The organism is Cognatiyoonia sp. IB215446, from assembly GCF_033963825.1.
GTDB lineage: Bacteria > Pseudomonadota > Alphaproteobacteria > Rhodobacterales > Rhodobacteraceae > Yoonia.
Genome location: NZ_JAXBMD010000002.1, coordinates 1,244,847 through 1,343,334, shown reverse-complemented (window position 1 = coordinate 1,343,334; position 98,488 = coordinate 1,244,847). Strand labels below are relative to the sequence as shown.

The following is a 98,488-nucleotide window of genomic DNA, read 5'->3' as shown; positions in this document are numbered from 1 at the left end:
TTACCAATCTCGCCCCTGTGAGCGATCTGAAACGAAAAGAAGCCGGTTCTTGCGCGAATCCCTCGCCCTATGACCGGCCAGTGCGGATCGTAGATCGAATGTTCGGTTTCGCGCAGGCGGAAATTGGTTCCCTAAAATAGGGACGGCGGCTTTGTCCGCAACTCAGTCTCCGAACCCGAAAAGTCAAAATTATGGCTGATAGATGGTTTCGCAGGTTGGCAGTGTGGTAGAGCGCGCACGATTGCCGTGCGCGCCCAATCTTCAGTGTTTTTCTGGACCGCAATAGAGGTCTTCGCGGTTCTTCACGTGATCGCGGTGCTTTTCGACGAACTGCATGACATTGGCCATCGTGCATTCGTCGCCGAAACCGGACCAGGGCTCAAACCCGTGCAGGTTCAGGATGCTTTCCGGATCCTCACGCAGCAGCCGTACAAAGACCGAAGCGACGATCTTGCCGCCCACGCCGGTCAGACGCCCTTTGCCTTTCTCCTGCGCTTCTTGCAGCAGATAGAACCAAAGAGGCGTCTTGTCGATGTGACGCTCTTTCAGCGCCTTTGGCGTATCCAGTACATGCAGGCCCAGTTTGCGGGCCATCTGCTGACCTGAGGGAATCTGCATCGCCGTGCGATCACGCAAAATGTTCCGCAGACCGAGCTTCTTTGCCTGCTCAAGCGGGATCTCATGCTCGCCCCATGTCAGGCCGGACCCGACAATATTGTCGGGCAGCTCGAACAGGGTTTCCGCCATCTTGGTCCCGACGGGCAGAGCTTTCTGCGCATGTTTGCCAAAGAACTGATCCAGCTCAATCGTCGCACCTGGGTCGCGGGGACCAAAGCCGCGCAGGGCAAAGAGGTCCAAGGGTGCCTCACCCTTGCGCATCACATATTGCGGCTGAACGGTCGCATGCCCGAACCGAAATCCGGCAACCGAGAACTCCGCTGGCATCATCGGCGCATCCGGGAAGATGTCATGAGCCAGTGCATGATCAATGTCATCCTGATCGACGAAGGCGGGCAGGAATTCATGCAGCACAAGCCATTGATAATGCAGCCGGATGAAGCGGCGGACCTGCTCAAACCCTTGCAGCTTTGGCGGCAGGATATCGTGCCAGACCTCGCTCCGCACACCCATCTGGGCGCAATCAGCGATGTCATGCGCGTTGTCATCACCCTCATGAATATGCGTCATCAGGATGTTGTGCAGGCAGATGAACGCCCCCTGTATCTGGCTGACGATGATGTTCTCGTCATTGCGGAAATCGCCAATCAGAGCCGTTCCCTTGCAATTGCGGGCAAGGTCGTAAGGGTTGTCCTTGCGTCCAAAAAGCAGAAAGTTTTCAGTGCCTTCTGCGTGGGAGTAGAGGTAGTTTGAGGCCTCCGGTCCGTCGCCATAGACGCAATCAAGGTCCAAGTTCGGCGTGCGCACATTCCGGATGGAACGCGGATCAATCGCCGTCCCGATAGCGCTCGTCGTGTCAAGCGTGATGTCGTGGTCGATGAACTGACCAAAGAAGGTCATGCCCGCATCGGCCGGGCCATCTTCCACCTTCGTGGTGCGCATGGTTTCGACAAGGGCGTCGAATGCATCGACAATATGCGCCTTGGTCAGGTTGCCCGTGACAGGGTTTTGATGGCCAAGATAGCCAAAGACCTGAGGTAGAGGGCGGGGATCATTCGTTGCGTGCTGCTTGAGACATTCGTTCAGAAACAGATCGTAACGCGACATCCCGTGGGCTGTCTTACTCATATCTTTTCTCCAAAATGGTTTTTCAAAAAGAGCACGTGCGAGCGGAAAAAAAGAATGCCGCACGATGGGCGCAGCATGGCATCGCTGACCGATCCTGCAAGTCAGGTTTCCCAGACCTGCGATTGCCCATTGCAGGACGGTTAGGGCGATGCTAGTTGGGCGGCTAGGCACCCGTAGCTCAGCTGGATAGAGCGCTGCCCTCCGAAGGCAGAGGCCAGAGGTTCGAATCCTCTCGGGTGCGCCAATAAAGCAAAGCTACCATGATTTTCCGTTTTGGCGCCGGGTCCCGTTTCAGTCCAAAACGGACACTGATTGATGCGCTGTGATCGGACAGTTGGCGGACAAACCGGACTCGTGCAGACGCCGCCAGCGCTTGCGCAGCATCCCTTTGCGGTTACCGTACATTTTTTGCCGCCTTGCAACCAACGTCACCAGATCAGCCATTCGCTATTGTCAATTTCTACCTAACCGAGACGGCACTTTTGTCACCCGGAGCTTTCATTGACGATTTGTTTGCTTTCCACCAATCCTGTAACCTTATTAGGCTGTGATAGACCGCCACATTTGAACTACGCGGCGGTCCAGCCTTGCGCCAATATCGTCAATTCACCAACGTGGTGGAGTGCGGTCCATGGGGTACGGGGATGCTCTTGCGCGTTTGCACCAGTTTTGGGTTGTCTCCCTCAACGAGGCGCCAGAAGTCGATCGAACCGCCTGCTGGGCCGCCTTCCAACTGGTCGTAATTCAAGACCATGACGTAATTGCCAGACGCATCAAAGGCAGCGGCTTCAGGGAGGATACCGTAATAGGCGTATGTTCCGACGGTTTCCATCATGCCCGTCGTAGGATTCAGGTCGATGAGGGTGAGTGACGAATAGGGCGTATGGCGCGGATCATCTGCTGGCGCATAGGATACCTCCAGGTTGGTGGTCACCACCCATTCACCATCGGGCGAGATCGCGATGCCTTCGGGGGAACGGGCCGTCATCCCGCGGTCAACGATAACATGTCGCGGTGCGTCGTCTCCGCTTGCCTGTCCCAGACGGATGGTTGTCACGTCGCCCTCTGGTGCCTCGGTCCAGATGCCGGTGATGTCCGGGCCCCAGTAGAGGTTCGATGTCAGATAAAGAGCACCGTCCGGGGAAAAGCGGCCCATGAACGGGTATTTGGACGTCAGAACGGAGTTTCCGTACTGCTCCAGCGTCACCGCATCGCCATCGCGGGTGAAGCGGGCAAAGTGGATGACGGCCTGATCCACCATATGGATCGCCACGATATCCTCGGTTGGGTGCCACTCGACATGGCTCACCCGTTGAGACGGGTCCATTGCAGGCAAGCTGGCATGGCTGACCTCGCCCAAGCCGCCACCTGACAGCGGGACGAAGGCGATCCCGCGCCCATCCGATTGATGCAAAGCGACAGCGACCATGCTGCCATCCGGGCTGATCGACAACCCGTCGGGGCGCGAACCGACTTCGACCTCGCCAACGATTGCAGGCGCAGCAAGATCAGAGATATCTACCAAGGTCAATGAGCCGCCCGGGGTGAGATCTCCGAAAGATGTACCGCCGTCGGCACGCGGTCCGAAACTCTCGGAAACGACAGCAAAGCGCCCGTCCGGTGTAACGGCAACAGCGGTGGGCGCGCCAGCGACTGAGTTTGAGACCTCGACTTGCGCGACGGACATGTCCGCAAGCGACAGCACGGTCAGTGCATCTGGCGTTTCGGGAGCGCCCAATTGGCCGTTGACGTAAGCAGATGCGACCATGTCGCCGTCGTGAATTGATACCAGCGCGCGGCCTTCAATGCCGGGCAAGGATGTCAGATGGCCATCTGCGGCGACCGGGCTTCCGGTCAGTAGGATAGCACTTCCGGTCACGACGTTTGCGCAGATATGGGGATGGAAAGAGAGAATTGGCATGACGCCTCCGTTGATTGAATGACGGGCGGTGCTTCTTGACCGCCTGTGAGGCTTCATGTGGGTCACTCTTAACGTTTCTGAATTTGGAAGTTTTGGCTTATTGTTTGCTTCAGACAAATAATAAGAGAGATTGTTTTGGAGTATCGGCGCCTGCAACTGTTCCTCGCGCTCGCGGATGAGCTTCACTTTCGCCGTGCAGCCACCCGTTGTAACGTCACACCGTCTGTACTGACAGAACAACTGAAGCGGTTAGAAGATGAGTTAGGTGGTCCGCTGTTTTCGCGCACAACGCGCAGTGTCGCGCTCACGCCGCTTGGGAGTGCGTTCCGTGTTGAAGCGCGCGCCGCACTTGACCGCTTGGCGCAAGCGAAACTTGCTGCCAAGCATTTTGTTGCTGGTGGAAACCGGACGCTGCGCATGTCTTTCACCCCTGCATTCATGTCGGAGATACCGCGCGTCCTTGCCGCTTTTCGCGCGCTTCACCCCGAGACGAAGCTCTTTGTGCAGGAGATGGGCACGGTTGAAGCGGAAAGCGCGCTTGGGCGGCGCGAGATCGATCTGGCATTGTTGCATCCGCCACTGGATCGCGCGGACCTTTTGCTATGCGACCTTCAGCCAAAGCCTTTGGAGGCCGTCTACGATCCAAAGGTTTTCGCGCTTCGCGATGACGTGCCGCTGCAAGATGTACTTACACACCCCCTGATCTGGCATCCGCATCACAGGGCGCCCCGTCTAACCGCAACACTCTTTGCACGTGCCGAAGCATGCGGATGCCTGCCCCATATTGTCGCCGAAGCGGGAAGCTGGGCCGCAGCACAGGTAATGGCCGCCGGAGGGGTTGGCGTCGCGCTGCTTCCAACCGGTATTGTCACAGAGGGTCGGTCCAACGCCGCTGTTTCCGCGATCGACGCGCACCCGCTCAGCTTGGAATGCGCCGTCGCGACCCGCAGAAATGACGCGGACGATCCGCTGCTGACGGACCTCACCAGGCTGCTCTCGGACGCCGCAACGGCGCATTGACCAAAACAATCGGCGCTGTTCGGACGTCAGTTTATGACGCCATGCCGACCGCCGCCCGGCCTTCTTCAACCTTCAAGGAGAAGTCTGTCCCAAGCCATTTGTCCGCATCGGGCGTCGTCAGGAACGCAATGGCCTTCGCAACCCAATCGGGCGTGATGTGGCTTTCCCAAGGGATCTGGCTGACGGGATTGATGCCAGAGGCGCGGATCTGCCGCTGCATCTCTGTCGCGACCGTGCCGGGGCTGAGGCCAAAAACGCGGACACCCGACCCATGGGCTTCCTTATGCGCGACACCCGTCAATCGCTGCACTGCAGCCTTGGAGGCGCAGTAATGCGACCAGCCTTCAAGGGCCGAATTTGCAGCACCTGAGGAGATGTTTACGATCGTACCCCCGCTATCCTGCCCAGCCATGACGGGCATCGCGTGCCGCAAGCCGTGATAGACACCTTTGATGTTAACGTCGATGATATTGCCCCACGCCGTGGGGTCGCTGTCCGCAATCCGAAAGATCGGATCGATCAGGCCCGCATTGTTCACCAGCAAATCCAGTCGCCCGGTTGCATCAACGGTCGTGGCGATCAGTTTCGCCACGGCGTTGTCATCCGCAACATCGGTCGCCAAGGCATGCGCCTTCCCACCCGCATCAAGGATTTCAGCTGCAATTCTGTTGATAGCATCCGCAGAGCGCGCGGCGAGGACCACATGAGCGCCGAGGCTGGCGAGATGACGGGCCGTTGCTTCACCGATGCCGCGAGAGGCGCCAGTGATAACGGCTGTCTTGTTGTTGAGGTCGGGACAGGTCGTCATGGGTTCTTCTCCAATTCTTTATGGTCTTTCGTGGTTCTGCGCCCTTGGTTCAGCCCTCATTCGGGCCGGTGAAGCCTTCCACGTAGCCCCAGTTGCAAGGCACGTTCGTGGCCAGCGTGTCGGCAGGCACGGTCGTGCAGTCGACAAGGTCCACATGAATGTCGAGGTCAATCTCCAGCCCGGTGGGTGAACCGGGAAACGCAATGAAGTCCATGCCCCAATCGGTTCGGGTAATCGTCCCAGTTGCCTCAAAAGACGCAGTGCGGATTTCATTGTAACTCGGGATGAAGTCCGGATAGGTCCGGTCAGCGACAAGCGTGAAGTCGAGCGTGATGGGTGCCGTGACACCCAGCATCGTCAGCGTTCCGTCCATCATGCCTTCGGTCTCTGAGGTCATGGTGATTTCGCCGGATGTGAACGTGACTGTAGGAAACTCGGAAACGTTGAGGTAATCCGCATTGCGGATATGGTTGTCGCGCCCCGCATGGTTGGAGTTCACCGAGGCAGCATCGACGGTCACGGTGATGCTTGAATTCGCCGGATCATCCTCATCTATCAGAAAGGTGCCTTCGAAGTTGTCAAATCGGCCAAGGGTACGCGCGAGGTCCATGTGATCGATTTCCCAGCCGATATGCGCATGGCCAAGGTCGAGCGTCCATTCCCGCTGCTCTGCAAAGATCGGGCTGGCAGCGAGAGCGGTGGCAAGCATGGTGGTCATTGTCTTCATCATCGTGTGATCTCCTCGTGTGAATGTTTGGTTGTCATTTGTCTTCCCAATGCGGCGGATGCGTACTGGCGACGCCCGGCAGTGCGGTCAGGCGCGCGTCCCAAGCAGCCAGTGCAGGACGTGCGGTTACGAGGCCGCGTAGTGCTTTGGGTGGGTCTGCGCTGAGCGCGACGCCCCGCCCGATCCAGCGCAGCGCAGGATAAAGCCAGATGTCAGACGCCATCGGGCGCTCACCACCAAGAAAGGCGGTCGATGCAAGGCGTGCATCCAAGTGATTGGCTTCGCGTTCGAGCACGTCCACTGACTCGGTCGGCACAGGCCGCCCCCGGATCAATCCCTGCGCAGCCGCCGTCACAGCGGGGCGCAGATCACCCTCCATCAGCATCACGTCCTGCCAAATGGCTGCAGCACCCCGATGATCATTGCCCCAGATCGGTTGATCCGGGAAGGCACGATCCAGCCAGGCCAGGATCGCGAGGCTCTCGCGGAGCACGATGTCTCCTGCAACGATGGTCGGCACCTGTCCCTTCGGATTGAGCGCCAGATAGGCCGGGTCGCGGTTCTCGCCAGCGCCGTGGTAGAGATGCCGCGCATCAAATGCGACGCCCTTGATCACAAGGGCCAGCATCACCCGCCAGGCCGGTGGACTTCCGGATATCCAGTAAAGCGTTGGACAATCTGGCGACATCATGCGACCTGGGTGACGGGCACGCGTGCGTCGATCTCGGCCAGTGCGGTGTTGAGGCGTTCGGTGGCATCCGGCGCAGTTGTCCCCTCGACCGCGAAGACTTCCACCGACATCAGCCCAATGAAATTCAGCACACCAGTCAGGTATGGCCGCAGAAAGTCGTAGCTTTCCAATGGACCGCCGGGCCCATAGCCCGTCGCGCCGTAGCTGAGCGCAAGATAGGTCGGGCGATCCTTAAGAAGACCCGCGAACTGTCCCTCCTCATAAGAGAAGGTTTGGCCGATGCGAACGATCTGGTCGATCCAGGCTTTCAGCGCTGAAGGCAGCGAAAAATTGTAGATCGGCGCTGAAAGCACGATGGCGTCTGCTTCACGCAACTCCACAATCAGTGCATCCGACAGCGCGGTCGCATTGCGCAGCGTATCTGTCATTGCTTCCGGCGGGGTGTAGTACCCCTTGATCGTGTCGTTGGTGATATGCGCAATCGGCTCTGCCATCAGATCACGTTGCAGCACTTGTGCATCAGGGTTACTCGCAAGAAGCTGTGCGGAGATGTGGTCAGCCATAGCGCGGCTAAACGAACCCTCGGAAAGAGAGCCTTCCGGTGCGGCAGGGCGTGATGAACTGTCAATGCGTAGAATGCGGGTCATGGCGAGGTCTCCTGTCTGGTTGATCTCAACATGAGTGCCGCGCATCTTGCCGGAAACCTGCTCTTGTGACATTCTCTCGTGCGCACTGCGCACGAAAGGTCGTCATGGAACTTGCACTGCTCCAGACATTCTCAGATGTCACCCGCCGCGGCTCTTTTGCCGCCGTGGCCCGAGACGAAGGGGTCGATCCGTCCTCGGTTTCACGGCGCGTGGCGGCGTTGGAAGAAGTCCTGGGTCTGGCGCTTTTTGAGCGGACAACGCGGCGGCTGGCGCTTACCGAAGCCGGGCGTATCTATCTGGATCGCGTCGGACCAATCCTGGAAGGACTTGCTGAAGCGGCGGACACAGCCCGTGACGCGGTCACCGAGCCGTCAGGACTTTTGCGGGTCACGACGTCGGTTGCGTTTGGGGAGCGCTGGCTCACGCCACGGTTGGCCGGTTTCCGCATGCTGTTCCCGCGGGTCCAGATTGAACTCATCCTCAGTGACGGTCAGATCGACATTGCAGCCGAAGGCATTGATGTGGCCCTACGGTTGGGGTCCAATCTGCAGGGTACTTTCGTGGTTTCAAAGCTATTCGACGTCCGCTATCGCGCGGTGGCGGCACCAGGCTATCTTAACCGAATGGGACGGCCGGCGCACCCTGCGGATCTAAAGGATCATGATGCCATCCACTTTGCGCTCCCGCGGTTCGGGTCGGCATGGCGTTTCCGCGTCACTCCAGGTTCAAGACCTATCGAAGTCCAGCCGCGTCCTGCTTTGGCGATTTCCAACGCGTTGGCGATACGACGCGCGGCGCTAGAAGGTTTGGGCGTTGCGCTGTTGGCTGACTGGACAGTCTCGGATGATCTTGAACGGGGGAGGCTAGTTGACCTCTTCCCCGAACATGAGGGCAGCGCGACGGACTTCTACACCGCTGTCTGGACCGTCTACGCAAGCCGCCACTACATGCCCGCACGATTGCGGGCTTTCCTTGATTATGTGCGCGACTACCGTGTTTAGTGTGCTGGATCCTGAGTGGCCAAGAACAAGAGGAATGACCGGAACGCCGGCAGCCGACGCGACATGGTCAAATGGCCGTCAGGTTCTGCATTGCGCCAGTCTTGCAAGGAACACAACGAACCCACATGGTTCGGTTTGCAATGGCGACTTCCGCCGACGGTCTCTCAATTCGAGGATGGCTCAAACAGCGACCGCCGAGCAACGGCTGACTGCCATGCGATCAGCAGGGGTATGAGCAATTCAAGGATCAATGCAGCGACGATTGGCGCATCGGGCACGTCAACTTGGGCCATCGATAAGAGCCGCCCCAGACCGCCCAGGAACATGACCCCGGCAATGATCCGAAACAGTGTTGAGTGATCCTCGATCGCGGTATCATATACCAGAACATGACAGCAAGGCCGAAAAACCAAGTGAACTGGAAGCGGATATGGCTGTCGATGTTCGGGCTCACGTGCTCTGCCGGCATGTGGATTGGAGCCCCAACCCAGAAGTTGAGCACGCCGAAAACCTGGGGGATGATTGTGTGGATGCCAAGGGCAGCTTGTAGACCTCGTCTCGTTTTCGGGGTCCAATAAAAATCTGTACGGATAATCGTAATGTATGATGATCGGTATACGAGTATCGCATAGTTTTGTAGTGCCGACTTGCAGCCTACGCTTGTGAATCCCGCGACACGTGACTTTGGAGAATTGCGATGGATGCTCAGATTGAAACCTTGCAAGAGGCAATTGTCACAATGGTGCGCATGCTGAAGATCGTGGAGCCCGAAGTTGAGACCGCGCATGGGCAACTAAAACTTGCCGCGACAGACATTCATACGATGCGCTTTGTTGCGGCCAATCCTGGGTGCCCTTCCGTCAGGATTGCCGCGTTTTTGGGTGTCGGGCCAACCACGATGTCGAGCGCTCTCAAGCGCCTCGAAGAACGCAGCGTCCTTTGCAGGAATCGGACTGAGACCAATCGCCCGATAGTGTTAGCCGAACTGACGGATGAGGGAGAAGCTACATTTGATGCTATCCTGTCGGAAGAGCGAATGATTTCGACCGCTATGCTTTGAGGTCTTTCGGAGGCGCGAAGACATGAATTCGCGGATGATATGGCGACCATTGCGCGCAACGCGGATCCTGATCGTGATGCTGAACCAGACGGTGTAGCTGCCGTTTACAGACAGCGCAGATCACCGAGGCCAAGGCAGTCGCTCGAAGACGAAAGCAATGCGGAAGGTTGACGCTCGCCGCGCTTCCGCTGTCGGCCGACGGGGTCGTATCACGACCGTCTGCAGATCTCTATCAACGCGCGCACCATGGGGCGGCGATCAAGGCTACGCCAGACGATGCTCGTTCCTAGCTCTGCTTTGAGCGGCGCTCCACCTGGACAGGTTTCTGATCGATTGAACGGACTGGGGAAGCCTTCCGGGACCACAAACGGACCGTATCCCGCATGTGACATCACGATCGCGCCAATCGCCGTATCCACTTCCGCCAGGGCGTCCGCTTCGACGCCGGCTGGCTCATGACGATCAAGCTCTGCAACCAGAACCGGTGCATCGCGTCGGGTATATCGAATGGTGGGTGGTCGATCATGGGGCGAGGCCATCGCGTCGTATTTCACGAGGCGTTGTGACATGAGCGGAAGTTCGGAAAGCCCCGCCTGATGTACTGGCGGATGGAGGAAAGCGACATCGATCAGGTTCTGTTCAACCTGCGCTTCCAAGGTGGAGGATATACTCTCGGTTAGTCTCACACGGGCAAAGGCATTTTCTTCGCGAAACGCTTTTAGGATCGGAACAACGACCTGAACAGCAGCAATCTGGGTCATTCCAATCCGCAGGTGTTGGCCAAGACCGCGATCTGCATCCCGTGCCACCTCGACTGAGCGATCAGCCATGTCGATGATCCGCTGTGCGGCATCGATGAAGGCATCACCGGCAGGTGTTGGTTTGGCTCCGCGCCTGCCACGCTCGAAGAGGCGAACTCCAAGGTTTTCCTCAATACGCCGCAGCCGCGCCGTGAGGGCAGGCTGCGAGATACCAAGGATTTCGGACGCCTGAGAAAAGCTTTTCTCCTCGCTGAGGGCGACGACACATCGATAATCCATGACCGAAAACATCCATAATCTTTCCTTATAGAATTTGTCGAAAACCTCAGTTTTCGGTTCCGACAGTTAAGCCATATCGCAGGAAAGGAAAGCCAGAGAACAGGAGACCCCTATGAAAACCACCGTTGCTTCAATCGCGCTCGTCGCCTCCGCAACACTTGCGCAGGCCGACGATATCAGCGCCCTCTCGACCACTTTCGACGATGCGTCAGCGCTCGAAGCCTGGTCGGAACACCTGCCCGATGGCTTTACGCGGAAATGGCAAGAACCGCGGGTCGAGGACGGCAGGCTTGTCTTGCAACCGGTGTCCTCTGGCTGGTTCGAAGACAATCAAGCAGGCCATCTTTACCATCAGATCAGCGGTGATTTCATCGCAACTACGCGGATTGAGGTGACTGGTATTGAGGCTGACCTCCCTCAGACGTCCTTCTCGCTGGCAGGCCTGTTTGTTCGTGCACCTCGAGAGGTCTCCGCCGCAACCTGGATACCGGGACAGGAAAATTGGCTTTTCTTCTCAATTGGTACAGCGGCTCCAGCCGGTGAGCCACACTACGAACTGAAGACAACGACCAATTCGCTCTCGACCCTGCAGATTCTTCCTGCGCCGACAGGCTCAGTCGACCTGCGTATTGCCCGCCACGGCGAGATCTTCACACTGCTTACACGGCCTGCAGGACAGGAATGGGAAGTGGTTGAACAGATCATACGACCTGACCTGCCCTTGGTTTTAAATGTCGGTCTCACTGCCTATGCGGACTATGACAGTGTGGCTCCCATCTATCCCAACTTCCAGCTCTACAATACAGAAGGTGCACCGACTGAAAACGCAGACCTGATCGCCCATGTCGACAGTTTCAATATTCGGCGTCCCGCAACTGGTCGTCTGCCCATTGCTAATATCGATGCTCCTGCATTCCTCGATGTGATCGCGCAACGCCGCGACGATGTGATGGCCGACTAAAGAAGAACATGATGGAATTCAATCGTAGAAACCTTCTAGTGCTTTGGGTTGCGACAACCGCAGGGGCACTCATGGTTGGGAGCACAGCACTGGCGCAGACGACAGCCACGGTTTCTCGTGCGGGCTCCGACATATACTTCGAGACACACCGGGAAGGCCCACCGATCCTGCTCTTGCATGGCGGGCTTGGTCATTCCGGTGGGTTTGATGGGCTACGGGATCATCTCGTTGTAAGCGGGTATCAGGTGGTGCTGTTGGATACGCGCGGGATGGGAAGATCACCCCTAGGTGACATCGCTTTATCCTACGCCGCACAGGAAGATGATGCTCACGCTGTTCTGGATGCCCTCGGTATTGAAACTTGCCCTGTGATCGGGTTCTCGGATGGTGGGATCACGGGCTACAGGATGGCGGCTCGCCCCTCACCGCGCGTCTCGAAACTGGTAACTATTGGTGCGCGCTGGTCAGCGGAGAATGGTCGCGGGATGTGGGACACATTCGACACATGGAACCGAGAGTCGCTTGGTTCAGGGGGCTTCAGTTTTATTGTCGACGACTATAACCGGCTGAACCCCGATGGCGACTTTGATCGCATGGTGGCCCAGGCCGCCGCGATGCTGAAAGACAGCAGTGCCGACGGGCATCCAGAAGGCCGGATCGGCGAAATTACCATCCCTGTTCTGGTTACGGTTGGGACAACGATCCATTCCTTTCAGTGGCGGATGCGGACGAAGCACGGCGGCAAATGGAGACTGCGCAGCTCTTCGTTGTACCGGGTGAGACGCATCCGGCACATAGGGAACGCCCCGATGTTTTTCTACCCGCGCTAGACGCGTTCCTTACCGACTGAGCGTCAAAGATGCGCCGCTTCTATTGGGGAGACCGCAATATGCTGACACGACGTGCGTTTGCCGGTGGGCTGATCGGGGCGGCGGCTTTTGCAATGCCCGGCCTGGCCCACCATGGTTTCGATGGGACTTATGACAGTGGTCGCCCGATCTATGTGGTCGGTGAAGTCATCGATGCAACCTTTCGGCGCCCACACCCGGTGATCGAAATGCACGTGGATGCGGAACTCAGGCCTCCTAGTGATTTACCGCAAGGTGAAGAGTTTGCCGATGTGATTGAAGTTCGCTCGGAAGACCGGGGTAGGATCATTGACGTCGAGTACCCACCGATCAGTCTGTTTTTTGACCTTCGGAACCGCATCGCTGTTGGCGATAGAGTTGAGACCATCGTCTACCAAGACTGCCGCCCACCGTATCAGTTGCGCGGCCAGTGGCTGCGCCTGGTAGACGGCGAGGCCGTCGTCCGTCGTGGACGTATGCAGACAGAGGATGCAGGGTGCTCGGACTGACGCCGGTGCTTGTCTGGCTGGAGGCGCCAGCACTCGCGGATTGGGTCGGCGGGCCGATCTATCCGCTCATCTCGGCCATGCACATCCTTTAAACTAGCTTTCTGATGGCGCCAGTGGTCCTGGCCGACTTGCGGGTTTTGACGCTGAAAGAGATAGACGACAGGGTGGCGCAGCTAAGCCGAATTGCCGTTCTTGGCTTCGGCGCAGCAGCAACCACGGGCACGCTGTTGTTTACTGTTCAAGCCACTAGCTACTCCGAAAATCCCGCTGTTTTGATCAAATTTGCGCTCATCTTGCTGGCAGTCGCAAATGCAGCGTTGTTCGCTTCATTCAATAGCAAGCGTTCTGTGACAGCCTCGTTGTATATCTGCATTTGGGTGGCCGTGCTCGTGGCAGGACGATGGGTTGCTTTCGCGGAGTAGACTTACCCGTATCGCTTGGAAATCGACGTTGACCTTGCCGTATTGAAGCGTGGTTTCGTCCACGGCGTGATCCTTTTGGGTCCAGTTCTTCACTCCGCCAGACATCAATGTCAGTTTTCCACTGCCGCGTGCCGAAGCATATTGCGCCAGCGCAGAAAGCTTGATGCTGCGAGCGCGAGCAGCGCAAATTGGCGATAGCTGAGACGGGTTTGGCGCAGACCACTGCCGCACGAAAGACGAGCAACAGCTTCAAAATGGCGAACGGCCAAGCCGCTCGCCAAAATGGATCAGATGCTTATGCGCTCTGCAATGCTCAGAGCATCTTCAGGTTCGATGCCCAAGTATCGAACGGTGCTGTCGACTTTGGTGGGGCCGAGTAGCAGTTGGACGGCCCGGAGATTGCCGGTCTTTCGATAGATCTCAGCTGCTTTTGTCCGGCGGAGCGAGTGGGTGCCATATCCATTCGGCTCTAGCCCAATTGCAGTGACCCAATCACGCACTAACTGTCCATACTGGCGGGTTGAGATGTGTGGCCGGTCATGGAACCGGCCGGGAAACATGAACCGACACGCAAACATCTCTAGCGATTTGATCCAAGCCAAGACGGTTTCACGCGTGTTTTCCGTCAGTTCGAACTGGGCTGGTCGCTTGGTTTTGCTCTGGATCACTGAAACGCGTTCCCGAACGCAATCATCCTTCACCAGGTTAGATACGGCCAGTTTGACAAGATCACAGCCAAACAGCTTAGTGTCGATAGCGACGTTGAACAAAGTCAGATCGCGTAAATGGCCCGCCAATTCGGGCCGTGCCCGGATTGCCCAGACTGTTTGGGTAGCAAAGGCCGTTTTTGACCGATGATCTGCTCCTTGTTCCGTGCCCTGCGTTTCGGGGTGGTTGCGGGAACTTGGAGTCGTGGTATGATTTGCAGTCCGATCCGCCCTCCGGACCCAGTTACCAGAACCGCGCTGGCTTTGGGATCGTAACGTCGGTGGCAAGGGCAGTTTTCGTGCCGCATCCGACGGCTTTGACTTTGCATGCGCAATCGACCGCTGTGATGCAGAACTTACCAAGTTGCTGCAAAGTCGTGTGTGTATGGCTCCTGTATTGCAAGAGCATTTTGCGATTACGATGATCCGTCAGTACAGTCGTGTGTCCGGCCTTGTGTCGATGTATCCTGCAGCGTCCCAGATCGAGGCGCCTGGCCCCCCTAAGTCATCGGCATGGGATTTAAGGATATCATGCCAGCGTTCCAGTTCTTCAAACAGCTCATTACACTGGTCTGATGACAGAAGCGGTTCGTCATTTGCAGAGACTTCAAAATCAGGTGCGGATGTGTTCGAATACTCTCTGGTCGACCACACCATGTCCATGTATCCCGATTGGCTTCGAAGCAGGACAAAATTAACTGGAAGGAAAATGCGAGTTCGAGGCTCGCCGTAGACTCCAGATCGGCTGACATGTCAAGCATGTGGGACCGGCGACCGGAAATTCTGCTTAGTGCCAGGCTTCTGTCGTGCGATACCTGCAATCACCGCAAAAGTTAAGGGAGATCATGATGTCAGCGGACAGGTGGATAGCCTTATGCGCAATGCTTACGTCAGTTGCAGCGGTGGGGGTTTCTGTTTCGTCCGACATCGTAAATAGAAAGCAAGCTCGTCTATCGGTGCTGCCCATTCCGATTATTTCTCATCTACAGTCGCCGGATGAGTTCTTCATAACACTGAAGAATGTTGGGGTAGGGCCTATGCTAATTACAAGCGTGACCTATCGCGACGCGCTCGGAACCATAACTGACAGACCAAGCTTGAGCGCCAGTGTCACTGATGATCCACTCGCCGTAAACGCACTTGTGTTGACACCAGGTTGGCTCAATGCGCTGGGAAGTGGCGAGTATCAGAGACTTGTCTATTATGATACCGACCCAGCGGATTATGCGTCTCGCAGTTTTAGCAGAGCGCTTAGAAGCTCACTTGATAAGACGACTGTGGTCGTCGAGTATGAAGACGTTTACGGTACTCAATTCACACCATTCGAATTCCAGTTTTTTTCTGCCGATTTCTATTGATTATTAGCAAACCCATCAAGAACCGAATATCGGTGGTAGTGGAGCGGTGATTGCAAGGGATAAAGGCTTGGGAACCAGGGGATTAAGAAACGCGGGGCTGCAAAAAACATGAAGTGAGCATGGCGAGAAACCACCCATTGTGCCGCGACTGGGGCAGCAGCCTTAAGCAAAACCTGTCAAATCAGCGATTTGACAAACACGTCCACACTGATGACCATGAAGAACACAATCGCAGCGATATCAGAGATACGCATCATGTCGCCGCTCCTTGAAACCTAATGGCAGGTAGACCTCGCTTCTGCACAGAGCGTATGAGGCGCAGGGCGCTTTTAGGTAATAAAAACTACCAAATCGTGCGGTCCTTCAAATCAGTTCGGCGCGCTCACTCGCCAATAGTTTTATGGTGGTTTGTTTACGATTCACCTAAAGGCCAAGCGCTTGCAGCTTTAGCGTTTGTCTCTGCGCAATTTCTTCAACTTCTGAAATGGCTGCTCTGGTTAGGCCCAAACCGGGTTTGCGCAGTGTGGCATGCGCTATGACACCGCGTTTTGCCAACGTGTATTTGCGGATAGCGAGACCAAGGCCGGGCTGTGCTTCATACCGGATCATTGGCATGTATGTGTCAAAGATATCGCGCGCACCGGAAAGGTCGCCCGCCTGATACGCCGCCACGACCTGCGCCATCATCTCCGGATAGCCAAAGCCGGTCATGGCCCCGTCGGCGCCGCGCAGCATTTCTTCAAGCAGATACAGACCGCCATTCCCGCAAAGGATCGAAATCCGCCGCGCGCCGTTTTCGGATGCGGCGCGCAAGGCGCTGATCTTGTCGAGGCCTGGCCAGTCCTCGTGTTTAAGCATCACGAAAGTAGGGCAATCGGCGACGATTTGCAAAATGACCTTGGGCGGGATGTGGACTTTTGTAACCAGGGGAAAGTCCTGCAGCACGAAGGGAGCATCGCCCAGTGTTTCCGCCGTGTTGTGATAGTAGCCGATGATCTGGTCGTCGCTCTGAAGGTTGCCCGGCGGCGCCACCATCAGGCCTGCGGCACCAAGATCCATTGCCGCATCGCCCAGCGTTTTCATCGCCGCAAATCCGGGAGCCGACACGCCAACGACAACCGGAACGCTACTGCGTTTTGTGACACGGTCGACAAGGGCAATCGCCTCTTCCGCAGTCAGTTTGCCCGCCTCACCCATCATGCCAAGGATCGTCAGGCCGGTGGCACCTTTCTGGATGTAGAAATCCACCATCCGGTCGACGCTATCCCAATCCAGTGCGCCGTCAGGCAGAAAGGGCGTGACCGCGATGGTAAAGACGCCTTTTGCCGTTTCATCTAGCATGGTGATCCCTTCTTTTGCTGAACTGCAATGCGATATGACCCAGCGCCATGGAGACGGCGGCCTGCGTCGGCTCGACGACTGGCAGGCCGGTTTCCTCTTCCAGCACGCCGCGATACTGCCCCATGCCTGCACAACCCATGATCAGCACATCGGCGCCGTCCTGGTCGCGCAGGGTCTTTGCGGTCGCGATCATCGCGGCACGGCTGCGGGCCGGATCGGCGAGATCGCCGACGCCTAACCCTAGGACGCGGTCACCGGCCAGGCGATCCAGGACGCCCATCGCCCCAAAAGCGCGCAGATGGCGCGGGATGGATTGCGGCAGGATCGCGATCACGCCAAAGCGCTGGCCCAAAGTGAGCGCGGTCATCACAGCGCTTTCCTGAATGCCAAGAACGGGCAGGGCGGTCTGGTCGCGTAATGCATGCAGGCCCGGATCGCCAAAACAGGCGATGACATAGCCGGAGGCGTCGGTCTGTGCGGCGGCAAGGCGCAGCATCGGGTCGATGGTTAGGTCCGCCTGCAACTGGCTCTCGATACCCGGCGGACCTTCGGCAAGCGTTAGGCAGCGGATCGGTGTGCCGAAACGGCGCAGGGGGTCGACGGCCTGATCAATGCCTGCAGTAACCGTTTCTGAGGAATTGGGATTGATGACAATCAGCGTCATGCGCCTGCGCGGGTCGCTGACTGGATTTCTATCTGATAGCCCTCGGGATCGTCAAAAACGAAGGCTTTGATCCCGATCTCATCGTTCACGAAGAGTTCGGACAAGCCCTCCAGCCCGCTGTCCCGCGCATATTCATACCATGACGCCACATCAGGCACCCGAATGCAAAGCTGCACGGGCTTCACCGGGGCCCATTTGTTCATGCCCTTTGCCTCATCCACCAGCCCCACATGCGCGCCGGAACATATCTGATAAATCTTGCACCAGCCCTGATCAATGGCGAGCGGGAGGCCCATGACATCCTCGTAAAAGCGCATCGCGCGCGGCAGATCGCGATAATAGAGGAATGTGATGGCAAGCTGGTTGTCGGTTTGGGCGGGTGGCATAGGGGCTCCTAGGCGACAGGCGTTGTTGGGGCGAGTGGCAGAGTGGGGCGGTCGATCTTCCGGCCTGCGCCCGGTGTTCCGGCGAATTGCCCATTCTCGACGATGTGTGCGCCGCGCAGAAAGACGTCTGTCGGCCAGCCTTTCATACTGTAGCCGACCCACGGGTTGTAACCCACATTGTCGTGCAGATCGTCTTCCCCGTAAGTCACGCTATTCTCCGGGTCCCAAACGGTGATATCGGCGTCGTTTCCGATGACGAGGGCCCCTTTGCGGGGCAGGCCATATATTTGGGCTGGCGCCGTTGCGGTGAGTTGCGCGAACGCCTCTGGCCCGCCGCGCCCGCGACTGACCATCGCGTCGAACATCAACGGCAGCCGGGTCTCCAGCCCCGGTAAACCATTGGCTATCTCGTGAAAGCCGGGTGACGGACCGGCGGAGAGTTTGCCCCTCTCGTCGAACCGGTAGGGCGCGTGATCAGATGAGACGATCTGCAGGTCTTCCTGATCGAGCGCCTGCCAGAGCGCCTCTTGATCCGCCTTCGTCCGCTGCGGGGGAGAGCACATCCATTTCGCGCCATTGATCCCGTCTTGCTTAAGGATCTCTTCGGTCATGAATAGATAATGTGGGCAGGTCTCGGCCCAGACCGGTGCGCCGCGCCGCCTTGCATCGCGCACAATCGCGGCCCCTTCGGCGGTCGAGATGTGAAACAGCATCACCGGCTGCCCCAGATGTTCGGCGAAGCGGCAGATGCGGGCAACAGCCTCCACCTCCGCCATGCGCGGATGGGAGGCTGCGTGGAAATGCGGGGCCGTGTTGCCCGCCGCAATCAGCGCCGCCTTGGCGCGGGCAATGATCGCATCGTTTTCGGCATGAACGCAGACGAGCGCCCCATGGGCACGCGCGACTGACATGACACGCAAGATTTCTGCATCGTTGAGCTGAATATTGTAGGTCGTAAACACCTTGATTGACCGGTTGCCTGCATCAATCAGCGCGCCCAAGTCCGCATCAACGTCAGGGGCCGTGGTGTCTGACACGATCATGTGAAAGGCATAGTCAATCATCGCGCCGCGCTCCGCACGCGCGCTGTAATCGGCCATGGCATCGGACAGCCTTTGCCCCTTGGCCTGCGCGGCGAACGAGATCACGCTGGTTGTGCCACCTATCGCGGCGGAGCGTGTCGCGGTTTCAAACGTATCCGCATTCATCAGGCCCATGCCGGACATCTGTTCAATATGAGCATGGACGTCGACGCCGCCGGGCATCACCCAACGTCCGCTTGCATCGATGTCCTTGGCAGCCGGACCAAGATCTGGCGCGATCGCAGCAATGACGCCTTCGCGCACTCCCATATCGCCCGTGACGATCCCGTCTGGCGTTACGATTTGCCCCTCCCTTATGGCAATGTCGAACTGATCAGGCATCCGAAAGCTCCACTCCTGCAGGGCATGTTGCCTCTGAAATGCAGCAGCCTGCAAGAGTGCTTATCGGTCTTCTTGGCCTATTTATGTCGTGCGGCAGCACGGCCAATCATGTGAGCCCCAATCGGGGCCGTCAGCATCAGGAACAAAATGATGGCCACCACCCGCACAGTGACTGCGGCGTCGTCGTAAAAGATCGCACCACCGATCAAAATCAGGCTACTGCCCAATGTGCCCGCCTTGGTCGAGGCATGCATGCGCGTCAACACATCCGGAAGGCGCAATACGCCGACCGCTGCGATCATGGCAAAAAACGCGCCCAATAAAAGGAAGGCCGCGATGAGGATCTCAATCATCTTCATCTTCCCCGTTTATCTGGCGCCGTTCGGCATAGCGCGCCAACGCCACGGTCGCAAGGAAGCCAACCAGCGCCAGAACAAGTGCGACATCCAATAGCGCAAGCTCGCCCGTACTGATAGCCAACACCCCACAGACCGCGATCAGCGAGACAGTCATCATGTCCAGCGCCACGACTCTGTCGGCGAGGCTGGGGCCGCGGGCGAGCCTGACAAAGGCAACGGCAAGGGACAGGACAACCACAATCAGCGCAATGTCCTTTGAGAGGATCAGGAACTCGGTGAGTGTCATTCTTCGAATACCTCTTTGACCATGCGTTCCATGCCCGACTTCAGATCGGCAATCACCGCGTCAGGATCATCTGCAAACATCGCATGCACGATCAGCGTTTTCCGGTCGGGCGTGACATCAAGGCTGAGCGTTCCTGGCGTCAGCGAGATCAGATTGGTGACCAACAGGATCTCGATATCCGATTTCACATCCAGTGGCATCTCTAGGATGGCAGGGTTGCTGAGATCCTGCGGTGTCAGCACGTCATAGGCGACGCGGATGCTGGAAACGCACAGATCGTAGATAAAGAAGAGCACCAGACGCACGATCCGCCAGGCGCGCAGGAAGTAGCCGCTGGTGCCGCCGAAAAGCGGCTGTGCGATCCAAAGGGTGATGAACCCGATCAGAAACCCGACCAGAAACTGCGCTTGCGTGAAGCTGCCCCAGAGGGCGGCCCAGATAACGGCAAGCAGAATATTCAAGAGAAAGAGGTTCATGACGGCTCTCCCAACACCACTGTGATGTAGGTTGTGGGATCAAGCAATTGGTTCGCCGCGCGTTCGGCAAAGATGACAAATGGCTCCGGCATCAAGCCGATCACCATGGTCAGAAGCGCAAGCGCCGCGACCGGTATCAGAAGGGGTGCGCGATTGGCCAGACCGGACAAGGCCGGGTCGCGCCCGTCTGGATGGTCTTTCCAGAACGCCTCCGCCCAGATTTTGGTCATGGAATAGATCGTCATCAATCCCACTGCCAAAGCGATGAAAGCGACAAACCACATCTCAATATCCAGGGTGGCTTTCACGATGATGTACTTCGCCCAAAAGCCGGAAAGTGGTGGGAAGCCAGCAAGCGAAAAGGCGGGGATCAGGAACAGGACGGCGAGAAGCGGGCTCGACTTGTAAAGACCACCGATCTTGTAGACATCAGTCCCGCCGGTCAATTGCCGTGAAATACCCGCCACAAGGAACAGGTTCGCTTTGACGATGATGTGGTGCACCAGATAGAACACCGCCCCAACAATCGCCAAAGGTGTCATCAAGGCAAGACCGAGGATCATATATCCGATCTGGCTGATGATGTGGAATGACAGGATTTTGCGGAAATCCGATTGTGCCGCAGCGCCCAGAACGCCAGTCACCATGGTCAGGCACGCGACCCACAACAGCACCGTATGCGTGTACCCCACGTCATGGTCGAAAACCAACGTGAACATGCGGATCAGCGCATAGACCCCAACCTTTGTTAGCAGACCTGCAAAGACGGCAGAGACCGAAAAGCTGGGCGTGTGATAGGCCGCAGGTAGCCAGAAAAACAGCGGGAAGACCGCCGCTTTTACCCCGAAGGCCACCATGAACATCATGGCGACCACGGTTAGCATGCCCTTGTCTTCGATCAGGTCGACTTTGACGGCGAGGTCAGCAAAGTTCAGCGTGCCTGTCATGCCATAAAGCAGGCCGATACCGGTCAGAAACAGGATGGTGGAGATGAGGTTGAGCGCCACGTATTTGACGCCCCCTTCAATCTGCTCGCGGTCGCCATTCAGGATCAGAAGCCCGAATGAGGCGATCAGCATCACCTCAAACCAGACATAGAGGTTGAAGAGGTCACCGGTCAGGAAGGCGCCTGTTACCCCTGCCAGCAAGATCTGGAACAGCGCGTGATAACCGTGCCGCTCATGACGCGCAGCGACGTCGCCGATGGCATAGATCGCCACGGCAAGCCCGGTGATTGCGGTGATCAGAACCATCACGGCAGATAGCAGATCCGCCACCAGCGTGATGCCAAAAGGTGCTGCCCATTGGCCCATTTGATCGGCCAGCACACCCTGATCCAGCACGACCACCATCAGCGCGATGGCCGCACCCAGCGCTGCAGTTGAGCCTGCTACAGACACCCAGCGCCCATACGCGCCGTTGCGCAGAAGGAATGCGGCAATTGCGGTGATAAAGGGGATGACCAGCGGAAGGGTCAGATACCAGCTCATGCCTGATCTTTCGGTTCGGCGACGCGCATGTCGTCAGTATCCAAGGTGCCCAGGCTGTAATAAGCGCGCACAGCGAGGATCAGCGCGAATGCAAACAGCCCGAAACCGATCACAATGGCGGTCAGGACCAGCGCCTGGGGCAGGGCGTTGGCCACAGGACCTACCGGCGCATCCAGACCGTCAGGCACAAGCGGTGGCGCGCCGGGGGTAAGCCTGCCCGCGACGAAAATCGTCAGATTGGCCGCGTTCGACAAAAGGATCAGACCAAACAGGAAACGCAGCAGGTTGCGGCCCATCATCAGGTAGACAGAGGCGGCGACCAGAACGCCGATCAGGATCGATAACAATTGCTCCATCAGCTTGTCTCTTCCAACGCAAAGACAATCGACAAAACCGACCCTAGAACAACAAGGTAGACGCCGACATCAAAGACCAAAACGGTCGAGAGCGGCAGGCCCTTGTCATCCTCGGTCTCACCGATGAAGAGCCATTGGCCGGTGAACAAGGCATCGCCCCAGATCGCGGCCATCACACCTGCCAGTAACGCGATACCAAGGCCAAGGCCTGCAATGTTGGCGGGGTCAAAGCGAAGCGCTGCGCGTGCATCCTTGGTGCCGCAGGCGATGGCGTAGACCACGAAACCGGTCGCAGCGATCAGACCGCCGATGAAACCGCCACCCGGCGCATTGTGGCCGCGCAACAGCATATAGGCCGAAAAAACCAAAAGCAGGACAACCTGCAGCCGCGCGCCGGCGATCAGGATGACGGAATTCATGTCTCGTCCTTTTCTGGTTTGCTTTTGAGAAGCGCATAGATGCTGATTGCGGCAACAAGGACCACCGCGATCTCGCCGAAGGTATCCAAGGCACGGAAATCGACGAGGATCACGTTGACGATGTTCTGCCCAAAGGCTTGCGGCCAACTTGCGGTCTGGAAGAACGCAGTCAGTTCCAGATCAATCTGTCCGGCGGTGACCACCAGCAGAACGGCGGTGGTGGCGACACCCAGCCCAACAGCCAAAAGCGCGTCCCACGGCCTGCTACGCAGCGGCTCAGCGCCTAGATGCGGCAAGCGTAGAGCCGCTGCTGCGAAAAGCACGACAATCAGCGTTTCAACAAGCAATTGGGTGATGGCGACATCTGGCGCACTGTAGAGAATGAAGATCATGGCGATGCCAATCCCAACAACACCAAGTCCAGCAATGGCCGCAATGCGCGAGCTTGTTGCCGCCGTCAGGGCCGTGCCGAGCAAGACCAGCAAGAAGACAAGCCAGTCGGCGATGGTCACGTCAGGCACGTTGATTGGCGGTAGAGCCACATCCTTGAGCAGTAGCGTCCCGGCCAGCGCCGCCAGTGCCGTGGCAAATGTCAAAAACATGTAGCGGCGCAGCACACCGGTCTGGATCACGCGGGTTTGCCATTTGCAGGCCGCCAGAAGGCCAGCCAAGAGGTTGTCCCAGCCGCGATCAAAACTGGGGCTGCGATTGACGAGATCAATCAGCCAATTCCGCAACGCGATCTTGTAATAGTAGATAGTGAAGCCAAGCACGAATGTCGCGATGCTCAGCATCAGCGGCAGGTTCACCCCAGCCCAAAGCTTGAGCGGCCGCGCCTCTTCAGCGCCCGCAAGGATGGCGTCAACCGTTGGATTGACCAAAGTATTGGCCATGAGGTCGGGGAAAATGCCGAATATCGCCCCCAGAAGTGCCAGGATCAGTGGTCCGGCGAGCATTGGCCACGGCGCCTCGGTGATGTTGGGCAGCGGCTCGCCCGATTTGCTCCAGAACGGGCGGAATGAGACGATGCCTGCAATGGCCACCATCAGCGCGCTTGCGATCAGAACCGCGCCCGCGACAAGGATCGGCTCGGACGCCACGGCGATCGCACCGGCATACTTCAACTCTTTGCCGATAAATCCAAGGAATGGCGGAAAGCCCGCCATCGACAAAGCCGCAATGCCCGCCGCCGCCGCAGTGATCGGCATGGAGGGCGCCAACCCGAAAAGCTTGTCGGCGTCACGTGTTCCGGTCTGGTGATCAATGATGCCGACCACGAGGAAAAGTGCTGCTTTGTAGAGCGAGTGCACAATCAGGAACGTCGCAGCCGCTGTAATCGTATAAGCGGTGTCATTACCCAAAAGCAGGGTCAGCGCACCCAGCGCCATCAAGGTCGTGTAAGCCAGCGCCTGTTTCAAATCGGTCTGGCGCAATGCCATGACCGAGGCAAAGACCATCGTGATCGCGCCCGCGATGGTCAAAGTCCACAACCAGACTTCGGTTCCGCTGAGCGATGGATGCATGCGCGCCATGAGGTAGACACCCGCCTTCACCATCGTGGCAGAATGGAGATAGGCACTGACCGGGGTGGGCGCTGCCATCGCGTTAGGCAGCCAGAAATGAAACGGGATTTGCGCTGATTTTGTGAAGGTGCCGAGTAGGACGAGGATCAGGATGGGCAAGTAAAGCGCGCTTTCCGTCAGCACTGCCGGCATTGCCCGGATTTCCGACAGTTCAAACGTACCCGCCACATTGCCGATCATGATGATTGCGGCGAGCAGTGCTAGCCCGCCAACACCCGTGACCAAAAGCGCCTGCAAGGCCGAGCGGCGCGATTTCGGGCTGGCATGACCAAACCCGATCAATAGGTAAGAGGTGATGGTGGTGAGTTCCCAGAAAACGAACAAACCCAACAGGTTATCCGACAAGACCACACCCAGCATCGCCAGCATAAAACTGGTCAGAAACAGTGAAAACCGTGCCTGATGTTCGTGCCCCGCCAGATACCGCGCCGAATAAAGCATCACCAGCGCGCCGATCCCCGTGATCAGAAGCGCAAAGGTCAGGCTCAGCCCGTCCACCAGGAAACTGACATTGACACCAAGGCTCGGCACCCACGCCCAGACAAAGCGCAGCGCGTCCCCCGCCGCAATGGCGGGGATCATCTGTGCGAAATAGACAAAGAGCACGCTTGCGATCAGGACAGGCACGAGGCCAGCGGGTGTGACCCAGCGCGACGTGGATGTTGAAGTCACTCGATTATTCCGGGCGGTCTAGAATTTCACTCTTGCTGCGACATAGTGCCCTAGCCATGGGAAGCAACGGATTGATCCGTAAACAAGGTTTCAGATGTCGACATTGATCCGATGCTCATTTTCTGGCCCCAAAACTTCATGCTAGATCGGGAAATAGGCGTGTGGCATTTCAAATAAAGACAATCATGTTAGAAATATTGATAGGAAAAAACTATCAAAAGGAGGTGCGTCATTGTTGCCCAGCCTGCGTCAACTTCGTTACCTGATTGCTTTGGCCGAAGCCCGACATTTTCGCAAAGCGGCTGAGACGCTGGGAATCTCTCAACCTTCGCTCAGTCTGCAGATCAGCAATCTTGAGGCGTTGTTGTCGGTCCGGCTGGTGGAACGGGGCAGGGGACCGGTCACATTGACGCCTGAGGGGCGCGAAGTTGTGACGCGTGCCCGCCGCGCTGTGGATGAGGTGCGCGGGATTGTTGATATGTCGGCGCACATTCGTGGCGGCATGGGCGGAACTATCCGCTTGGGCACGACACCGACCATTGGCCCCTACTTGCTGCCATTTGTCGTCGAGCGGCTCCATGCGCAATACCCCGATCTGCGGCTTTACATCCGCGAGAGCCCGGCGCCCGATTTGCGCAACGATCTGATTGCTGGGCATCACGACGTGATCCTCACCCAACTGCCAGAGCCCGGGGCGGATCTCGCCGACAAGCGACTGTTTCGCGAGCCGTTCGTGCTGGCCGTCGCCTCGGACCATCCGCTCGCGCAATCACCCACGGTGACCGAGGATGCGCTTGCGGGCCAGACAATCCTGTCGCTTGGACCCGATCACGCGATGCATGCGCAAATCGCCGCCTTGTGTCAGGCACATGGCGCGCTGTTGGCGCGGGATTATGAGGGGACCAGCCTTGATGCAATCCGACAGATGGTCGGGATGGGGATGGGCGTGGCCTGTCTGCCGCGGCTGTATGCCCGGTCTGAAATTGACGGACGCAGCAGCAATGTCACTGTCATTCCGTTTCAGCGCAATGTCATGATGCGGGCGATTGGCCTTGTCTGGCGCGTGACGTCAAGGGCCGACATGTTCGAACGGCTTTCGCAGACCATCATGGATGCCGCGCGGCAGGATTTGCGCGATGGACCCTCACCCATTCTGGTGGATTAGGTAGTGCTAGCCGCGCCAGCTGCGGATCGGGCCGCAATCCATATGAACGAAGTTGGAGCGTCCATACCGCCCGACACCACCGGCACGACAGGCGATTGCGGCATTGGCCATTTGGGTTGGTGTGCGGCTGGTCAGTCGCAGATCGGCGGCCTGGCCGCGCATGTGAAGCGAGTTGCGTGCCACACCAGATGACCTGGAGCGCAGCATGTTGTTGGTTTGTGGCGATCTGTATCCTGACAACAGCAGGTAAGGCTCACTCGTGTCCATCAGGTTCAGTGCGGCTGACATGATGTCGATTGTCCGCAAATCCATTTGGACGGCTTCACCTGTCCGCCAATCACGCATATGCACGTTAATTTCGCGCACCGCTTCTGCAATATACTCGCCTTCGATCCAGTAGATTGTGTCCAGATATTCGCCGGTTCGACCTGAATGCATTCCGATACGGCGAATGTCGCCTGCGCCACGCAAAAAGCCAGCTGCTTTGGAATATGTTGGTGCTGCGGCAACCGCTGTTGCGGCAAAAGCACCCAACAATCCACGCCGGGATATACCCGCGGAAGTCGTTTTCGTCATGTTTATTGCGCCTGTCCCGTCGTCCATCTTTATCCGCTTTGAAGCGGATTACTGCCGTTAGCCCCCAAGATGTTGTTACTTTATGACACACTTTGATTCGTTGACCAAGCATTGTTTACCAAGATGGCGGTTAACGTCAGGCAAATCGGCGGGAATCTGCGCAAGATTGGTAAAGTTTTTTTACCTCTTGGGGCCAATTGGCTGCATTTGCGCAACATCTTGATCGGCGCCACCGGGTATCACCGGTTTATGAATAGACTTACGCAAGGTATGGATATTCATACTCACATCGAAGCTGCTGCCACATTACCGTACGTTCAAGTCTTACCAAAGGTTTGCCATTATGCGCATTGTTCTTTTGTCGAAGAATTTGTTTTTATTATATTTTTTGATTATTTTCTCCGCTGCTTTCGTCATGTTCGCATCAACGCTGCCGGCTCAGGCCAGAGTGACAGAGTTCAGCCAGGCGGTAGCCGAAGCGGCATCGCGCGATCCTGACCTGGCCGCATTCTACCGTTCACGGAATTTCGAAGGGATCTGGAGTAATCGGGGGGACCGCGCACGGCGCAACGCACTCATCACGGCGTTTTCCGCAGCCGGCGATCATGGTTTGCCCGCCGCAAGCTATGATGCAGAGGCGCTGATGGCGCAATTGCAGGCTGCCCGCACACCCGCGGCGCAAGGCCGGTTGGAGGTTGAACTCAGCCGGTTGTTCCTTGAATATGCGCGTGATGTGCAGACTGGTATTCTGATCCCGTCGCAGGTCGTCAGCAGCATCCATCGGCAGGTCCCCTATCGGCCGCGTTTGCAGACTCTGCAGGCCTTTGCGCAATCCAATCCGGCGGCATTCCTGCGTGCCTTGCCGCCAAGCTCGCCCGAATATACGCGATTGATGCGCCAGAAAATGGCGATGGAACGTCTGGTGGCGACGGGCGGTTGGGGGCCGGTTGTGCCCGGCAACAAGCTGGAGCGCGGTGATACCGGTGCGCGTGTGGTTGCACTGCGCAACCGGCTGATCACAATGGGTTTTCTGTCCCGTACGAATACGCAAACCTATGACGACACGATTGTTGCCGCCGTCCAGCGTTTTCAACAGGCGCATGGCCTGGCCTCCGATGGCACTGCAGGCCCCGGTACTTTGCGTGAGATCAACCGTTCCGCTGCGGAGCGCCTGCAATCCGTCATTGTCGCGATGGAGCGGGAAAGGTGGATCAACCGCCCCAAGGGCGAACGCCACATCTGGGTCAACCTCACCGACTTTTCGGCACAGATTATCGACAACGATGTCGTGACATTCTCGACCCGGTCGGTGATCGGCGCGCGTGAAGATGATCGAGAAAGCCCGGAATTCTCGGATGTCATGGAGTTCATGGTCATCAATCCCAGCTGGTACGTCCCACGCTCGATCATCACCAAGGAATATCTGCCGCAACTTCAGCGTAATCCGAACGCGGTCAGCCAGTTGATCATAACCGATACACGTGGCCGCGTGGTTGATCGCAATGCCGTTGATTTCACGCGCTACAGCCGGACGAACTTCCCCTATTCCATGCGTCAGCCGCCCAGCCGGGGCAATGCGCTGGGGCTGGTGAAGTTCATGTTCCCCAATCGCTATAACATCTATCTGCATGACACCCCGGCCAAGAGCCTCTTTGGCCGTGAAACCCGTGCCTACAGCCATGGATGCATTCGCCTCGCCGATCCGTTTGACTTTGCCTATGCGCTGCTGGCGCCACAAACATCTGATCCGGAAGCGCTTTTTCAGGCTGAGTTGCGGACGGGTCGCGAGCGGCGGGTTGATCTGGCCGATCCTGTGCCGGTGCACCTAGTCTATCGCACGGCCTTCACCCAAGCCGAGGGCCCCATGCAGTATCGCCGTGATGTTTATGGTCGCGACGCCCGTATCTGGAGCGCGCTTGCCCGCGAAGGGGTGGTGATCCGCGCCGTGGGCGGCTAAATCAGCCCCCACACCAAAGCGGGGGCATCATGGCGCATTCAATCAAGGAGATCGCAGCGGCGCTGGGGGCCGAGGCGTTTGGTGATGTTGAGTTGACTGTCGCAGGCGCGTCCGAACCCGGCAATGCAGGACCTGACGACCTGGCCCTGGCAATGAGCCCGGCCTATGGTGACGCCTTGCGCGAAGGCAATGCGCGGGTGGCGGTTCTGTGGTCAGGCGCCGACTGGCAGCAGTTCGGTCTGGACGCTGCAATCATTGCGCCGCGCGCGCGGTTGGCCATGGCCCGGCTGACGCAGATGCTCGACCGGCCCCTGCAGCGAGACGGTATCTCACCGCAAGCGCTGATCGACCCGAAGGCCAGGATTGGTGCGGATGTCTCAATTGGCCCCTTCAGTGTGATTGGTCCGGATGCAGAGATCGGGGCGGCGAGCTGGATTGGCGATCAGGTGAGCATCGGTCCAGGCGTGACGCTGGGTGAGGGTGCGTGCATCCATGCCGGTGTGCGTGTCCAACGCGGGGTGCAGATCGGGGCTCGGGTGATTCTGCAGCCCAATGTGGCAATCGGTGGCGACGGATTTTCCTTCGTCAGCGTAGAACCGGCCAATGTCGAAATCGCGCGCAGCACACTTGGCAACGACCCCATGACGCCGCCGGAGGATCCCACTTGGCACCGCATTCATTCGCTGGGCAGTGTTGTCATCGGCGACGATGTTGAGGTTGGGGCGAATTCGACCATCGACGCGGGCACGATCCGTGCCACGCAGATCGGCGACGGCACCAAGATCGATAATCTGGTGCAGGTCGGTCACAACGTTATTGTCGGTGCGCATTGCCTGCTCTGCGCGCAGGCCGGTGTCGCCGGGTCTACCGTAATCGGTGACCGTGTCGTCGTGGGCGGCAAGGCCGGGGTGGCGGACAACCTGACGGTCGGGGACGACGTGGTTTTGGGTGGCGGCACCGTGGTCCTGTCAAACGTGCCTGCCGGACGGGTGATGATGGGTTACCCCGCCACACGCATGCAGACCCATATCGACAGCTACAAGGCCTTGCGCCGCCTGCCACGCATTCTGCGTGACCTGACAAAACGCTAAAACAGTATTTCAAACGCCTGTCAAATTGACTACATCACGCCCGGGAAGAGGATCATGCAAGGGTGGATCGGGCCAGATGAACATCAAGGATAAGGTCATCAGCATTCTTGCCGAGCAGGCGCTGCTTGAGCCCAGCGACATCGCGCTTGATCAGACGCTTGACGATATTGGCCTCGATTCCATGGGCCTTGTCGAAAGCATCTTTGCGATTGAAGAGGCGTTCGACATCTCGGTGCCTTTTAACGCCAATGAACCCAATTCCGGTGATTTCGACATTTCATCCATCGGCGCGATTATCGACGCGGTGGGCAAGCTTGTGGCGGCGCAAGACAAGTAGATGCGACGCGTCGTCATCACGGGGGCTGGCACGATCAATCCGCTTGGCGCGGATGTTGCCCAAACCTTTGTTGCCATGCGCGAAGGGCATTGTGGGATCGGTACGCTAGAAATCCCCGATGTCGACCGCCTCTCAATCCAGATCGGGGGTCAGATCAAGGGCTATGACGAGGCGGCGCATTTCAACCGCCAGCAAATCGCGCTCTATGACCGTTTCACCCAGTTCACGCTGCTTGCCGCGCGAGAGGCGATTGTACAATCAGGCCTCAGCTTTTCGGGTGCGCTGGCGGACAATTCGGGCGTCGTGCTGGGCACATCGGGTGGCGGGCTGAACACGCAAGACGACAATTACCGCGCCGTCTATGAGGCGGGCAAAAATCGTGTACACCCGTTCATCGTGCCCAAGCTGATGAACAATGCTGCCGCGAGCCACGTGTCGATGGAATGGAACCTGCGCGGCCCATCTTTCACAGTGGCGACTGCCTGCGCCTCATCAAACCATGCGATGGGGCAGGCTTTTAATATGGTGCGTTGTGGGATGGCGAAGGTCATGATCACTGGCGGGTCCGAGGCGATGCTGTGCTTTGGCGGCATTAAAGCCTGGGAAGGTCTGCGCGTGATGTCCAAGGATGCCTGCCGCCCGTTTTCGGCAACGCGCAACGGCATGGTTCAAGGCGAAGGGGCCGGGGTCTTTGTCTTTGAGGAATACGAACACGCCAAGGCCCGCGATGCCGAGATCTTGTGCGAGGTGGTGGGCTTTGCGATGTCATCTGACGCGTCCGACATCGTCATGCCGTCAAAACAGGGCGCCGCGCGGGCCATTGCTGGCGCCCTAAAAGATGCGCGCCTGCCCAAGGAAAGCGTCGGCTATGTGAATGCCCATGGCACGGGAACTGCGGCGAATGACAAAACCGAATGCGCAGCGGTTGCAGATGTCTTCGGCGCACATGCAGATACGCTGATGATGTCGTCCACCAAGTCGATGCATGGCCATCTGATCGGCGGCACCGGGGCGGTGGAGCTTTTGGCCTGCGTCATGGCTCTCAAGGACGGGATTGTTGCCCCAACAATCGGTTATGAGGAACCCGACCCTGAATGCGCTCTGGATGTCGTCCCCAATGTGGCGCGCGATGCCGATATTGATGTAGCACTCTCAAACGCTTTCGCGTTTGGTGGACTTAACGCGGTGCTGGCCCTGCGCAAGCACGCTTAGCGCTTACTCGACCACCGCGCTGCCATCAAAACCTGCCGTAAATCCGATGAGCGAGACATCGAGAACCACCTCTTGCTCGGGATCGGCGGCAGGCACAAGCCGGATCGTCGCGACGTTACCACGCTTGAATTGCTGCACTTCTGCCTCAGTGAAACCAAGCCGCGCGACACAGCCACCTGGATTGCAGAAAGTGAACGGATAGCGTCGTGCATTTGCGCCATCGACGGCCAGCGTCAGTTGTTGCGTCAGCAATGTCTCAAGCGGGACAACAATTGTGGCCCCCGCAGCGGCGCGTGAACCGGGCGGCAGGCGGAACAGATTGAACTCGGCGACCGCAACGCCATCATCGTTCTCAAGGAGCTGATAGAGGTTGCAAGGATCGTCCTGACCTTCCGGCGTCTTGACGCACCGCATCTCCCAATCGCCAAATTCCTGCCGCACATAGGCCTGGCCAACTTGCGGGCCAACCGGCTCACCAAGGTTCAGATCGGGTGGTGTCGTATCCGTCGCTTCATCTGCCGTTGTTTCTGTCGCTTCTTGCGCGATTGCGGTCCCTCCAAGCGCGATCAGTAGAATAAGCGGTAGAGATTTCAGCAGTGGATGCATTGACGTTTGTCCCTTCGTTCTTTCGCGGCGATGTACCATGGGGTCAGGGCCATGTCAGGGCCAAAACACGGGGCGCGGGCAAAGTCTCGCTCACTTTTTTGCGGGTGGAAAACAAGAAAAAGGGCCCAAACAGGACCCTTCTTCATGTTCTCCCTGTCGGACTTGGCCGACGAATTGCGGAGAAGCTACGCAATGGCATGGTGCCCGTCAACTGCGAATCTTTGACAAAACTGTTACGATCCCGGCAACGATAGAGGCCGAAAAAAAAGCCGTGCCCGAAGGCACGGCCAGTCTAACAGGGAGGAAGTATGGCCCGCCGGACAACAAAGCCGGAAAGCCATGCTTGGACACTGGCACGAAGTGGTTAAGAATGTATTTTGACTGAGAATTTAGTGGGGACCCCTTTACATGAGCGATCATATTTTCATGGGTGGCGGCGGTGAAGCTTACGGCACAGCGCAGGTTTTGCGTCTGGACAAGGCGAACCGGCATGGGCTGATCGCCGGTGCGACAGGGACCGGAAAGACCGTGACATTGCAGATCATGGCCGAGGGGTTTTCGGCGGCGGGCGTGCCGGTGTTCCTCTCTGATGTCAAAGGCGATCTGTCGGGCCTTGCCGCCTCGGGCACAGAGGCGTTCAAGCTGCATGAGGCTTTCACCAAACGTGCTGACACAATAGGGCTTGACCTTGTCTATGACAGCTTCCCCGTGACCTTCTGGGACCTTTTCGGCAAGCAGGGCCATCCCATCCGCGCGACAGTCGCCGAGATGGGCCCACTTTTGCTCGCGCGTCTGATGGAGTTGACTGACGCGCAGGAAGGCGTTCTGAATGTCGCCTTCCGCGTTGCCGATGAAAAGGGTTTGCCGCTTCTCGATCTGAAGGACTTACGCGCGCTTCTTGTCTGGGTTGGGCAGAATGCGAGCGAATTGTCGCTCCGCTATGGCAATGTCGCATCCTCGTCCGTGGGTGCGATCCAACGGCAACTCCTTGTCCTGGAAAATCAGGGCGGTGACGCGCTTTTTGGGGAGCCCGCCTTGCAACTCTCTGACATGATGCGCACGCGCGACGGACGGGGTGAGATCAACATCCTCGCTGCCGATCAACTGATGGGCAGCCCGCGCCTCTATGCGACATTCCTGTTGTGGCTGCTGTCTGAACTCTTCGAGGAACTGCCCGAAGTCGGCAACCCCGACAAACCGAAACTGGTCTTCTTCTTCGATGAGGCCCATCTGCTCTTCGACGACGCGCCAAAGGCGTTGGTGGACAAGGTCGAACAGGTCGCCCGTCTCATCCGGTCCAAAGGTGTCGGCGTCTATTTCGTCACACAAAACCCCGGAGACATCCCCGAAGACGTCCTCAGCCAGTTGGGTAATCGCGTGCAGCATGCCTTGCGAGCGTTCACCGCCAAGGACCGCAAGGAACTGAAAACGGCCGCCGAAACCTATCGCGACAATCCCGCCTTCGACACGGCAGAGGCTATTCAAGAGGTCGGCACCGGTGAGGCGGTGACGTCATTCCTTGATAAAAAGGGCATCCCAATGATTGTGGAGCGGACGCTGATCCGCCCGCCGTCCTCGCAGCTTGGGCCGATAGACGCGCCGACCCGCAAGGCAATCATGTCCGGCTCGGACATGGCCGGAAAGTACGACCAAGCCGTGGATCGCGACAGTGCCTTTGAGATGCTGCGCAAACGTGCCGATGCTGCGGCCCAAGCGGCAGAAGAAGCCGAAGCCGCCGAGGCGCTGCTCGACGAAAAGGCCCGCGAGTTCAAAGCCGCACGCCGCTTCAGCGCAGGTCAGCCTCGCAGCACACCCAACCGGTCATCTAGTGACAGTTTCGGCAGCGCGCTTGCCTCGGTCGTTGTGAAGGAGCTCAAGGGAACGACTGGTCGTCGGCTCGTGCGCGGGGTGCTCGGCAGCCTTTTCAAGGGGCGTTGATGCCGCGCCGTTACATCCGCGCGCAAGCCTGCCACTCATCACGAGTATTGGGCGCTCGCCGCCTTGCCGAAATAGGGAAATATGCCGATGACACGTGACCGTTTTCGGGGCCGTTTTTTGAAAACTATCCTTGGTGTGGCATGTCTGCTGATCGCTGGGACATCGTGGGCCCAAGAGCGGGGTTCGGCATCCGTCAAATCCTGTCAGTCCGTGACAACCTGTTTTGAGGACGGATCCTGCAACGACAGGCCCTACAAGCTGCAATATGTCTTGGCCCATTACTTTGACCTGACCAGACCGGGCTACAATCGGATTGAATTTCTTGCCAATGGCCCAACTGTCGCCGAAGCGGGCGGCGGAAAGTTCTTTTTGAACACTGTTACCACGACAGCTCCGGTGAACGAGATCGGTGAAATTCTGGAACGCGGCTATGGTCAATCGCTAGCGCGTGGATGGGTTGCTGCGATCAACACGAATGAGATGTTCTTTGGTCAGGGGCGGCTCTTTTATGTCAGGCCTGCGAAGGAGGTGGAACGATCAAGGCGCGGCGCCGCCGTGACAGAGTTTCGCTGCGGGCAGATGCTGTTTTGATCACCCCAGTATTGGTGCCTGCGGATGGTCAGGGGTGATTGGGCGCTTAAAGCCCGCTATCGCGCAGATCGTGACATCCCGCATGGCATGAGATCTGCGCGAAATACGCTAGTCTAGTTTCCAAGTGCGATCCCTTCACGCCTTGGATCTGCCCCGCCAGAAAGCGTATCGCCAATACTGATCGCATGCAGGCCGGAATTCAGCCCGCGTATGTTTACCTCGTAGCCCAACTCGGTCAGTGGCGCTTCGAACGCGACAGCATCCGTGCCTTCCTCCAGATCATAGGTGCCGAACCGGTTGACGAGATGCGGCATCGCGATAGCGGCCTGGATATCCATATCCCATTCCAGATGCGCCATGATCGTCTTGGCCACGTAACCGATGATGCGGCTGCCACCCGGACTGCCGATCACCAGAACAGGAGCACCATCTTCCATCACGATCGTGGGCGACATTGAGGAGCGGGGGCGTTTACCCGGCTCAACGCGGTTGGCGATGGGGTAACCATTGCTGTGCGTGGCGAAGGAAAAGTCCGTCAGCTCGTTATTCAGCAGGAACCCTCGCACGAACAGCCGAGAGCCAAAGCCGTTCTCGATCGTCGTCGTCATCGACAGGGCATTACCGTAACTGTCAACGATAGAGATATGCGAGGTTGATGGGAATTCGAGGCTCACATCATCGCCCCAAAGCTGGGCATGATCCCATTCTGGTTCACCGGGGCTGACTTCTGGTAGTGCGACAAAGCCATCGATGCGGTCTCCTTCGATCAGGTTTGCGCGTTCTTCCAGATAGAAGGGGTCTACGAGACCCTCTGTCGGCATGGGCACAAAGTCACTATCCGCCATGTAGCGGCCTCGATCTGCGAATGCGAGGCGCGAGGCGTCGCCGATCAGCCGCCAGACATCGGGGTCTGCCGGGTCATCGAAAGCGAAATTGTCCATGATCCCCAGGATCTGCCCAACCGTCAGCGCACCAGAGGATGGCGGCCCCATCCCGCAAATATCGTAAGTGCGGAATCCGACGCAGACCGGGTCACGTTCGATGACGTCATAAAGTGCAAGATCGAGTGTGGACAGAACGCCCGGATTGCCCTCGGCATTGCGCACAGTGGCTACGATATCCTCGGCAATCGGGCCGGTATAGAACGCCTCCGTCCCTCTGGCCGCGATCTGCCGTAGCGTGTCGGCATAGGCAGGGTTCTGCAGGATATCTCCCGCCGCGAGAGCGGTACCGTTGGGATAAAAATAGTCGGCGGTGGCCGGGAAGCGCTGCAGTCTTTCTTCATCGCCCGCGACCATTGTTGCGAGGCGGGGGGACACGACAAATCCATCTTCAGCCAGCGTGATTGCAGGTGCTAGGAGGTCCCCCCAATTCGCGCGGCCCCAACGGCGATGGGCATCTTCCATCAGTTTTGGCGTGCCGGGCGTGCCAACGGATAATCCACCGACGACCGCATCAAAAAAACCAAGCCGTTCGCCATTTTCATCTTGGAAAAGGGTCGGCGTTGCGGCGAGCGGTGCGGTTTCGCGCCCGTCGAGCGTGGTCACTTCGCCGGAAGCGGCATCATACCAGACGAGAAATGCACCGCCGCCCAGACCGGATGATTGCGGCTCAACAAGACCCAGAACGGCTTGGACCGCGACCATCGCGTCTGCTGCGGTACCGCCTTCGGCCAGAACCTCGGCCCCGGCCTCAACAGCCAAGGGGTTTGCGGCGGCGACCATCCAGTCGTCGGCCGTGACAGGCACGCCTTCCGCCTTGGCGGCAAGGGCGGCCTCCGCTGCGTCTGACAGGTTCTCAAAGGCGGATATGCCGGTGTCTTCTTCAGGCGCGACGGCATCTGCGGCCTGTTGGGCAAAGGCCGGGGTGACAAGGAACAAGGTTAACAAACACGATGGCAACAATTGGCGTAAGGTCATGATCGTCCTCGTTTTGATAACAATAGGGTGACCATTTACCTTAGGGCAGCCAATGGCAAGGTCAGAGCTTGCGGATTTTCAGCGTCGCGATCCGGTTTTCTTCCTTGCTCAGCACTTCGAACCGGAAGCCGTGGAAGGAAAAGACCTGCCCCTCAAGCGGGATCATCTGGGCCTCATGGATCACGAGGCCCGCAATCGTGTTGGCTTCATCATCTGGCAGGTTCCAGTCATGGGCACGGTTTAGGTCGCGGATCGTCATGACACCGTCTACGATATAGGCACCATCCGCCGTGGGTGCGATCTGCTCCTCCTCATGATCGTCAAATTCATCCGCAATCTCGCCCACGATCTCTTCGAGGATGTCTTCCAGCGTGATCAGCCCTTGCAGGCCGCCATATTCATCCACTACCAGCGCAAAATGCGTCTTCCGCTTGAGGAAGTTGCGCATCTGATCATCCAGCGTCGTTGTTTCCGGCACGAAATAGGCGGGCATTGCCACTTTCATGACGTCAAACGCTTCAAGGCCTTGCGCATCCTCTTCACCGCCTGCCAGCAGCTTGTGCATCGCCCGCAACAAATCCTTGGCATGGATGACGCCAACAATATTCTCAGGCTCATCCTTAAAGAGCGGCAGACGCGTATAAGGGCTTTTGAGGATCTGGGACAGGATATCCTGCGCAGGCAGGGCGGCATCCAGCATCTCAATGCCTGAACGATGCAACATGATCTCTTCCACCGCACGTTCATTGAGGTCCAGCGCACCAAGGATCCGGTCGCGGTCCTCTTTTTCGACGATCCCTTCGGAATGGCCCAGCTGCAGCGCCCCCGCGATCTCTTCACGGACCGCCAGGATGTTGCTGTCAGGGTCGGTGCGAACGCCAAAAACGTAAAGCACGCCGCGCACGAGGTAACGCACCGCGGTAACGATGGGCGAAAATATCAGCACGACAAAGCTGATCGGCCCCGCCACGCGCGACGCAACTGATTCAGGGTAGGTGATGGCAAAGGTCTTTGGCAGCACCTCGGCAAAGATCAGGACCAGCAAGGTCATGATTAGGGTGGCCGCTGCCACACCGTTTTGGCCAAAAAGCTTGGTGAGCACCGCGGTGGCAAGAGACGTGGCTAGGATATTGACCACGTTATTGCCCAAGAGGACCGAACCGATCAGACGTTCATTGTCTTCGGTGATCTTCAGCGCCCGCTCGGCCCCTTTTGAGCCCTTATCGGCATTCGAGCGCAGCTTGCCGCGCGACGCTGCCGTCAACGCGGTTTCAGAGCCAGAAAAAAAGCCCGAGAGGACAAGAAGGATCAGGATTGCGCCGGCGGTCACCCAGAATGCGGCGTCAAGTGTGGCGGTTTCCATTAGATACTTTCACGCAATATCACGATTGTTATGTAGTCTCGGCTGCCCGTCATCAAGCCTTCGCGGCTTTTGCAAGCGGGTGGTGCTCCAGCACCAGATCCTTGAGCCGTTCATCAAGGACATGGGTGTAAATCTCTGTGGTCGCCACATCAGCATGGCCCAGCATGGTCTGGATCGATCGCAGATCAGCACCGCCCGCCAAAAGATGCGTGGCAAAGGCATGGCGCAAGGTATGCGGCGTGACTTTCGAAGGGGACACGCCGCCCGCCAAGGCAAATTCCTTGATCAGCCCAAAGAAGCGGTGCCGGGTCAGGTGCCCGGATTTGCCGCGTGAGGGGAACAGGAATGGGGAGGCCGGTTTGCCATCCTTGCGCGCTGCCTCTTCCGCATCATCGCGCGCGCTCAGGTAGGCCGCCAAGGCCACCCGCGCCGGTGGTGACAAGGGCACGAGTCGTTCTTTGCCGCCTTTGCCGCGCACCAGCAACATGCGCGGGTCGCCGCGCGCTGCGGAGACAGGCAGGCTGACAAGTTCGGTCACGCGCATGCCGGTCGCATACAGCAGTTCCATCAGGCAGGTATTGCGGAGCTTTTCTTTGGGCGAATTGCGCGCCGCCTCCAACAGCCGGTCCACTTCGGCGATATCGAGTGTCTTGGGCAGGCGCTTTGCCCTCCCGGGCCCCTTTATTTGGATGGCCGGGTTATCGGCGCGCCAGCCTTCCTCGAACGCAAAGCGGTAAAGCTGCTTGATCGCTGAAAGCCGCCGCGCGCGGGTGGATTTGGCAAGCCCCTCCGCCTCACAATCGATCAGGTAGCTTTCGATATGATCGCGGGTTGCCGTCGTGAAATGCAGCGCCTTGTCATCAAGCCAGCCGCTGAAATCCTGCAGATCACGGGCATAGGCCAGTTGCGTGTTGGCGGCGGCGTCAAGTTCCGCCGCCTGCGCCTCAAGAAAGGCCTGAATCCAGTGGGCCATGGCGGTGGTCACGGCGTGCGGTCCAGGATCAGCATCTGCAAAGCCGCGCGGCGCGCGACATCCTCAACCCCGACCGATCGCAAAAGCGCCAGCGCATCGGTCACCAGCCGACTGTCGCCCACATAGCCTGCATTGAATTGGGCAATGGCGCGCAAGAGCGCCTCACCCAGCTTACCTTCGCCCACGAGGGCTTCAATCGCGGCCGAGGGGGCCGCGCCGTCAAAGGCCGCCTGGATCGCGATTTCTTCCGTTGTACGCGCGGGTACCTCTTGCGGAACACCCCGCGCCAGCGCGATCAGAAACGGATCAAAGCCCAGCCCGGCCTCTCGCGCGGCCAGTGCCACCTCTTCGTAGCTCGGCGATAGCAGCCCGATATAGAAGGCAATTTCCGCTGCTTCACCCTCCAGCGGCAGATCCTGCAGGTCATCAGCATAAAGCTTGGCAAAGGGTACTTCGGTGCGTGCATCCTGCATCGCCTGCCACGCGGCAGGCAGGGTTTCGCGAAGCCGCACAGTATCCCTGTCGCGCAAGGCTGCATCAAACCGCTGAATGGCTGCGGCCCTGTCCCAAACGCCACCCGATGCCGCCGGGACCCGCGCAGTATAGAATTTCTGCAGTGTATTTTCCGCGACTGAACCGTGGCGCGCCAAACGCTCTGCCGCTTCAAGCTGTGATTTCCAGGCGGTTGTAGGCCGCAGATCAGCGTGAGCGAAGGCAAGGGGCAGGGTGGCGGTGATCAGCGGCTCCCCAATCGCCTCATGCATGCGGAAGGTCAGCGGGCTGACCCGCGCAGGCGGGGCGAGCGGTGGCTCGCCTTCGAACAATTCGGGGTCGAGAAAGCGCGCGAGCAAGGCCTCCTCCGCTTCCGAGATATCGCCGAGAACCCGGTTAGTATTCAGTGTCAACGCAGCTGCAGGCCAGTCACCGTTGCGAGCGAGACAAAAAATGCGCGCGGGATATGTCGGCGCGACAGAGGCATTGGCGCGCATCACATCGCAGACCCGATCCTCCGTGCCTGTGAGGAGTGCCACATCAAACCAGCGGCGGAATAGCGCGATCGTGTCGGGGTCCGCCTGTTCGATCAGCGATTGCGCGGGTTCCAGCGCACCAAGGTCCAAAAGCTTGTCGACACGCGCGAGAAACAACGCCCCTTCCGCGTCAGCATCAAAGGGTGCATCCGCCTCGGCCAGCATCAGCACACGCAAAAAGTCCTGCATGGCGGGCAAGGTCTCAACCCGTTCCGCGCGGACAAGGTCGACCAATGTCGCCTCATCGCTATTGGCCCAGATCGTGCGCGGCAATCCTGTGACTTCAGGCGGTAACAGACCGACTGGGTCTTTCGACGGGCGGTCCAGCGGCGTGACCGTGACTGGGGGAGAGGCGGCGGTATCCGTCACGGGCGGTTCGGCCACGCGCGACCGCTCAACGCTTTCGGAAAGCCAATCGATGGCCGAAAGCGGTGCACCGTCCTGCGCGGTCGCGGCCCCCGCTAAAAGGCAAAGCGCAAGGGCGTTAATTTGTGTCCAGCGTAACAGGGCGCGTCACCTCTTCTGAGGGGGCTGCAAAATCAGCGGGAAAGAAGACCGGCCCGATATAGGCATATGCCACCAAACCTGCCCCGCAAATGACAATCAAATACAGCACCGCTTTGATGAGACGCCACATGACCTGCCCAAACCTTTCAATTCTGCCTCAATATGTGGTCTACATGCCACCTTTGGCAGGGATTATATATGGCCTTTTGCGCAAGATCACGGCATTCATTCATTAAATTTTGCGTGCGACATGTTTGGTCGCTTCTGAGGGATCACACTGCATGACAACAGCGTCGCATTTTCGCCTGCACCGGACAGTTGTTCTGGTGGGGATGATGGGCTCTGGCAAGACGGCGATCGGGCGCAGCCTTGCCGCGTCGCTGGATGTGTCTTTTGTCGACAGCGATGCAGCGATTGAGGAGGCGGCGGCGCTCACCATCCCCGAAATCTTCGCCCGCGACGGTGAAGCGTTCTTTCGCAAACGCGAGGCTGAGGTGTTGCGGCGCCTCTTATCCGGGCCGCCCGGAATCGTGTCCACCGGAGGCGGCGCGTTTCTGGCGGTCGAGAACCGCGATGCGATTGCCGAGATGGGGGTTGCCCTGTGGCTTGATGCCGATCTGGAAACCTTGTGGGAACGGGTACGCCACAAGGATACGCGGCCCCTGCTGCGCACCGATGACCCGCATGCCACGTTGACGGGGATCTATCACGACCGCAAGGGAATCTACGCCCTGGCGGGCCTGCGGGTACCCGTTGACGGTGCCGCTAGCATCGACGAAACCACACAAGCCGTGATCCAAATGCTGCTGTCGCGCCCCGAAATTCTGGAGAAAACCACATGACCGCCAAAGTGCATATCGATCTGCCGGGTCGCGCCTATGACATTCTGATCGGTCCGGGGCTGATAAATAATGCCGGGCGGCACGTCGCTGCCTTGGGGGGGCGTCGTCATATCTGCATCCTGACAGATGAAAATGTCGCGGCGGCGCATCTGCCGTCGTTGCAGGCGGCCTTGTCCGACGGCGGTTTGACGAGCGAGGCTCTGACCCTGCCCGCCGGGGAGGCCACGAAGTGTTGGGCGCAGTTGGAACGCGCGGTCGAATGGCTGCTCACGCAGAAGGTGGAGCGCGGCGATGTCGTGGTCGCCTTTGGCGGTGGGGTGATTGGCGATCTGGCCGGTTTTGCTGCCGCGATCCTGCGGCGCGGAGTGCGGTTTGTGCAGATCCCGACCAGTTTGCTGGCACAAGTCGACAGTTCCGTGGGCGGCAAGACCGGCATCAACTCCCCCAGTGGCAAGAACCTGATCGGGGCCTTTCACCAGCCGAGCCTTGTACTCGCCGATACTGCGCTGCTGGGCACGCTGACCAAGCGTGATTTCCTCGCGGGCTATGGCGAGGTGGTCAAATACGGGCTTCTGGGTGACGCGGAATTCTTCACCTGGCTTGAGGCGCAAGGCCCCGCCTTGGCGGCAGGTGACATGGATGCGCGGGTCCGCGCGGTGGAACGATCCTGCCAGATGAAGGCTGACATCGTGCAGCGCGATGAGACAGAACAGGGCGACCGCGCGCTTTTGAACCTCGGTCATACGTTTTGCCATGCTTTGGAGGCGGCGACGGGTTATTCCGGCCGATTGCTGCATGGGGAAGGGGTGGCCATAGGCTGCGCGCTGGCCTTTGAGTTGTCATCGCGATTGGGCCTTTGCAGTCAGGAAGAGCCAAGCCGTGTCCGCGCCCATCTGCGCGAAATGGGGATGAAGGTGGATATCGCCGATATTCCCGGCGATCTGCCCGATGCGGTAGGTCTTTTGGAACTCATGGGGCAGGACAAAAAGGTGCTGGACGGCAAGTTGCGCTTCATCCTCGCGCGCGGGATTGGTGAGGCGTTCATTACGTCGGATGTGCCGCCTGAGGCGGTTCTGTCGGTGCTGGAGGATGCCCTTGCCGCGCGCTAACGCTGATCGTCGTCAAAAAGACTGATCCCGTATTTCTTCGCGAAATTCAGGAAAAGCGGCACCTCCATCACCATCAGCGTGACAATGGTGAAAACGGCCCAGTTCGTCTCGAAAAAGAGCATGCTGAACGGCACGCCGCTGCCCCAGAACAGCGCCCCTGCCACAAAAACCGCCAGCGCCGAAAGAACCAGATCAATCGTCATGATCCGGTTCAACGTCTTTTCTTCAAGGCTGGGATAGATGCCCAGATAGGCCACCGCGAGGATCACGCCGTTCAGGATCAGAATCTGAGCTTCAGGCGCGAATTGCATGATTTAGAACGGGATTTCGTCATCCATGTCGCTGCCGCCTGCGGGTGCGTTGCCGCCGCCACCATAGCCGCCATCATTGCCGCCATAGCCACCGCCGTAACCGCCGCTGCTGCTCCCGCCGCCGTAATTGCCGCCCCCGCCGCCTTCACTACGACCGTCGAGCATGGTTAACGTGCCGTCATAGCCGTTCAATACGACTTCGGTTGAATAGCGGTCCTGGCCAGACTGATCCTGCCATTTGCGCGTCTGCAACTTACCCTCAATGTAAACCTTGGAGCCCTTCCTGAGATATTGTTCAGCGACGCGCACCAGCCCTTCTTGGAAAATAGCAACCGAATGCCACTCAGTCTTTTCACGCCGCTCGCCGGTATTGCGATCTTTCCAGTTCTCAGAAGTGGCGATGCGCAGGTTGCAGACCTTGCCGCCGTTCTGGAATGTCCGCACTTCGGGATCGGCGCCCAGATTGCCGATGAGAATGACTTTGTTCACTGATCCGGCCATTCTGGCACCTCCCGCGATTCTGATTTGCGCTTTTGTGACAGAGACGGGATGCCGCAACAAGGTTAACAGAAGGTGACCTTGGTTCTGCGCGCGCGAGGCACTATGTTGCGCAGGGTGGATAGGTGGGGAGCCAAACCATGCGCATTGCGCGAACGCTCGGATTTCTGTGCGGCCTTGGGGCCGCCTTGCCCGCTTTGGCGCAGGAACAAGTCTCGACCATGTCGCGTAGCGGGCTTTTGCAAAGCCAGATCGATGTGCTGGAGGGGCGCGCCGCTGGGCAATATGCCAATTCGGTGCGGCTGCAGCCCCCGCGGGACGAAGCTCTAACCGCGATACCCCGGTATACCGGCAGCTATGTGGGGCCGTTTTTGACCAGCGCAAGGGCGGCGGCGACACGTCATGGCGTGCCCGCTGATCTTTTCCTGCGTCTGGTCCAGCAGGAAAGCGGCTGGAATCCCAACGCAGTATCTTCCAAAGGGGCGCTGGGGCTCGCGCAATTGATGCCTGCAACAGCGCGCGCTTTGGGTGTCGACCCGCTCAACCCCGAACAAAATCTGGATGGCGGCGCGCGCTACTTGCGCACGCAATATGAGACCTTTGGATCATGGCCGCTGGCGCTTGCCGCCTATAATGCGGGGCCTGGTGCGATCACGCGCTATGGCGGCGTCCCGCCCTTTGCAGAGACGCAGAATTATGTGCAGGTGATCTGGGGGCGCTAGTCCCCGGAACCTATTCCGCCGCGATCTGGATTACTGGCTGCATGTCGGCCAGATCAGCATCGCTCAGATGACATTTGATCTGATGACCATCGGCCAGCATGCGCACTGGGGGCACCTCACGTTCACAAAGATCGCCCACTTTCGACTTCCAGCGGCATCGTGTCTGGAACGGGCACCCACTGGGCGGGTTCATGGCTGAGGGGATGTCGCCCTCTAGCACGATATGTTGCTTTTCGACGCTCGTGTCCGCGATGGGCACGGCTGACAGCAGCGCCTCGGTATAGGGGTGATAGGGCGGGGCGAAGACCTGATCGGTCGTGCCCAGTTCCACCACATGGCCGAGATACATCACCATCACGCGGTCGCTGAGATAGCGGACGATGGAAAGGTCATGGCTGATAAAGAGGAGCGTAGTTTTATGTTCCCGCTGGATTTCCATGAGCAGGTCGGTCACTGCCGCCTGTACGGACACGTCAAGCGCCGAGACAGGCTCATCCGCCACGACAATCCGCGCGTCACCGGCAAAAGCTCGTGCGATTCCAACGCGTTGCTTCTGGCCACCGGAAAGCTGGCGCGGCATGCGGTCGGCAAAGGCGCGCGGCAGTTTCACAAGGTCGAGCAGCTTCAGCATCCGGTCTTTGCGCTCGGCGTCGTTTTCGCCAATGCCAAAGATTTCGAGCGCCCGGATGATCTGCCGCCCGACCGTCATGGACGGGTTTAGCGTGTCAAACGGGTTCTGGAACACCATCTGGATGTCAGAGACGGTTTTGGTGTCGCGCTCTTCAATTGCAGTTTCTCCGATGGAGCGGTTGTCCAGCAGGATTTGCCCATCCGTCGCGGTCTCTAACCCCATGAGAACCTTGGCAAATGTGGACTTGCCGCAGCCAGATTCACCCACAATGGCCAGCGTCTCACTCTCGCGGGCCTCGAAACTGAGCGTTTCGTTCGCCTTCACGACCTTCTTGTCGCCGCCACCGAAGAGGGCATTGGCCGCGACCTCGTAGTATTTCTTGAGGTTGTCCATCTTCAGAACAACCGGCCCCGGCTCAGGTTTTTCATGGGTTTCAGTGACTTGCAGCGGGGCGTTCCAGTCGATTTCCTGGAACTTCAGACAGCGGGTCTGATGTCGGTCATTACCTGGCACGATCTCCATCGGGATAAAGCCCTGATCACAGCGCCCGGCTTCGAAATAGTCGCAACGGGGACCGAAATTGCAACCTTGCGGGCGTTCATGGGGCAGAGGGAAGTTGCCGGGGATGGCCACGAGGGGTCGGGCGTTTTTGTCCGCGCCGGGCAGGGGGATCGAGCGGAAGAGGGCCTGCGTATAAGGGTGCTGCATCGTGTCGAAGACGTCTTCGATACTGCCGCGTTCCACCGCTTCGCCGGAATACATCACGCAAATCCGGTCACAGGTCTCCAATACCAGCCCCAGATTGTGACTGATGAAAAGCATCGAGGTGCCGTACTTCTTGCCAAGGTCTTTGACGAGTTCGACCACAGCCGCCTCAACCGTCACGTCAAGCGCGGTGGTCGGCTCATCGAGGATCAAGAGCGACGGGTTTGCCATCAGCGCCATTGCGATGACGATGCGCTGCTGCTGGCCGCCGGAAAGCTGGTGTGGGTAGCTTTTCAGCATACGCTCCGGGTCGGGCAGTTTGACGTCCGTCACAACTTCCAGCGCACGTGCATAGGCTTCTTTCTCGCCGATGCCTTCGTGGATCATCGGCACTTCCATCAACTGCTTGCCGATCTTCATGGCCGGGTTCAGCGATGCCATGGGCTCCTGATAGATCATGGCGATTTCGCTGCCGCGGATGTCGCGTAGGCGTTCGGGCGACATCTCGTTCAGGTCTTCGCCCTTGAACTTGATCGAGCCGCCGACGATGCGTCCGTTCACACCCAGATCCTGCATGACGCCAAGGGCGACGGTGGATTTGCCGCACCCGGATTCGCCCACAAGACCAAGCGCCTCGCCCGGCATGACGGTTGCGGAAAAGTCCATGACGGCCGGGATTTCACGCAGCCGGGTGAAAAAGGAAATGGACAGCTTGTCGATTTCAAGGATCGGTTGGGTCGGGTCTTGGGTGGCCATCAGCTGCCTCCGAATTCTGTGTAACGTGGTGTGAGGGGGGCGCTCATCAGTCTTTCAGACTTTCTTCGCGGAGGCCGTCGGCCAGCAGATTGAGCCCCAGCACGAGGCTCATCAATGCCAGCGCAGGGGGCAGGGCCGGGTGCGCAAAGACCAGAAGCAGCTTGCGCCCTTCATTGATCGTGGACCCCCAGTCAGGGCTTTCGGGGGGCAGGCCAAGACCGAAGAAGCCCAATGTGCCGAGGAGGATGGTCGTATAGCCAATCCGCAGGCAGAAATCGACGATCAGCGGTCCGCGCGCATTGGGCAGAATTTCCCACAGCATGATGTACCACGCCCCTTCACCACGGGTCTGGGCGGCGGCCACATAGTCGCGCGTCCGCAGATCCAGCGTTAGCCCGCGCACGATACGGAAGACGGTTGGTGCGTTCACGAAGACAACCGAGACGAAGACCACCAGCACGGTGATATCGAACCCGTCGAGCCATGGCGGCAGGAAGTTGATCACCGTGCCACGTTGGTTGATGACCGAGAGATATAGCCAGCCAAGGATGCCCAGAACCGGGATCATGATTGCCGTGCGTTTCGCGGGCTGCGTGTAGTAGCGCGAGTTCAAGAGCACGAAGAAAAAGATCAGCGGGAAGAAGAACAGGAATGCCGCCATGTAGGACGGGATGCCTGTCTGCACGATCTCTGGGGTGACCAGCAGATAGAAGAGCAGGATCACTGGGAAGGCGAGGATCAGGTTCGCGAGGAACGATAGAACCGTGTCGAGCTTGCCGCCGTAGTAGCCCGCAGGGAGGCCCAACGTGATCCCGACCATGAACGCAAAAAGCGTGGCCAGTGGCGCGATGGCGATCACGAAGGTGGAGCCTGCCACCATCCGGCTGAACACATCACGGGCCAGGTTATCACCGCCCAGAAGGTAGTGGGGCAGTAACCCTTCGGTCCCTTCCGGGACCGGCACGCCCGGCACCTTGTTTTTTAGCCCCGACACTTGGCTCAGATAATCATGCGTCGCGATCCAGTCGAAGACGCCAAAGAAAAGAGCGGTAAACACCCAGAACATCACAAGTGCAAAGCCGATCATGCCGACGGTGCTGTCAAAGAGCTTGCCGTAAAGGCCGAGCCGCCGCTTGTAGCAGATGGAGACTACGAACAACACTACGAGCGCAATCCAGACCGGCAGGAACCGCTTGGACATTTCGCCCACGATCCCGGCCTGTCCGTAGCCCATGAAAAGCGGGATGATGATGTAGGCCAGAAGCGCTGCAACGATGACCAGCAACAGATATTTGCTGGCCGTCTCAAGCATCCCGATGACGCCGCCGCGCGATTGCAGGGTGCCGTCAGGATTGGCCTGTAAAGTGACCGGGCCTGCGATGAAGGCCATGACGTTTTGCACGACGACTGCGACCAGATAAAGTGCAATCGCGATCCCGAAAACGGGGTTGAGGATGGTGCCGAGGCTGCCTGTCCATGTAAGCGGTTCCATGTCCGGGTCCCCCTTAAGAAATTCGGATGCGTGGGTTCAGGTAGACATAGCCGATGTCAGAGATCAGCTGCGTCAGAAGCACCACGAAAACAGAGATGACAGAGACGCCTAAGAGCATCTCAATATCGTTGTTGGAGGCCGCGCGGACCAGTTCCCACCCAAAGCCCTGATAGGTAAAGAGTGTCTCAACGATCACCACGCCGTTCAGAAGCCACGGGATTTGCAGCATGATCACCGTGAACGGCGCGATTAGCGCATTCCTGAGCGCGTGTTTCAGCACGATCTTGGGGAAACTCACACCTTTCAGTCGGGCGGTGCGGATGTATTGCGCGGTCATCACCTCGGCCATGGAGGCGCGGGTCATCCGCGCGATATAGCCCATGCCGTAAAGCGCGATGGTGATCACAGGCAGGAAGAAGTTCTCAAACGTCGCGTCCTGCACCGCCGAACTGGCAGAGCCCTTGAACCATTGCATGCCAAAGGTCGAGGTGGCGAAGAGCGCGATGAAGACCACACCGGACACATATTCCGGTGTCGCGGTCGAGATGATCGAAGCAGTGGACAGTGTCCTGTCTGTGCGAGAGCCTTCACGCATGCCTGCCAGCACGCCGACGAAGAGCGCGCCGGGCACCATCACAACCATGACCCAGAACATCAGCTTGCCGGTATTGGCAAGGCGGGTGGGGAGGACCTCACTGACATCCTCTTTGGCGACTGTGGAAAAGCCCCAATCGCCTTGCAGGATGCCGCAGAATCTTGGTGCTTCAGATGGGTCCTGGTTCGGGTCGATGCAGCGTCCGCGTATCTCGCCATCCGTCCCTTCAATCACGTAGCCCGGCACGACGCCCAGCCATTGGCCATATTTGACGGGCAGGGGCTGGGAATAGCCGCGATTTGCCAGCCATGTCTGGACAGCCTCGTCGCTCATCCTCGCATTGCCTTGCGTCTTCGCAAGTTTCTCAAGGTTCGGAGCAAGGTTCGTGAGCCAGAAAACGATGAATGTCAGGCATAATGCTGTCAGCAGCATCACGCCAAGGCGGCGCAGAATGAATAATCCCATCAAGACCCCTGTTGGTCGTTTGCGGATGTGACCACCCGCGTTTTTTGCCCACCGTTTGTCAGCGGTGCGTGATATGAAAAGGGCCGCCTCTGGTTTAAGGCGGCCCGATTTGGTTTATGCAGCGAGCGCGATCTTATAGATCTGTGGCAGATACGCGATATGCATATCCCAGCCGACAAAGCCCGGCTTGGCGTGGCGGTAAAGCGAACGCCAGTAAGGCTGGATCGTCACACCTTCATCGCTCATGATGGTCTGCAATTTTCCCATAGTTTCGCGCCGTGTGTCGGCGTCGGCGATGGAGTTTGCCTCGGCCAGCAATGCGTCGAACTCGGCATTGGCGAAGCCGCTTTCGTTCCAGGCTTCGCCCGAACGATAGGCGAGGCCAAGGATCTGCGTGTCCAGCGGACGGTGGTTCCAGTTGGTCGAGCTGAATGGATATTTCGTCCAGTCGTTCCAGAAGGTAGAACCGGGGATGATCGTCCGCTTCACGTTGAAGCCTGCGTCGCGCAATTGGGCGGCCACGGCGTCGGTTGTGTTTTTGCGCCAATCGTCGTCGATCGAGATGATCTCCATCTCAAAATCGGCCATACCTGCCTCGGTCAGCAGCTCCATGGCTTTCGCAGGATCATAGGGCAGGCCTGGCACATCCGCCCAAGCAGGGTGCATCGGGCCCACATGCTGGTTGCGCGCCACTTCGCCCAGATTGGAATAGCCAAGCTCCAGGCAGACGTCGTTGTTCACCGCCATCGCGATGGCCTGACGGACACGTTTGTCAGCATAAGGCTGAACGCCATCAACCTCGGCCACCTGGTTGGGCCGGATCGCAATTGTCGCGCCAGAGGCGACTTCAGAGCGTTCCCAGCCGATCCCTTCGAACACATCAACAAAGTCGCCGACTGTTTCATAAGTCATGTCGACCTCGTCTGCGGCGGCTGCAGCCACCCAGGCAGATGGATCCTGACCGTAATCAATGTATTCGATCCGGTCGAGGAAGGCGCCTTTGCCAGCCGCATAGCCCCACCATTCGTGGCCTTCGTTGCGCACGATTACGCCGCGCACACCAACCTCAAGACTCTCTGGCAGGTAGGGGCCAGTGCCGACGGGGTTGTCGAGCATGGCGTCGGCGTTAAAGCCCGCAGGCACGATGGCGGCGGGATAGTCGGACATGCCGGCAATCAGCGAGATGTCAGAGGCGGGCAGGTTCAGGCGCACGGTATGGCTGTCGACCACTTCGATGCCGCCATCAATGGCTTTTTCGGTGGTGTCATCAATCAGAACCGCGAAGCGGCCTGCCATGGAGTTGCCTTCGACCGTCTTGTCACACCAGCCTTCGATGTTGCGGGCGACGTCTTCGGCAGTAAATTCGGTGCCGTCATTCCATGTCACGCCACGGCGGACATTGAGGGTATACTGGGTCGCGTCCTCATTAACTTCCCAGCCTTCCAGCAGCATCGGCTCAAACGAGCCATCGGAATTGTACTCAACCAGATATTCCAGCCAGCCAGCGGTGAAATAGGCAATCTGGGTCCAGTCATAGGTGCGCGGATCTTTCAGCGCCCGCACTTCCATCTGCATGCGCAATGTGCCGCCTTGTTGGGCATGCCCGGCGGCCTGTGCTGGCGCGTTTATGCCCAGCAGTCCGTAAGCTGCGGTTGTCGTTACCCCCAAAGCGGTCGTACGCGCCAAAAACTCCCGCCGGCTGAGTTTGCCTGCTTTCGCTTCTTCGGCATACATCAGCGCGGCTGGATGGATAGGCTTTCGTGATGGCGTCATTATTTTCTCCCTGTGACACATCTTTTTTATAGCGTCGGCTTGTTGTGCGCCTTTTTGTTCGCGTGGCGCCGCCGTCTGCCCCATTCCGCACGTTTTCCGGCCGCAGGTCAACCGACGCTTTGATCAAACACTTGTCAAAAGCGACATCTGATATGTCGAAAAGCGACACTGGGCCGCTCTGTGTCAAAGCGCTTTGGTGCCGCATCGCAGCAAGAAGCGATGCTCAGATTCGCGTTCCCGCACCGCCTGTGCGCCGGAAATCTGAAGGCGTCTGGCCTGATTTTTCCTGAAAACTGCGGGTGAAATAGGCAGCGGACCGAAAACCTAGGCGCCTTGCAATGTCCTGCACCTGTTCTTGCGTATCGCGCAGCAGCATGCAGGCCTCATAATGGATACGCTCGTTTAAGAGCTTCAGCGCCGAGCGTCCGCAGGTCTGCTGGCAGACTCGGGTCAGATGGGTGGGAGTAACGTCCAGTGCCGCAGCGAAATCAGCGACGCTGCGATCCGCTGCAAAGTCACGGGCTATCATCGCCGCATAGCGCGCGACAAGCTTGCCTGCCGCCGAGTTGCGGCGCTGATCAATGCTGGCCGGGTCGCGGGTCTGCAACTGACGCTCGACGAAGATACTCAGCAGGCCAAGATGGCACGCCGCGGCGCGATCATCGCCACCGGGCTGCAGCTCACGTTCAATTGCCTCGATATAGCCTTGCAACTCCTTTTGCGGGGCGACATCGCGCAGCCGCAGATGAAAGGGATGGTCGGGCCAGTCTGTGATTGATGGCAAGGTCATGATCTGGCCGAAGACGGTGGGCCCCACTTCGAGGCCATAGATCGTCTCGGCTGGAATGAAGATCAGGTTGTTGGGCCCATAGCCATTTGTCAGCCCAGCAACGGTGATACGGCCCTGTCCCTTGGTGATGTGGATCAGGCGCGGCGTTGCATGGCTGCGCATTGCCTCGGTCCGCCATTTTGACGCCGGACCGCCATAAGTCAACGTGGCCAGCGCCAGCGCTGGTTTGACATCGCTCATCATCGTCATCAACTTTGCCTCAATGTTGATTTTTGACAAGTCTCGCCAGAAAGCGCTGCGGAATCAACGGTCTGGGTGATCGGCGAATCGCAGTGTTGCGGATATGTCAGCTGTGGCGATGGGCAGGTGATACCAGTCCTTTTGGCGTGCGCGAAACCATGTGCGCTGGCGTTTGGCATATTGGCGCGAGGCGATGATGGCCGCCTCGCGCGCGGCCTCCAGCGACATCTCACCTTTCAGATGGGCGATGAGTTTGGGCGCGCCGATCGCCTTTGAGGACAGGTGGTTGGGGTCCCAGTGATCCAACATCGCCCGCGCCTCATCCAGCGCGCCTTGCTGCAGCATCATGTCAAAGCGCCGTTCGATGCGTTCGTTCAGCCAGTCCTTGGGGGCATCGAGCGTGATGGAGACGGTTTGGTCCAACGGCAATAGCGGAGGCGGCGTCGCTTGTTGCCAATCGCGCAAGGAACGGCCTGTGTTCTCTTGCACCTCCCATGCCCGCTGAACGCGCATCCTATTGGCCATGTCGATCCCCGCTTTGGTCTCCGGATCAAGTGCGGCCAGCATCTCTGACAGCGACAATGTATTGGCATGCGCACGCAGTGCATCCGGTGTTGCCGGGATTTCTGCCAAACCGACGGTCAGTGCATGAAAGTTGAGCCCGGTGCCGCCGACGATGATAGGTCGGTCCGGGCCGTCCAAGAGGGGCGTAACATCCCTCAACCAATGCCCGACCGAATAATCGGCATCAAATGGGACGTGCCCGTAAAGTGTGTGGTACGCTTGCGCCAGATCAGCATCATCGGGTCGTGCAGTCAGGATGCGCCAGCCGTTAAAGACCTGCAACGCATCCGCATTGATGATGACGCCGCCCTGCACCTTTGCGATGTGGAGCGCCAAGGCCGATTTGCCGGACGCGGTCGGTCCGGCAATCAAAATGGGCTTGTTTGGCGAGAGCGTGATCATGAGGGTTGTTTTGCGCGTTACTGGCTACGGCGCCGGTACATAGGAAGGGGAAACTGACAGGAAAAGCGCATGCTCATCGTTCTCAACGGATATCCGGGCGTTGGCAAGCTCACCATTGGCCAAATCGTTGCTGAACGGCTGAGCGGACGTTTGCTGGATAATCACACGGTCTATAACCCAGCGTTTGCTTTGACGGCGTTCAAGTCGCCAGCATTCTACGCCGCCGCGCGGGCGATGCAGGCGCTGACCGACGATCTAATTGACCGATTGGATGCCGATACGCCGCTTGTCCTGACTGAAACTTTGGCTGGTTCGGGGCCATGGGGGGATGAATGCTGGTCGCGTATCGAAAAGCTTGGTCAGATCCGTGGACCTTTTTACGTAGTGCATCTGCTTTGTGACCTTGAGGAGAATATGCGGCGGATTGAAGAACCCGGTCGTGCGTCAAAACGCAAACCGCGAGATGCGGAAATGGCGCTGCGCAACCACAAAGACGGATATCGCCTTTATGGCGATGACACCAAGAATCTGCTCCGTCTCGACGTTTCTGACCTGTCGCCCGATAGGGCCGCAATGGAGGTCTGCGACTGGATCGTATTGCAGAGTTGAAATCGTGGCGCAATCCTTCGCTCAAACCGTTGCCAGAGCCATTGAACCCCGCATCCTTTTGCGACATTTTGCGCGCCAATAACAAAGCGCATCAGGGGGACGCCATGACTGATATCGAGACAACCACGTTCAAACGTGTGATGCTCAAAATCTCTGGCGAGGCGCTGATGGGGGACACGAGTTTTGGCTTGCATCCGCCGACCGTGCAGCGTGTCGCGGCCGAGATCAAAGCGGTCCACGATCTCGGGGTCGAGATCTGCATGGTGATCGGCGGCGGGAACATCTTTCGCGGCCTGCAGGGCTCCGCTCAGGGGATGGAGCGGACGACAGCGGATTACATGGGGATGCTGGCCACCGTCATGAATGCGCTTGCGATGCAATCCGCGCTTGAGGAATTGGGCATCCATACCCGCGTGATCTCGGCCATCACGATGAATGAAGTGGCCGAGCCTTACATTCGTCGCCGCGCGGTCCGGCACCTTGAGAAGAAGCGGGTCTGCATCTTCGCCGCCGGAACCGGGAACCCCTACTTTACGACCGACACGGCCGCGGCGCTGCGCGCCAGTGAAATGGCCTGCGAGGCGATCCTGATGGGCAAGAACGTGGACGGGGTCTACGATAAGGACCCAAAAAAGCATGCAGATGCCAAGCGTCTCGACAAGATCGGCTATGATGAGGTTTTGCAGAAGCGGCTTGGCGTGATGGACGCAAGTGCGATTGCGCTGGCTCGGGACAACAACCTCCCTATCGTTGTGTTTTCGTTGAACGAACCTGGTGGGTTCCGTGGAATCATGGCGGGTGAGGGGACCTACACAATTGTTGAAGACTAATTTGCGCGGTCGGGTCGCGCTCTTTCTCCGCGGGCTGCCTTGATCCGCATTTTTGAACTTTCGAAAACATGATTTTGCTCAATTTCTGCGCGATCCTTGCGGATAACCTGACCTATACAAGGAACGCACCATCGCGTAATAGGTTCAAAAGTAGGGCAAAGTGGCCCCGAGGAAGAGCAACGAATGTCTGAAGAATTTGAACTTGATACCGATGACCTGGGCCGCCGGATGGATGGCGCGATTGCGAATTTGCGGACGGAGCTGGCCTCGCTGCGCACGGGGCGCGCGTCCGGGTCGATGCTGGAACCCGTGATGGTCGATGCATATGGCACGATGACGCCGATTAATCAGGTCGGCACGGTGAATGTGCCCGAACCCCGCATGGTCACAATCAATGTCTGGGACAAGGGTCTGGTCGGCAAGGTTGAAAAGGCTATTCGCGAGAGCGGGTTGGGGATCAATCCGCAGATGAATGGCACGATCATCATGTTGCCCATTCCCGAACTCAACGAAGAACGCCGCCGTGAGCTAAGCAAGGTGGCGGGGCAATATGCCGAAGGCGCGCGTGTTTCTATTCGCAACCTGCGCAAGGACGGCATGGATCAGATCAAGAAGGCCAAGGCCGATGGCTTGTCTGAAGATGATCAGAAATTCTGGGAAAGCGCGGTTCAGGAACTGACCGACGCCCATATCGCCAAAGTTGATGAAACGCTTGAGACCAAGCAAACCGAGATCATGCAAGTCTAGGCCATCTAATCAGTAAAGGGGCCATCCATGCCCAAGGACGCAGACGCAAAGACCAACCCGGCCCATGTCGCAATCATCATGGATGGCAATGGCCGTTGGGCGCAAAAGCGGGGTCGCCCGCGGCTCTTTGGGCACCATGCTGGCGCTCGGCGCGTGCGTGAGATCGTGAAGGCCTGCCCTGATCTAGGTGTGAAGTACCTGACGATTTTCGCGTTCTCGACCGAGAACTGGAAGCGGACGCAGACCGAAGTTGCAGGCCTCATGAGCCTCTTTCGCAAGTATCTAGAGCGCGAAGCGCAGGAGCTGTTCGAAAGCGGTGTCTGCGTGAGGTTTATTGGCGACCGGATCCGGCTGGACGACAAGCTGGTCACATTGATGGACGATCTGGAATTGCGCACGGCGGGCAATGACCTTGTACATCTTACTGTGGCGCTCAATTACGGAGGGCGGGATGAAGTGACCCGGGCCGCCAAGCGTCTGGCTTATGAGATTGAACAGGGGCGCCTGACACATGATGATGTGGATGCAGAGACACTGTCGAAGTTCCTCGATACACATGTTTTGCCCGACCCCGATCTGGTGATCCGTACGAGTGGCGAGGCTCGGATATCGAACTTCCTGCTCTGGCAATCGGCTTATGCAGAGTACGAATTCATCGATACGCTCTGGCCCGATTTTACAGCGGATGAATTTGCCAAGGTACTGGCCAGCTTCGGTGGGCGCGAGCGCCGGTTTGGGGCGGTTCTGACCTGACAATGACACCCCCACCTGCCAATCCGACAAAGTGGGATGATCTGACCGTTCGCATCGCCTCAAGCGCCGCCATGGTGGTTTTTGGCGCGGTTGGAGTAATCCTCGGTGGTGTCTGGTTCCAGATGATGGTCGTTTTCGTCAGCGCCGTCATGATCTGGGAACTCTGGATGATGATCCGCCCGCAAGAGGCGACAAAGGGCATGCTGCTGGCGGCACTTGCGGCTTCGGTCATGTCGGGGCAGTTGGCGCAAGGCACGCCGTGGGGGTTCTTGCTGTTTCTGATCGTGCCGCTGATCGGGATTACGCAGCTCAAGACGGAGAAGAAGACATTCTTTGTTTTTGCCCTGGGCATTCAGGTCGCGGGTTGGGGCTTGGTGCATTTCCGGGTGGATTACGGGTTCACCTGGCTTTTGTGGCTGATGTCGGTTGTGATCGTTACGGATATCTTTGGCTATTTCGCCGGCAAGGCCTTTGGCGGCCCGAAATTCTGGCCCCGGATCAGCCCCAAAAAGACCTGGAGCGGGACCGTGGCAGGCTGGATCGGTGCCGGGATTGTCGGGTTCATCTTTACGCTTCTGACCGATGCCGGGGTCTGGGTGATCTTGATCTCAATGATCCTCAGCTTCGCAGGTCAGATGGGTGATATCGCAGAAAGCGCGCTGAAGCGGCGGATGGGGGTCAAGGACAGCTCAACCCTGATCCCCGGTCATGGCGGCCTTTTTGACCGCTTCGATGCATTGCTCGGCGCATCGCTTTTCCTGATCTTTGTGGCCGATATCGCAGATGTACCGGGGGTGGTTTTTTGAGGCGGATCACGCTGTTCGGGGCAACGGGATCGGTGGGCCAAAGCGCCATTGATCTGATTGCGCGTGACGATCAGGCCTATGATGTTGTGGCGCTGACAGGCGGGCGGAACCTTACGCAGCTTGCCAAGGACGCGCTGCGGCTGCGTGCTGATTTGGCTGTGACCTGTTATCCCGAGTGCTATGAAGACTTGAAAGCTTTGCTTGCGGGCACCCATATTGAGGTTGCCGCCGGCCCTGATGCCGTGGCCGAGGCAGCCGCGCGCCCGGTTGATTGGGCCCTTTCGGCGATTGTGGGGGCGGCGGGGCTCGTGCCGGGACTGGAAGCGCTTTCGCATGGTACGACTTTGGCCCTCGCGAACAAGGAATCGCTTGTCACGGCGGGTCCGCTCGTCCTGAGCCGTGCCAAGGCGCATGGAGCGACAGTGTTGCCTGTCGACAGCGAGCATTCGGCTGTATTTCAGGCGCTTGCAGGAGAGCATATGACCGCTGTAGAGCGGGTGATCATCACCGCAAGTGGTGGTGCCTTTCGGGATTGGCCGATTGAGAAGCTGGCATCCGCAACGCTTGCCGAAGCCTCCAGCCATCCGAATTGGGATATGGGTCAGAGGATTACCATCGACAGCGCGTCGATGTTTAACAAGGCCATGGAACTGATTGAGACGAAAGAGTTCTTTCACGTCTCACCCGATATGATCGAGGTGTTGGTCCATCGCGAAAGCCTGATCCATGCGATGGTCGGGTTCAATGATGGGGCGCTCATGGCACATGTGGGGCCGCCGGATATGCGGCATGCGATTGGTTACGCGCTGCATTGGCCGGAGCGGAAGGATTTGCCGGTGGAGCGGCTGGATCTCGCCCAGATCGGCAGCCTGACCTTTGAGGCGCCCGATGACGCACGCTATCCCGCGCTTGGCATCGCAAAACGGGTGATGAAAGAGGGCGGACTATCCGGCGCGGTGTTCAATGCCGCGAAAGAGCGCGCGCTGGATGGATTTATCGGTGGAGAGATTGGATTTCTGGACATGTCACGGGTTGTTTCCGCAACGTTGGACAAAATGTCATCGGAGGGTGGGCTGCAAAATGACGCAATCACCCTAGATAACGTGCTTGAGACAGACAGGCTGGCCCGTATTCGCGCGGGTGAGGCCATCAGCCAATTGGGATAGTGCCTTGGACCTGATGCAATTCGTGCCGATGTTCGGCAATTTCGCCTTTATGATTGCGGCCTTTGTCGTGGCCCTCTCTGTCATTGTCGCGATCCACGAATACGGCCACTATATCGTGGGCCGCTGGTGCGGCATCCATGCCGAGGTGTTCTCGCTGGGCTTTGGGCCGGTGCTTTTCAGTCGCAAAGACAAGCGCGGAACCGAATGGCAGATCGCGGCCTTGCCGCTCGGTGGATTTGTGAAATTTCTGGGCGATGCCAATGCGGCAAGTGTCGGCTCTGACGGCTCAGTTGCAGAGGTCGATATGCGCCGCACGATGCTGGGTGCTCCGCTTTGGGCACGCGTTGCCACGGTTGCGGCGGGCCCGATCTTTAACTTTGTCTTGGCGATTGCGATCTTTGCCGGATCCATCATGTATCAGGGTCGCGCCGTCACGCCCGTCACCTTTGGCGAATTGCGGGACCTGCCACCCAGCTACACCACAGAATTACAGCCGGGCGATGTCTTTCTTGCCATCGAAGGCTTTCCGTTTGACGACCCGGACCGCGAGGACATGCTGATTGATCTTCTGCCGCTGGAAGAGCGGCTGGAGTATCTGGTTGAGCGTGACGGGGCCGAGGTAATCGCCGAAGGCCCGTTCCTGATGCCAACGGCAGTGGCCAGTGTTGTGCCGCGTTCAGCGGCAGATGACGCCAATATCCGCGTGGGTGATGTTATCACGGCTGTGGACGGGCAGGGCATATTTGCGTTCACGCAATTACAAGAGCTTGTTCTGGCCGCCGAAGGTGCACCGCTTGAGCTGACTTTGTGGCGCGATGGCCGCGAGCTGACCGTTACACTTGAGCCGCGCGCGACTGATGAGCCGCGCCCTGGCGGGACATTCGAACGCGTGTACCGGATCGGGATTGGTGGCCAGTTCTTCTTTGATGCGCAGACTGAAGCTATTGGTCCAGTTGAGGCCGTGGGCCTGGGTGCCGAAAGCCTTTGGAACCTTTTGACGACATCACTGTCGGCCTTGCAGCACATGATTGTTGGGCAGATTTCGACCTGCAATCTCTCCGGTCCGGTCGGCATCGCGGAAACTAGCGGTTCCATGGCCGAACAGGGTGCGCGCAGCTTTATCTGGTTTATCGGCGCGCTCTCTGCCGCCGTAGGCCTGATGAACCTTTTCCCGATCCCGGTTCTGGATGGCGGGCACCTGATGTTTTACGCCTACGAGGCCGTCGCGCGCCGCAAGCCAAGCGAGAAGGCTGTTCAGGTATTCATGTTTGTGGGCCTCACGCTGATCCTGTCGCTGATGATGTTCACCATTCTCAACGACACATTGTTCTGCCCCTAAACGTCGCCAAATCGCAGCTCGACACTTGCGTTTCGCCTTGTTTCATAAAGCGAGGCACGCCGTGTTTGGTGTTTTGACATCCCCTTGAGGACGGGCTACTCCGACAGAAACTGGGATGTGAGACGGGCGGTCAAAAATGAAAAAAACAGGCGAACTCGGCAAGGCGCAAAGCCGCTTCTTGCTGCGCGGATTGTGGGCAGCACTGTTACTGATCTTCACCGCGACAAATCTGCATGCGCAAAGCGTGACGGTGAATTCTGTTGTCTTTGAGGGCAATCAGCGCGTGGCTGACGGCACGATCCTGAATTTTGCAGAGATCGATCTGGGCGATACATTAACAACAGCGGAACTGAACGATGCGAGCCAGCGCATACGTGCCTCAGGCCTCTTTGAAAGCGTGGATGTGATCCCGCGCGCAGGTGGGCTTCTGATCCGTGTGGTCGAGTACCCGACGATTAACGTTATCAGCATCGAAGGCAATGCGCGCCTGCGCGATGCCCAGCTTTTGCCGCTGATCCAGTCGCAGCCGCGCCGGGTTTTCAACCCGACGCAAGCCGAAGCTGACACGGCGACAATCACGCAAGCCTATGCGCAGCAGGGGCGCATCAATGCCGTTGTCACCCCCAGGATCATTCGCCTGCCCGACAACCGCGTGAACCTGGTCTTTGAGGTTGTTGAGTCCGCTGTAACAGAGATTGAGCGTGTTTCATTCTTGGGCAACCGCACATTCTCTGACGGTCGGCTGCGGCGTGTGTTGGATACAAAACAGGCCGGCATCTTTCGTGCACTTGTCAGGCGCGACACGTATTCGCCTGAACGCATTGCGCGTGACCGTGAATTGCTGACGGATTTTTATCGCTCACGCGGTTTCGTCGATTTTGTGGTGCAGAATGTGGACGTGACGCTGACGAACGAGCGGGACGCCTATCTTGTGACGTTCAACTTACGCGAGGGGCAGCGCTTCACCTTTGCGGATGTAACGGTGCGCAGCGAAATACCCGGTGTCAATGCCTCGGAGTTTGAAAGTGCCGTACGGGTACGGCGTGGTGTGACATACTCGCCGGTGCCCGTTGATACTGACGTAGATCGGATCGAGCGTCTTGCATTGCAGCGTGGCCTCAACTTCGTGCAGGTCGAGCCTCGGATCACTCGCAACGACCGGGACCTGTCGCTGAACATCGAATATGTCCTGGTGTCCGGCCCCCGCGTTTTTGTCGAGCGGATCGATATTGAAGGCAATGGAACGACGCTTGACCGCGTCATCCGCAATCAGTTCCGCGTGGTAGAGGGTGATCCCTTTAATCCACGCGAAATTAGCCAGAGTGCGCGCCGCATCCGGGGCCTGGGCTTTTTTGAAGCTGCAAACGTGGATACCCGACCGGGCTCCTCGCCCAGTCAGGTGATCGTGGATGTCGACGTCGTTGAGGGACCCACCGGTGAATTGTCATTTGGGGCGAACTTCAATAGCGACACCGGTTTTGGTTTGGTGGCCTCTTACCGCGAACGGAATTTCCGTGGTCGCGGTCAACGGTTTAGCTTTGATGTCTCAACAGCCGAAAACAACCAACGTTATGGATTTGGCTTTGCCGAGCCAAACCTTCTGGGCCGCGACCTGCGGTTTGGTATCGATTTGTCTTATCGGACGACCAACAACGAAAACGCGCTCTATGATACCGAGGCGCTGCGTCTCAGCCCATCTTTGCGTTTCCCGGTCAGCGAGAACGGGCGACTTTCGGTGTTCTATGCCCTTGAATTCACTGACATCACAGATGTGTCTGATGATGCCAGCCAGATTATTCAAGATGAAGCTGAAGAGGGCGGAATTACGACAAATGCGCTCGGCTACAATTACAGCTTCGATACGCGTCGCACGGGGCTGAATCCGAATGCGGGCGTCATTTTTCGCTTTGGTCAGGAGTTCGGCTTTGGCGAGACACAGTTTATCAAATCAACAGCCCTTTTAGGAGCCGAAACCCGGATTCTGAACGAAGAGGTGACATTGCGCGCGACACTGGAAGGTGGGAATCTGACTTACCAGGATGGCAGCAGCCGGGTCACCGACCGCTTCTTTCTGAATAGTCGGCTCATGCGCGGCTTTGATCCCGGTGGCATCGGCCCGCGCGATGCGGACACTGACGATGCGCTTGGCGGGAACAGTTTTGCGGTTGCACGGTTCGAGGCGGAGTTTCCTCTTGGCCTACCCAGTGAGTATGGCATTTCCGGCGGCGTATTTCTGGATCATGGCGCTTTGTGGGAGGTCGGCGAAACCGGGTCTGCAGATGTGCTGTCTGACGATCCGATTGCCCGGACGGTCATCGGCGCATCGATCTTCTGGACCACGCCCATTGGCCCCTTGCGGTTCAACTTCACCGAACCTTTGGATGTGCAGGACTTTGATGAGCCACGCTCATTCGATCTGACGGTCTCAAGTAGCTTCTGATGCGGTTCTGGCGGGCCTTTATTGTTTGCATTCTGCTGGCAGCACCTGCAGCAGCGCAGCAATCCGGTCCTGACATTCTGATCATCGATAGCGAAAGGCTCTATTTTGAGACGCTTTATGGCCGCAGGCTCGCGCGCGAGCTTGCGACGCAGGCCTCGGAAGTGCAGGCGGAAAATGACCGGATCGTGGAAACACTGACCGAGGAAGAGCGAAGCCTGACCTTGCGCCGTCCGGATATGACGCCTGAAGAGTTTCGGGCCGAGGCAGATGCGTTCGATGATAAAGTGCAAGAGGTGCGGCGCGTGCGCGACGCTAAGAATGCGGAACTTCAGTCGGCCAATGTCGCGGCCAGGGCCGAGTTCGAAGAGCGTGTGCAGGGTGTGATCGTTGACGTGATGCTGGAACGGGGCGCGTCGATTGTAATGGATCGCCGTAGCGTGATCCTGTCAGTGCGTGCCGCCAACATCACCGATGATCTGATCGTTCGCATTGATGCAACCTTGGGTGATGGCACCCGTTAGCCGGTGCTTGCCCCGTCTCTGCGCGCTTGCTAGGGGTGGAGGAGCGGACGAAGAACCGCAAGAATAACAAGGAAATGCTACCATATGTCCAACGTGGTGACTGAAGCCGATATTCAACTGATCCAGAAGATTCTGCCGCATCGATATCCGTTCCTTCTGGTCGACAAGGTCCATAGTATCGACGGGACACAATCAGCCGTGGGCATCAAGAACGTCACCATGAACGAGCCGCATTTTCAGGGCCATTTTCCGGGCAACCCGATCATGCCCGGCGTCACGATTGTCGAGGCGATGGCACAGACAACGGCGGTGATGGTGGGTGCGTCGCTCGGTCTGACCGATGGCAATCTGCTGGTCTATTTCATGGCGATTGACGGCTGCAAGTTCCGCCGCAAGGTCGTACCGGGCGACGTGCTTGAGATGCATGTGGAGACGACCCGCGGCAAGCCCGGCGGCAAGGTCTGGCGCTTTAAGGGTGTTGCCAGCGTCTATGGTGAGATGGCCGCAGAGGCGGAGTTCACCGCGATGATGGATATGCAGGGCTGATGGCCGGGATTCACCCCTCTGCAGTGGTCGCCGAAGAGGCGCAGATTGGTCCGGGTTGCACGATTGGCCCGTTTTGCGTGATCGGCCCGGAGGTGGTTCTGGGTGCTGATGTGAACTTGAAGAGCCATGTGGTCGTGACAGGCGACACGCATATCGGCGATGGCACAGAGATCTATCCCTTTGCCGTGATCGGAGAGATCCCCCAGGACAAGAAGTTTGGCGGCGAAAAGACCCAGCTGCGTATCGGTGCCCGCAACCGCATTCGCGAGCATGTCACCATGAATACCGGCACGGCTGGCGGCGGCGGGATGACGCGTGTCGGCGATGACGGTCTATTCCTTGCAGGCTGCCATGTGGCCCATGATGCGCAGATCGGTGACCGGGTTGTTCTGGTCAATTCGGTGGCGATTGGTGGCCATTGCATCGTTGAAGACGACGTGATCGTGGGCGGGCTGTCAGGTGTGCACCAGTTTGTGCGCATCGGCCGGGGTGCGATTATTGGTGCGCTGACGATGGTTGCGAATGATGTGATCCCGCATGGTCTTGTCGTTGGGCCACGTGGTGAATTGGACGGGCTGAACCTCGTGGGGTTGAAACGCAAAGGCGTGAAACGTGCGGACATCACGGCACTGCGCGCCGCGTTCCAGATGCTCAAGGACGGTGAGGGCACGTTTCAAGACCGCGCCCGCAGGCTGGCCGATGAAAGCGATAGCGACTTTGTCCAGCAGATGGTGGCTTTCATTCTTGGTGCCTCCGATCGCAATTTCCTGACGCCGAGATAGCGGATGCTGGCCCTGATCGCAGGTACCGGTGATCTGCCGCCCGCGCTGGTCGCGCGCCTGCCGGAGCGTCCCTTGATCTGCGCCTTGCAAGGGTTTGATCCCGCATTGCCCGTCGATATCCGGTTTCGGCTAGAGCATCTGGGCACCTTCCTGCAAACGCTGCAGGACGCTGGTGTCACGCGTATCTGCATGGCCGGTGCGATCCGGCGTCCTGAGATTGACCCGAGTGCCATCGATGAGGGCACCAAACCCTTGGTGCCGCGCGTCCTTGCCGCTTTGGGGCAGGGTGATGACGGGGCATTGCGGATTGTGATCAGCCTGTTGGAAGAGCATGGATTTGAGGTTTTGGCCGCCCACGTGATTGCCCCAGACCTGCTGCCTGGCCCTGGCGTGCTGACAAAAGCGCCGCCGTTGGACCAGCACCGGAAGGATGCGCAAGCGGGTGAGGCTTGCGTGGCCGCGATGGGCACTGTGGATCAGGGACAGGCCTGTCTGATCCGGCGAGGCCAGGTCGTCGCGAGCGAGGGCGCTGATGGTACCGATGCAATGATCGCCGCCTACGCCAAGGGCGCGACACCACAGGGCGACGATGACTTTTTCGGCATCGTTTCGGATGCGGCGACCTCCGCCTTTGATGGGCTGACAAGCTTGATGGTGGGGGAGCCTTTGGACAAATCCGCAGGCGCAGACACGATCCTCTTCAAGGCGCCCAAGCCGGATCAGGACCGCCGTGCTGACCTGCCCGTGATTGGCCCCGGCACGGCGCAAGGGATCGTCAAATCCGGGCTCGCGGGCATCGTGATCGAAGCCGGCGGCGTAATGGTGTTGGAACCAGAACAGGTGGTCTCCATTCTGGATGCAGGCGGCGCTTTCCTGTGGGTCCGTGAAAAAGGGGCAGAATGAGGGTCTTTCTGATCGCGGGCGAGCCATCGGGCGACAAGCTGGGCGGCGCGCTGATGGCGGGGCTGAAAGAGCTGCGCTCGGACGTCACATTTGACGGGGTCGGAGGCCCACTGATGCAGGCCGAAGGGCTGGTCAGCCGCTTTCCCATGGATGAGTTGAGCGTGATGGGCGTCGCCGAGATCCTGCCGAAATACCGCGCACTGAAGGCCCGGATCAGGCAGATGGCCGAGGCGATTTTGGAGACCAGGCCCGACGTGCTGATCACCATCGACAGCCCGGATTTCTGCTTGCGCGTCGCGCGTCTGGTGCGGGCCGCCAGCGACATCCGCACGGTCCATTACGTGGCCCCCACCGTCTGGGCCTGGCGCGCGGGCCGGGCGGCCAAGATGGCCCAGCATATCGACCATGTGTTGGCGCTCTTCCCGTTTGAGCCGCCTTACATGCAAGCGGCAGGCATGGATTGCGATTTTGTCGGCCATCCGGTGGTGGCAGAGCCGGTTGCCTCACCTCACGAAGCCGCCGCCTTGGGGTCGGGCACGGTGGTTCTGGTCCTGCCCGGTAGCCGCAAGGGCGAGGTATCCCGCCTGGCTGACCGCTTTGGCGATGCTGTAGCCCAGATCGCCGCAGAGGTGCCGGATGCGCGTTTTGTGATACCGACGACCGAAGGGGTGCATGCGCTGGTACAAGAGCGGGTCAAGCATTGGTCAGTACCCGTTAAGGTGCTACTGCCAGGATCGCCGGAAAAGGCGCTCTGGTTCCGGCGGGCAGATGTCGCCCTGGCTGCCTCCGGCACCGTGTCGCTGGAGCTTGCCGCGAATGGCACGCCGATGGTGATCGCCTATGACATGGCCTGGCTCAGCCGCATGATCATCTCGCGGATGCTGCTTGTCGATACGGTGACGCTGGTCAATCTGGTGAGCGAGACGCGGGCGGTGCCGGAGTTCATCGGCAAAGACTGCCGGCCGGGGCCGATTGCCGATGCGGTTCTGGCGGTTCTGCAGGATCCCGGCGCGCAGTTGGACGCGATGCGCGTCACGATGGAGCGGCTGGGGCAGGGCGGTGAAGCGCCGGGCCTACGCGCGGCGCGCGCGGTACTGGACCGCCTGCAGCAATCGCCCGTCGATGATGATAAGCCCAAGAGCGAGTAGCGCGAAACCGGCATAGGCGCGCAGGGGCAGCGCCTCACCCAACACAAGCGCGCCAAGGATGATGGCCACAGGCGCCACAAGCAACGTGACCAGCATCAGATTGCCACTGCCCGCCATGGCCAGCACCCGGTAGTAAAGCAGATAAGCGACAGCCGTTGCGATGATGGCGTAATAGGCGACCGCCGCCCAGGTTTGCGGCGCAAGAGCCAGGCTGAACGGGCCCTCGATGATCCACGCGAAGGGGATGGTGATCATGCTCGACCCGGTCAGCATGCCAGCGGCAGCCACCTGTGGCGAAAGGCCCGCAAGCGTCTTGCGCGCCCAGACACCGGCCAACGCATAGCTGATCGTGCCGCCGATCACCGCCAATTGGCCGAGCGAGCGAATATCGAATTGCAGCAGCGCCGACAGGCCGATGGCCGTGGCGACGCCAAGAAAGCCAAGGCTGACACCCACCGCTTTGCGCAGGGTCAGGCGTTCATCTGCAAGGAAAATCGCGGCGGCGATGACCCCGAAAATGGCGGTGGCCGCATTCAGGATCGAGGTGAGCCCCGTTTCGATATGCAACTGTCCCCAGGCCATCAGGCTGAATGGAATGACGTTGTTCAGAAGCCCCATGACAAGGAAAGCGCCCCAGATTCCCGGGTCTTTTGGGATCGGAAGCCGCCGGAACAACACATAGGCCCAAAGGATCAGCATCGCCCAGCCCGTGCGATGGGCCACGGAGGTCAGAAACCCAAGCTCATCCAAGGCGATGCGGATCGATAAAAACGAACCTCCCCAGATGAAAGCGAGCAGGATCAGTTCGGTCCAAGCACGGGGCGAGATGGTCTTTTGCGCGGTTTTCATGTGGCCGGTTTGACCGTGTCCCGGTTAGGAGGGCAACCCGTATCATGCGAAAGAAACGAAAAAGCCCCGCCGGTTTTGGCAGGGCTTTGCTTGGTTTGCTTATCGGATTTAGAAGTTGTAGCCGATTTTGAAGCCGACGCCGATCGCGCTGTTGTCTTCGAAATCTGACCGCGCGGTGTCTGGCGTACCTGTTTCGGCACTTGCGTCACCTGGCATGATGTAACGCACACCGGCTGCGAGCGTGACATTGTCCACCTCGTATTCGCCTGCCACGCCAATTGAGAAGTTACCGTTTGTCGGCGACAATGGGGATACCAGATCACTGTCACCTTCTGGCTCAAATCCGATGCTGACGGAGCCCGAGAACTCATCAGTAAAGCGACGACCGATACCCAAGGTGTAGCCAAAGCCGTCCTCGATGTCGGTCAATGAACCCAGTGGGAAGTTTTCGGGCTCTACAATGACGACACTGTATTCAGCCCAACGCACGGAGCCGAAAAGCAAGGTGTCTGCCGCGATACCGGTTTGAAAGTCCAGATTAACGGCTTGTGGTGTCGTCACCTCGGTATCCGCAGTCGAGCCGAAAGTGTCCGTTGTGCCGAACTCATGTTCGATTTCGGAGATATAGGTAAGCGCGACACGCAAGGCGATATCCGGAATTTCATACGCAGCACCAAGCGTGTACCCAAACCCGGTATCCCGGTCCAGATCGACATTGTAACCCGAAACGCCGCCGGGTGGTGGGCCGCCATATGCCAGACCATCAAGCGTCACGGAGCCCTCGATCGACTGTGCGCGAAGGCCGCCATAGACGCTGATATTGTCGTCAATTTTGTAGCGAAGAAGACCGGTGACGGCGACACTGTCCAGAATAGCTTCAGTACCACCCAAGGCGACGGAGTCCCCAGTTGGGTAGATGATATCGGCGCCGTATGGTTCGTCGACAATGACAGCGATCGAGAATTGCTCATTGATGTCGCGCTTATAGCCAAAGCCAAGCACGCTGTAGTTTTCGGCGACGTTACCAGTTTCGCTTCCTCCAAAGGCGGCAACGTCTTCGCCATCGACTTCCGGCATCACGTAGCCAAAGCTGAACTCGGCATAAGCACCTGTCTCACCGCCTTCTTCAAAGATGACGCCAATCGGCTGGCCGGACCGGTCCAAGCCTACCGCATGTGCCAGTGATGTCGTCAAAAGCAGGGCTGCGCCTGCGGTAAGTGCCTGTTTCATGTCCTCGTCCCTATCATGAACAAAATCTGTGCAGCGGACCCTAAGGAGTGCGTAACCTTTGCGTCAATTAATGACGCGACGTCACGCCGCAGGTGGCATCGTAGCGTCACAAAAATACACTACCTGACGTTGTTTTGAAATATTTGAACTGTCCCGTTCAGTTCGGGGCTGTTTTTCGCGCCTGACTGATATTGAGGTAATTGCCCGCAAAAATGAGCGCTGCACCCACAAAAACAATCAGTTCAAGCGGTTCATCGTAAAGGAGCATGCCCACAACCGCGATGGTTGGCAGCCGCACGAAGTCGATCGGCATGACGATGCTGGCGGGCGCGATGCTGAGCGCCTTGGTCAGGCAGAAATGCGCGACCAACCCGGCAATGCCGATGGCAATGACCCAGGGGATATGCGTGCGCGAGGGCAAGGCGATATCGCCATCAAAACCTGCCGCGACGAGGCCAAAAAAGGCCTGCATGACGGTGAGGTAGAAGAGGATTGTCGTGATCGACTCAGTCCGCGTCAGCTTACGAGTAAATATTGCGGTCAGCGCAAAGAAGATCGCGCAGGCCGCCGCGGCAATCAGGCCGGGGCTGAGATTGGCCGGATCAGGTCGCGCCACGATCAGGATACCCGCAAACCCGATCAGCGCGCTGATCAGACCAATCCGCGTGATCCGCTCGCCCAGAATGAGGGGTGAGAGCAGGATCACCCAGATGGGTGTGGTGAACTCCAGCGCAAAGACCTGCGCCAGCGGGATCATCGTGATCGCGTAGAACCACAGGTTCTGGCCCGTGAAATGGCACAGGTTCCGCAGGCTATGCAGGCCCAATCGCGATGTGCGTGTTTGATGCAGCGTGCCAGCCAGATGCGCGATCACAACGACAATCACGATCCCCGTCAGGCTGCGATAGAGCATGATCTCAAACGTATCAAGCTGATCGCTGACCGCACGCCCGGCCACGGCCATGCTGGTGAAGGCGCCGATGGCACCGATCATCCAAAGGGCGGCCTGAAGGATGGTGTTATGGGGGCGTGCAATATCCATGGCGCTACTTGGTCTGCTGCCGACGGCTTTTGCAACCTCTCATCGTCTGTGTAAGGCTTTGATCATGAAAGGGGGCTGTCAATGCGCTGGTTCATTCTGTTCTTCTTCATACCAGCGGTCGCTATCGCTGACCCGGTCGAAATGGTGGAGCAGGCCGCGAAGGAGGCTTTCGACAGCATGCCGCCTGTGCAGATCGTGCGCGAGATTGCGGGGCGTTGCGGTGCGGATGCCAACGTGAACCCGCATGTCGCCTATTGCACCAGCCAGAACGTCATCTTTCTGACGCGAGAGGCGGCAGACCAGCCGCAAGCCGCCTATCTTGTCGCGCATTCCTACGGGCATGCCGTGCAGGTGCGGCACGGCGTGGCTGATTTTGCGCTGGCCCAGATTCGCGCGCGCCGCGATGAAGAGGCGATGCTGCGTGGATTGGTAGAGCGGCAGGTGGATTGTATCGCCGGGTTCTTGGTGGCGCGGGCCGGTTTGCCAGACGCCGATCTGACGGATTGGTTCGACGCCGACCCTTTTGACGATATCCACTGGGGCCGCAACCCGCTCAGCATCGGGCCCGTGATGGGCATTGATCTGGCTGACCGTGATGCGTGGTTTCAGATCGGGCAGGAGGGGGACATTACTGCCTGCGGTCCCGGAGAGTTCACGGCGGATTTATTGGTCGCTGCGCTGAGGAAATAGGACCCAGCCTATTCCCACTCAATCGTGCCGGGGGGTTTGCTGGTGATGTCATAGGTCACCCGATTGATGCCCGGCACCTCGTTGATGATCCTTGTCGCGGTCTCGCCGAGGAAATCGTGACTGAACGGGTAGTAATCCGCTGTCATGCCATCGACGGAGGTAACGGCGCGCAGGGCGCAGGCATAGTCGTAGGTCCGTCCGTCGCCCATCACGCCGACGGTGCGGACGGGCAGGATCGCGACGAAGGCCTGCCAGATTGCATCGTAAAGCCCGTGTTTGCGAATTTGGTCGATATAGACTGCATCGGCTTGGCGCAGGATGTCGAGCTTGTCGCGCGTGATCTCTCCCGGGCAGCGGATCGCAAGGCCGGGGCCGGGGAAGGGGTGGCGTCCGATGAAACTGGCGGGCAGGCCAAGCTCGCGACCGAGGGCGCGCACCTCATCCTTGAACAGCTCGCGTAGCGGTTCGACCAGTTTGAGGCCCATCTTCTCAGGTAGGCCGCCCACATTATGGTGGCTTTTAATCGTCACCGAAGGCCCGCCGGAGAAGCTGACGCTTTCGATCACATCGGGGTAAAGCGTGCCTTGGGCGAGGAACTCGGCACCTTCGATCTCATTCGCATAATTCTGGAAGACGTCGATGAAGAGCTTGCCGATGATCTTGCGCTTGGTTTCAGGGTCGGACTGACCTTCGAGTTCGCCAAGGAAGAGATCCTGTTCCTGGGCATGGATGACCTGCAGGTTCATGTGGTCGCGGAACATGCCGACGACTTCTTCGGCTTCGTTCAAACGCAAGAGCCCGTGATCAACAAAAACGCAGGTGAGTTGGTCGCCCACGGCCTCATGGATCAGGGCGGCGGCGACAGAGGAATCCACGCCGCCGGAGAGCGCGCAGATCACCTTTTTGTCGCCCACCTGATCGCGGATCGCGGCGATTGCCTGTTCCCGGTAAGCGCCCATGGTCCAATCGCCAGTGAAACCCGCGAGGCGCACGAAGTTTTCGTAAAGTTTAGCGCCGTTGGGCGTGTGGTGCATTTCGGGGTGGAACTGCACGGCATAGAAGTGGCGGTTGGGGTCGGCGGTGATGGCATAAGGCGCGTTTGGCGAGGTGCCATAAACCGCGAAACCTTGTGCGACTTCAGCGACATGGTCGCCATGGCTCATCCAAACCTGCTCCTTGCCATCAGCAAACCAGCCGTCCAGCAAGGGCAGTTCCCCGGCGGGTGAGACATAAGCGCGCCCGAACTCAGCCGTGCCGCCGCCGCCGGTGATCTTGCCCCCCTCAACGACACCGCCGAGGTCTTGCATCATCACTTGCTGGCCGTAGCAGATGCCCAGGATCGGCACGCCCAGCTGATACACCGATTGCGGTGGGCGAGGGGAACCTTCGCGGGTGACACTGTCGGGACCACCAGAAAAGATTACTGCTTTGGGGGCGAAATCGGCCAGAAAGTCATCCGTGACATTCTGATAGGGGTGGATTTCGCAATAGACGCTGAGTTCGCGCAGTCGGCGGGCGATCAACTGGGTGACCTGGCTGCCGAAATCGATGATCAGCAGGCGTTCGTGGGTGCTGTGTTCCATGGCGCCTCTATAGCGGTTGCCGGACCCGGCGCAAGAGAGGCGCATGTCGCTTTTGCCCGCCAAGCGGCGCAAAATCGGCAGGGTCGGCTGGCGCCGAGCGCTAAGAACGTCGCAATCAGTTGCCGGAGGGATCGATCATGTCGGATGCACCAGTCAGAACGGGACGCCGTGGGCGTGGTGGCGGCGGTGCGGCGCGCCGGGCGGAGCGGACAGCGGTCAGTGTTGAAACGGCCAAGTATATCGAACGGAATGTGCCGAATTATGAGGTGCTGACCGACGATGCCTTGGCCGTGATCGAGGCTAATGCGGAGACGGTGCTGGCCGAGATTGGTGTGAATTTCGTGGAAAACCCGGAAGCGCTGGCCCGCTGGAAAGAGGCTGGTGCCGAAGTTGAGGGAGAGCGGGTGCGCATCCCGCGCGGACTGGCACGCAAGCTTTGCGCAACCGCTCCTTCAGAGTTCACACAACATGCACGTAACCCCGAGCGCAATGTCGTCATCGGCGGCAAAAACCTCGTGCTTGCACCGGTTTACGGCCCGCCCTTTGTGCGCGATGCCGAAGGTGGCCGCCGCTATGCGACCATGGATGACTTCGAGAAATTCGTGAAGCTGGGCTATATGTCCAAGTGGCTGCATCACTCTGGCGGAACGGTGTGTGAGCCGACTGATGTGCCGGTCAACAAGCGCCATCTCGATATGCTGCTGGCCCATATGATCTATTCCGACAAGCCGTTCATGGGGTCGGTGACCGAACCCAGCCGCGCGCAGGACTCGGTCGAGATGTGCGAGATCCTGTTCGGCAAGGAATTCGTGCAAGAGAACACAGTGATGACCTCGCTCATCAACATCAACTCGCCACTCACCTTCGACAGCATCATGATGGGCGCGTTGGAGGTCTTTGCGAAGAACAATCAGGCCTCAATCATCAGCCCGTTCATCGTGGGCGGGGCGATGGCGCCGGTGTCGGTGGCTGGCACGCTGACGCAGGTCCTGGCCGAGGTTTTGGCAGGGGTTGCTTATAGCCAGATCGTCCGGCCCGGGGCGCCTGTCATCTTCGGGACGTTCGTTACGTCAATCGACATGAATTCCGGTGCGCCGACCTTTGGCACGCCAGAGGCGAGTCACATTACATACGGGGCAGGACAGCTCGCGCGGAGGCTGGGATTGCCCTATCGTTCCGCAGGGTCATTCTGCGGATCGAAGCTGCCTGATGCACAGGCCGCCTATGAGACGGCGAACAGCCTGCGGATGGGGCTGCTCTCTGGTGTCAACTTCATGTTACATAGCTGTGGCTGGCTTGAGGGCGGGCTTGTCGCTTCGTTCGAGAAATTCGTGATGGATGCTGACCAATTGGGCACGCTGCATCACTTCGCAAAAGGCGTCGATCTAAGCGTCAATGGTCAGGCCATGGATGCCATCGAAGAGGTGGGACCGGGCGGGCATTACCTTGGATGCGCGCATACTCAGGCCAATTTCAAGACAGCTTTCTGGCGCTCCGACCTGTTTGACTACAAGCCATTTGAGACCTGGGACGAAGAGGGCGCGCGCGACACACAGACCCTTGCGACAGCGCGGGTCAAGAAACTGCTTGATACCTATCAGCAGCCCGCGCTTGATCCCGAGATCGAAGCCCGCCTGCGCACCTATGTGGCTGAAAAGAAAGCCAGTATGCCGGACACCTTTACCTAGCGTCAGGTGTGGCTGTCTGCAAAAGCTGGGCTTCGCCTGCCAGCGCGATCAGGATTTCGACATGTTTTGCGACGGCGTAATTGCCTGATTTTGCCACGCGCAGCCCGTTCATTTCGGATTCGAGATCAAAAAGCCGCATGATTGCAACGGCCGGACGTGGCAAGGTGTCGCATTGCAGCAGCCTGCGCAGATGTACTTCGCGACGGTAGTCATCCAAACCGAATCGTACGCTCCGCGCGAGGAGTTTTGGGCGCTTAAGTGTGTGTAAACGTGTTTGAATATCAAGCATTTGAAGGCCTTTCTGAAAGCATTTGGTGTCAGGTTAGGTGTACACTCCTTTGGCCGGTGTTGCGGGAAGTGCATTAGTTAAGAACGCTGCCCTCAGGATTGTTTATCCTTCAGAAAGAATGGTTGACGTACGAAACACGTCGTTAACAAATGAGTAACCATACACGCATACGTTGCGTCGCCGATGCGCTTTCGGTGTGGGTGGCTCTTCGTTTGCGTCTCGGGACTATCGGTAAGAGGACGAGTGAGATGACTGCACAACAGGGGCCGGCTGGGCCCGATGCGCTTCCACAATGGGTACCTGATGCGGCGCGCCACTATCTGGCGCATACCGAAACAGGCCAATCCATTCGCGCATTGGCCCGCGCAAGTGACTGCCACCCCTCAACTGTTTTGCGTCAGGTGCGTCGGTTTGAATGCCGCCGCGATGATCCGCTGATTGATGCGGCTCTGAAATCCCTTTCTGCCCGAGTGACGACCGACTGCGATCACATGGAAAGGGAATTGGGAATGACACAAGTAGATTGCCTCGATGCGGTGCCGGTGAAGACTACGCCATTGACACAAAAGCAGATTGATCAGGATGCCAAACGGATTTTGCGTAGGCTCTGTGAACCGGGCGCGGTGCTGGCCGTCGCGCGGGAAATGGAGACGGCTGTCGTCGTGCGTGAGGGGCAAACGGGTGAGCAGCTGCGCACCGCCGTCGTTGACCGCGAAATCGCACAGGCGATGGCGCTGAAGGACTGGATTGGATGCCCTGACCCCGATGGGCGCGTGGCACGGTACTTCATCACAAATACAGGCCGTGCCGCCTTGCGCCGTCTGACGGCGGAGGACGAGAATCGCGCCAGTGGTTTTGCCGAGAAGAAGGCCGATTTGGACAGCGATGCCGGCTGGGACATCGCGGCAATTGAGGGCGAAACGCGCCCCGCGCATCGTTACCATATGACGGAAAGCCCGCTTGTCGGTCTGGCGCGTCGTCGGGACCGCGACGGAGAGCTTTTCCTTAAACGGGATCTCGTGGCCGCAGGCGAACGGCTACGTGAGGATTTTGAACTGGCGCAGGTCGGTGCAAAAACCGTCGAAAGCTGGGAGGCCTTTGTGACCGGCGAGGCCGTGGAATTGCGCCCTGAAGCCTCCCCTGGGGCGACCGCAGCCAAAAAACGCGTCCGCGATGCGTTGCAGGATCTGGGCCCCGGCTTGGGAGACATCGCGCTGCGCTGCTGCTGCTATCTGGAAGGTTTGGAGCAGACCGAAAAGAACATGGGCTGGTCCGCACGCTCTGCCAAGATCGTCCTGCGCATCGCGTTGCAGCGGCTCAAGCGGCATTATGAGGAAACGCAGGGGCAGTTCGGGCCGATGATTGGCTAGGCGGTCCATGCAGCCCATGCAGTGCCGTCATGCGCGGCACTGTGGCGGTTGCATAAGGCAGGGCGGAGGCATTACCTAGGGTCCAGACAGCTTGGAGCCTGACAATGCCCACCCGCGACCTGAAGATCCCGGCACAGCGCCATCCGGAAAAACAACGCCGCGCAGACGCGCCGCAGCCGAAAAAGCCGGATTGGATCAGGGTCAAGGCGCCGGTCTCGCAAGGCTACAAGGACACGCACGAGATCATTCGCGAGCATAAGCTCGTGACCGTTTGCGAAGAGGCCGGTTGCCCCAATGTCGGCGAATGCTGGAGCCAGGGCCACGCGACCATGATGATCATGGGTGAGGTCTGCACGCGCGCTTGCACCTTCTGCAACATCGCGACAGGCAAACCACCTGAAGCGCTTGATGTGTTCGAACCCGGTCGGGTCGCGGATGCTGTCAAGAAACTGGGCCTCAACCATGTGGTCATCACGTCAGTAGACCGCGACGATATTGAAGACGGGGGTGCTGCGCATTTCGCCCAGACGATCCGCGCGATCCGCCGTCAATCCCCTGACACGACAATCGAAATCCTCACGCCGGACTTCATTCGCTGTGACCCATCCGTTTTGGAAGTGGTCGTTGAGGCGCGGCCAGATGTCTTCAACCACAACCTTGAAACCGTCCCCGGCCTCTATCCCGAAGTCCGCCCCGGCGCGCGCTATTTCCATTCGCTGCGCCTTTTGCAACGGGTGAAAGAACTCGACCCGACGATGTTTACCAAATCCGGCATCATGGTGGGCCTGGGCGAGGACAAACAGGCCGTGACACAGGTCATGGAAGATATGCGTGCGGCGGATATCGATTTTCTGACCATCGGCCAGTATCTGCAGCCCACACCAAAGCATCACAAGGTGGATCGCTTTGTGACGCCCGAGGAATTTGAGGCCTATGAAAAGGCCGCGTATGGCAAAGGCTTCCTGATGGTCTCGGCCACCCCGCTGACACGCTCGTCCTATCACGCTGGCGAGGATTTCGCGCGGCTGCGTGCGGCGCGAAACGCCAAACTGGGAGCCGTTTAGGGACGAAGCCGCTCCGCCGCCGCCCAGTCGGGCCAGTACCCGAAATGCTCCAATGCGGCGAGCGTGATGCAGAACGCGATGATGGCGAAAACCATGATCACCCGTTTTGCCGAAGGTGGGTTTTGCGCCCAGCGTTTTGCGCGCAGAAACCATAAAGGGTTCATTCCGCGTCATCCTTGAACCGAACCTTGCCAATGAAGGGCAGATTGCGGTTGCGTTGGGCGTAATCGATCCCGTATCCCACGACGAATTCGTCCGGGATCTCGAAACCCGTCCACGTCGCTTTGAATGGCACCTCGCGGCGTGACGGTTTGTCGAGAAGTGCAATCGTCTTAAGTCGCGCGGGCTTGCGCGATGAGAGCAGCTTCATAACGTGGTTCAGCGTATGGCCCGTATCCACAATATCCTCGACCACCAGCACGTCACGCCCTTCGATCTGGCCGCGCAAATCCTTGAGAATGCGTACTTCACGCGTGCTTTCCATACCGTCTCCATAGGAGGAGGCTTCGAGAAAATCGACCTCAACCGGCAGGTCCAGTTCGCGCACCAGATCGGCGATGAAGACAAACGAGCCGCGCAAGAGCCCGACGACCACCAGCTTGTCAGTATCGGCAAAGTCGGCACGAATCTCATGGGCCAACGCCTCAATCCGCGCAGCGATAGCCTTGGCGCTGATCATTTCGTCGATCAGATAGGTAGAGTGGTCGGGGGCGGGCATTGACGGCTCCTGCATGTGTCGTGTTGCCCCAGATGTGAGGGCAAACGGCGCTTGGCGCAACGTACAAATTGAGGTGGCATTGCGGCATCAAGACCGCTCGCAGCTTCGTGGCTTGATTTTTCTTAGGAAAGTTAGGACATGCTTACCGAATACCTGTTGCGAAAGACCCAAGATGCCGTCCCATTCTGAAACCAAGGTTCTGCCTTACACCGCAAAGCAGATGTATGACCTGGTGGCGGATGTGGCGAATTATCCCGAATTTCTGCCGTGGACGGCGGCGGCCCGGATTCGCAGCATGCAGGATCATGGCGAAAAGGTCGTGTTGCTGGCGGACCTTGTGATTTCTTTCAAGGTCTTCCGCGAGCGCTTTGGCAGTCGGGTGACGCTTTGGCCGGGGGAGAACCGGATTGATACTGAGTACCTTGATGGACCGGTGCGCTATCTGGAAAGCCAATGGCATTTTGCCGAGATTGATGGCGGTTGCGAGGTTTCGTTTTCTGTCGATTTCGAGTTTAAGAACAAGCTTTTGCAAGGTGCGGCGAATGTCTTTTTCAACGACGCTATGCAGCGAGTCGTTAGGGCGTTTGAGCGGCGTGCTGCAGCGCTTTACGGTTAGCTGCTTAGGTTGACCAACGCCTGAGTTCGGCGGCCAATAAGTCAATCGCATGGGCGGTGGCGCCCTCTCTGACATTGGCGCGCCCGATCGCACCGAATTCAATGGTTTCCGCAAATGCCCGGTCTGTCGTCGCAATCCCGAAACAGACGCGTCCTTCCGGCTTGTGCTCAGACCCGCCGGGGCCTGCGATCCCGGTGATGGATACGGCCAGATCAGCGTCGGAATGGGCAACCGCCCCCTTGGCCATTTCTCTTGCCACTTCTTCAGAAACGGCACCATGGGCGTCCAGCGTTTCCGTTAGCACACCCAACTGCGCCATCTTGGCCGCGTTCGTGTAGGTGACAAATCCCCGGTCGAAGACCGCCGAACTGCCCGCGATATCGGTGATCGCGGCGCTAACCATGCCACCGGTGCAGCTTTCGGCAGTGGCGATCATGACGCCTTTCGCTTTGGCCAACTGAAAGAGGTCACGCGCGTTCATAACAACACCAGATGGAAAAGTGCGGCCAGTGCCGCGACGCCAATTGCCGCAAAGATGCCCGCGATGACGTCATCAAGCATCACGCCCGTTGGTCCATGCAGCCTGTCCGCCCAGCCAATGGGCCCACACTTTGTGATGTCGAAGAGCCGGAACAGCACAAAGGCTGCGATCCAGCCGGGCCAAAGTGCCGTCATCTCAACCCCGCGCGCCCATGCGCCAAAGGCGACGGGCAAGAGCGCGATCCATTGCCCGACAACCTCGTCGATCACAATCTCGGACGGGTCGTGGTTGTCTTTGCCTCTGGTCTCCACGCCCGTGGCCCAGACACCCAGACCGTAGGCAATGATGCAGGCCAATACGAGGCCCCATGGACCGACGATTGTGTAGATGATCCAGGCTGTAGGCAGTGCGGCGAGCGACCCCCATGTGCCGGGGGCAGGGCGCAGATGGCCAGCATAGAAGAACGTGGCGATCAGATGCGTCATGCCTTTACCAACGTGACGGTGGCGAGTGCGGCGATGCCTTCCTCACGTCCAGTGAAGCCCAGTTTTTCCGAAGTGGTGGCCTTCACACTGATCCGGTTTGCGTCAAGCTGCATGATGCGCGCCAGTGCGGCCTTCATCGCGGGCTGATGCGGCCCGATCTTGGGATATTCGCAGACGAGGGTGCAGTCCACATTGCTAACGGCAAAGCCGGAATCGCCCGCTAGGGCGACTGCATGTTCGAGAAAGATGTGGCTGGCCGCACCTTTCCATTGCGGATCAGAGGGCGGGAAATGCTGGCCGATGTCGCCCTGGCCCAGAGCGCCGTAGATCGCGTCAGTGACTGCATGCATGCCGACATCGGCGTCCGAATGTCCCTGCAATCCACGTCTATGGGGTATCTCAACGCCGCAGAGCCGGACATGATCGCCCGGGCCAAACCGGTGCACGTCATAGCCATTGCCACATCTGATATCCATCTGCTGCCCCATTAGTCTTTCCGCGCGGGCGAGGTCACCCGGATGCGTGATTTTGATATTGTTCTCGTCGCCGGGTACGATGGCAACGTGCAGACCAGCAGCCTTGGCGACCGCGACATCATCGGTGGCGTCTGCGTTGCTGGCCTCATGTGCTGCCAGAAGCGGGGCGAGGTGAAATCCCTGTGGCGTCTGCGCGCGGAAGAGGCCCGCTCTATCCTGCAGACCCGTGACGCCGTTGTCTGCGCCATGCCAAAGCGTGTCTGTGACGGGTAGAGCAGGTGCCGCGCCCTCTTGTGTTTCAAGCGCGGTGAGTACGCGGTCGATCATAGACGCTGAGACAAGTGGGCGCGCTGCATCGTGGATCAGAACGCGGTCGGTTCCTTGGGGGCAGGCATTCAATCCAGCCAGCACCGATGCCTTGCGGGTCTCGCCGCCTGGCACGATCCTCGCCGGACACAGATTGTTGCCGCGGCCCGTCGCAATATCGTCTTTATGCATAACAACAACGATATCATGCACGTCCGCATGGGCCTTGAATGCACCAAGCGTCCATTCCAGCACGGGTTTGCCACGCAGCATCTGCCATTGCTTGGGCAGGTCCCCGCCAGCCCTTGTGCCGCGCCCGGCTGCGACGATGATTGCAGTGACTTGCATGCCAAGCTCCGCCCATTCCTTAAGGCTGTTCTATGGTGCATAGGGGCTCTGTGCAATTCGTCTGTTTTTGCGCTTATTTGATTAATTATTAGGCAGATGATCATTTTTGGGGAGGAATCATTTCGGCGCATATTGTGAGGCCGCAAAAATCGCCCTATTTCAACACTAACGCACACCCTTTGAGCGAATGACTGTTCTGTTGGCAACATCGAGTACCCTGAGCGTTGGAAACGTCGCACTACGACCGCCGGTGGCCCTTGCGCCTTTGGCGGGGATTACCGATTTGCCGTTTCGCCAGCTGGTCAGTTCGTTCGGCGCTGGCTGGGTGGTGAGCGAGATGGTCGCGAGCCAGGAAATGGTGCAGGCAAAACCCGGTGTCCGCGAACGGGCCGAGTTGGGTTTTGATCAGGCAGGGACCGCCGTGCAGATCGCCGGGCGCGAGGCGCATTGGATGGCCGAGGCGGCGCGGATGGTCGCGGACAATGGCGCGGCGATGATTGACATCAATATGGGCTGCCCCGCCAAGAAGGTCACCAACGGCTATTCCGGCTCCGCGTTGATGCGCACACCCGATCATGCGCTGCGCCTGATTGAGGCAGTCGTGAATGCGGTTGATGTGCCCGTGACGCTCAAGACCCGGCTTGGCTGGGACAACGATTGCGTGAATGCCGCCGATATAGCCCGGCGGGCCGAGAGTGCAGGCGTCAGATTGGTGACGATCCATGGGCGCACGCGATGTCAGTTCTACAAAGGCGCTGCCGATTGGGGCGCGATCCGCGAGATCAAGGATGCCGTGTCGATCCCTGTGATCGCCAATGGCGATATTGTGGATGCGACGACAGCACGCGTGGCCCTTGATCGTTCAGGTGCGGATGGTGTGATGATCGGTCGGGGTGCGCAGGGGCGCCCGTGGGTCTTGGCCGAAGTCGCCGCTGCACTTCACGATCTCCCCACGCCAAAGATTCCTGTGGGTGGTGCACTGATCGAGATGGTTGCAAGGCATTATGAGGCGATGCTTTCGTTCTATGGCCATGACCTTGGTCTGAAAGTCGCGCGTAAGCATCTGGGTTGGTACATGGATGATGCAGGTACGCCATCCGCCTTGCGTAAGGCGATCCTGACGCATCGCGAAGCATGTCTTGTCCTGCGCGATCTGCCTGATGCTCTGGGTCAGCGGGTGGCCGCATGATTGTCGACACCGCGCTTTGGAATTCATTGCCTGTACCCGCGCTTTTGCTGGATGACGATGATCTGATTGTCTCGTCCAATCCAGCGGCGGAGTCGTTTCTTAACATGTCAACCAAGGCGCTGATGCGCCAGAAATTGTGGGACACCGTGATGATCGATGCCCCGCTTGAGGCGCCCTTTGCCCGTGCGCGCAAGAACCGAACCTCGCTCTTTGTCAATGACGTGGATGTGGGCAGCGGTGAACGAGCGCCGCGTTTGTGCAACCTGCAATTCGCCCCGCTGCAGGGCGGGGATGACACGATGATCGTGATGATCAGCCCGCGCGAGATCGCAAGCCGGATCAATCAGAACCATTCGTCCGAGAAGGCCGCCAAGTCCGCCATCGGCATGGCCGAGATGCTGGCCCATGAGATCAAGAACCCGCTGGCGGGGATCACGGGGGCGGCGCAGCTTTTGTCGATGGGGCTCAATCAGGATGATCGGGAAATGACCGACCTGATCGTTGAGGAAAGCCGCCGCATTGTGAAGCTGCTCGAACAGGTGGAACAATTTGGCAATCTGCGGCCGCCCGTCCTGAAGCCGGTGAATATCCACGATGTGCTGGACCGCGCGCGGCAATCGGCGGCTGTGGGCTTTGGCGCGCATATGCTCTTTATCGAGGACTATGATCCGTCCTTGCCGCAGACGCTTGCCGATGCCGACCAGCTTTTGCAGGTGTTTCTGAACCTGCTCAAGAATGCCTCTGAGGCGAACAAGGAAGGCGGGTCAATCCGGCTGCATACCTTCTACGAAACTTCCCTGCGGGTGCGCCGGTCGGATGGCACACAGGCGCGACTGCCGCTGCAGATCGAGATCATCGATGATGGGCCAGGCCTGCCGCCCGAGATCGCCGATGACGTGTTTGAGCCCTTCGTGTCAGGTCGTGAGAATGGGACGGGGTTGGGCCTTGCACTTGTCTCAAAGCTGATCGGCGATGCGGGCGGGTGGATATCAGTAGAATCCGTGCCGGGCCGCACAGTCTTCCGCATTTCCCTGCCGCTGGCCCCAAAAGAATCTGAAACAGGAGAGACGTAATGGACGGAACCGTTCTTGTTGCTGATGACGACCGGACAATTCGGACGGTGCTGACACAGGCGTTGACGCGGGCAGGGTGCAAGGTGCATGCGACCTCGTCGCTTGTGACGCTGATGCGCTGGGTCGATGAGGGCAAAGGGGACCTCGTGATCTCGGACGTGATGATGCCCGACGGCAATGGGTTGGAGCAGTTGCCGCAAATCTCTGAGGCGCGGCCCGGTCTGCCGGTCATCGTCATCTCAGCCCAGAACACGATCATGACCGCCATTCAGGCGGCCGAGGCGGATGCCTATGATTATCTGCCGAAACCCTTTGATCTGCCCGATCTGATGAAGCGCGCTGCACGCGCGTTGGAGGTGAAACGCCGTGCGCCGATCACCCGCGCGCCTGATGTGGCTTCGACCGAGCAGGGGGGCGACTTGCCACTTGTGGGCCGCACCGGTGTGATGCAGGCGCTCTACCGTCTTGTGGCGCGGGTGATGAACACGCAGCTACCCGTGCTGATCACGGGCGAAAGCGGAACGGGCAAATCGCTGATCGCCCGCGCCGTGCATGATTTCTCTGACAGGCGCAGCCTGCCTTTTGTTGTCGTCTCCGCCGCTGATCTCGAAGGGATGGATGGCCCATCAACCGTACTGAGCCGCGCGAAGGGTGGTTCGATCCTGTTCGATGAGGTCAGCGATCTGTCGGACGAGGCGCAGGCGCGTATCGTGCGGATGCTCGACAGTCTGGGTGACAATGCCCCGCGCATCATGGCCACATCGCAATCCGATCTCATGGCCCGGATGGAAGAGGGGAAGTTTCGCGAGGATCTCTTCTATCGGTTGGGCGGCGTGACTGTGGATGTGCCGTCCTTGCGTGAACGCGTTGATGACATTCCGCTTTTGGCCGAGCATTTTCTGGCACGGGCAGAGCGTGATGGCGCGCCTGCGCGCCGTTTTGGCGATGCCGCGCTTGATCTGGTGCGTGCCTATAGCTGGCCCGGCAATGTCCGCCAGCTGGAGAATGCGGTCCGCAGGCTTGTGTTCACAGCCGCCGAGGAAGAGATCACCCGCGCTGAGGTCGAGATGGTGTTGGGTAACCAGCCCGCAATTGAACCCCTCCGGTCGGGTGGAGAGGGCGAGAAACTTTCTGCCAGCGTTGCCAAACACTTGCGGCGCTATTTTGATCTTCATGGTGGCGTACTCCCACCGCCGGGCCTTTACAATCGGATCCTGAAAGAGGTCGAGGGGCCGCTGATCGAGATCGCGCTCGACGCCACGGGCGGCAATCAGGCCAAATGCGCAGACCTTCTGGGGATCAACCGGAATACGTTGCGTAAGAAAATCACCGACCTCGATATCCGCGTGACACGCCGCCGCAAATTGATGTAAACCCGCAACAGAACCGTGGCTTCGATGCGTCATCGTGTCGTTTTGACCACAAAAAATTGCGGTATCCGTGGGGCAGAGCGCGCCTCACGCTTGTTGCGGGGCTTGACGCGTGCAGCGGACCCTTCTGGGCCTCAATATGAGCCGGTTCAACCGGTGGCAAAGGCAGCGCCATGTACAAAGCGCGCTGACGTCAGGTCTTGTGCTGGCCGCCCCGCTTCTCGCGGTCCTGACTTATATCGTCGTAGTGCCGATGGACCGGGGCGCGTCCTCAGCGCTTTTGCAATTGGTGCTGCTGACGGATTTTGTCTATGTGCTGATTGTGCTGGCGCTTTTGATGCGGCAAGTCGCGCGCATGGTGGCCGCGCGTCGGGCGAAATCGGCCGGGTCGCGCCTGCATTTGCGGCTTACCGGCGTCTTCGCATTGGCGGCCTTGATCCCAACGGTTTTGGTCGCCGTCTTCTCAGTTCTGCTGATCTCTGTCGCACTGGATGGGATGTTTTCGGAGCCCGTGGGCAACGTCTTGCGCACCTCCCTGACCACCGCACAGGCCTATGAGGAAGAGCACAGGCAGGAACTGACCCGCGACAGCCGGAGCCTCGCCATCTATCTCAACCGAGAGCGTCAGGCCAATTTGTTCATGGATAACGGTGAGGTGCGCCGCCTTCTGGGCACCATCCAGCCACAGATCGAACGCGGGCTGAGCGAGGCATTTGTACTCGATGGGGAAGGCAACATCGCCGCGCGCGGGCTGGGTTATGATTTCGATTACGAACGCCCGCCGGACAGTGCCTTTGCAGAGGCGCGTGAAATCGGGATCGTGATCATCGAGGATTTCGAGAACAACGAGTTCCGTGCGCTTCTGCCGCTCTTGGCGTTTCGGGACAGGTATCTTTACGTCACGCGCCCCGTGGATGGGAATGTGCTGTCTTTGCTCGACGACACGACCGAAACCGTTGCTCAATACGAGGAGCTGGCGAATGAACGCGGGCAAATCCTGTTTCAGTTTGGCCTGCTTTATCTGGGCTTCGCTGCCATCCTGATCCTCGGGGCGATCTGGGGCGGCTTGTGGTTTGCAGAGCGTTTGTCGCGCCCGGTGGGGCGGCTTGTCTCCGCTTCCCAGCGTGTTGGATCCGGCGATCTGGATGTGCGCGTGATTGAGGATGAGGGTGACGACGAAATCTCTCAGTTGGGTCATTACTTCAACCAGATGACCAGCCGCCTGAAAGGGCAGCGCGACCAGCTGCTGGAGACCAATCGGATGACCGAAAGGCGGCGGCGCCTGTTCGATTCCGTGCTGAGTTCGGTGACCTCCGGTGTTGTGGGGCTTGATGCCGATGGGCGCGTCACATTCGTGAACCCTTCAGCCCGCAGATTACTATCCGTGAAGCAGGACCAGGCCGATAGCGCCTTGTCGGTGGCGATCCCTGAATTTGCGGCGCTCTTTGACCAGGTGCGCATCTCCGGCGGTGACGGGGTGCAAGAGCAGGTGAACCTGATCCGCAAGGGCCAACAGGAAAGCCTGCTGGTGCGCATGTCACCGCGCCGGAACGCCGATGGTGCGTTAGAGGGCTACGTGGTGGCCTTTGATGATGTCACCGATCTGGTGAGCGCGCAGCGTCTGGCGGCGTGGGGCGACGTGGCCCGCCGCATCGCGCATGAGATCAAGAACCCGCTGACGCCGATTCAATTGTCAGCGGAGCGGATCAAGCGCAAGTTCAGCGTGCAGGTGGGCGATGAGGCGGGCAAGCTTGATCAGATGACCGATGTGATTGTCCGCCAAACCAATGATTTGCGGCGGATCGTCGATGAATTCTCAAAATTCGCGCGCATGCCAGAGCCGCAATTGAATGTCGCTGATATGACCAAACTCGTTCGGGACGCCATCACCCTGCAAAAGGCCGGGCAGCCGGATGTGCAGATTGTGGCGGACCTGCCCAAAGCTGCGGTTCTTGCCGAGATGGATTCGACAATGATCAGCCAGGCGCTGACGAACCTTATCAAGAATGCGGGCGAAGCCACGGAAACTTATATCGAAAAACACCAACCCGAAGACTATAAGCCGGAGGTTCGCGTCTCGCTTTCGCATGCACCAAACGCGGTGACGATCAAGATCTCGGACAACGGGATCGGTCTGCCGGAAGACCGCGCGCGGCTCTTCGAGCCCTACGTGACAACGCGTGACAGCGGCACCGGGCTAGGGCTGCCGATCGTAAAGAAGATCATTGAAGAGCATGGCGGGGTGCTGACCCTGACCGATGCCGAAGTTTTCGAAGGCCAGGATCACGCAGGCGCCTGTGCCATCATCCAACTTCCCGCTTTGTCCGCCGGGACAGCGGCCACAAAAATACCAGCACAATGAGGACGATATGGGCGATATTCTGATCACAGATGACGAACGCGATATCCGTGAGCTAATTTCGGAAATCCTGCAGGATGAAGGGTTTACGACCCGTCTTGCAGGTACGTCCGACGCCTGCATGGCTGAAATTGCGGCGGAGCCGCCCGCGCTCATGATCCTCGATATCTGGCTGAAAGACAGCAATATGGACGGGATCGACATCCTCAAGGCCGTGAAACGTGATCACCCGGATATCCCGATTGTGATTATCTCGGGCCACGGCAACATCGAAATCGCCGTCGCCGCGATCAAGCAGGGCGCTTATGACTTCATCGAAAAGCCGTTCAACATCGATCAGTTGCTGGTTGTCATTCGCCGTGCGATGGAGACATCGCGCCTGCGCCGCGAGAACCTTGAGCTGAAGCGTGGCGAGGTGGCGAGTGCAGAGATGCTGGGCGAAAGTGCTGCTTTCCGTACGCTGAAATCGCAACTTGATAAGGTCACGAAATCAAATGGTCGGGTGATGCTGACCGGACCGGCGGGCGCGGGCAAAGAGATTGCAGCGCGCTACATCCACGCCAATTCCAATCGCTCTTCCGCGCCCTTTATCACGGTCAATTCGGCTTCTATCGCGCCGGAACGGATGGAAGAGGTGCTCTTTGGCCGTGAAGACAGCGGGCGCGGGATCGAGCCCGGCTTGCTGGAAGAGGCGAATGGCGGTGTCATCTACTTTGACGAAGTGGCCGACATGCCTTTGGGAACACAGTCCAAAATCCTGCGGGTGCTTGTGGAACAGCGCTTTCAGCGGGTGGGCGGCACGGACAAGGTGCAGGTCGATCTGCGCGTGATCTCCAGCACCAACCGTGATCTGCCCTTGGCGATTGAGGCGGGGACCTTTCGGGAAGAGCTCTATCACCGTCTGAATGTTGTGCCGATTGCGGTGCCGTCGCTGGAAGAACGGCGCGAGGATATTCCGGTGTTGGCCGAACACTTCATTGAGGTGTTCAACAAAGCTCAAGGGTTGCCTATGCGCGATCTGGCTGATGATGCGCGGGCGCTGCTGCAAACCATGCTCTGGCCCGGTAATGTGCGCCAGTTGAAGAATGTCGTTGAACGCGTTCTTATTCTTGGGGAAAATACTGGTGATATCGAGGCCAAGGAACTGCCGGCCACAGAAGAAGCGGGTGCCGAAGAAGGCCGGATTGTGCTGGGTGGCGGGCTCGCCACTTTGCCGCTACGCGAGGCGCGCGAGCTTTTTGAGCGTGAATATCTGCTCACGCAGATCAACCGCTTTGGCGGCAACATCAGCCGGACGGCGTCCTTTGTCGGCATGGAGCGGTCGGCCTTGCACCGCAAGTTGAAGTCTTTGGGCGTTGTCACGACCAATAAGGCCGGTGGCCGCGTGGCTTACGTTGAAGGCGAAGCCTGATGAAAGTCATCATTTGCGGTGCGGGTCAGGTCGGCTGGCAGATCGCGCGCCATTTGTCCGGCGAAAACAACGATGTGACGGTGGTTGATAACAACCCGGAACTCGTGCGCCGCGCGACAGATACGCTGGATGTGCAGGGGATCGCGGGCTTTGCAAGCTATCCCGATATCCTCGACCGCGCCGGGGCGCGTGATGCCGACATGGTGATCGCCGCGACCCATTCCGATGAGGTGAACATGGTGACCTGTCAGGTCGCTCATTCGGTTTTTGCAGTGCAGCGCAAGATCGCGCGGCTGCGTGCGCAAAGCTATCTGGATGCGATCTATTCCGACCTCTACCGCCGCGATCATCTGCCGATTGATGTGGTGATTTCGCCGGAAAAGGAGGTTGCGGACGCCGCCCTGCAACGGCTCGCCGCGCCAGCTGCGTTCGACACGGAAAGCTTTCTTGAGGGCAAGGCGCAGCTTTTGGGGATCACGATTGACGAGGATTGCCCGGTCATCAACACACCCTTGCGACAGTTGACCGATCTCTTCTCAACACTGCGTGCCGTGGTCGTGGGTATCCGGCGCGAGAGTGCGTTGTTCGTGCCCTCATCCGGCGATCAGATCTTTGCGGGCGATGAATGTTATGTCTTCAGCCACACCGAGGACATGACCCGCACGCTTGAGATTTTCGGGAAGACCCAATCGAAACAAGAGCGTATCGTGATCATCGGCGGCGGCAATGTCGGCCTGGGGGTAGCGCAGGCGCTTGAAACCCGGACTGAACGTGTGCGTGTCAAGATGATCGAGCGCAACCGCTTTTGCGCCGAACGGGCCGCTGACGCACTGGACCGGACCATCGTGCTGAATGGCGACGGGCTGGACAGCGGCCTCTTGGAAGAGGCGAATATCGCGACCGCTGACGCCGTTCTTGCGGTGACGGATGACGACAAGACCAATTTGCTCGCCTCGGTCCGTTCCAAGGAGATGGGCTGTCCGATGGCGATCACGCTCATCAACGACCCGACACTTGTGCCGCTGATGACGCCGCTTGATATCGACGCCTATATCAACCCGCGCGCCACGACCGTGAGTTCCATCCTGCGCCATATCCGGCATGGGCGTGTGCGCGGCGTCTATTCGATTGGGGACGCGGAGGCCGAGGTGATCGAGGCGCAGGTGCTCGGCACATCGCCCATTGCCGGACAGAAGATCAAAGAGGTCGACTTCCCCGAAGGGACGTTGATCGGGGCGGTGATGAAACAGGGCAAGGTCATCAAGCCGACGAGTGAAATGCGGATCGAAGAGGGCGACGTGATCGCAATTTTCGCTATGACTGAAGACGTGCCTGAGGTGGAGCGCCTGTTGCAGGTGTCGATCGACTTTTTCTGATGCAACAGATCGTCCGCCTGCCATTCTTCGTCGTCCTGATGGGCATCGGGGCCATCGCGATGATCGTCCCGGCAGGCCATGCGGCGGTGATGGAAGACTTCACCACCATGCGGGTGTTCTTCTATGGCTTCATCCTGTTTTCCATCCTGACCGTGTTGATTGCGCTGGCCACGTCGGGCTACTCACCGGCCAATGTGGCGCGCAGTCAACTGGTTGGGCTTCTGTCGGCCTTCTCGGTTCTGCCAGTGATGTTTGCGATCCCGTTTTACGTTGCCGTCGGCAACACAACCTTCGTCAATGCCTGGTTTGAGATGGTGTCGTGCTTCACCACCACAGGGGCCACCGTGTATGACACGGCCGGGCGGCTCACACCTTCACTCCATCTCTGGCGTGGTCTTGTTGGCTGGTTGGGCGGTTTGTTGATCTGGGTCACGGCCATCTCTATCTTTGCACCGATGAACCTCGGCGGGTTTGAGGTACGCGCGACCGCAAGTGCAGGGCAGGGCGCGGCCCGCAGCTACACCCAGATCGACAAGATCGCCGATCCGTCAGAGCGACTGCTGCGCTACACTCTGACGCTGACACCGATCTATGCGGGTCTGACGCTGCTCTTGTGGATCGGCCTGGTGGTAATGGGAGAGTTTCCCTACATCGCACTGATCCATTCGATGTCCACCTTGTCGACATCGGGTATCTCGCCCATCGGCGGGCTTTACTTTGCAGCATCCCGATTCTGGGGTGAATTTCTGATCTTTCTGTTCTTTGTCTTTGCTTTGTCGCGACTAACATTCAGCAAAGGCATGATTGGTGAGGGCGGCAAGGGGCTGCGCCGGGATCCGGAATTCATCACGGCACTCGTCTTGATCGGGACGGTGACACTGCTCCTATTTCTGCGCCACTACATCGGTGCTGCCGACCAGAACGAACCCGCACAATTGCGAGAGGTAGGCGCGGCACTGTGGGGCGCGCTTTTCACGGTCACATCGTTTTTGACCACAACCGGCTTTGAATCCCATTTCTGGGACGGCGCGACCGTCTGGTCCGGCCTGCAAACGCCGGGATTGTTCCTAATTGGCATGGCGCTGATCGGCGGCGGCGTCGCCACCACAGCAGGCGGCGTGAAGCTCTTGCGAATTTACGCGCTCTACCGCCATGGCGAGCGCGAACAGGAGCGGCTTTTGCATCCGTCCTCAATTGGCGGCGGCGGGCGCGAGGCGCGGCGGGTGCGCAAGCAGGGGGCCTTTATCTCGTGGGTCTTCTTCATGCTATTCGCGCTCAGCATTGCGGCTGTCATGTTGATGCTGTCACTGACTGGCGTGCAGTTTGAAACCTCCATGGTGCTGGCGGTCTCTGCACTCTCTACAACCGGGCCTCTGGCGACCGTGGCGGCAGAAACCCCCATCGCCTATTCGGGCATTCCGGATCCGGCCAAGGTGATTTTGGCGGCGGCCATGGTTCTGGGGCGGCTGGAAACGCTCGCGATCATCGCGCTTTTCAACCCCGAAATCTGGCAGCGATAAGCCCCGACAAAGGTTTAGCTTTTTTGGGCTAGAAACTCTCAAAAGCACGCGACATACTGACCATTCAACCAGGGGGGCCGGTGCGCGGCCGTAAAAACAATAAAAGGGTGTCGTAATGGCCGCCGACAAAGCGAATCTGCAAGACGCGTTTTTGAATCATGTCCGGAAGACAAAAGTTCCGGTGACGATTTTCTTGGTCAATGGCGTGAAGTTGCAGGGTGTCATCACATGGTTTGACAGCTTCTGTGTGCTGCTCCGCCGCGATGGGCAGTCGCAGCTCGTCTATAAAAGCGCGATTTCAACCATCATGCCCGCCCAGCCGATCAGCCTTTACGAAGGTGAAGAGTAACCTTGCTTGAACATGCGCGCCCGGTCACGCGGGCTTGGGTGCTGCATCCTGATCTGAAAAATGCAAGCGGACGACGCGAAGCGGAGCCGGCATTGGCGGAAGCGGTGGCGTTGGCCGCAGCCTTGCCTGATCTTGAAGTGGTGGGTTCCGATATCGTGCGCCTGTCACGCGTCCAACCGGGGATGTTGTTCGGCAAAGGCAAAATTGACGAACTGAAGGCGGTCTTGAAGGCGGCGGAGGTGGAACTTGTCCTGATCGATGGCCCCGTCACGCCGGTGCAGCAGCGCAATCTGGAAAAGGCATGGGGCGTCAAACTGCTCGATCGGACGGGGCTGATCCTGGAGATTTTCAGTGACCGCGCACGGACCTCTGAAGGTGTCTTGCAGGTTGAGATGGCGGCTTTGTCTTATCAGCGGACGCGTCTGGTGCGGGCCTGGACCCACCTTGAACGCCAGCGCGGCGGCCTCGGCTTTGTCGGCGGTCCCGGTGAAACGCAGATCGAGGCGGACAGGCGCGCCATTGATGAGCAGCTGAACCGGCTGCGCAAACAATTGGCCAAGGTCGTGAAAACGCGTGAGTTGCACCGTGCCTCGCGCGCGAAAGTGCCTTTCCCAATCGTGGCCCTCGTCGGCTACACCAATGCGGGCAAATCCACCTTATTCAACCATCTGACAGGGGCAGAGGTGCTGGCCAAGGACATGCTCTTCGCCACGCTTGATCCCACGATGCGCAAGATCGTCCTGCCGACAGGCGACGAGGTCATCATGTCTGACACGGTGGGCTTTATCAGCGCGCTGCCCACCGAACTGGTCGCTGCGTTCCGGGCGACATTGGAAGAGGTTCTCGACGCTGACCTGATCCTGCATGTCCGCGACATCAGCCATCCGCAGACCGAAGAACAGGCGGCGGATGTGCATGCGATCTTGCAAAGCCTTGGCGTGGCTGAAGAAGCGTCGATTATCGAGGTCTGGAACAAGATCGATCTGTTGGAGGGCGAAGCGCATGATGCGGCGCTGACGCAGGCGGAACGCACGGATGACCTTTTCGCGATGTCTGCCGTGACGGGTGAGGGGATGACGACGCTCCTCTCTGCGATCCCCGAAAAGCTGAAGGACCCGCGCACAGCTGAGACGCTCACCTTGGGTTTCGCAGAAGGCCGCAAACGCGCCTGGCTTTTTGAAGCGGGTATCGTGATCGAGGATATGCAGACCGAGGACGGGTACCGGATGAGTGTGTTCTGGACCGCGTTGCAGAAAGAGCGGTTTGACCGATTGTCGTGAGAGCGGCATTTGACGCACCTTTCCGCGATAGTGTGGCTTTCCGCCTGCTATGCCTGCACAAAAGCGTTGGCGGAAACGCAAAACGAGCATGGAAATGAAAACCCCGATCCTCGCTATGACACTGGCTCTCCTTGCCAGCTTGGCCTTGGCCGACATAACCCCGCGCGAAGTATTGTCACAGGCGATGTCTATCGAGCGGCCCGTCGTCGCTGCGGCGCGTGATCATCAGGGGGCTTTCACGGTTGAAAGCGGAGTCGAAATCACGACCGAAGGCGCGGATGAGATTGTCGATCTCGGCTCAATTACCAAGACCGTGACCGCCATTGCGACGCTGCATCTGATTGAGGAAGAGGGGTTTTCGGTGCAAAGCACTTTGGCCACGCTCTTGCCCGATGTTCCGAGCGATAAGGCCGGTATCACGCTGCATCAATTGCTAACGCATTCATCCGGTATTTTGGAATCCACTGGAGATGACGGTGAAGACTTGTCACGTGATGAATTTTTGGCGCGCATCTTTGCCGCGCCGCTAGATGCGGCGCACGGCGCGACGTATGCTTATTCCAACGCTGGTTACTCACTGCTCGCCACTGTGATCGAAGTGCAAAGCGGGATGGCGTATGAGGACTACCTCATTGATAGGGTTATTCCTCAAGACAATGCGCTTATTGGCTACGCCCGCGCCTATGACGAGGACCGTGCGCTGACAAGCAACAGGATCTGGCTGACCGGTTTCCAAAGACGGCCTGTGGCGGAGGCCAGTTGGCAAGGGGCTGCGCCCGGTTGGAACCTGATTGGCAATGGGGGGCTGGTCACGACTGCAGAAGGGTTCCTGACCTTCTGGGCGGCGTTCCTGAACGGCGAAATCGTAAGCGCTGACTACGTTGCAGCCGCCCTGACACCGCATGTCGATGAGGGGAACGGGACGCTTTTCGCCGGCTATGGCCTCGTTGTCGAACCCCTTGCCGATGGTAACGTCTTGTACTGGCACGATGGCGGCAACGACATCTTCTCTGCAGAATGGCGGCATTTCGCGAAGACCGGCGACACCTACTTCACCGCGGGGACGGGCGAGTCAGCGTTTGATGCGATGGCGCGCGTGATGGCTGCGACATCGCCTTGACAGGGCTGGCACGGGCGTCCCATTGAAGGCGTCTTTGGGCCTTTGGGAGAGCCGTTTAGACCAGCCGTTCCAGTTGGCCCTTGCGCTTGTAGATGTTCTTGTAGTCCCACTGGATCATCCGACTCTTTTCGAGCCACCGCGCAAGGTCAGACACGTTAACCTGTTCGACCGATGTATAGCGGATCGAGGCATCCTTGAACTTGCCCGTCCCTGGCTTCAGGCTCGGTTCGTCAAAATCGGCACCGCTCCAGAACATCAGCCGAATGCAATCTTTAAGCTTGCTGTAGCCAACGATGGGATTGCTCTCCAGAAACCACACCGGATTGCGATGCCATATCTTGCTCTCGGCATCTGGTAGCCCGCGATCTATCGCCGATCGCAAGGCGTCGCAGATCGCCCTCTCATCTGTGGACTGCGCAGCATGGAATGCGTCGATGGTGGTTAACGTCATTCGTTCACTCTAGCAGAAATCAACATTCTGCGGAACATGGAGTGCGGGTATCGGGGTCTTTGAAGCCGGGAACGTGAAGGATAGTGTGCTGACTGGGGGCGTTGCCAATTGAGTGTGTTCGGGACTAATTGCCGAGGCAGTGGTTTAGGTGGATTTAGTGCCCAGATCATGTTTGCGAGACAGACTTGCCGTTTGCCATGGCCGACCAAATGGTTGCTATCGCAATACCTGGTCAATTCAGAAGAGCATTCGTGCTGAGTAAGGTGAGTTTGAATGACCAGTTGGAAACTAGACGAGACCTATGTGACGGTGGCAGGCTCGGTTGCTGCGGGTCGCGCTGGCGATGGGCCAGACTTGGTGCTCGCGCATGGTTGGCCTTGGTCGTCGTTTTCATGGCATCGGATCATACCGGAATTGGCAAAGTCCTTTACCGTCCACTGGTATGACATGCCCGGATATGGCCAATCGGCAAAGTCGGACAACCAACGAACGTCGCTGGATGTTCAAGGTGAAGTATTTGCCGAGATGTTGGCGCACTGGGACTTATCAAGGCCGCGCGTCGTCGCGCACGATTTTGGTGGGGCAACGACGCTCCGAGCGCACTTGCTCCATGGGTGTGACTTCGAGAAGTATCTGCTGATGAACGTCGTGGCGATGCGTCCATGGGGATCTGATTTCTTCGATCACGTCGGGCGACACGTTGATGCGTTTCAAGGTTTGCCACTGTACATCCATAAGGCTGTGGTTTCAGCTTATGTCGGAGGCGCTTTGGTCAGTGATATCTCGGTTGAGGACCTTGATGCTTTGATCGCCCCTTGGCTTACCGAAGACGGCGCACTGAGTTTTTATCGCCAGTTCGCCCAGGCAGACGAGAGGTACACAGCAGAAGTCGAACCTTACTTCGGTGAAGTTCGCTGCCCCGTTAAAATCGTGTGGGGCGAAGGCGATCCGTGGATTCCTCTCGAAAGGGGGCGGGCGTTACATCAGATCATGCCAAACGCCGAATTCGCTGCTATCCCCGGTGCAGGCCACATGCCGCAACTCGAAAAGCCCGCTGCGGCTATAGGAGAAGCTCTGAGTTTCCTTTGACATGCCATGTCACAGAAGCGGCCATTTATTCATGCTGCATCATTCGTTGCCAATGGTACTTTTCGGCCATCTCCGTGTTGGATAACACTCAACTCTCCGGTCTGAGCACCGTAACCCCCACAGCTGCCGCCCGGGCGAGGTCCGGATCAAGCGACATCGGGATGTATTCTCCGCGCCGCCAGAGCTCGCCTAGATTATCGTAGTGGCGTGATAGCGGGTGGCCGGATTGGCCGGTGGAGATGATAAAGACGGAGCTGTCGGGATCGGCGAAATCGTAGACGCCGCGATAGCCTGCCGCGTGGACGTTCTGGAACGGGTTTGGCCCGGTGCCGGAGGTGCGGCCCCGTTGCAGCGTGTTATCGCCGCCGCTGGTGGATTGGCGGATATTGACGACCCATTCCAGGATCGGGGTTTGGCCCAGGACGGGATGATCATGGGTCGCCTGATGGGCATCGCCCCAGCGGACGGCCTCCACCGCCTCTCCATGGTTTTCGTTGATCCAGAGGATGGCGTCATCCAGCGCCTGGCGGGCAATTTCGGTGCAGGTTTCAACCGGAGCGGACTGGATCACATCGCACCAGATGCCCGCGCCGTCAATGTCGCGAAACACCCGTTCGATGAAGACCGGATTGGGATGGGTGAACTCTGCGGCCAGTGGCCCCAATTCGTCCCGGATAAGACGCTCCTGAAAGGCGCGAGCCCAGGCAGAGTAGATCAGCGGTTCGGGCAGATGCTCATTCATCTCTCCGTTCCAAGAGGAGAGTAGGTTCAGTGCGATCTGGCGTTGGCGCTCGGGCGTGCCTTCGGGTGCCGCGTCGCCAGTGAACCACAGATCGGCGCCCATCAGCGTCGAGAGTGTGCGGGCGGTGAAGCTGACCGTGTCCAACTGTGCCTCGATGAAGCTATCGCGGGTATGCACCTCGCGCGCCTGCATCAAGCGGCGCCAACGGTTGATGCGTTGCGTGTCGCCCCACAGAAATGAGACATGTTGAGGGAAGGGCCGATCAATTGTCTTGTTGTTAGTATTGCCGATGATCCCGCCTTCCGGGTTCGTAAACTCGGGATTATCGCTGTAAGGAAAGCGACCCTGCCAGCGGTTCTGGGCCAGATAGCCGAAGGCCGGGAAACGACCCTGACTTTGGTGGTCCGGATCGCGGGCGGGCAGGGCGCCGATGGTCTTCATCGCGATACGGTTGCGATCAGCGAGCGTGAGGTTTTGCGCGGGGGCGATGTAGGTCTCTGCTGCGTCAATCGCGTCATCCACATTGCGTGCGCGCATCAGTGCCATGCCTGCGGACATCGACGTGTCGCGGTCGGACAAAGCGCTCCAGGCAATGGCCGTCACATGGCCCGGGGGCGTGATTGTGCCAAGGTTGAACTGATCGCCTGGCATGACTGGGCCGTTCACTGTCCAGCGCAGCCGCAGTGTCACCGCGGGCGCGTCTTTGACATTGATGACAGAGTCGCGACTGCGGAACGTGTTCCACCCGTCAAGGCCGCGATATTCGTTCGGGTTGTTGGGGTTCACCTCTTCCAGCACGATGTCCTGATCATCTACATAGGCAGAGGTAATGCCCCAACCCAACGCATCGCTGCGCCCGGCAAGGACCAACGGCATGCCGGGGATCGTTCCGCCGATGATGCCACCAGTCGAAAGCTCAAGTCTTGCGAGATACCAGATCGAGGGCGCGGTCAGGCCCAGATGCGGGTCACTGGCCAGGAGGGTGGAGCCGCTGGCGGAGCGGGTCGGATCCGCAGCCCATGCATTCGACGCGCCTGCAAGTGGTGGACGGTTGAACGGCGCGAGCGGGTCCTCTGCTTGCCGCATATTGGCAGTGTAAGTGGGCACACCCGGCACGAGGGCGGCATATTCTGGCAGGGCCGCCACACCGTCAGACGGATCATCGGGCAGAATGTCCCGCAGCCGGTCATTGTCGATGATCAGCGAAGTACGGGCGCGCAGGACTTCACTTTCCAGATGCGAGGAAAGCTGCAGCGCCATGAGCTTCTGGATCGCGATGGAATCCGCCGGTTGCCAAGGAGATATTGGATGATTGAAAAGCCACATCTCTGGCGCACCGCGCCCCCGCGCGCCAGCATTGACCTCTGCCAGCCAGGCATTCACGCCTGCGGAATAGGCGTTCAGCGCGGCCTTGGTCCCGTCATCCTGCGCGTTCACCGAAGACACTGAGAGTGTGTAGATATCAAAGCGACGTAGGACCTCATCAATGCCAAGTGTGCGTTCGCCAAAGAGTTCGGATAGCCGCCCTTGCGCAGTACGCCGCAGCATCGTCATCTGCCAGAGCCGGTCCTGTGCATGGGCATAGCCGAGCGCGAAATAGACGTCATTGTCAGACGCACCGAAGATATGGGGGACATTTGCGTTGTCCCGCACGATCTCCACCGGAGCCGAGATGCCGCGCACAGTGCTTTCGGCATTGTATTCGGGCAGGGAACGGGACGCGAAGTAGTAGGCGAGCGCGATCAGCCCGACGCCAAGAATGATCAGTCCTGTTGCCAGCCGCACCAGCCAGCGAAAGATGCGCGCCATAGGGTCCTCTGTGCTTGGGTGCCTCGTTTTACCAAGGCGGGCGGGCAGGGCAAGTCAGCGTTCGGGGATCAGGCCGCGCGGGCTGAAGCGCAGCACAAGCAGCAGGATCAGCCCCATGGTCAGCAGCCGCATATGCGCCGCCGAGTCGATCAGTCGTTCGCGCAGAGCGCTGTCTTCAGCAAGGCCACTGCTGATGATGTTCATCAGACCAAGGCCAAGCGGCTCAACCTGCACCCACAGCCACCAGATCAGCATCCCGCCTAGGATCGCGCCGAAATTGTTGCCAGAGCCGCCGACGATCACCATCACCCAGATCAGGAACGTAAACCGCAGCGGCTGATAAGTGCCGGGTGTGAGTTGGCCGTCAAGCGTCGTCATCATCGCACCTGCGATGCCGCAAATGGCAGAGCCGAGGATGAAGATTTGTAGATGACGACCTTTGACGTCCTTGCCCATCGCCTCTGCCGCGACTTCATTGTCGCGGATGGCGCGCATCATGCGGCCCCACGGGCTATTCAGCGCCTTCTGCGCGAGCCACAGGATGATCAGCAAGACGATGGTGAAAAGGACCGCATAGCCGATCTTGGTGTAAAGCGTGGAGGCGGTCACGGGGTCGAGGCCAAGGCTCGCCGCGCGTTCGACAAAGCCGGGATCGTTCTGCAGGTCAATCTCGTAAGGAACCGGGCGGTCAAGGCCAATCACGTTTTTTACGCCGCGGGCCAGCCAGTCCTCATTTTTAATGATGGCAATTATGATCTCGGCAATGCCCAGGGTCGCGATGGCCAGATAGTCAGAGCGCAGGCCAAGGGCGGTTTTCCCGATCAACCAGGCCGCGCCTGCCGCCAGCAGCCCGCCAGCAGGCCAGGCCAGAAGGATCGGCAGGTTCAGCCCGCCCAGATAGCCGCTGACGGCGGGGTTGACGGCCTCAACGGCCGCCTTGCCGGGGTCGAAGACCGCGCGATAGATGAAGAAACCGCCAATCAGGATGGCCAGCGTTGCGAGAGTCTTGGTGCGCCCGGTCAGCCGCTTTTGCGCCATGACAGCGGCAACAACTGTCGCGGCCCCCAGAACCAGCCCTGCGATGATGCGCAACCCACCTGCTTGCCATGCTTCCGGCACCGGCGGGGTTGAGATCAGCACAGCGGCGAGGCCGCCCAACGCCACAAAACCCATGACCCCGATGTTGAAGAGCCCCGCAAAACCCCATTGCAGGTTCACCCCCAGCGCCATGATGGCCGAGACAAGACCCATATTCAGGATCACGAGGGCAGAGTTCCAACCCTGAATGATACCGGTGCCCACAAGCAGGACGCCCACGAGCGAAAACAGGAATGTGTTTTTGATGGCAGGGTTCATACGGATTGCCCCTTGAACAGGCCCGTCGGTTTGAAGAGCAGCACGATCACAAGGATAGCGAAGCTGACGGCGAATTTGTAATCGGTAGACAGAAGCTGGACCAATCCGTCAGGTTCCAGCGGTTCCGGCAGCAGGTAAGTCAAGACCTTTTTCCAGGCATAGGTGATCGTGACCTCGCTGAAGGCGATCACAAATCCACCCGCGATGGCCCCAATCGGGTTGCCGAGACCACCCACAATGGCAGCGGCGAAGATGGGCAAGAGAAGCTGGAAATAGGTGAAGGCGCGGAAGGACTTGTCGAGGCCGTAGAGCACGCCTGCGGTCGTGGCGAGGGCGGCCACGATCATCCAGGTGACCTTGACGACCCAGTCAGGGTTGATGCCGGAGAGGAGCGCGAGGTCCTCATTGTCCGAGAATGCCCGCATCGATTTGCCGGTGCGGGTCTTGTTGAGAAACCAGAACAGCAGCGCCATGACCGCGAAGGCCACGACGACTGTGATCACCTGCGTGGTCTTGATCGCCAGCCCTTCATCAAGGCCGGTCATCGTGCGGAACTCACGGGCGGTGATCAGGAACCGTTCGCCATCGGCAAAATTCACCTCACGCACGCCGATGATGAAACGTACGATCCCGTTCATCACAAACATTACGCCCATGGAGACGATCACGAGGATGACGGGAGAGGCTTTTTGCTGGCGGTAAAACTTGTAGACGGCCCAATCAGTTCCCAAGAGCAGTAGGATCGTTGCCCCAATCCCGATGGGCAGGGCGAGCAGGGCTGTGGGCAGGGGGCCAAAGGTGATGCCCAGCCCGGTCAGCGCGGTTGTGACGATGATCGTCATCGCTGTGCCAAAGGCCATCGTGTCGCCATGGGCGAAGTTCGAAAAGCGCAGAATGCCGTAGATCAGCGTGACGCCAAGCGCGCCGATGGCCAATTGCGCGCCGTAGGCAAGACCGGGGACGAAGACGAAATTGGCAAAGGCCACGAGGGCGTTGAGAAAGTCCATTAGCTCAAAGCCCTCTCACATTTGCCATACGCTGCCAGACCGCTAGCTAACTCGCGGTCGTCAACGATAATTGTTACAGATCCGGTTAATGTGAATTCCAGATTATTGAATATTGCCATACTGAAACCGGCTCGGCGGTCTGTTGCCCCGGAAATACCAACCCATAGTGTCAGGTTTGAGTTTTCGACCAAGTCCAATTGAAGTTGAGCTTCTTCCGGTTGTTCGTCCACGCTACCGATGTATATCCGGCCTTTATCTTCATCAATTGTCACAAGGTTTGGTACTTCACGATGGCTGCAACCTGAATGGTTCCAACAGCTTTCCGTGGTCGTGCAAACGAATTGGTCTGCAAATGCGCTTGAAGAGAGCGACAGTGTAACCAAAATCAATGCACTTTCTGCAATATGTCTAAGTATATTCGTCACTATTGAATCTCACATTGCCCTGCCAGCCGTTGACCCGCGCGCATGTCGGTAAAGACGGCTGATCCATCAGGCTGAACGACAAACATCACGTTCGACCCGCTAAGACCTTCGCCCCAGAAACCGCGGACATCGCCCATCAGGATTGGTTCAGCTGGAAATTGCGCCTCACCCATCCGCACCATCGTCACTTTGCGGCGGGGTGGTTCGCCTGCATTGTGAGCAGGGGCGAATTGGGTGCGGTCGATGGTGAAGTTGACGGGCGTGCCTTGCAGATCGCAGGTGATCGTTTCGGCCATTGCTGGGGCGCCAAACGCTAAGAAGAACATCGCCAGCTTCATCCGCCCAGAAAACTCCGCCGCACTTCGGGATCGGCCAACAGTTCCTTCCCTGTCCCGGTATGCGCATTGCGGCCCTGCACGAGCACATAGGCTTTGTCTGCGATCTCAAGTGCTTGGCGGGCGTTTTGTTCGACCATCAGGATCGGGATGCCGGTGCGGGCGACCTCAATGATGCGGTCGAAAAGCTCGTCCATGACGATGGGAGAGACACCGGCAGTGGGTTCGTCCAGCATCAGCACCTTGGGCTGGGTCATCAACGCGCGGCCTACGGCGACCTGCTGGCGTTGTCCGCCGGAAAGCTCTCCTGCCGCCTGATGGC

98 protein-coding genes, 1 tRNA gene and 2 pseudogenes (1 of these 101 running past the window's edge) are annotated in these 98,488 nt (G+C 58.7%); 49 read left to right on the top strand and 52 right to left on the bottom strand.

Annotation, left to right across the window (positions count from 1 at the left end):
- Positions 1–261: 261 nt before the first annotated feature.
- The gene (locus SLH49_RS14135; protein ID WP_320269768.1) at positions 262–1,746 is read right to left on the bottom strand and encodes a peroxidase family protein; all 1,485 of its coding nucleotides are present in this window, start codon (positions 1,744–1,746) and stop codon (positions 262–264) included.
- 167 nt (positions 1,747–1,913) lie between these two features.
- Here SLH49_RS14135 and SLH49_RS14130 point away from each other — a divergent pair.
- A tRNA-Arg gene (locus SLH49_RS14130) sits at positions 1,914–1,990 on the top strand.
- A 357-nt stretch (positions 1,991–2,347) separates the two neighbouring features.
- On the opposite strand, the gene SLH49_RS14125 is transcribed toward SLH49_RS14130, so the two are convergent.
- A complete protein-coding gene (locus SLH49_RS14125) occupies positions 2,348–3,667 on the bottom strand; it encodes a hypothetical protein (protein WP_320269767.1) in 1,320 nt (439 codons plus the stop codon).
- A 135-nt stretch (positions 3,668–3,802) separates the two neighbouring features.
- Between SLH49_RS14125 and SLH49_RS14120 the strand changes: the two genes are divergently transcribed.
- A complete protein-coding gene (locus SLH49_RS14120) occupies positions 3,803–4,687 on the top strand; it encodes a LysR family transcriptional regulator (protein ID WP_320269766.1) in 885 nt (294 codons plus the stop codon).
- A gap of 31 nt (positions 4,688–4,718) precedes the next feature.
- Here SLH49_RS14120 and SLH49_RS14115 read toward each other — a convergent pair whose 3' ends face one another.
- The 4 genes from SLH49_RS14115 to SLH49_RS14100 are packed head-to-tail and all read right to left on the bottom strand — an operon-like array spanning position 4,719 to position 7,632.
- Positions 4,719–5,495, bottom strand: a complete 777-nt coding sequence (locus tag SLH49_RS14115) for an SDR family oxidoreductase (protein ID WP_320269765.1) — start codon at positions 5,493–5,495, stop codon at positions 4,719–4,721.
- 49 nt (positions 5,496–5,544) lie between these two features.
- A complete protein-coding gene (locus SLH49_RS14110; protein WP_320269764.1) occupies positions 5,545–6,225 on the bottom strand; it encodes a YceI family protein in 681 nt (226 codons plus the stop codon).
- A gap of 31 nt (positions 6,226–6,256) precedes the next feature.
- Entirely contained in the window at positions 6,257–6,913 is a 657-nt protein-coding gene (locus tag SLH49_RS14105) for a glutathione S-transferase family protein (RefSeq protein ID WP_320269763.1), read from the bottom strand.
- On the bottom strand, positions 6,910–7,632 hold the full coding sequence (locus SLH49_RS14100) for an FMN-dependent NADH-azoreductase (RefSeq protein ID WP_320269762.1): 723 nt from the start codon (positions 7,630–7,632) through the stop codon (positions 6,910–6,912). Before SLH49_RS14100 ends, SLH49_RS14105 begins: the two co-directional genes overlap by 4 nt.
- Positions 7,633–7,664: 32 nt before the next feature.
- On the opposite strand from SLH49_RS14100, the gene SLH49_RS14095 reads away from it, so the two are divergent.
- Positions 7,665–8,561: a LysR family transcriptional regulator gene (locus SLH49_RS14095; protein WP_320269761.1), complete on the top strand. Its 897-nt coding sequence runs from the start codon at positions 7,665–7,667 to the stop codon at positions 8,559–8,561.
- Positions 8,562–8,725: 164 nt separating this feature from the next.
- On the opposite strand, the pseudogene SLH49_RS22380 reads toward SLH49_RS14095, so the two are convergent.
- Positions 8,726–9,348 (bottom strand): annotated as a pseudogene (locus SLH49_RS22380) (DUF4345 domain-containing protein).
- Here SLH49_RS22380 and SLH49_RS14090 point away from each other — a divergent pair.
- Positions 9,259–9,621: a MarR family winged helix-turn-helix transcriptional regulator gene (locus SLH49_RS14090; protein ID WP_320269760.1), complete on the top strand. Its 363-nt coding sequence runs from the start codon at positions 9,259–9,261 to the stop codon at positions 9,619–9,621. The pseudogene SLH49_RS22380 and the gene SLH49_RS14090 overlap by 90 nt on opposite strands.
- Positions 9,622–9,830: 209 nt before the next feature.
- Here SLH49_RS14090 and SLH49_RS14085 read toward each other — a convergent pair whose 3' ends face one another.
- On the bottom strand, positions 9,831–10,661 hold the full coding sequence (locus SLH49_RS14085) for a LysR family transcriptional regulator (protein ID WP_320269759.1): 831 nt from the start codon (positions 10,659–10,661) through the stop codon (positions 9,831–9,833).
- A 112-nt stretch (positions 10,662–10,773) separates the two neighbouring features.
- Between SLH49_RS14085 and SLH49_RS14080 the strand changes: the two genes are divergently transcribed.
- From SLH49_RS14080 to SLH49_RS14065, 4 genes are all read left to right on the top strand, one after another.
- On the top strand, positions 10,774–11,622 hold the full coding sequence (locus SLH49_RS14080; protein ID WP_320269758.1) for a hypothetical protein: 849 nt from the start codon (positions 10,774–10,776) through the stop codon (positions 11,620–11,622).
- Positions 11,623–11,693: 71 nt separating this feature from the next.
- The gene (locus SLH49_RS14075; RefSeq protein ID WP_320269757.1) at positions 11,694–12,452 is read left to right on the top strand and encodes an alpha/beta fold hydrolase; all 759 of its coding nucleotides are present in this window, start codon (positions 11,694–11,696) and stop codon (positions 12,450–12,452) included.
- Positions 12,453–12,511: 59 nt separating this feature from the next.
- On the top strand, positions 12,512–12,979 hold the full coding sequence (locus tag SLH49_RS14070; protein WP_320269756.1) for a hypothetical protein: 468 nt from the start codon (positions 12,512–12,514) through the stop codon (positions 12,977–12,979).
- A gap of 104 nt (positions 12,980–13,083) precedes the next feature.
- On the top strand, positions 13,084–13,401 hold the full coding sequence (locus SLH49_RS14065) for a hypothetical protein (protein WP_320269755.1): 318 nt from the start codon (positions 13,084–13,086) through the stop codon (positions 13,399–13,401).
- Between the two features lie 287 nt (positions 13,402–13,688).
- On the opposite strand, the pseudogene SLH49_RS14060 reads toward SLH49_RS14065, so the two are convergent.
- A pseudogene (locus SLH49_RS14060) lies at positions 13,689–14,320 on the bottom strand (tyrosine-type recombinase/integrase).
- A gap of 633 nt (positions 14,321–14,953) precedes the next feature.
- On the opposite strand from SLH49_RS14060, the gene SLH49_RS14055 reads away from it, so the two are divergent.
- Positions 14,954–15,466: a hypothetical protein gene (locus SLH49_RS14055; protein ID WP_320269754.1), complete on the top strand. Its 513-nt coding sequence runs from the start codon at positions 14,954–14,956 to the stop codon at positions 15,464–15,466.
- A 423-nt stretch (positions 15,467–15,889) separates the two neighbouring features.
- On the opposite strand, the gene SLH49_RS14050 is transcribed toward SLH49_RS14055, so the two are convergent.
- From SLH49_RS14050 to SLH49_RS14000, 11 genes are all read right to left on the bottom strand, one after another.
- Entirely contained in the window at positions 15,890–16,807 is a 918-nt protein-coding gene (locus SLH49_RS14050; RefSeq protein WP_320269753.1) for a dihydrodipicolinate synthase family protein, read from the bottom strand.
- Positions 16,797–17,471, bottom strand: coding sequence for an aspartate/glutamate racemase family protein (locus SLH49_RS14045; protein ID WP_320269752.1), 675 nt, complete (start codon positions 17,469–17,471; stop codon positions 16,797–16,799). Before SLH49_RS14045 ends, SLH49_RS14050 begins: the two co-directional genes overlap by 11 nt.
- Entirely contained in the window at positions 17,468–17,857 is a 390-nt protein-coding gene (locus tag SLH49_RS14040) for a VOC family protein (protein ID WP_320269751.1), read from the bottom strand. The genes SLH49_RS14045 and SLH49_RS14040 overlap by 4 nt, the downstream gene beginning before the upstream one ends.
- Before the next feature lie 8 nt (positions 17,858–17,865).
- On the bottom strand, positions 17,866–19,281 hold the full coding sequence (gene hydA / locus SLH49_RS14035) for a dihydropyrimidinase (RefSeq protein ID WP_320269750.1): 1,416 nt from the start codon (positions 19,279–19,281) through the stop codon (positions 17,866–17,868).
- 77 nt (positions 19,282–19,358) lie between these two features.
- Entirely contained in the window at positions 19,359–19,634 is a 276-nt protein-coding gene (gene mnhG / locus SLH49_RS14030) for a monovalent cation/H(+) antiporter subunit G (RefSeq protein ID WP_320269749.1), read from the bottom strand.
- Positions 19,627–19,926: a monovalent cation/H+ antiporter complex subunit F gene (locus SLH49_RS14025; protein ID WP_320269748.1), complete on the bottom strand. Its 300-nt coding sequence runs from the start codon at positions 19,924–19,926 to the stop codon at positions 19,627–19,629. The genes mnhG and SLH49_RS14025 overlap by 8 nt, the downstream gene beginning before the upstream one ends.
- The gene (locus SLH49_RS14020; protein ID WP_320269747.1) at positions 19,923–20,402 is read right to left on the bottom strand and encodes a Na+/H+ antiporter subunit E; all 480 of its coding nucleotides are present in this window, start codon (positions 20,400–20,402) and stop codon (positions 19,923–19,925) included. The genes SLH49_RS14025 and SLH49_RS14020 overlap by 4 nt, the downstream gene beginning before the upstream one ends.
- On the bottom strand, positions 20,399–21,892 hold the full coding sequence (locus tag SLH49_RS14015) for a Na+/H+ antiporter subunit D (RefSeq protein ID WP_320269746.1): 1,494 nt from the start codon (positions 21,890–21,892) through the stop codon (positions 20,399–20,401). The genes SLH49_RS14020 and SLH49_RS14015 overlap by 4 nt, the downstream gene beginning before the upstream one ends.
- On the bottom strand, positions 21,889–22,248 hold the full coding sequence (locus SLH49_RS14010; RefSeq protein WP_320269745.1) for a Na+/H+ antiporter subunit C: 360 nt from the start codon (positions 22,246–22,248) through the stop codon (positions 21,889–21,891). Before SLH49_RS14010 ends, SLH49_RS14015 begins: the two co-directional genes overlap by 4 nt.
- Positions 22,248–22,667 carry a Na+/H+ antiporter subunit B gene (locus SLH49_RS14005; protein WP_320238718.1) on the bottom strand — a complete coding sequence of 140 codons (420 nt, stop codon included), beginning with the start codon at positions 22,665–22,667 and terminating at the stop codon, positions 22,248–22,250. Before SLH49_RS14005 ends, SLH49_RS14010 begins: the two co-directional genes overlap by 1 nt.
- A complete protein-coding gene (locus tag SLH49_RS14000) occupies positions 22,664–24,922 on the bottom strand; it encodes a putative monovalent cation/H+ antiporter subunit A (protein WP_320269744.1) in 2,259 nt (752 codons plus the stop codon). The genes SLH49_RS14005 and SLH49_RS14000 overlap by 4 nt, the downstream gene beginning before the upstream one ends.
- 232 nt (positions 24,923–25,154) lie before the next feature.
- On the opposite strand from SLH49_RS14000, the gene SLH49_RS13995 reads away from it, so the two are divergent.
- On the top strand, positions 25,155–26,087 hold the full coding sequence (locus SLH49_RS13995; protein WP_320269743.1) for a hydrogen peroxide-inducible genes activator: 933 nt from the start codon (positions 25,155–25,157) through the stop codon (positions 26,085–26,087).
- 6 nt (positions 26,088–26,093) lie between these two features.
- Here SLH49_RS13995 and SLH49_RS13990 read toward each other — a convergent pair whose 3' ends face one another.
- Positions 26,094–26,663 carry a YcbK family protein gene (locus tag SLH49_RS13990; protein ID WP_320269742.1) on the bottom strand — a complete coding sequence of 190 codons (570 nt, stop codon included), beginning with the start codon at positions 26,661–26,663 and terminating at the stop codon, positions 26,094–26,096.
- 123 nt (positions 26,664–26,786) lie between these two features.
- Here SLH49_RS13990 and SLH49_RS13985 point away from each other — a divergent pair, with 123 nt between their 5' ends.
- From SLH49_RS13985 to SLH49_RS13965, 5 genes are all read left to right on the top strand, one after another.
- Entirely contained in the window at positions 26,787–27,161 is a 375-nt protein-coding gene (locus tag SLH49_RS13985) for a hypothetical protein (protein WP_320269741.1), read from the top strand.
- Positions 27,079–28,620 (top strand): L,D-transpeptidase family protein, encoded by a 1,542-nt coding sequence (locus SLH49_RS13980; RefSeq protein ID WP_320269740.1) that lies wholly within the window; start codon positions 27,079–27,081, stop codon positions 28,618–28,620. Before SLH49_RS13985 ends, SLH49_RS13980 begins: the two co-directional genes overlap by 83 nt.
- Before the next feature lie 29 nt (positions 28,621–28,649).
- Positions 28,650–29,711 (top strand): UDP-3-O-(3-hydroxymyristoyl)glucosamine N-acyltransferase, encoded by a 1,062-nt coding sequence (locus SLH49_RS13975; RefSeq protein ID WP_320269739.1) that lies wholly within the window; start codon positions 28,650–28,652, stop codon positions 29,709–29,711.
- Positions 29,712–29,787: 76 nt separating this feature from the next.
- Positions 29,788–30,048, top strand: a complete 261-nt coding sequence (locus SLH49_RS13970) for an acyl carrier protein (RefSeq protein ID WP_320269738.1) — start codon at positions 29,788–29,790, stop codon at positions 30,046–30,048.
- The gene (locus SLH49_RS13965) at positions 30,049–31,260 is read left to right on the top strand and encodes a beta-ketoacyl-[acyl-carrier-protein] synthase family protein (RefSeq protein WP_320269737.1); all 1,212 of its coding nucleotides are present in this window, start codon (positions 30,049–30,051) and stop codon (positions 31,258–31,260) included.
- Positions 31,261–31,263: 3 nt separating this feature from the next.
- Here the strand turns inward: SLH49_RS13965 and SLH49_RS13960 are convergent, their stop codons facing one another.
- Complete coding sequence (locus SLH49_RS13960) at positions 31,264–31,866, bottom strand: invasion associated locus B family protein (protein ID WP_320269736.1); 603 nt, start codon at positions 31,864–31,866, stop codon at positions 31,264–31,266.
- 408 nt (positions 31,867–32,274) lie between these two features.
- Between SLH49_RS13960 and SLH49_RS13955 the strand changes: the two genes are divergently transcribed.
- Positions 32,275–33,804: a helicase HerA-like domain-containing protein gene (locus tag SLH49_RS13955; protein WP_320269735.1), complete on the top strand. Its 1,530-nt coding sequence runs from the start codon at positions 32,275–32,277 to the stop codon at positions 33,802–33,804.
- An 87-nt stretch (positions 33,805–33,891) separates the two neighbouring features.
- Complete coding sequence (locus SLH49_RS13950) at positions 33,892–34,395, top strand: hypothetical protein (protein ID WP_320269734.1); 504 nt, start codon at positions 33,892–33,894, stop codon at positions 34,393–34,395.
- 113 nt (positions 34,396–34,508) lie between these two features.
- On the opposite strand, the gene ggt is transcribed toward SLH49_RS13950, so the two are convergent.
- The 5 genes from ggt to SLH49_RS13925 all read right to left on the bottom strand — a co-directional run bounded on the left by ggt (position 34,509) and on the right by SLH49_RS13925 (position 40,315).
- Positions 34,509–36,314 (bottom strand): gamma-glutamyltransferase, encoded by a 1,806-nt coding sequence (gene ggt / locus SLH49_RS13945; protein ID WP_320269733.1) that lies wholly within the window; start codon positions 36,312–36,314, stop codon positions 34,509–34,511.
- A 61-nt stretch (positions 36,315–36,375) separates the two neighbouring features.
- Entirely contained in the window at positions 36,376–37,677 is a 1,302-nt protein-coding gene (locus SLH49_RS13940; RefSeq protein ID WP_320269732.1) for an HlyC/CorC family transporter, read from the bottom strand.
- Positions 37,678–37,729: 52 nt separating this feature from the next.
- A complete protein-coding gene (locus SLH49_RS13935; RefSeq protein WP_320269731.1) occupies positions 37,730–38,650 on the bottom strand; it encodes a site-specific tyrosine recombinase XerD in 921 nt (306 codons plus the stop codon).
- 8 nt (positions 38,651–38,658) lie between these two features.
- On the bottom strand, positions 38,659–40,062 hold the full coding sequence (locus SLH49_RS13930; protein ID WP_320269730.1) for a hypothetical protein: 1,404 nt from the start codon (positions 40,060–40,062) through the stop codon (positions 38,659–38,661).
- 100 nt (positions 40,063–40,162) lie between these two features.
- The gene (locus SLH49_RS13925) at positions 40,163–40,315 is read right to left on the bottom strand and encodes a hypothetical protein (protein WP_320238703.1); all 153 of its coding nucleotides are present in this window, start codon (positions 40,313–40,315) and stop codon (positions 40,163–40,165) included.
- 151 nt (positions 40,316–40,466) lie between these two features.
- On the opposite strand from SLH49_RS13925, the gene SLH49_RS13920 reads away from it, so the two are divergent.
- Positions 40,467–41,027: a shikimate kinase gene (locus SLH49_RS13920; RefSeq protein WP_320269729.1), complete on the top strand. Its 561-nt coding sequence runs from the start codon at positions 40,467–40,469 to the stop codon at positions 41,025–41,027.
- Positions 41,024–42,136, top strand: coding sequence for a 3-dehydroquinate synthase (gene aroB / locus SLH49_RS13915; RefSeq protein ID WP_320269728.1), 1,113 nt, complete (start codon positions 41,024–41,026; stop codon positions 42,134–42,136). Before SLH49_RS13920 ends, aroB begins: the two co-directional genes overlap by 4 nt.
- Here aroB and SLH49_RS13910 read toward each other — a convergent pair.
- Both SLH49_RS13910 and ssb read right to left on the bottom strand, forming a co-directional pair.
- On the bottom strand, positions 42,133–42,447 hold the full coding sequence (locus SLH49_RS13910) for a hypothetical protein (protein WP_320269727.1): 315 nt from the start codon (positions 42,445–42,447) through the stop codon (positions 42,133–42,135). The genes aroB and SLH49_RS13910 overlap by 4 nt on opposite strands.
- A 3-nt stretch (positions 42,448–42,450) precedes the next feature.
- The gene (ssb, locus tag SLH49_RS13905) at positions 42,451–42,948 is read right to left on the bottom strand and encodes a single-stranded DNA-binding protein (RefSeq protein ID WP_320269726.1); all 498 of its coding nucleotides are present in this window, start codon (positions 42,946–42,948) and stop codon (positions 42,451–42,453) included.
- A gap of 137 nt (positions 42,949–43,085) precedes the next feature.
- On the opposite strand from ssb, the gene SLH49_RS13900 reads away from it, so the two are divergent.
- Positions 43,086–43,667 (top strand): lytic transglycosylase domain-containing protein, encoded by a 582-nt coding sequence (locus tag SLH49_RS13900; protein WP_320269725.1) that lies wholly within the window; start codon positions 43,086–43,088, stop codon positions 43,665–43,667.
- Positions 43,668–43,677: 10 nt separating this feature from the next.
- Here SLH49_RS13900 and SLH49_RS13895 read toward each other — a convergent pair whose 3' ends face one another.
- From SLH49_RS13895 to miaA, 6 genes are all read right to left on the bottom strand, one after another.
- On the bottom strand, positions 43,678–45,759 hold the full coding sequence (locus SLH49_RS13895) for an ABC transporter ATP-binding protein (protein WP_320269724.1): 2,082 nt from the start codon (positions 45,757–45,759) through the stop codon (positions 43,678–43,680).
- 46 nt (positions 45,760–45,805) lie between these two features.
- Entirely contained in the window at positions 45,806–47,251 is a 1,446-nt protein-coding gene (locus SLH49_RS13890) for an ABC transporter permease (protein ID WP_320269723.1), read from the bottom strand.
- A 13-nt stretch (positions 47,252–47,264) separates the two neighbouring features.
- Entirely contained in the window at positions 47,265–48,311 is a 1,047-nt protein-coding gene (locus SLH49_RS13885) for an ABC transporter permease (RefSeq protein WP_320269722.1), read from the bottom strand.
- Between the two features lie 114 nt (positions 48,312–48,425).
- The gene (locus tag SLH49_RS13880; protein ID WP_320269721.1) at positions 48,426–50,084 is read right to left on the bottom strand and encodes an ABC transporter substrate-binding protein; all 1,659 of its coding nucleotides are present in this window, start codon (positions 50,082–50,084) and stop codon (positions 48,426–48,428) included.
- A 223-nt stretch (positions 50,085–50,307) separates the two neighbouring features.
- Complete coding sequence (locus SLH49_RS13875) at positions 50,308–51,123, bottom strand: helix-turn-helix transcriptional regulator (RefSeq protein ID WP_320269720.1); 816 nt, start codon at positions 51,121–51,123, stop codon at positions 50,308–50,310.
- Between the two features lie 54 nt (positions 51,124–51,177).
- The gene (miaA, locus tag SLH49_RS13870; protein ID WP_320269719.1) at positions 51,178–52,080 is read right to left on the bottom strand and encodes a tRNA (adenosine(37)-N6)-dimethylallyltransferase MiaA; all 903 of its coding nucleotides are present in this window, start codon (positions 52,078–52,080) and stop codon (positions 51,178–51,180) included.
- 69 nt (positions 52,081–52,149) lie between these two features.
- Here miaA and SLH49_RS13865 point away from each other — a divergent pair, with 69 nt between their 5' ends.
- The 13 genes from SLH49_RS13865 (at position 52,150) to lpxB (ending at position 64,670) form a co-directional block, all read left to right on the top strand.
- Positions 52,150–52,689: an AAA family ATPase gene (locus SLH49_RS13865; protein ID WP_320269718.1), complete on the top strand. Its 540-nt coding sequence runs from the start codon at positions 52,150–52,152 to the stop codon at positions 52,687–52,689.
- A gap of 104 nt (positions 52,690–52,793) precedes the next feature.
- Positions 52,794–53,519 carry a UMP kinase gene (gene pyrH / locus SLH49_RS13860; RefSeq protein ID WP_320269717.1) on the top strand — a complete coding sequence of 242 codons (726 nt, stop codon included), beginning with the start codon at positions 52,794–52,796 and terminating at the stop codon, positions 53,517–53,519.
- A gap of 183 nt (positions 53,520–53,702) precedes the next feature.
- A complete protein-coding gene (gene frr, locus SLH49_RS13855; RefSeq protein ID WP_320238689.1) occupies positions 53,703–54,266 on the top strand; it encodes a ribosome recycling factor in 564 nt (187 codons plus the stop codon).
- A gap of 27 nt (positions 54,267–54,293) precedes the next feature.
- Positions 54,294–55,019 (top strand): polyprenyl diphosphate synthase, encoded by a 726-nt coding sequence (gene uppS / locus SLH49_RS13850; protein WP_320269716.1) that lies wholly within the window; start codon positions 54,294–54,296, stop codon positions 55,017–55,019.
- A 2-nt stretch (positions 55,020–55,021) separates the two neighbouring features.
- On the top strand, positions 55,022–55,825 hold the full coding sequence (locus tag SLH49_RS13845) for a phosphatidate cytidylyltransferase (protein ID WP_320269715.1): 804 nt from the start codon (positions 55,022–55,024) through the stop codon (positions 55,823–55,825).
- Entirely contained in the window at positions 55,822–56,991 is a 1,170-nt protein-coding gene (dxr, locus tag SLH49_RS13840) for a 1-deoxy-D-xylulose-5-phosphate reductoisomerase (RefSeq protein ID WP_320269714.1), read from the top strand. The genes SLH49_RS13845 and dxr overlap by 4 nt, the downstream gene beginning before the upstream one ends.
- 4 nt (positions 56,992–56,995) lie before the next feature.
- The gene (gene rseP / locus SLH49_RS13835) at positions 56,996–58,330 is read left to right on the top strand and encodes an RIP metalloprotease RseP (RefSeq protein ID WP_320269713.1); all 1,335 of its coding nucleotides are present in this window, start codon (positions 56,996–56,998) and stop codon (positions 58,328–58,330) included.
- Positions 58,331–58,466: 136 nt separating this feature from the next.
- Entirely contained in the window at positions 58,467–60,770 is a 2,304-nt protein-coding gene (gene bamA / locus SLH49_RS13830; protein ID WP_320269712.1) for an outer membrane protein assembly factor BamA, read from the top strand.
- A complete protein-coding gene (locus SLH49_RS13825; protein WP_320269711.1) occupies positions 60,770–61,291 on the top strand; it encodes an OmpH family outer membrane protein in 522 nt (173 codons plus the stop codon). The genes bamA and SLH49_RS13825 overlap by 1 nt, the downstream gene beginning before the upstream one ends.
- 84 nt (positions 61,292–61,375) lie before the next feature.
- Positions 61,376–61,837: a 3-hydroxyacyl-ACP dehydratase FabZ gene (gene fabZ / locus SLH49_RS13820; RefSeq protein WP_320269710.1), complete on the top strand. Its 462-nt coding sequence runs from the start codon at positions 61,376–61,378 to the stop codon at positions 61,835–61,837.
- A complete protein-coding gene (gene lpxA / locus SLH49_RS13815; protein WP_320269709.1) occupies positions 61,837–62,619 on the top strand; it encodes an acyl-ACP--UDP-N-acetylglucosamine O-acyltransferase in 783 nt (260 codons plus the stop codon). Before fabZ ends, lpxA begins: the two co-directional genes overlap by 1 nt.
- Positions 62,620–62,622: 3 nt before the next feature.
- On the top strand, positions 62,623–63,522 hold the full coding sequence (locus tag SLH49_RS13810) for an LpxI family protein (protein WP_320269708.1): 900 nt from the start codon (positions 62,623–62,625) through the stop codon (positions 63,520–63,522).
- Positions 63,519–64,670 carry a lipid-A-disaccharide synthase gene (lpxB, locus tag SLH49_RS13805; RefSeq protein WP_320269707.1) on the top strand — a complete coding sequence of 384 codons (1,152 nt, stop codon included), beginning with the start codon at positions 63,519–63,521 and terminating at the stop codon, positions 64,668–64,670. The genes SLH49_RS13810 and lpxB overlap by 4 nt, the downstream gene beginning before the upstream one ends.
- On the opposite strand, the gene SLH49_RS13800 is transcribed toward lpxB, so the two are convergent.
- The 3 genes from SLH49_RS13800 to SLH49_RS13790 form a co-directional block, all read right to left on the bottom strand.
- Positions 64,596–65,519 (bottom strand): DMT family transporter, encoded by a 924-nt coding sequence (locus SLH49_RS13800; protein ID WP_320269706.1) that lies wholly within the window; start codon positions 65,517–65,519, stop codon positions 64,596–64,598. The genes lpxB and SLH49_RS13800 overlap by 75 nt on opposite strands.
- 108 nt (positions 65,520–65,627) lie before the next feature.
- Entirely contained in the window at positions 65,628–66,749 is a 1,122-nt protein-coding gene (locus tag SLH49_RS13795; protein ID WP_320269705.1) for an OmpP1/FadL family transporter, read from the bottom strand.
- Positions 66,750–66,906: 157 nt separating this feature from the next.
- Positions 66,907–67,791 (bottom strand): DMT family transporter, encoded by an 885-nt coding sequence (locus SLH49_RS13790; protein ID WP_320269704.1) that lies wholly within the window; start codon positions 67,789–67,791, stop codon positions 66,907–66,909.
- 81 nt (positions 67,792–67,872) lie between these two features.
- Between SLH49_RS13790 and SLH49_RS13785 the strand changes: the two genes are divergently transcribed.
- Positions 67,873–68,481, top strand: coding sequence for a neutral zinc metallopeptidase (locus tag SLH49_RS13785; RefSeq protein ID WP_320269703.1), 609 nt, complete (start codon positions 67,873–67,875; stop codon positions 68,479–68,481).
- Positions 68,482–68,489: 8 nt separating this feature from the next.
- Here SLH49_RS13785 and guaA read toward each other — a convergent pair whose 3' ends face one another.
- Complete coding sequence (gene guaA, locus SLH49_RS13780; RefSeq protein ID WP_320269702.1) at positions 68,490–70,064, bottom strand: glutamine-hydrolyzing GMP synthase; 1,575 nt, start codon at positions 70,062–70,064, stop codon at positions 68,490–68,492.
- 137 nt (positions 70,065–70,201) lie between these two features.
- On the opposite strand from guaA, the gene SLH49_RS13775 reads away from it, so the two are divergent.
- Positions 70,202–71,752 (top strand): trimethylamine methyltransferase family protein, encoded by a 1,551-nt coding sequence (locus SLH49_RS13775; RefSeq protein ID WP_320269701.1) that lies wholly within the window; start codon positions 70,202–70,204, stop codon positions 71,750–71,752.
- Here the strand turns inward: SLH49_RS13775 and SLH49_RS13770 are convergent.
- Positions 71,745–72,041: a DUF6477 family protein gene (locus tag SLH49_RS13770; protein WP_320269700.1), complete on the bottom strand. Its 297-nt coding sequence runs from the start codon at positions 72,039–72,041 to the stop codon at positions 71,745–71,747. The genes SLH49_RS13775 and SLH49_RS13770 overlap by 8 nt on opposite strands.
- A 248-nt stretch (positions 72,042–72,289) precedes the next feature.
- On the opposite strand from SLH49_RS13770, the gene SLH49_RS13765 reads away from it, so the two are divergent.
- Complete coding sequence (locus SLH49_RS13765; protein ID WP_320269699.1) at positions 72,290–73,411, top strand: DUF6456 domain-containing protein; 1,122 nt, start codon at positions 72,290–72,292, stop codon at positions 73,409–73,411.
- A 104-nt stretch (positions 73,412–73,515) separates the two neighbouring features.
- Positions 73,516–74,475 (top strand): lipoyl synthase, encoded by a 960-nt coding sequence (gene lipA / locus SLH49_RS13760; protein ID WP_320269698.1) that lies wholly within the window; start codon positions 73,516–73,518, stop codon positions 74,473–74,475.
- Here lipA and SLH49_RS13755 read toward each other — a convergent pair.
- A complete protein-coding gene (locus tag SLH49_RS13755; RefSeq protein WP_320269697.1) occupies positions 74,472–74,639 on the bottom strand; it encodes a hypothetical protein in 168 nt (55 codons plus the stop codon). The genes lipA and SLH49_RS13755 overlap by 4 nt on opposite strands.
- On the bottom strand, positions 74,636–75,193 hold the full coding sequence (gene hpt / locus SLH49_RS13750; RefSeq protein ID WP_320269696.1) for a hypoxanthine phosphoribosyltransferase: 558 nt from the start codon (positions 75,191–75,193) through the stop codon (positions 74,636–74,638). Before hpt ends, SLH49_RS13755 begins: the two co-directional genes overlap by 4 nt.
- 172 nt (positions 75,194–75,365) lie before the next feature.
- Between hpt and SLH49_RS13745 the strand changes: the two genes are divergently transcribed.
- Positions 75,366–75,809, top strand: coding sequence for a type II toxin-antitoxin system RatA family toxin (locus SLH49_RS13745; RefSeq protein ID WP_320269695.1), 444 nt, complete (start codon positions 75,366–75,368; stop codon positions 75,807–75,809).
- A 4-nt stretch (positions 75,810–75,813) separates the two neighbouring features.
- Here SLH49_RS13745 and SLH49_RS13740 read toward each other — a convergent pair whose 3' ends face one another.
- From SLH49_RS13740 to SLH49_RS13730, 3 genes are read right to left on the bottom strand one after another with little or no spacing between them, the layout of a single operon-like run.
- Positions 75,814–76,290 (bottom strand): CinA family protein, encoded by a 477-nt coding sequence (locus tag SLH49_RS13740; protein ID WP_320269694.1) that lies wholly within the window; start codon positions 76,288–76,290, stop codon positions 75,814–75,816.
- A complete protein-coding gene (locus tag SLH49_RS13735; RefSeq protein WP_320269693.1) occupies positions 76,287–76,775 on the bottom strand; it encodes a phosphatidylglycerophosphatase A in 489 nt (162 codons plus the stop codon). Before SLH49_RS13735 ends, SLH49_RS13740 begins: the two co-directional genes overlap by 4 nt.
- Complete coding sequence (locus SLH49_RS13730; RefSeq protein ID WP_320269692.1) at positions 76,772–77,905, bottom strand: bifunctional 2-C-methyl-D-erythritol 4-phosphate cytidylyltransferase/2-C-methyl-D-erythritol 2,4-cyclodiphosphate synthase; 1,134 nt, start codon at positions 77,903–77,905, stop codon at positions 76,772–76,774. The genes SLH49_RS13735 and SLH49_RS13730 overlap by 4 nt, the downstream gene beginning before the upstream one ends.
- Positions 77,906–78,092: 187 nt before the next feature.
- Here SLH49_RS13730 and dusB point away from each other — a divergent pair, with 187 nt between their 5' ends.
- The 10 genes from dusB (at position 78,093) to SLH49_RS13680 (ending at position 90,952) form a co-directional block, all read left to right on the top strand.
- Positions 78,093–79,094, top strand: coding sequence for a tRNA dihydrouridine synthase DusB (gene dusB, locus SLH49_RS13725; protein ID WP_413785288.1), 1,002 nt, complete (start codon positions 78,093–78,095; stop codon positions 79,092–79,094).
- The gene (locus SLH49_RS13720) at positions 79,091–80,167 is read left to right on the top strand and encodes a two-component system sensor histidine kinase NtrB (protein WP_320238661.1); all 1,077 of its coding nucleotides are present in this window, start codon (positions 79,091–79,093) and stop codon (positions 80,165–80,167) included. Before dusB ends, SLH49_RS13720 begins: the two co-directional genes overlap by 4 nt.
- Positions 80,167–81,540, top strand: coding sequence for a response regulator (locus tag SLH49_RS13715; protein ID WP_320238660.1), 1,374 nt, complete (start codon positions 80,167–80,169; stop codon positions 81,538–81,540). Before SLH49_RS13720 ends, SLH49_RS13715 begins: the two co-directional genes overlap by 1 nt.
- 136 nt (positions 81,541–81,676) lie before the next feature.
- The gene (locus SLH49_RS13710; RefSeq protein WP_320269807.1) at positions 81,677–83,899 is read left to right on the top strand and encodes a PAS domain-containing sensor histidine kinase; all 2,223 of its coding nucleotides are present in this window, start codon (positions 81,677–81,679) and stop codon (positions 83,897–83,899) included.
- Positions 83,900–83,906: 7 nt separating this feature from the next.
- Positions 83,907–85,307 carry a sigma-54 dependent transcriptional regulator gene (locus SLH49_RS13705; RefSeq protein WP_320269690.1) on the top strand — a complete coding sequence of 467 codons (1,401 nt, stop codon included), beginning with the start codon at positions 83,907–83,909 and terminating at the stop codon, positions 85,305–85,307.
- Positions 85,307–86,683 carry a Trk system potassium transporter TrkA gene (gene trkA, locus SLH49_RS13700; protein ID WP_320269689.1) on the top strand — a complete coding sequence of 459 codons (1,377 nt, stop codon included), beginning with the start codon at positions 85,307–85,309 and terminating at the stop codon, positions 86,681–86,683. The genes SLH49_RS13705 and trkA overlap by 1 nt, the downstream gene beginning before the upstream one ends.
- A complete protein-coding gene (locus SLH49_RS13695) occupies positions 86,683–88,203 on the top strand; it encodes a TrkH family potassium uptake protein (RefSeq protein ID WP_320269688.1) in 1,521 nt (506 codons plus the stop codon). The genes trkA and SLH49_RS13695 overlap by 1 nt, the downstream gene beginning before the upstream one ends.
- Positions 88,204–88,318: 115 nt before the next feature.
- Positions 88,319–88,552 carry an RNA chaperone Hfq gene (gene hfq / locus SLH49_RS13690; RefSeq protein ID WP_007204924.1) on the top strand — a complete coding sequence of 78 codons (234 nt, stop codon included), beginning with the start codon at positions 88,319–88,321 and terminating at the stop codon, positions 88,550–88,552.
- Positions 88,553–88,554: 2 nt separating this feature from the next.
- On the top strand, positions 88,555–89,832 hold the full coding sequence (gene hflX, locus SLH49_RS13685; RefSeq protein WP_320269687.1) for a GTPase HflX: 1,278 nt from the start codon (positions 88,555–88,557) through the stop codon (positions 89,830–89,832).
- A 94-nt stretch (positions 89,833–89,926) separates the two neighbouring features.
- The gene (locus SLH49_RS13680; protein ID WP_320269686.1) at positions 89,927–90,952 is read left to right on the top strand and encodes a serine hydrolase domain-containing protein; all 1,026 of its coding nucleotides are present in this window, start codon (positions 89,927–89,929) and stop codon (positions 90,950–90,952) included.
- A 55-nt stretch (positions 90,953–91,007) separates the two neighbouring features.
- Here SLH49_RS13680 and SLH49_RS13675 read toward each other — a convergent pair whose 3' ends face one another.
- Positions 91,008–91,403, bottom strand: coding sequence for a DUF1801 domain-containing protein (locus tag SLH49_RS13675; RefSeq protein WP_320269685.1), 396 nt, complete (start codon positions 91,401–91,403; stop codon positions 91,008–91,010).
- A 273-nt stretch (positions 91,404–91,676) separates the two neighbouring features.
- Between SLH49_RS13675 and SLH49_RS13670 the strand changes: the two genes are divergently transcribed.
- Complete coding sequence (locus tag SLH49_RS13670) at positions 91,677–92,492, top strand: alpha/beta hydrolase (RefSeq protein ID WP_320269684.1); 816 nt, start codon at positions 91,677–91,679, stop codon at positions 92,490–92,492.
- Between the two features lie 88 nt (positions 92,493–92,580).
- On the opposite strand, the gene SLH49_RS13665 is transcribed toward SLH49_RS13670, so the two are convergent.
- The 6 genes in view from SLH49_RS13665 to SLH49_RS13640 are tightly spaced (at most 54 nt apart) and all read right to left on the bottom strand, a layout consistent with a single transcriptional unit that may run on beyond the window.
- A complete protein-coding gene (locus SLH49_RS13665; protein ID WP_320269683.1) occupies positions 92,581–95,043 on the bottom strand; it encodes a penicillin acylase family protein in 2,463 nt (820 codons plus the stop codon).
- Between the two features lie 54 nt (positions 95,044–95,097).
- Positions 95,098–96,399, bottom strand: coding sequence for a branched-chain amino acid ABC transporter permease (locus tag SLH49_RS13660; protein ID WP_320269682.1), 1,302 nt, complete (start codon positions 96,397–96,399; stop codon positions 95,098–95,100).
- Positions 96,396–97,406 (bottom strand): branched-chain amino acid ABC transporter permease, encoded by a 1,011-nt coding sequence (locus SLH49_RS13655; RefSeq protein WP_320269681.1) that lies wholly within the window; start codon positions 97,404–97,406, stop codon positions 96,396–96,398. Before SLH49_RS13655 ends, SLH49_RS13660 begins: the two co-directional genes overlap by 4 nt.
- Entirely contained in the window at positions 97,406–97,831 is a 426-nt protein-coding gene (locus tag SLH49_RS13650; protein ID WP_320269680.1) for a hypothetical protein, read from the bottom strand. The genes SLH49_RS13655 and SLH49_RS13650 overlap by 1 nt, the downstream gene beginning before the upstream one ends.
- Entirely contained in the window at positions 97,831–98,157 is a 327-nt protein-coding gene (locus SLH49_RS13645; RefSeq protein ID WP_320269679.1) for a hypothetical protein, read from the bottom strand. Before SLH49_RS13645 ends, SLH49_RS13650 begins: the two co-directional genes overlap by 1 nt.
- 8 nt (positions 98,158–98,165) lie before the next feature.
- A protein-coding gene (locus tag SLH49_RS13640; RefSeq protein WP_320269678.1) for an ABC transporter ATP-binding protein crosses the window boundary here: on the bottom strand, positions 98,166–98,488 show its 3' end. 391 nt of this gene lie beyond the right edge of the window; 323 of the gene's 714 nt are visible here — the last part of the coding sequence; its start codon lies off the right edge, out of view; its stop codon occupies positions 98,166–98,168.

Bases quoted from the DNA above. Each gene is read 5' to 3' on its own strand.
- SLH49_RS13655 (WP_320269681.1), bottom strand. From the start codon at position 97,406: ATGGACTTTCTCAACGCCCTCGTGGCCTTTGCCAATTTCGTCTTCGTC.
- SLH49_RS14085 (WP_320269759.1), bottom strand. From the start codon at position 10,661: ATGGATTATCGATGTGTCGTCGCCCTCAGCGAGGAGAAAAGCTTTTCT.
- SLH49_RS13785 (WP_320269703.1), top strand. From the start codon at position 67,873: ATGCGCTGGTTCATTCTGTTCTTCTTCATACCAGCGGTCGCTATCGCT.
- SLH49_RS13825 (WP_320269711.1), top strand. From the start codon at position 60,770: ATGCGGTTCTGGCGGGCCTTTATTGTTTGCATTCTGCTGGCAGCACCT.
- SLH49_RS13790 (WP_320269704.1), bottom strand. From the start codon at position 67,791: ATGGATATTGCACGCCCCCATAACACCATCCTTCAGGCCGCCCTTTGG.
- SLH49_RS13770 (WP_320269700.1), bottom strand. From the start codon at position 72,041: ATGCTTGATATTCAAACACGTTTACACACACTTAAGCGCCCAAAACTC.
- SLH49_RS13990 (WP_320269742.1), bottom strand. From the start codon at position 26,663: ATGACGAAAACGACTTCCGCGGGTATATCCCGGCGTGGATTGTTGGGT.
- frr (WP_320238689.1), top strand. From the start codon at position 53,703: ATGTCTGAAGAATTTGAACTTGATACCGATGACCTGGGCCGCCGGATG.
- SLH49_RS13950 (WP_320269734.1), top strand. From the start codon at position 33,892: ATGACACGTGACCGTTTTCGGGGCCGTTTTTTGAAAACTATCCTTGGT.
- bamA (WP_320269712.1), top strand. From the start codon at position 58,467: ATGAAAAAAACAGGCGAACTCGGCAAGGCGCAAAGCCGCTTCTTGCTG.
- lipA (WP_320269698.1), top strand. From the start codon at position 73,516: ATGCCCACCCGCGACCTGAAGATCCCGGCACAGCGCCATCCGGAAAAA.
- SLH49_RS13715 (WP_320238660.1), top strand. From the start codon at position 80,167: ATGGACGGAACCGTTCTTGTTGCTGATGACGACCGGACAATTCGGACG.
- SLH49_RS13645 (WP_320269679.1), bottom strand. From the start codon at position 98,157: ATGTTCTTCTTAGCGTTTGGCGCCCCAGCAATGGCCGAAACGATCACC.
- SLH49_RS13885 (WP_320269722.1), bottom strand. From the start codon at position 48,311: ATGGGATTATTCATTCTGCGCCGCCTTGGCGTGATGCTGCTGACAGCA.
- SLH49_RS13865 (WP_320269718.1), top strand. From the start codon at position 52,150: ATGCTCATCGTTCTCAACGGATATCCGGGCGTTGGCAAGCTCACCATT.
- SLH49_RS13970 (WP_320269738.1), top strand. From the start codon at position 29,788: ATGAACATCAAGGATAAGGTCATCAGCATTCTTGCCGAGCAGGCGCTG.
- SLH49_RS14010 (WP_320269745.1), bottom strand. From the start codon at position 22,248: ATGGAGCAATTGTTATCGATCCTGATCGGCGTTCTGGTCGCCGCCTCT.
- SLH49_RS13660 (WP_320269682.1), bottom strand. From the start codon at position 96,399: ATGAACCCTGCCATCAAAAACACATTCCTGTTTTCGCTCGTGGGCGTC.
- SLH49_RS14055 (WP_320269754.1), top strand. From the start codon at position 14,954: ATGATGTCAGCGGACAGGTGGATAGCCTTATGCGCAATGCTTACGTCA.
- SLH49_RS14095 (WP_320269761.1), top strand. From the start codon at position 7,665: ATGGAACTTGCACTGCTCCAGACATTCTCAGATGTCACCCGCCGCGGC.
- SLH49_RS13920 (WP_320269729.1), top strand. From the start codon at position 40,467: ATGACAACAGCGTCGCATTTTCGCCTGCACCGGACAGTTGTTCTGGTG.
- SLH49_RS13880 (WP_320269721.1), bottom strand. From the start codon at position 50,084: ATGACGCCATCACGAAAGCCTATCCATCCAGCCGCGCTGATGTATGCC.
- SLH49_RS14070 (WP_320269756.1), top strand. From the start codon at position 12,512: ATGCTGACACGACGTGCGTTTGCCGGTGGGCTGATCGGGGCGGCGGCT.
- miaA (WP_320269719.1), bottom strand. From the start codon at position 52,080: ATGATCACGCTCTCGCCAAACAAGCCCATTTTGATTGCCGGACCGACC.
- ssb (WP_320269726.1), bottom strand. From the start codon at position 42,948: ATGGCCGGATCAGTGAACAAAGTCATTCTCATCGGCAATCTGGGCGCC.
- SLH49_RS14025 (WP_320269748.1), bottom strand. From the start codon at position 19,926: ATGACACTCACCGAGTTCCTGATCCTCTCAAAGGACATTGCGCTGATT.
- SLH49_RS13900 (WP_320269725.1), top strand. From the start codon at position 43,086: ATGCGCATTGCGCGAACGCTCGGATTTCTGTGCGGCCTTGGGGCCGCC.
- SLH49_RS14040 (WP_320269751.1), bottom strand. From the start codon at position 17,857: ATGCCACCCGCCCAAACCGACAACCAGCTTGCCATCACATTCCTCTAT.
- SLH49_RS13965 (WP_320269737.1), top strand. From the start codon at position 30,049: ATGCGACGCGTCGTCATCACGGGGGCTGGCACGATCAATCCGCTTGGC.
- SLH49_RS13665 (WP_320269683.1), bottom strand. From the start codon at position 95,043: ATGGCGCGCATCTTTCGCTGGCTGGTGCGGCTGGCAACAGGACTGATC.
- mnhG (WP_320269749.1), bottom strand. From the start codon at position 19,634: ATGATTGAGATCCTCATCGCGGCCTTCCTTTTATTGGGCGCGTTTTTT.
- SLH49_RS13745 (WP_320269695.1), top strand. From the start codon at position 75,366: ATGCCGTCCCATTCTGAAACCAAGGTTCTGCCTTACACCGCAAAGCAG.
- trkA (WP_320269689.1), top strand. From the start codon at position 85,307: ATGAAAGTCATCATTTGCGGTGCGGGTCAGGTCGGCTGGCAGATCGCG.
- SLH49_RS13795 (WP_320269705.1), bottom strand. From the start codon at position 66,749: ATGAAACAGGCACTTACCGCAGGCGCAGCCCTGCTTTTGACGACATCA.
- SLH49_RS13985 (WP_320269741.1), top strand. From the start codon at position 26,787: ATGGCGGTTAACGTCAGGCAAATCGGCGGGAATCTGCGCAAGATTGGT.
- fabZ (WP_320269710.1), top strand. From the start codon at position 61,376: ATGTCCAACGTGGTGACTGAAGCCGATATTCAACTGATCCAGAAGATT.
- SLH49_RS14090 (WP_320269760.1), top strand. From the start codon at position 9,259: ATGGATGCTCAGATTGAAACCTTGCAAGAGGCAATTGTCACAATGGTG.
- SLH49_RS13755 (WP_320269697.1), bottom strand. From the start codon at position 74,639: ATGAACCCTTTATGGTTTCTGCGCGCAAAACGCTGGGCGCAAAACCCA.
- SLH49_RS13940 (WP_320269732.1), bottom strand. From the start codon at position 37,677: ATGGAAACCGCCACACTTGACGCCGCATTCTGGGTGACCGCCGGCGCA.
- SLH49_RS14015 (WP_320269746.1), bottom strand. From the start codon at position 21,892: ATGAGCTGGTATCTGACCCTTCCGCTGGTCATCCCCTTTATCACCGCA.
- SLH49_RS13765 (WP_320269699.1), top strand. From the start codon at position 72,290: ATGACTGCACAACAGGGGCCGGCTGGGCCCGATGCGCTTCCACAATGG.
- SLH49_RS14050 (WP_320269753.1), bottom strand. From the start codon at position 16,807: ATGCTAGATGAAACGGCAAAAGGCGTCTTTACCATCGCGGTCACGCCC.
- SLH49_RS13935 (WP_320269731.1), bottom strand. From the start codon at position 38,650: ATGGCCCACTGGATTCAGGCCTTTCTTGAGGCGCAGGCGGCGGAACTT.
- SLH49_RS14045 (WP_320269752.1), bottom strand. From the start codon at position 17,471: ATGACGCTGATTGTCATCAATCCCAATTCCTCAGAAACGGTTACTGCA.
- SLH49_RS13735 (WP_320269693.1), bottom strand. From the start codon at position 76,775: ATGACGCATCTGATCGCCACGTTCTTCTATGCTGGCCATCTGCGCCCT.
- SLH49_RS13800 (WP_320269706.1), bottom strand. From the start codon at position 65,519: ATGAAAACCGCGCAAAAGACCATCTCGCCCCGTGCTTGGACCGAACTG.
- hfq (WP_007204924.1), top strand. From the start codon at position 88,319: ATGGCCGCCGACAAAGCGAATCTGCAAGACGCGTTTTTGAATCATGTC.
- SLH49_RS13910 (WP_320269727.1), bottom strand. From the start codon at position 42,447: ATGCAATTCGCGCCTGAAGCTCAGATTCTGATCCTGAACGGCGTGATC.
- SLH49_RS13670 (WP_320269684.1), top strand. From the start codon at position 91,677: ATGACCAGTTGGAAACTAGACGAGACCTATGTGACGGTGGCAGGCTCG.
- SLH49_RS13925 (WP_320238703.1), bottom strand. From the start codon at position 40,315: ATGTGGCGTCTCATCAAAGCGGTGCTGTATTTGATTGTCATTTGCGGG.
- SLH49_RS13695 (WP_320269688.1), top strand. From the start codon at position 86,683: ATGCAACAGATCGTCCGCCTGCCATTCTTCGTCGTCCTGATGGGCATC.
- hydA (WP_320269750.1), bottom strand. From the start codon at position 19,281: ATGCCTGATCAGTTCGACATTGCCATAAGGGAGGGGCAAATCGTAACG.
- SLH49_RS13710 (WP_320269807.1), top strand. From the start codon at position 81,677: ATGAGCCGGTTCAACCGGTGGCAAAGGCAGCGCCATGTACAAAGCGCG.
- SLH49_RS13895 (WP_320269724.1), bottom strand. From the start codon at position 45,759: ATGGCCACCCAAGACCCGACCCAACCGATCCTTGAAATCGACAAGCTG.
- SLH49_RS14075 (WP_320269757.1), top strand. From the start codon at position 11,694: ATGGTTGGGAGCACAGCACTGGCGCAGACGACAGCCACGGTTTCTCGT.
- SLH49_RS13775 (WP_320269701.1), top strand. From the start codon at position 70,202: ATGTCGGATGCACCAGTCAGAACGGGACGCCGTGGGCGTGGTGGCGGC.
- SLH49_RS13730 (WP_320269692.1), bottom strand. From the start codon at position 77,905: ATGCAAGTCACTGCAATCATCGTCGCAGCCGGGCGCGGCACAAGGGCT.
- lpxA (WP_320269709.1), top strand. From the start codon at position 61,837: ATGGCCGGGATTCACCCCTCTGCAGTGGTCGCCGAAGAGGCGCAGATT.
- SLH49_RS13810 (WP_320269708.1), top strand. From the start codon at position 62,623: ATGCTGGCCCTGATCGCAGGTACCGGTGATCTGCCGCCCGCGCTGGTC.
- SLH49_RS14110 (WP_320269764.1), bottom strand. From the start codon at position 6,225: ATGATGAAGACAATGACCACCATGCTTGCCACCGCTCTCGCTGCCAGC.
- SLH49_RS14105 (WP_320269763.1), bottom strand. From the start codon at position 6,913: ATGATGTCGCCAGATTGTCCAACGCTTTACTGGATATCCGGAAGTCCA.
- SLH49_RS14125 (WP_320269767.1), bottom strand. From the start codon at position 3,667: ATGCCAATTCTCTCTTTCCATCCCCATATCTGCGCAAACGTCGTGACC.
- SLH49_RS14115 (WP_320269765.1), bottom strand. From the start codon at position 5,495: ATGACGACCTGTCCCGACCTCAACAACAAGACAGCCGTTATCACTGGC.
- SLH49_RS13975 (WP_320269739.1), top strand. From the start codon at position 28,650: ATGGCGCATTCAATCAAGGAGATCGCAGCGGCGCTGGGGGCCGAGGCG.
- SLH49_RS14005 (WP_320238718.1), bottom strand. From the start codon at position 22,667: ATGAATTCCGTCATCCTGATCGCCGGCGCGCGGCTGCAGGTTGTCCTG.
- SLH49_RS14100 (WP_320269762.1), bottom strand. From the start codon at position 7,632: ATGTCACAAGAGCAGGTTTCCGGCAAGATGCGCGGCACTCATGTTGAG.
- uppS (WP_320269716.1), top strand. From the start codon at position 54,294: ATGCCCAAGGACGCAGACGCAAAGACCAACCCGGCCCATGTCGCAATC.
- SLH49_RS14080 (WP_320269758.1), top strand. From the start codon at position 10,774: ATGAAAACCACCGTTGCTTCAATCGCGCTCGTCGCCTCCGCAACACTT.
- SLH49_RS13845 (WP_320269715.1), top strand. From the start codon at position 55,022: ATGACACCCCCACCTGCCAATCCGACAAAGTGGGATGATCTGACCGTT.
- dusB (WP_413785288.1), top strand. From the start codon at position 78,093: ATGACTGTTCTGTTGGCAACATCGAGTACCCTGAGCGTTGGAAACGTC.
- SLH49_RS13680 (WP_320269686.1), top strand. From the start codon at position 89,927: ATGAAAACCCCGATCCTCGCTATGACACTGGCTCTCCTTGCCAGCTTG.
- pyrH (WP_320269717.1), top strand. From the start codon at position 52,794: ATGACTGATATCGAGACAACCACGTTCAAACGTGTGATGCTCAAAATC.
- lpxB (WP_320269707.1), top strand. From the start codon at position 63,519: ATGAGGGTCTTTCTGATCGCGGGCGAGCCATCGGGCGACAAGCTGGGC.
- SLH49_RS14020 (WP_320269747.1), bottom strand. From the start codon at position 20,402: ATGAACCTCTTTCTCTTGAATATTCTGCTTGCCGTTATCTGGGCCGCC.
- SLH49_RS13705 (WP_320269690.1), top strand. From the start codon at position 83,907: ATGGGCGATATTCTGATCACAGATGACGAACGCGATATCCGTGAGCTA.
- SLH49_RS13675 (WP_320269685.1), bottom strand. From the start codon at position 91,403: ATGACGTTAACCACCATCGACGCATTCCATGCTGCGCAGTCCACAGAT.
- aroB (WP_320269728.1), top strand. From the start codon at position 41,024: ATGACCGCCAAAGTGCATATCGATCTGCCGGGTCGCGCCTATGACATT.
- SLH49_RS13955 (WP_320269735.1), top strand. From the start codon at position 32,275: ATGAGCGATCATATTTTCATGGGTGGCGGCGGTGAAGCTTACGGCACA.
- SLH49_RS13720 (WP_320238661.1), top strand. From the start codon at position 79,091: ATGATTGTCGACACCGCGCTTTGGAATTCATTGCCTGTACCCGCGCTT.
- ggt (WP_320269733.1), bottom strand. From the start codon at position 36,314: ATGACCTTACGCCAATTGTTGCCATCGTGTTTGTTAACCTTGTTCCTT.
- SLH49_RS14065 (WP_320269755.1), top strand. From the start codon at position 13,084: ATGGCGCCAGTGGTCCTGGCCGACTTGCGGGTTTTGACGCTGAAAGAG.
- SLH49_RS13740 (WP_320269694.1), bottom strand. From the start codon at position 76,290: ATGAACGCGCGTGACCTCTTTCAGTTGGCCAAAGCGAAAGGCGTCATG.
- SLH49_RS13875 (WP_320269720.1), bottom strand. From the start codon at position 51,123: ATGACGATGATGAGCGATGTCAAACCAGCGCTGGCGCTGGCCACGTTG.
- guaA (WP_320269702.1), bottom strand. From the start codon at position 70,064: ATGGAACACAGCACCCACGAACGCCTGCTGATCATCGATTTCGGCAGC.
- SLH49_RS14135 (WP_320269768.1), bottom strand. From the start codon at position 1,746: ATGAGTAAGACAGCCCACGGGATGTCGCGTTACGATCTGTTTCTGAAC.
- SLH49_RS13890 (WP_320269723.1), bottom strand. From the start codon at position 47,251: ATGGAACCGCTTACATGGACAGGCAGCCTCGGCACCATCCTCAACCCC.
- SLH49_RS13960 (WP_320269736.1), bottom strand. From the start codon at position 31,866: ATGCATCCACTGCTGAAATCTCTACCGCTTATTCTACTGATCGCGCTT.
- SLH49_RS13980 (WP_320269740.1), top strand. From the start codon at position 27,079: ATGTTCGCATCAACGCTGCCGGCTCAGGCCAGAGTGACAGAGTTCAGC.
- hpt (WP_320269696.1), bottom strand. From the start codon at position 75,193: ATGCCCGCCCCCGACCACTCTACCTATCTGATCGACGAAATGATCAGC.